The 115,343-nt window shown below is 42.2% G+C and carries 107 protein-coding genes and 3 pseudogenes (2 of these 110 running past the window's edge); 77 read left to right on the top strand and 33 right to left on the bottom strand.

Features of this window, described 5'->3' with window-relative positions:
- Positions 1-1,885, top strand: partial view of an IS4 family transposase gene (locus tag M5U24_RS13795; protein ID WP_298202733.1) — the 3' portion only. The gene continues 128 nt to the left of window position 1, outside the view; only the last 1,885 of its 2,013 coding nucleotides appear in the window; its start codon lies off the left edge, out of view; the stop codon is at positions 1,883-1,885.
- A 431-nt stretch (positions 1,886-2,316) separates the two neighbouring features.
- On the top strand, positions 2,317-3,741 hold the full coding sequence (locus M5U24_RS13790) for a hypothetical protein (RefSeq protein WP_099325218.1): 1,425 nt from the start codon (positions 2,317-2,319) through the stop codon (positions 3,739-3,741).
- 161 nt (positions 3,742-3,902) lie between these two features.
- Here the strand turns inward: M5U24_RS13790 and M5U24_RS13785 are convergent, their stop codons facing one another.
- The 7 genes from M5U24_RS13785 to M5U24_RS13755 all read right to left on the bottom strand — a co-directional run bounded on the left by M5U24_RS13785 (position 3,903) and on the right by M5U24_RS13755 (position 11,379).
- Positions 3,903-4,676 (bottom strand): hypothetical protein, encoded by a 774-nt coding sequence (locus tag M5U24_RS13785; protein WP_099325219.1) that lies wholly within the window; start codon positions 4,674-4,676, stop codon positions 3,903-3,905.
- Between the two features lie 78 nt (positions 4,677-4,754).
- Entirely contained in the window at positions 4,755-5,747 is a 993-nt protein-coding gene (gene hemB / locus M5U24_RS13780) for a porphobilinogen synthase (RefSeq protein ID WP_099327032.1), read from the bottom strand.
- 471 nt (positions 5,748-6,218) lie between these two features.
- Positions 6,219-6,953: a 6-phosphogluconolactonase gene (pgl, locus tag M5U24_RS13775; RefSeq protein WP_298202730.1), complete on the bottom strand. Its 735-nt coding sequence runs from the start codon at positions 6,951-6,953 to the stop codon at positions 6,219-6,221.
- Positions 6,954-6,983: 30 nt separating this feature from the next.
- Positions 6,984-8,510 (bottom strand): glucose-6-phosphate dehydrogenase, encoded by a 1,527-nt coding sequence (gene zwf / locus M5U24_RS13770; RefSeq protein ID WP_298202729.1) that lies wholly within the window; start codon positions 8,508-8,510, stop codon positions 6,984-6,986.
- 3 nt (positions 8,511-8,513) lie between these two features.
- Entirely contained in the window at positions 8,514-9,932 is a 1,419-nt protein-coding gene (gene gndA / locus M5U24_RS13765; protein ID WP_099325222.1) for an NADP-dependent phosphogluconate dehydrogenase, read from the bottom strand.
- Positions 9,933-10,141: 209 nt separating this feature from the next.
- Positions 10,142-10,636, bottom strand: coding sequence for a YajQ family cyclic di-GMP-binding protein (locus M5U24_RS13760; protein ID WP_099325223.1), 495 nt, complete (start codon positions 10,634-10,636; stop codon positions 10,142-10,144).
- Between the two features lie 128 nt (positions 10,637-10,764).
- Entirely contained in the window at positions 10,765-11,379 is a 615-nt protein-coding gene (locus M5U24_RS13755; protein ID WP_298202726.1) for a metallopeptidase family protein, read from the bottom strand.
- A 606-nt stretch (positions 11,380-11,985) separates the two neighbouring features.
- Here M5U24_RS13755 and M5U24_RS13750 point away from each other — a divergent pair.
- The 5 genes from M5U24_RS13750 (at position 11,986) to corA (ending at position 17,752) form a co-directional block, all read left to right on the top strand.
- Complete coding sequence (locus M5U24_RS13750; RefSeq protein WP_099325225.1) at positions 11,986-13,323, top strand: potassium transporter TrkG; 1,338 nt, start codon at positions 11,986-11,988, stop codon at positions 13,321-13,323.
- Between the two features lie 31 nt (positions 13,324-13,354).
- Positions 13,355-14,065 carry a TrkA family potassium uptake protein gene (locus M5U24_RS13745; RefSeq protein WP_099325226.1) on the top strand — a complete coding sequence of 237 codons (711 nt, stop codon included), beginning with the start codon at positions 13,355-13,357 and terminating at the stop codon, positions 14,063-14,065.
- Positions 14,066-14,500: 435 nt separating this feature from the next.
- Positions 14,501-15,049, top strand: a complete 549-nt coding sequence (locus M5U24_RS13740) for a DUF2062 domain-containing protein (RefSeq protein ID WP_298202723.1) — start codon at positions 14,501-14,503, stop codon at positions 15,047-15,049.
- 133 nt (positions 15,050-15,182) lie between these two features.
- A complete protein-coding gene (locus tag M5U24_RS13735) occupies positions 15,183-16,577 on the top strand; it encodes an MBL fold metallo-hydrolase (protein ID WP_298202720.1) in 1,395 nt (464 codons plus the stop codon).
- A gap of 110 nt (positions 16,578-16,687) precedes the next feature.
- Positions 16,688-17,752, top strand: coding sequence for a magnesium/cobalt transporter CorA (gene corA, locus M5U24_RS13730; RefSeq protein WP_298202718.1), 1,065 nt, complete (start codon positions 16,688-16,690; stop codon positions 17,750-17,752).
- Between the two features lie 105 nt (positions 17,753-17,857).
- Here the strand turns inward: corA and M5U24_RS13725 are convergent, their stop codons facing one another.
- Together M5U24_RS13725 and M5U24_RS13720 are read right to left on the bottom strand one after the other, a co-directional pair.
- Complete coding sequence (locus M5U24_RS13725; RefSeq protein WP_099325230.1) at positions 17,858-18,877, bottom strand: hypothetical protein; 1,020 nt, start codon at positions 18,875-18,877, stop codon at positions 17,858-17,860.
- A complete protein-coding gene (locus tag M5U24_RS13720) occupies positions 18,855-19,370 on the bottom strand; it encodes an ATP-binding protein (RefSeq protein ID WP_197705157.1) in 516 nt (171 codons plus the stop codon). The genes M5U24_RS13725 and M5U24_RS13720 overlap by 23 nt, the downstream gene beginning before the upstream one ends.
- A 647-nt stretch (positions 19,371-20,017) precedes the next feature.
- On the opposite strand from M5U24_RS13720, the gene mgtA reads away from it, so the two are divergent.
- Positions 20,018-22,741, top strand: coding sequence for a magnesium-translocating P-type ATPase (gene mgtA, locus M5U24_RS13715; protein WP_099325231.1), 2,724 nt, complete (start codon positions 20,018-20,020; stop codon positions 22,739-22,741).
- A 181-nt stretch (positions 22,742-22,922) separates the two neighbouring features.
- Here the strand turns inward: mgtA and M5U24_RS13710 are convergent, their stop codons facing one another.
- Positions 22,923-23,156 carry a hypothetical protein gene (locus M5U24_RS13710; protein ID WP_169703033.1) on the bottom strand — a complete coding sequence of 78 codons (234 nt, stop codon included), beginning with the start codon at positions 23,154-23,156 and terminating at the stop codon, positions 22,923-22,925.
- A 343-nt stretch (positions 23,157-23,499) separates the two neighbouring features.
- Here M5U24_RS13710 and M5U24_RS13705 point away from each other — a divergent pair, with 343 nt between their 5' ends.
- The 10 genes from M5U24_RS13705 (at position 23,500) to M5U24_RS13660 (ending at position 30,701) form a co-directional block, all read left to right on the top strand.
- Positions 23,500-24,675 carry a multicopper oxidase domain-containing protein gene (locus M5U24_RS13705; protein ID WP_157820517.1) on the top strand — a complete coding sequence of 392 codons (1,176 nt, stop codon included), beginning with the start codon at positions 23,500-23,502 and terminating at the stop codon, positions 24,673-24,675.
- A gap of 107 nt (positions 24,676-24,782) precedes the next feature.
- Positions 24,783-25,958, top strand: coding sequence for a pyridoxal phosphate-dependent aminotransferase (locus tag M5U24_RS13700; RefSeq protein WP_099325234.1), 1,176 nt, complete (start codon positions 24,783-24,785; stop codon positions 25,956-25,958).
- A gap of 51 nt (positions 25,959-26,009) precedes the next feature.
- Positions 26,010-26,270, top strand: a complete 261-nt coding sequence (locus tag M5U24_RS13695; protein WP_099324986.1) for a DUF2024 family protein — start codon at positions 26,010-26,012, stop codon at positions 26,268-26,270.
- Between the two features lie 35 nt (positions 26,271-26,305).
- Positions 26,306-27,160, top strand: a complete 855-nt coding sequence (locus tag M5U24_RS13690) for an aldo/keto reductase (RefSeq protein ID WP_164994325.1) — start codon at positions 26,306-26,308, stop codon at positions 27,158-27,160.
- A gap of 285 nt (positions 27,161-27,445) precedes the next feature.
- Positions 27,446-27,928 carry a hemerythrin domain-containing protein gene (locus M5U24_RS13685; protein WP_230405714.1) on the top strand — a complete coding sequence of 161 codons (483 nt, stop codon included), beginning with the start codon at positions 27,446-27,448 and terminating at the stop codon, positions 27,926-27,928.
- 8 nt (positions 27,929-27,936) lie between these two features.
- Positions 27,937-28,350, top strand: coding sequence for a DsrE/DsrF/DrsH-like family protein (locus M5U24_RS13680; protein ID WP_099325236.1), 414 nt, complete (start codon positions 27,937-27,939; stop codon positions 28,348-28,350).
- Positions 28,351-28,422: 72 nt separating this feature from the next.
- Positions 28,423-28,878 carry a protein tyrosine phosphatase family protein gene (locus M5U24_RS13675; RefSeq protein WP_099325237.1) on the top strand — a complete coding sequence of 152 codons (456 nt, stop codon included), beginning with the start codon at positions 28,423-28,425 and terminating at the stop codon, positions 28,876-28,878.
- Between the two features lie 129 nt (positions 28,879-29,007).
- Positions 29,008-29,166 (top strand): rubredoxin, encoded by a 159-nt coding sequence (rd, locus tag M5U24_RS13670; protein ID WP_099325238.1) that lies wholly within the window; start codon positions 29,008-29,010, stop codon positions 29,164-29,166.
- Between the two features lie 507 nt (positions 29,167-29,673).
- A complete protein-coding gene (locus M5U24_RS13665; protein WP_099325239.1) occupies positions 29,674-30,372 on the top strand; it encodes a phosphoribosyltransferase family protein in 699 nt (232 codons plus the stop codon).
- 74 nt (positions 30,373-30,446) lie between these two features.
- Positions 30,447-30,701, top strand: coding sequence for a DUF504 domain-containing protein (locus tag M5U24_RS13660; protein ID WP_099325240.1), 255 nt, complete (start codon positions 30,447-30,449; stop codon positions 30,699-30,701).
- A gap of 395 nt (positions 30,702-31,096) precedes the next feature.
- On the opposite strand, the gene M5U24_RS13655 is transcribed toward M5U24_RS13660, so the two are convergent.
- Positions 31,097-31,264, bottom strand: coding sequence for a nucleotidyltransferase domain-containing protein (locus M5U24_RS13655; protein ID WP_169703401.1), 168 nt, complete (start codon positions 31,262-31,264; stop codon positions 31,097-31,099).
- A 453-nt stretch (positions 31,265-31,717) separates the two neighbouring features.
- Between M5U24_RS13655 and M5U24_RS13650 the strand changes: the two genes are divergently transcribed.
- The 23 genes and pseudogenes from M5U24_RS13650 to M5U24_RS13540 all read left to right on the top strand — a co-directional run.
- Positions 31,718-32,356 carry a GTP cyclohydrolase I gene (locus tag M5U24_RS13650; RefSeq protein WP_164994415.1) on the top strand — a complete coding sequence of 213 codons (639 nt, stop codon included), beginning with the start codon at positions 31,718-31,720 and terminating at the stop codon, positions 32,354-32,356.
- A 24-nt stretch (positions 32,357-32,380) separates the two neighbouring features.
- Entirely contained in the window at positions 32,381-33,145 is a 765-nt protein-coding gene (locus M5U24_RS13645; RefSeq protein WP_099324993.1) for an SDR family oxidoreductase, read from the top strand.
- 128 nt (positions 33,146-33,273) lie between these two features.
- A complete protein-coding gene (gene folB, locus M5U24_RS13640; protein WP_099324994.1) occupies positions 33,274-33,648 on the top strand; it encodes a dihydroneopterin aldolase in 375 nt (124 codons plus the stop codon).
- A complete protein-coding gene (gene folK, locus M5U24_RS13635; protein ID WP_099324995.1) occupies positions 33,641-34,183 on the top strand; it encodes a 2-amino-4-hydroxy-6-hydroxymethyldihydropteridine diphosphokinase in 543 nt (180 codons plus the stop codon). Before folB ends, folK begins: the two co-directional genes overlap by 8 nt.
- Positions 34,184-34,354: 171 nt before the next feature.
- Entirely contained in the window at positions 34,355-34,885 is a 531-nt protein-coding gene (locus M5U24_RS13630) for a DUF488 domain-containing protein (protein ID WP_099324996.1), read from the top strand.
- Positions 34,882-35,394: a uracil-DNA glycosylase family protein gene (locus M5U24_RS13625; RefSeq protein WP_099324997.1), complete on the top strand. Its 513-nt coding sequence runs from the start codon at positions 34,882-34,884 to the stop codon at positions 35,392-35,394. Before M5U24_RS13630 ends, M5U24_RS13625 begins: the two co-directional genes overlap by 4 nt.
- Positions 35,395-35,943: 549 nt before the next feature.
- Entirely contained in the window at positions 35,944-36,465 is a 522-nt protein-coding gene (locus M5U24_RS13620; RefSeq protein ID WP_157820495.1) for an FAD-dependent oxidoreductase, read from the top strand.
- 449 nt (positions 36,466-36,914) lie between these two features.
- On the top strand, positions 36,915-37,229 hold the full coding sequence (locus M5U24_RS18530) for a chloride channel protein (RefSeq protein ID WP_338140600.1): 315 nt from the start codon (positions 36,915-36,917) through the stop codon (positions 37,227-37,229).
- Positions 37,230-37,350: 121 nt separating this feature from the next.
- A complete protein-coding gene (locus tag M5U24_RS13610) occupies positions 37,351-37,644 on the top strand; it encodes a CBS domain-containing protein (RefSeq protein WP_157820497.1) in 294 nt (97 codons plus the stop codon).
- Between the two features lie 107 nt (positions 37,645-37,751).
- Positions 37,752-37,910: a rubredoxin gene (gene rd / locus M5U24_RS13605; protein ID WP_099325003.1), complete on the top strand. Its 159-nt coding sequence runs from the start codon at positions 37,752-37,754 to the stop codon at positions 37,908-37,910.
- 108 nt (positions 37,911-38,018) lie between these two features.
- Entirely contained in the window at positions 38,019-38,366 is a 348-nt protein-coding gene (locus M5U24_RS13600; protein ID WP_099325004.1) for a cupin domain-containing protein, read from the top strand.
- A gap of 99 nt (positions 38,367-38,465) precedes the next feature.
- Positions 38,466-39,674 carry an NAD(P)/FAD-dependent oxidoreductase gene (locus M5U24_RS13595; protein ID WP_099325005.1) on the top strand — a complete coding sequence of 403 codons (1,209 nt, stop codon included), beginning with the start codon at positions 38,466-38,468 and terminating at the stop codon, positions 39,672-39,674.
- Between the two features lie 33 nt (positions 39,675-39,707).
- Entirely contained in the window at positions 39,708-39,830 is a 123-nt protein-coding gene (locus M5U24_RS13590) for a hypothetical protein (RefSeq protein WP_261341090.1), read from the top strand.
- 318 nt (positions 39,831-40,148) lie between these two features.
- Positions 40,149-41,030, top strand: coding sequence for a Druantia anti-phage system protein DruA (locus M5U24_RS13585; protein ID WP_099325006.1), 882 nt, complete (start codon positions 40,149-40,151; stop codon positions 41,028-41,030).
- Positions 41,017-42,387 (top strand): IS66-like element ISCku7 family transposase, encoded by a 1,371-nt coding sequence (locus tag M5U24_RS13580; protein WP_099324132.1) that lies wholly within the window; start codon positions 41,017-41,019, stop codon positions 42,385-42,387. The genes M5U24_RS13585 and M5U24_RS13580 overlap by 14 nt, the downstream gene beginning before the upstream one ends.
- Before the next feature lie 131 nt (positions 42,388-42,518).
- The gene (locus tag M5U24_RS13575) at positions 42,519-42,905 is read left to right on the top strand and encodes a VOC family protein (RefSeq protein ID WP_197705384.1); all 387 of its coding nucleotides are present in this window, start codon (positions 42,519-42,521) and stop codon (positions 42,903-42,905) included.
- Between the two features lie 382 nt (positions 42,906-43,287).
- A complete protein-coding gene (locus M5U24_RS13570; RefSeq protein ID WP_164994409.1) occupies positions 43,288-43,440 on the top strand; it encodes a hypothetical protein in 153 nt (50 codons plus the stop codon).
- A gap of 207 nt (positions 43,441-43,647) precedes the next feature.
- Positions 43,648-44,037 (top strand): DoxX family protein, encoded by a 390-nt coding sequence (locus tag M5U24_RS13565; RefSeq protein WP_197705385.1) that lies wholly within the window; start codon positions 43,648-43,650, stop codon positions 44,035-44,037.
- Positions 44,038-44,255: 218 nt separating this feature from the next.
- Positions 44,256-45,479 (top strand): MFS transporter, encoded by a 1,224-nt coding sequence (locus M5U24_RS13560; protein WP_099325008.1) that lies wholly within the window; start codon positions 44,256-44,258, stop codon positions 45,477-45,479.
- Complete coding sequence (locus M5U24_RS13555) at positions 45,479-46,075, top strand: arylamine N-acetyltransferase (RefSeq protein ID WP_099325009.1); 597 nt, start codon at positions 45,479-45,481, stop codon at positions 46,073-46,075. The genes M5U24_RS13560 and M5U24_RS13555 overlap by 1 nt, the downstream gene beginning before the upstream one ends.
- Before the next feature lie 32 nt (positions 46,076-46,107).
- On the top strand, positions 46,108-46,464 hold the full coding sequence (locus M5U24_RS13550; RefSeq protein ID WP_197705386.1) for a VOC family protein: 357 nt from the start codon (positions 46,108-46,110) through the stop codon (positions 46,462-46,464).
- A gap of 122 nt (positions 46,465-46,586) precedes the next feature.
- On the top strand, positions 46,587-46,958 hold the full coding sequence (locus tag M5U24_RS13545) for a pyridoxamine 5'-phosphate oxidase family protein (protein WP_099325010.1): 372 nt from the start codon (positions 46,587-46,589) through the stop codon (positions 46,956-46,958).
- Between the two features lie 179 nt (positions 46,959-47,137).
- Positions 47,138-47,275 (top strand): annotated as a pseudogene (locus M5U24_RS13540) (rubredoxin); the annotation flags it as partial.
- Between the two features lie 134 nt (positions 47,276-47,409).
- On the opposite strand, the gene M5U24_RS13535 reads toward M5U24_RS13540, so the two are convergent.
- The 6 genes from M5U24_RS13535 to M5U24_RS13510 form a co-directional block, all read right to left on the bottom strand.
- Positions 47,410-48,192, bottom strand: coding sequence for an ABC transporter permease (locus M5U24_RS13535; protein ID WP_099325011.1), 783 nt, complete (start codon positions 48,190-48,192; stop codon positions 47,410-47,412).
- On the bottom strand, positions 48,189-49,052 hold the full coding sequence (modA, locus tag M5U24_RS13530) for a molybdate ABC transporter substrate-binding protein (RefSeq protein WP_099325012.1): 864 nt from the start codon (positions 49,050-49,052) through the stop codon (positions 48,189-48,191). The genes M5U24_RS13535 and modA overlap by 4 nt, the downstream gene beginning before the upstream one ends.
- A 77-nt stretch (positions 49,053-49,129) precedes the next feature.
- Positions 49,130-50,590: a porin gene (locus M5U24_RS13525; RefSeq protein WP_230405721.1), complete on the bottom strand. Its 1,461-nt coding sequence runs from the start codon at positions 50,588-50,590 to the stop codon at positions 49,130-49,132.
- Positions 50,591-50,694: 104 nt separating this feature from the next.
- Positions 50,695-51,564, bottom strand: coding sequence for an ATP-binding cassette domain-containing protein (locus M5U24_RS13520; protein WP_099325013.1), 870 nt, complete (start codon positions 51,562-51,564; stop codon positions 50,695-50,697).
- Between the two features lie 20 nt (positions 51,565-51,584).
- Positions 51,585-52,001, bottom strand: coding sequence for a TOBE domain-containing protein (locus M5U24_RS13515; RefSeq protein ID WP_099325014.1), 417 nt, complete (start codon positions 51,999-52,001; stop codon positions 51,585-51,587).
- A gap of 2 nt (positions 52,002-52,003) precedes the next feature.
- Positions 52,004-52,336 (bottom strand): LysR family transcriptional regulator, encoded by a 333-nt coding sequence (locus M5U24_RS13510; RefSeq protein WP_099325015.1) that lies wholly within the window; start codon positions 52,334-52,336, stop codon positions 52,004-52,006.
- A 491-nt stretch (positions 52,337-52,827) separates the two neighbouring features.
- Here M5U24_RS13510 and M5U24_RS13505 point away from each other — a divergent pair, with 491 nt between their 5' ends.
- Positions 52,828-53,571 carry a biotin--[acetyl-CoA-carboxylase] ligase gene (locus M5U24_RS13505; protein ID WP_099325016.1) on the top strand — a complete coding sequence of 248 codons (744 nt, stop codon included), beginning with the start codon at positions 52,828-52,830 and terminating at the stop codon, positions 53,569-53,571.
- A gap of 8 nt (positions 53,572-53,579) precedes the next feature.
- Here the strand turns inward: M5U24_RS13505 and M5U24_RS13500 are convergent, their stop codons facing one another.
- Genes M5U24_RS13500 through M5U24_RS13490 form a run of 3 tightly spaced genes read right to left on the bottom strand, consistent with a single transcriptional unit; the run spans position 53,580 to position 56,865 of the window.
- Positions 53,580-55,397 carry a biotin/lipoyl-containing protein gene (locus M5U24_RS13500; RefSeq protein WP_164994408.1) on the bottom strand — a complete coding sequence of 606 codons (1,818 nt, stop codon included), beginning with the start codon at positions 55,395-55,397 and terminating at the stop codon, positions 53,580-53,582.
- A gap of 25 nt (positions 55,398-55,422) precedes the next feature.
- Entirely contained in the window at positions 55,423-56,550 is a 1,128-nt protein-coding gene (locus M5U24_RS13495; RefSeq protein WP_099325018.1) for a sodium ion-translocating decarboxylase subunit beta, read from the bottom strand.
- A 39-nt stretch (positions 56,551-56,589) separates the two neighbouring features.
- Complete coding sequence (locus M5U24_RS13490; protein ID WP_099325019.1) at positions 56,590-56,865, bottom strand: OadG family protein; 276 nt, start codon at positions 56,863-56,865, stop codon at positions 56,590-56,592.
- 734 nt (positions 56,866-57,599) lie between these two features.
- Between M5U24_RS13490 and M5U24_RS13485 the strand changes: the two genes are divergently transcribed.
- The 6 genes from M5U24_RS13485 to M5U24_RS13460 all read left to right on the top strand — a co-directional run bounded on the left by M5U24_RS13485 (position 57,600) and on the right by M5U24_RS13460 (position 64,405).
- Positions 57,600-60,047: an ATP-binding protein gene (locus M5U24_RS13485; protein WP_099325020.1), complete on the top strand. Its 2,448-nt coding sequence runs from the start codon at positions 57,600-57,602 to the stop codon at positions 60,045-60,047.
- 76 nt (positions 60,048-60,123) lie between these two features.
- Positions 60,124-60,558: a response regulator gene (locus M5U24_RS13480; protein ID WP_099325021.1), complete on the top strand. Its 435-nt coding sequence runs from the start codon at positions 60,124-60,126 to the stop codon at positions 60,556-60,558.
- Between the two features lie 356 nt (positions 60,559-60,914).
- Entirely contained in the window at positions 60,915-61,976 is a 1,062-nt protein-coding gene (locus tag M5U24_RS13475) for an HD domain-containing phosphohydrolase (protein ID WP_169703187.1), read from the top strand.
- 65 nt (positions 61,977-62,041) lie between these two features.
- Positions 62,042-62,818, top strand: a complete 777-nt coding sequence (locus M5U24_RS13470) for an ABC transporter permease (RefSeq protein ID WP_099325023.1) — start codon at positions 62,042-62,044, stop codon at positions 62,816-62,818.
- Positions 62,818-63,561: an ABC transporter ATP-binding protein gene (locus M5U24_RS13465; protein WP_099325024.1), complete on the top strand. Its 744-nt coding sequence runs from the start codon at positions 62,818-62,820 to the stop codon at positions 63,559-63,561. Before M5U24_RS13470 ends, M5U24_RS13465 begins: the two co-directional genes overlap by 1 nt.
- Positions 63,562-63,583: 22 nt before the next feature.
- Positions 63,584-64,405 (top strand): MlaD family protein, encoded by an 822-nt coding sequence (locus M5U24_RS13460; RefSeq protein WP_099325025.1) that lies wholly within the window; start codon positions 63,584-63,586, stop codon positions 64,403-64,405.
- 171 nt (positions 64,406-64,576) lie between these two features.
- On the opposite strand, the gene M5U24_RS13455 is transcribed toward M5U24_RS13460, so the two are convergent.
- From M5U24_RS13455 to M5U24_RS13435, 5 genes and pseudogenes are all read right to left on the bottom strand, one after another.
- Positions 64,577-64,711: a hypothetical protein gene (locus M5U24_RS13455; protein ID WP_157820498.1), complete on the bottom strand. Its 135-nt coding sequence runs from the start codon at positions 64,709-64,711 to the stop codon at positions 64,577-64,579.
- Positions 64,695-65,198 (bottom strand): annotated as a pseudogene (locus M5U24_RS13450) (hypothetical protein); the annotation flags it as partial. The gene M5U24_RS13455 and the pseudogene M5U24_RS13450, both read right to left, overlap by 17 nt.
- A gap of 94 nt (positions 65,199-65,292) precedes the next feature.
- Entirely contained in the window at positions 65,293-65,997 is a 705-nt protein-coding gene (locus tag M5U24_RS13445; protein ID WP_099325028.1) for a PRC-barrel domain-containing protein, read from the bottom strand.
- 464 nt (positions 65,998-66,461) lie between these two features.
- Positions 66,462-67,088, bottom strand: coding sequence for an HAD family phosphatase (locus tag M5U24_RS13440; RefSeq protein WP_164994405.1), 627 nt, complete (start codon positions 67,086-67,088; stop codon positions 66,462-66,464).
- Between the two features lie 22 nt (positions 67,089-67,110).
- Positions 67,111-67,440, bottom strand: a complete 330-nt coding sequence (locus M5U24_RS13435; protein ID WP_099325030.1) for an alpha amylase C-terminal domain-containing protein — start codon at positions 67,438-67,440, stop codon at positions 67,111-67,113.
- A 117-nt stretch (positions 67,441-67,557) separates the two neighbouring features.
- On the opposite strand from M5U24_RS13435, the gene M5U24_RS13430 reads away from it, so the two are divergent.
- A complete protein-coding gene (locus M5U24_RS13430; RefSeq protein ID WP_157820499.1) occupies positions 67,558-67,767 on the top strand; it encodes a hypothetical protein in 210 nt (69 codons plus the stop codon).
- Here M5U24_RS13430 and M5U24_RS13425 read toward each other — a convergent pair.
- Entirely contained in the window at positions 67,736-69,343 is a 1,608-nt protein-coding gene (locus M5U24_RS13425; protein ID WP_164994404.1) for an AMP-binding protein, read from the bottom strand. The two genes, M5U24_RS13430 and M5U24_RS13425, sit on opposite strands and share 32 nt — an antisense overlap.
- 432 nt (positions 69,344-69,775) lie before the next feature.
- Between M5U24_RS13425 and M5U24_RS13420 the strand changes: the two genes are divergently transcribed.
- From M5U24_RS13420 to M5U24_RS13405, 4 genes are all read left to right on the top strand, one after another.
- The gene (locus tag M5U24_RS13420) at positions 69,776-72,319 is read left to right on the top strand and encodes a helicase C-terminal domain-containing protein (RefSeq protein ID WP_298202697.1); all 2,544 of its coding nucleotides are present in this window, start codon (positions 69,776-69,778) and stop codon (positions 72,317-72,319) included.
- Between the two features lie 5 nt (positions 72,320-72,324).
- Entirely contained in the window at positions 72,325-73,218 is an 894-nt protein-coding gene (locus tag M5U24_RS13415) for a complex I NDUFA9 subunit family protein (RefSeq protein WP_099325033.1), read from the top strand.
- A gap of 822 nt (positions 73,219-74,040) precedes the next feature.
- Positions 74,041-75,000: a tetratricopeptide repeat protein gene (locus tag M5U24_RS13410; protein WP_099325034.1), complete on the top strand. Its 960-nt coding sequence runs from the start codon at positions 74,041-74,043 to the stop codon at positions 74,998-75,000.
- A gap of 289 nt (positions 75,001-75,289) precedes the next feature.
- Positions 75,290-76,435 (top strand): alanine--glyoxylate aminotransferase family protein, encoded by a 1,146-nt coding sequence (locus M5U24_RS13405; protein WP_099325035.1) that lies wholly within the window; start codon positions 75,290-75,292, stop codon positions 76,433-76,435.
- A 332-nt stretch (positions 76,436-76,767) separates the two neighbouring features.
- On the opposite strand, the gene M5U24_RS13400 is transcribed toward M5U24_RS13405, so the two are convergent.
- Positions 76,768-77,199, bottom strand: coding sequence for a hypothetical protein (locus tag M5U24_RS13400; protein ID WP_164994255.1), 432 nt, complete (start codon positions 77,197-77,199; stop codon positions 76,768-76,770).
- Between the two features lie 812 nt (positions 77,200-78,011).
- On the opposite strand from M5U24_RS13400, the gene ppcA reads away from it, so the two are divergent.
- From ppcA to M5U24_RS13360, 8 genes are all read left to right on the top strand, one after another.
- On the top strand, positions 78,012-79,484 hold the full coding sequence (gene ppcA / locus M5U24_RS13395) for a phosphoenolpyruvate carboxylase (RefSeq protein ID WP_099325039.1): 1,473 nt from the start codon (positions 78,012-78,014) through the stop codon (positions 79,482-79,484).
- A gap of 205 nt (positions 79,485-79,689) precedes the next feature.
- Positions 79,690-80,352: a DUF2959 family protein gene (locus M5U24_RS13390; RefSeq protein WP_157820501.1), complete on the top strand. Its 663-nt coding sequence runs from the start codon at positions 79,690-79,692 to the stop codon at positions 80,350-80,352.
- A 287-nt stretch (positions 80,353-80,639) separates the two neighbouring features.
- The gene (mtaB, locus tag M5U24_RS13385; protein ID WP_099325041.1) at positions 80,640-82,058 is read left to right on the top strand and encodes a tRNA (N(6)-L-threonylcarbamoyladenosine(37)-C(2))-methylthiotransferase MtaB; all 1,419 of its coding nucleotides are present in this window, start codon (positions 80,640-80,642) and stop codon (positions 82,056-82,058) included.
- 143 nt (positions 82,059-82,201) lie between these two features.
- Positions 82,202-82,762, top strand: a complete 561-nt coding sequence (locus M5U24_RS13380; protein WP_164994401.1) for a phospholipase D-like domain-containing protein — start codon at positions 82,202-82,204, stop codon at positions 82,760-82,762.
- Between the two features lie 254 nt (positions 82,763-83,016).
- A complete protein-coding gene (locus M5U24_RS13375; protein WP_172953481.1) occupies positions 83,017-85,308 on the top strand; it encodes a glutamine amidotransferase in 2,292 nt (763 codons plus the stop codon).
- Positions 85,309-85,507: 199 nt separating this feature from the next.
- Positions 85,508-88,048, top strand: a complete 2,541-nt coding sequence (locus M5U24_RS13370; RefSeq protein WP_099325044.1) for a hypothetical protein — start codon at positions 85,508-85,510, stop codon at positions 88,046-88,048.
- Between the two features lie 254 nt (positions 88,049-88,302).
- Positions 88,303-89,511, top strand: a complete 1,209-nt coding sequence (locus tag M5U24_RS13365) for an ABC transporter permease (protein WP_099325045.1) — start codon at positions 88,303-88,305, stop codon at positions 89,509-89,511.
- A gap of 207 nt (positions 89,512-89,718) precedes the next feature.
- The gene (locus M5U24_RS13360; RefSeq protein WP_298202689.1) at positions 89,719-91,737 is read left to right on the top strand and encodes an ABC transporter ATP-binding protein; all 2,019 of its coding nucleotides are present in this window, start codon (positions 89,719-89,721) and stop codon (positions 91,735-91,737) included.
- A 520-nt stretch (positions 91,738-92,257) separates the two neighbouring features.
- On the opposite strand, the gene M5U24_RS13355 is transcribed toward M5U24_RS13360, so the two are convergent.
- The 5 genes from M5U24_RS13355 to M5U24_RS13335 form a co-directional block, all read right to left on the bottom strand.
- The gene (locus M5U24_RS13355; protein ID WP_099325048.1) at positions 92,258-92,500 is read right to left on the bottom strand and encodes a DUF2283 domain-containing protein; all 243 of its coding nucleotides are present in this window, start codon (positions 92,498-92,500) and stop codon (positions 92,258-92,260) included.
- Between the two features lie 329 nt (positions 92,501-92,829).
- On the bottom strand, positions 92,830-93,567 hold the full coding sequence (locus tag M5U24_RS13350) for a hypothetical protein (RefSeq protein ID WP_298202686.1): 738 nt from the start codon (positions 93,565-93,567) through the stop codon (positions 92,830-92,832).
- 105 nt (positions 93,568-93,672) lie between these two features.
- Positions 93,673-94,266, bottom strand: a complete 594-nt coding sequence (locus M5U24_RS13345; protein ID WP_298202684.1) for a hypothetical protein — start codon at positions 94,264-94,266, stop codon at positions 93,673-93,675.
- An 88-nt stretch (positions 94,267-94,354) separates the two neighbouring features.
- Positions 94,355-94,651 (bottom strand): type II toxin-antitoxin system RelE/ParE family toxin, encoded by a 297-nt coding sequence (locus M5U24_RS13340; RefSeq protein ID WP_099325051.1) that lies wholly within the window; start codon positions 94,649-94,651, stop codon positions 94,355-94,357.
- Positions 94,648-94,857: an addiction module protein gene (locus tag M5U24_RS13335; RefSeq protein ID WP_099325052.1), complete on the bottom strand. Its 210-nt coding sequence runs from the start codon at positions 94,855-94,857 to the stop codon at positions 94,648-94,650. The genes M5U24_RS13340 and M5U24_RS13335 overlap by 4 nt, the downstream gene beginning before the upstream one ends.
- Positions 94,858-95,765: 908 nt before the next feature.
- Between M5U24_RS13335 and hisS the strand changes: the two genes are divergently transcribed.
- The 5 genes from hisS (at position 95,766) to M5U24_RS13310 (ending at position 101,179) form a co-directional block, all read left to right on the top strand.
- A complete protein-coding gene (gene hisS, locus M5U24_RS13330; RefSeq protein WP_298202680.1) occupies positions 95,766-97,076 on the top strand; it encodes a histidine--tRNA ligase in 1,311 nt (436 codons plus the stop codon).
- A gap of 214 nt (positions 97,077-97,290) precedes the next feature.
- A complete protein-coding gene (gene aspS, locus M5U24_RS13325) occupies positions 97,291-99,054 on the top strand; it encodes an aspartate--tRNA ligase (protein WP_298202678.1) in 1,764 nt (587 codons plus the stop codon).
- 121 nt (positions 99,055-99,175) lie between these two features.
- On the top strand, positions 99,176-99,580 hold the full coding sequence (locus M5U24_RS13320; RefSeq protein WP_099325055.1) for a tetratricopeptide repeat protein: 405 nt from the start codon (positions 99,176-99,178) through the stop codon (positions 99,578-99,580).
- A gap of 97 nt (positions 99,581-99,677) precedes the next feature.
- Positions 99,678-100,706: a tetratricopeptide repeat protein gene (locus M5U24_RS13315; protein ID WP_157820502.1), complete on the top strand. Its 1,029-nt coding sequence runs from the start codon at positions 99,678-99,680 to the stop codon at positions 100,704-100,706.
- A 20-nt stretch (positions 100,707-100,726) separates the two neighbouring features.
- A complete protein-coding gene (locus tag M5U24_RS13310) occupies positions 100,727-101,179 on the top strand; it encodes a hypothetical protein (RefSeq protein WP_197705387.1) in 453 nt (150 codons plus the stop codon).
- A 169-nt stretch (positions 101,180-101,348) separates the two neighbouring features.
- Here M5U24_RS13310 and M5U24_RS13305 read toward each other — a convergent pair whose 3' ends face one another.
- Positions 101,349-102,293 (bottom strand): TlpA disulfide reductase family protein, encoded by a 945-nt coding sequence (locus M5U24_RS13305; RefSeq protein ID WP_099325057.1) that lies wholly within the window; start codon positions 102,291-102,293, stop codon positions 101,349-101,351.
- A gap of 815 nt (positions 102,294-103,108) precedes the next feature.
- On the opposite strand from M5U24_RS13305, the gene M5U24_RS13300 reads away from it, so the two are divergent.
- From M5U24_RS13300 to M5U24_RS13250, 11 genes and pseudogenes are all read left to right on the top strand, one after another.
- On the top strand, positions 103,109-104,614 hold the full coding sequence (locus M5U24_RS13300) for a pitrilysin family protein (protein ID WP_099325059.1): 1,506 nt from the start codon (positions 103,109-103,111) through the stop codon (positions 104,612-104,614).
- Positions 104,611-106,098 (top strand): pitrilysin family protein, encoded by a 1,488-nt coding sequence (locus M5U24_RS13295; protein ID WP_099325060.1) that lies wholly within the window; start codon positions 104,611-104,613, stop codon positions 106,096-106,098. Before M5U24_RS13300 ends, M5U24_RS13295 begins: the two co-directional genes overlap by 4 nt.
- Before the next feature lie 39 nt (positions 106,099-106,137).
- On the top strand, positions 106,138-106,626 hold the full coding sequence (locus M5U24_RS13290) for an adenosine-specific kinase (RefSeq protein ID WP_164994393.1): 489 nt from the start codon (positions 106,138-106,140) through the stop codon (positions 106,624-106,626).
- A complete protein-coding gene (locus M5U24_RS13285; RefSeq protein WP_099325062.1) occupies positions 106,623-107,489 on the top strand; it encodes a DMT family transporter in 867 nt (288 codons plus the stop codon). The genes M5U24_RS13290 and M5U24_RS13285 overlap by 4 nt, the downstream gene beginning before the upstream one ends.
- A 206-nt stretch (positions 107,490-107,695) precedes the next feature.
- The gene (locus tag M5U24_RS13280; protein ID WP_099325063.1) at positions 107,696-109,150 is read left to right on the top strand and encodes an N-6 DNA methylase; all 1,455 of its coding nucleotides are present in this window, start codon (positions 107,696-107,698) and stop codon (positions 109,148-109,150) included.
- Positions 109,147-110,187: a RelA/SpoT domain-containing protein gene (locus tag M5U24_RS13275; protein ID WP_099325064.1), complete on the top strand. Its 1,041-nt coding sequence runs from the start codon at positions 109,147-109,149 to the stop codon at positions 110,185-110,187. The genes M5U24_RS13280 and M5U24_RS13275 overlap by 4 nt, the downstream gene beginning before the upstream one ends.
- The gene (locus tag M5U24_RS13270) at positions 110,177-111,337 is read left to right on the top strand and encodes a restriction endonuclease subunit S (protein ID WP_099325065.1); all 1,161 of its coding nucleotides are present in this window, start codon (positions 110,177-110,179) and stop codon (positions 111,335-111,337) included. The genes M5U24_RS13275 and M5U24_RS13270 overlap by 11 nt, the downstream gene beginning before the upstream one ends.
- A gap of 302 nt (positions 111,338-111,639) precedes the next feature.
- Entirely contained in the window at positions 111,640-112,521 is an 882-nt protein-coding gene (locus tag M5U24_RS13265) for a Fic family protein (RefSeq protein ID WP_099325067.1), read from the top strand.
- Positions 112,518-113,954 (top strand): RNA-binding domain-containing protein, encoded by a 1,437-nt coding sequence (locus M5U24_RS13260; protein WP_099325068.1) that lies wholly within the window; start codon positions 112,518-112,520, stop codon positions 113,952-113,954. Before M5U24_RS13265 ends, M5U24_RS13260 begins: the two co-directional genes overlap by 4 nt.
- The gene (locus M5U24_RS13255) at positions 113,951-114,214 is read left to right on the top strand and encodes a hypothetical protein (RefSeq protein ID WP_197705388.1); all 264 of its coding nucleotides are present in this window, start codon (positions 113,951-113,953) and stop codon (positions 114,212-114,214) included. Before M5U24_RS13260 ends, M5U24_RS13255 begins: the two co-directional genes overlap by 4 nt.
- 50 nt (positions 114,215-114,264) lie before the next feature.
- Positions 114,265-115,343, top strand: a pseudogene (locus M5U24_RS13250) (DEAD/DEAH box helicase family protein); its annotated part runs 181 nt beyond the window's last position; the annotation flags it as partial.

Below are 115,343 nucleotides of genomic sequence, written 5' to 3'. Positions count from 1 at the left end.
AGAGATTATACGGGTTACAACGAGAATCCATTCGAAACTTTGGCGTAGCATGTTAGAAGCGCATCATTATCTTGGAAGTGGGCCCCTATGCGGGGCGCAACTTCGGTATCTTGTACGCAGTGAATATTACGGATGGATAGGAGGGCTAAGTTATAGTGCCTGTGCCAGACGGGTGGAAAGTCGCGACGAGTGGATAGGATGGACGGAGGAAGCACGTAAGCGGAATCATACGTTTGTTATCAATAACAGTCGGTATTTAATAGCGCCTACGGTAAGAGTAAAATGTTTGGCATCGCATGTATTGGCAAAATGCCAAACACGTTTGGTAGATGATTGGGAAAGAGTGTATAAATATCGTCCTGTACTTTTAGAAACCTATGTGGAACGAGGACGGTTTTCCGGAAGCTGTTATCGGGCAGCTAACTGGAAGTATGTAGGAGGCACGGAAGGTCGAGGACGAAAAGGAACAGGTGCAACGGTCAAAGACGTTTATGTTATGCCGTTGCAAAAGAAATGGCAGGCGGTGTTGTGTTGTTGTGCCGATGGCAAAGTACATGTTCGCCAAAGAGTGGCACAAAAAGAGCCTCGGGATTGGATAGAAGCGGAACTTGGAGGAACAAAATTGGGCGATGCACGATTGACCTCAAGACTTTTAGAAATGACAGGTATGTTTTATGACAAACCTTTGGCAAACATTCCGCAGGCGTGCGGCTCAGTCAGTGCGACTAAGGCTGCATACCGATTCCTTGACAATGAGAATGTAGATTGGAAGGCGATATTGCAAGCTCATTATGAGGCCACGGAAGAGCGTGTGAAGGAGAATAGTTTGGTTTTGGTAGCGCAAGATACTACGACTCTGAATTATAGCACACATCCGAATACGCAGGGGTTAGGGCCGATAGGTACTAAGAGTAAAAAAGTTCGTGGACTGATGGTGCATGATACGATGGCGTTTACTGAAAGTGGCACACCCTTGGGACTTCTGAATGTGCAATGCTGGGCGCGGGACGGAATAGGCAGCAAACATAAACGACACAAGAAGCCTATCGAAGAGAAGGAAAGCTGGAAATGGGTGGAGAGTTACCATGCAGTATCGCAAGTACAGAAACGCTGTCGAAACAAATCTTTGCTGGTGGTTGTGGCAGATCGTGAGGCCGATATTCACGAGGTATTCGCTGAGCAGTATAATACGCCTGATGGCGCTCAGTTGCTGATCCGTGCAGAACGTTCGCGCAATAGAAAGGTTGTTGATGATAAAGAATCATGCGAGTTTTTGTGGACTAAACTGGAACAGCAACCGGCGATGCCTGTTACGCTACGCCCACCTATGCTAAAAAAGAATATGCCTGCGGTCAGGGTGTGGGCGGTGCTGGCGCAGGAAGTCAATCCGCCTATCGGAATTGATGGGTTAGAATGGATGCTGTTAACCACAGTTGCGGTTAAGCAAGAAAAAGATGCTTACGAACGTTTGGAATGGTATGCTCGCCGATGGGGTATTGAGTGTTATCATCGTATTATCAAGAGCGGTTGTCGTGTCGAGGCCCGGCAGTTGGAGAGTGCTCGTCGTCTATGCAACGCTTTGGCCATTGATATGATTATAGCTTGGCGTATCCATTACCTGACTACTTTAGGACAAGAAACACCTGATGTCCCTTGTACTGTCTACTTCAGCGATTCTGAATGGAAAGCATTGACAACTTTTGCGAACAAGGTCAAGGAGCCTCCTGATTTACCTCCAAGCCTCAATGATGCCGTGCGGCTTTTAGGTAAACTTGGCGGTCATCTGGGTCGCCGTGGTGATGGCCATCCCGGAAGTGAAGTACTTTGGCGAGGCATGTCACGTTTGGCTGATATTGAAGTTGCTTACGAACTTTACACCACTTAGCCTTCAGCTCAATTGGCCGTACAACTACGGTGCTCTTGAAATTTGTGGGTAAAGATTAGCTTTATTAAGGGGGACTTTTCTGGCAGGTTGCTTAACTTAATGACATTGGGTTACAAACCGGAACCCGCGAATGTAGTTTCCCGTGCCATTACGTTCCCAAACAGACACTTCACTATGTTCAGTACAAGGTTTGAGAACGAGTTGTGCTTCGGTAGTTTAATAGATTACGCTGAATAGTTACCAATAAGTTGAGGTAAACAACCCCCTTGCTTCCTTATTAATGGGAAATGCTGTACAGTTGGCAGTCGGCAAATTACAGACGGCAGTCTGTAGAAATTATTATAAAAACCACAGCTTATTGAGAAGTTACAAAACAATTTTTATGCCGTTTTCGTATAGGTAAACATTGAAGTTCGTTGAAAGGGATTAAAATGTATAAATCAGTAAAACTGCACAAATGCCAGGCAGCATATATTGCTGTACTATTTTCTTCCATACTGTTTTTTCAAAACCTTGCCGTAGCGGCATGGTCGACCAGTCCTCTTGAGAATACGGCAATTTGTACTGCCAAGGGACAACAAAGCGCAATCCAGGCGATAGGTGACGGCGTAGGCGGCGCTATTATAGTATGGGAAGATACCCGTAATGTTCACTTTGATATTTTTGCACAGCGAATTGATGCAAAGGGAAATGTGCTGTGGCAGAAAAATGGCGTGCCTGTGTGCCTGGCAGAAGAAAACCAGAGGCAGCCGAAAATTATCAGCGACGGAGCAGGCGGCGTTATTATTACATGGCACGATTTGCGCCGCGGGATTAGTGACAGTGATATTTATGCGCAAAGGATTGATGCAAGCGGAAGTCCCCTGTGGAAAGTGGATGGGATAACGGTATGTGATGAAATTAATGAGCAAGACAGCCCGTGCATCGTTACGGACGGAGCAGGCGGCGCTATTATCATATGGCAGGATACCAGGACAAATTATGATGATTTGTATGCACAGAGAATCAATCACAATGGAGAGGTATTGTGGAAAGAGAATGGCGTTCCTGTTTGTCTGGTATATGGGTCCCAAAGCGCGCCCGTTGCCGTAGAAGATGGCCACGGTGGCGCTGTTATCGTGTGGCAGGATTTCAGAAAAACATTCGCCGATCTCTATGCCCAGCGAATCGATAGCAGCGGCAGTATTTTGTGGGACAAAGCAGGCGTTACCGTATGCGGTGCGCGGGGACACGAGAGCTATCCCGTTATCACTGGCAACGGCGCGGAAGGCGCAATCATTGCCTGGATGGATATGCGAAATGACAATACCGATATTTTTGCACAACAATTGGATGGAAATGGCGACATCATATGGGAGACGGACGGCATTCCCATTTCAATCGCACAGGAAAAACAGGATTATCCGGTGATTGCAACGGATGGAGCAGGGGGCGCGATTATTGCATGGTGGGATTTACGCAGCGGAAAATATGATATTTACGCTCAACGCGTTGACCTTGAAGGAAATTCCTTGTGGAAGGACGACGGATTGCCTGTATGTATTGAAGCCGGCATTCAGAATTATGTAGCAATCGCCGGGGATGGCGCAGGCGGCGCTATTTTATCCTGGAACGATAATCGATCTTCATCATTTGATATCTATGCACAAAGAATTGATTCCGGCGGCAATTCCCTTTGGAACAATAACGGTACGCTGGTGAGCGCTGCAGAGGATACACAATGTTATTCAGCTATTGTGGGTGACGGAAATGGCGGCGCAATTATTGTGTGGCAAGACGAACGTAATACGGATAAGAGTTATTGGGATATCTATGTCCAGAAAATTAACGCGGCAGGATTATTGGGGACTCAATAACTTTTTGGCAAATTGTGGTAGTTGGTAGTTGTGGAATTGTCCCGGTAAAAAATTTGAAGATTTCCATTTTTTGAAAAAGTAGGGGGAGAAGCATTTGTCAGTTCGGGCACGAACTCATTTATGACAATTTATAGCAAATGCTTCACCCCTATACTGTGAAACTACCAGCCAACAGCCTTTTGCCCATTGTATCTGCCAAACATATCCTGCAATTTGTAAAAAATATCCTTTATGGCAGCCATATTATTCATGGCATACAGGTTCCATGAATATTGGAATTGTTCTATAGGCCGTAAAAAATCTTCGGCGTCTTCTTCCGCTACCTTGTTTACCGCCGCGTGCTCCAGCCTTAAAGTAGGAATGCGCTCCTCATTTTTACTAATAAGTTCAGCGGGGATGATACCATTCCATTCTCTGGAAAAACCTTCTACGATATAGGCCTCCCCATATTTATCAAACAATTGATACCATACATGCGCAAAGGCGGTCAGATTATTCTTATCTATTACCCATCCCCATACGATTTCCCCGTCAATCTCTAATTTTTCCAATTGTGAAAAGAAGAGAAATACAGAGTCCTCGCAATCGCCTTGTTTCCGTTGTGCGGTTTCTATGGGTGTTTGCCAATAATCTGTTTTTGGGGGGTCGGCGTGATATTCCAAAGCAAATGCTATTTCTTTGTACGCTTCGTATATTTGTTCTCCATTAACAAATGTATTCGCGCACCATTCCCGGTAAAGCAAACTTTCCGGCAGGATGCAATCTTTGTTTTCACCATTCAAGGGAAATGTATTTATCTGCCACGTATCATGTACAGGTTTATACCCTTTTCCCTCTAAAAACAAATCCGCATACGAAATATCAGCAAATACCCCTGCGCAAAAAGAAGTCGCTATCACTAGGGAAGCAATCATTGAACCGATGAAATACTTCATACTATTCACCTCCTCATATACAATTTTGGAGAATGCACACAGCCCTTTAATTTCTACTTTAACGAAAGTGTTTAAAAATTATTCCTTTAGCCATCGTGCGGCATCTTTTGCCCAGTAGGTAAGAATAATGTCCGCACCCGCCCGTTTGATTGCGGTGAGTATTTCAAGCGCAACACGTTTTTCGTCAATCCATCCTTTTTCTGCCGCAGCCTTAACAATGGAAAATTCTCCGCTGACATTATATGCTGCGATAGGATAATTAAAGTTTTCTTTCAGATTGCGGATAATATCCAAATAGGCCAGCGCTGGTTTTACCATAACGATGTCCGCTCCTTCCTCAATGTCCAAAGAAACCTCCCGCAACGCTTCCACCGCATTGTGCGAGTCCATCTGATACGATGAGCGGTCTCCCATTTCCGGAGTAGATTCTGCCGCCTCCCGGAAAGGGCCGTAAAATCCTGAAGCATATTTTGCGGAGTATGCCATAATCGGTATCTGGCGGAACCCTTCCCGGTCAAGCGCTTCTCTTATCGTGCCGATGCGGCCATCCATCATATCGCTAGGCGCTATGATATCCGCCCCCGCATTTGCGTGTGAAACCGCCTCTTTTGCCAGGAGTTCCAGTGTCTTATCATTGTCGATCTCAAAGTGTCCTGTATGTTCATCCGCCTTGAGGAATCCACAGTGTCCATGGCTAGTGTACTCGCACATGCAAACATCCGTAAGTACCAGTATATCTCTTGCCTCTTTTTTTATTGCCGTAATTGCTTTCTGTATGATGCCGGCATCAGAATATGCGTCAGAGCCCAGTTCGTCTTTCACTTCAGGGATGCCAAAGAGGATTATGCCGGGAATCCCTATTGCTTCCAATTCCTTTACCTCTTCCGTAAGAATATCGACAGACATCTGGTAGTTACCGGGCATAGAGGGTATCGGTTGTTTAATGCCCTTGCCCGGCCTTACAAAAAGCGGCATAATTAAATCATCCACAGAGAGATGCGTTTCCCGCACCAGCCTTCTTATATTTTCATTCTGACGTAATCTTCGCAATCTTTGTTTCGGGAAGCTCATTTTTTCGTTCCTTATAAATTTTTTGTAAAAGTATAAAAATATTATAGTAAATACCATCATAAAAAAAAATTAAAAAGTTACTCATTCACCGCATGTTAGTTTACAGGAATTTTAGATTTTAGATTAATTCAAAATCCATAATTTAAAATTTTATCACGCCAAATTACCGCTAAATTTCTAAAATCAGTCTGACCTGGATATTTGCGCGGCGCCCGGAACTGTCGCCAAACGTGATAGGAATTCTTTGATGAGGCAAGAGCACGCGAGCCAGAATTAAAACATGAGCCATGTCTTCCGTTGCAAAGAACGCAAGAAAGGGGTTCTGAACGTACGGTAGTGTTGACCCTGTCAGGATTGTTTTGCCATGACCCCATGAACGGTTACAAAAAACGGGGTGCGCGGGAGAACGGCGAATTTCTTACAAAAGCAACCCCTGTGACCCGGGATTTACTGAAATTCTGAATAGAAATGCTATCTGCCAAGTTCAGAAGCCGCATTTTCATCTAAGAACCAGTGTAATTCGCCATGCACGGGTTTTACCATTTGTGCCGGCAAGGGCGCTGGCGCCGATTCTTCCAGAATAATCTTTTTTACTGCAGCGGCCTTGTTTTTCCCTGTTATCAGAAAAATAATGCAATGGGCGTTATTAATTACTGGCAAGGTAAGGGTAATTCGTTCCGGAGGCGGTTTGGGGGCGTCAAATACAGGGGCTACCCAGCGTTTTTTTTCTTTCAGAAGGGGATGGTTTGGAAAGAGCGAAGCGGTATGCCCGTCCTCTCCCATGCCAAGCAATAAAAGGTCAAAACGGGGCAACTCTTCGCCTTTTATATGAAAAACTTCCTGCAGTTTTAATTGATACAGGGCTGCCATTTCTGCAGGTCCCACAGAGGTATTGGGCGTATAAATCCGGGAAGACGGAATATCAACATGGTTGAAAAGATGTTTACATGCTAAATAATAGTTGCTTTCCGGATTAATCGGCGGTACACAGCGTTCATCCGTCCAGAAAACATGCCAGGCCTTCCAGTCGATTTCAGAACAGACCGATTCTGAGGTCAATGCGGGAAACAGCAATTCAGGCATAGAGCCTCCGGACAAAGCCACAAGAAAGCGATTTCGTTCAGAGACCGCTTTTTTTGCACATTGGACGATATACCCGGCCATTATTTTTATAAGATCTGTGGCAGGTAAGATATGGTAATTCATGTTCAGTTGTGAAATAGTTATCGTTTAGGGTTAAATACAGGGGTTCCACTTGCGGTCATCAGCCTTTATAAATTCATCTGCCTTGCTGGGACCACAAGTCCCCAATTCATAAAACGCCAAAGGAGGGGCATATTCGCTTTCCCATCCCTGGATGATTGGGTCTATTATTTTCCATGCCAATTCAATCTCATCACTCCTTGTAAAAAGGGAGGCATCCCCCTGTAAAGCATCGAGAATAAGCCTTTCATATGCATCGGGCAGGATGTTTTCACCAAAATCCTGTTCGTACAGGAAGTCCATGCTTACCGTGCGGGTTTTCATCCCGGCGCCAGGCAACTTCGTTTCAAAGCCCAAACGCATTCCTTCATTTGGCTGCAGGCATAACACTAATTTATTTGGAGGCAATTGTTCTTCGGGCGGTAAAGGAAACATTAAATGGGGCACATGCCGGAATTGAATTGAAATTTCAGTGACCTTGCTGTTAAGCGCCTTACCGGAACGCAGATAAAAAGGCACGTTTCGCCAACGCCAATTATCAATAAACAGTTTTAAAACAGCAAAGGTTGCCGTTTCCGTCCCCCGCGCGACGCCCTTTTCATCCCGATATGTCCGGTATTGTGCGCGAACGGTATATTTAGCTACCTCTTCCGGCTTAATGGGGCGAACCGCTTTAAGTACTTTTACCTTTTCGTCACGCAGAGAGGTGGCGTTAAACCCAGCCGGCGGCTCCATTGCGGTGAGTGTAAGCAACTGCAGCAGATGATTCTGAAACATGTCGCGCAATATGCCTGCAGTATCGTAATATCCCGCCCTGTTCCCCAGCCCCACCTCTTCCGATACGGTAATTTGGACGTGGTCTATATAGTTTCGGCTCCAGAGCGGTTCGAAGATTGCGTTGCCAAAACGAAATACCAATAAATTTTGCACGGTTTCCTTGCCAAGGTAATGGTCAATGCGATACACCTGGCTTTCATCAAAGACCTGATGTACATGGTTGTTCAAATCAATGGCGGAAGCAAGATCTCTCCCGAATGGTTTTTCAATAATGATACGGCGCCAATATTCATCCGATTGTTGCGCCATTCCAGCCTCGCCCAGCTTGCTCACTATTACAGGGTAAAGGATTGGTGGCGTAGAAAGATAAAAAAGGCAATTGGCGCCTATGTCCTGTTTTTTACCTAAATCAACCAAAAGCCTGTTTAAGGTTTTGTAATCTTCCAGATTGTCGTAATCCGCCCGGTGGTAAATTAATTTTTTCTCAAATTTAGACCACTTGCAAATTCGGTCTTTACTGTGGCGGGAGTAAATTTCAATGCTTTCCGCTAGTTTTTTGCGAAAACCTTCGCTATCCATTTCAGTGCGGGCGACACCAACAACCGCAAGCTTCTCAGGCAACAGCCCGTCACAATCCAGCCGAAAGAGGGAAGGGATTAATTTCCGCTCGGTTAAATCGCCTGAAGCGCCAAAAATTACAATTGTTGCTGGGTTGGGGATTTTTCTTAAAACATCTTTGTTCAATTTACAGGCGTCAACAGACGCAATAGGTTTTTTTCCCATTTGTTATTTTTCCTTCCAGTTTGCATGAAACACGCCGGATGTATCAATACGCTCAAATGTGTGGGCGCCAAAATAGTCGCGTTGCGCCTGTATAAGATTTGCGGGTAAAAACCCGGAACGATACGCATCGAAGTAGGCAAGTGAAGCGCTCAGTGCCGCTGCCGGTATGCCCAGTTCAAATGCGGTTTTTACGGCGAAACGCCATGAAGCCTGCCTGCTTTGTACGGCATGTTTAAATCCGGCGTCCAATAATAAATTCGGCAAATCGGAGCGGCTCCGGTATGCGCGTGTTATATCATCAAGCAGCTTTGCGCGAATAATGCATCCGGCGCGCCAAATACTGGCAATTTCTCCTAAATCCATATTGTACCCATATTCCTCCGAAGCCCTTTTCAGAAGATTCATACCTTGGGCATAGGAGCAAATTTTGGATGCATAAAGGGCATCCCTAACCGCAGCGATGATTTTTCCCCTCTCATCGGCATAGTTATTTTTTGGGCCGGAAAGGATTTTAGACGCCTCCTGGCGTTCTTTTTTCATGGAAGAAAGAATACGCGCATCCACTGCCGCAGTAATTGTGGGAACGGGCGCCCCTATATCAATCGCATTCTGGCTTGTCCATTTTCCAGTGCCCTTCTGTCCGGCTTTATCCAGGATCATTTCCAACAGAGGGCGCCCGGTTTTGTCGTCTGATTTAGTAAAAATAAACGCCGTAATTTCAATAAGGAACGAAGAAAGCTCTCCATTATTCCATTCAGTGAAAATTTCATGAAATTCTTCCGGGGCAGGATTTATGGTTGATTTCAGCAAGGCATAGCTCTCCGCTATAAGCTGCATATCGGCGTATTCTATGCCATTGTGCACCATTTTAACGTAATGACCAGCACCGCCATGCCCAATATACGCAACGCAGGGCAGCCCATCTTCCGGAGCCTTTGCCGCAATTGCGGACATCAATGGCTCAATCAGGGCGTATGCCTCTTTTGTACCACCTGGCATAAGGCTGGGCCCGAAACGCGCCCCTTCTTCTCCGCCGGAAACACCCATTCCAATATAGCGAAGTTTATTTGACTCCAGCTCCTTTGTCCTTCTTTCCGTATCGGAGAAATACGAATTTCCCCCATCGATAATGATATCCCCTTCATCCAGCCATGGTTTTAATTCGGCAATAACGGCATCAACCGCTCCGCCTGCTTTCACCATAATTTGGATTATGCGTGGACGCTCAAGACTTGCAACGAATTCTTTTGGTGAATACGTCGCGGTAATCTTCTTGTTTTTTGCCTCGCCCGACATAAATTCATGAGTCCTCTCCGCAGTACGGTTGTAAACTGAAACGCTAAAACCGTGATCCGCAACGTTAAGAACCAGATTTTGCCCCATTACTGCGAGGCCAATAAGACCAAAGCTGTTTTTCTGCATGATAACCTCCACTTATGCCACTTTGTGGCATTACTCAGAAGAAAACTCCAAATTTCAAAAAAGTGTAACTATTCAGCGCAATCTATTAAACTACCGAAATCGGTATTCCGGCGCGGGTTCAGGTTGCGAACCTGGACCCGCCATGAGTCGTGTAATGTTTAAGCTGAGAAACCAAAAACGCAACCATTTGTAACAATTATCGGATTTCATTATTTATAGTTTATAAACTGCATTGCAAAGTCATTGTCCAGGTCTTTAAGTTCCTTCATAACCATCTGGAGATCGTCAATCTTTTGCCCTGAAACACGTACCTGATCTTCTTGTATTTTTGCCTGAACCTTGAGTTTTAAATTTTTTATAACTTTAACGATCTCCTTTGCATTGTCAGTGGGTATTCCCGTTTGCAATGTAATCGTCTGCCGTTTCGTTCCCCCAACGGCATCTTCCGTTTTGCCAAAGGTGAGTGCCTTTAGCGGGATATTTCTTTTCGCCATTTTTTCCTTTAAAATTTCCGTCAGTGCTGACAATTTATAATCATCCTCGGCAAACAGTATAATGGTGTCATCTTTATTTAATGTAATCGAGGACTTGCTTCCTTTGAAATCATATCTTACGGCTATTTGTTTTTGCGCCTGGTCGATAGCGTTTTTTATCTCATGCATTTCGACCTTGCATACTATGTCAAATGAATGCGTTTCAGCCATAATTATCTCTCCTTACATTACATGATATAATAATCATAAATTTTAACATTTGTAACACTTTGGTTTTTTTTGAAAAAACCGTCTTTTCGTGAACCCCATGCTTCAGCATGGGGTTCACGAAAAGACAATTAATACCCCAATTGTCTTATTTCCTCTTCCGAAAATCCGACGTAATGGGCGACTTCGTGACGGACTACTTTTTTAATCCTTTGTTTAATCTCTTCTTCCGAACGGCAGACAGATTCTATATTTTTCTGGAAAAGAGTAATCTTTTCCGGTAATGTGCCCGAATGCCAGACACTTTTTTTGTTCAGGGGAATACCCTGAAAAACTCCGAGAAGCATCCTGTTTGGCTTTAACTGCAGTTTTTCAAGTATATAGGTACTGGGTCTGTCTTCCACAACGATAGAAACATTTTCCAGGCGGGTTTTTATGTTTTGCGGCAATTCCTTTATTGCATCCAGCGCCAGTTGTTCGAAATGTGTTAAGCCCTTGTCGTGCGGCTTTTCATTTACTACCTTGCCAAAAAAATATTCTTCCGCACCGACTATTTTATATTTGATAATAAACACCTTGCCAACAAAAAAGAGCAGTCCGCCCACCATAGATAATACAACCCATATATTCCAGCCATGCATCATCATAACACTGCCCAATGCCCCCAAAAGCGAAGCAATGGCAAAGAACCCAAGCAATGCAGAGAACCCTCTGGTATCCGTCTCGCATACTTCATCAAATACCAACGGAGATATCTGCTTACTGCAGCGAGAGCATTGTAGTGTGCTGCCTTTACAAAATTCTTCCATATGGTGCGTTTTACCACAATGAAAACATTTAAGTGGGATATCGTCTTTTACCATAAGATATAATATAAAACAAACAGAGCGTTTAACCACGAAACACGAAGGGCACGAAGAAAAATTTACAAAAAGAAGAGATTTTCCCAAGGGAATACTATATTGCCCTCCAAAATCTTACACAGAGTACCCCACAAAAACCACTTAAATTATGGTTAAAAGCATTTATTTCCCCAAAACCTAATTTGCTGGATAGACATTTCAATGTTTTTACTTAAACAATGCACAAACCCACCTCTTAATCCTCTCCCGAGAAGGAGCTTATCAAATTCCCGTCTTGGGAGGGGTAGGGGCGGGTAAAAATGAATGCCGTTGAGTTTTCGTCTTTTAAAAACCCAACCTAATTTGATTGACTATAAAAGAAAAAGCATCCACAATAGTATATCGTTTTCTCCTGCCAGGCATATAGCGGCACGCAGAATATTAATATGAACGTGTATTTTGATATGATTTGAGCAAATCAATTTAACAATCAATTTGTTTTTACAAAAAATGAGTTATTTTAAATCAAATCCCTATCGTATTATCCTCTTTGGCTTTATTTTTATTATCATAATCGGCACCTTCCTTTTAGCCCATCCTGTCTCTTCGACTTCAGGCGAACCGCAATCAGTGACAGACGCTTTTTTTGCCGCTACCTCAGCAATTTCCACCACCGGTTTGAGCGTTGTAGATATAGGGAAGTTTTATACAATATTTGGCCAGGTGATAATCCTTATGCTTTTCCAAATTGGCGGGTTGGGGTATATGATCTTTATTGTTTTGATAATGTATGGGCTTGGCATTCGATTATCTTTAAGCGGCAGAGTAGTTTTAGAAGAATCCTTTAGTTCGCATCCTTATGAAGATATTTTACGGTTTAGTAAAATTATTTGCCTCATTGCCTTTGTATTTGAATTTTCCGGCGCTGTATTTCTGACCCTCTTTTGGATGAAGGAATTTCCCTTAAAAGAGGCGGTGTATTTGGGCATATTTCATGCTATTTCAGCATTTTGCACTGCCGGTTTTAGTTTATTTCCGGATAATTTTTGTACATATGGTAACAGCATTTATTTTAACTTTGTCATCAACGGCTTATGTATTGCCGGCAGTATTGGGTTTCCGGTGATCTATGATATTTATCAAACATTTTTTGTGAAATCGCCGGAAGATGAAATGCTGCGGAAGATTTCAGTTCATACGAGGCTGGTAATGGTTATGATGCCGCTTCTCATATTTTCCGGGTGGATTTTGATTTTTCTTTTTGAATGGCATTCCCCGTTTCCTACTTTTAAAGACAGGGTGTTGACGACATTGTTTCAGACAATTTCCACTTCTACCACAACTGGGTTCAATACGGTAAATATCGGCACGATGAAAATCTCGTCATTGACTATGATGCTTCTGCTGATGTACATAGGCGCACCTGCCGGAGGCACCGGGGGAGGCGTTAAATCTACCACCTTTGGCGTCCTGATTGCGTCTATTTTTTCGGTTGTTTCGATGGAAGAAGAACCCATATTGTTTAATAAACGTATATCGGCAAAAATCAGGGCAAAGGCATTTGCTATCTGTACCCTGGCACTGCTCGTGATTATTACGGATATATTAATTCTCTCTGCCACTGAAAAGGCAGCATATATTGATATTGTGTATGAAACCTTTTCTGCCTTTGGCACTGTAGGGCTTTCCACAGGAATTACTCCTTCACTAAGCGTCGCCGGCAAGTTCATTATTTGCGCCACAATGCTGATTGGGAGGATAGGCCCGCTCGTCATAGGCTATTCCGTTTGGAGCAAGAAAAAAACAGTTTCCATTAAATACCCGCAAGGAATTTTTATGGTGGGTTAGTAAATAATAATTTTAAAGGAGTAATAAAGGCATGAGACAATTTGCGGTAATTGGATTGGGAAGGTTTGGCTTCAAGGTGGCAGAAGTATTGGCGAAAAAAGGAGCATCGGTAATTGCGATTGACCGGCGGCAGGATTTAATAGAAAAAATAAGCGATTTTGTTACCAAGGCAATTCAGATAGATAGCGCCAATGAAGAGGCGCTTATAGCCAGCGGCATTAAGGAGGTAGATGTGGCTATAATCAGTATTGGCGAAAATATTGAATCGAGCATCCTCACCACGGCACTGGTCAAAAATATTGGCATAAATGAGATCATTTCCCGTGCGTGTACCTCGCTTCACGCACAGATATTAAAAATGGTAGGTGCCACACGCGTAATATTCCCCGAAGAAGATATGGGTGTTCGCGTGGCAAACAGTGTTTTGTCTCCGGGCATATTGGAATACATGGAACTGGGCGCAGATTATACCCTTGCAGAAATTGAAGCGAAAAAAGAGTGGATTGGCAGCACGATAAACGTATGGGATGTAAAGAATAACTTTGGGGTTAACGTTGTGATTATAAAGAGGAAGATTGTTGAAACTGTGGAAAAGGCAGAAGAGGCAAAAGAGACAGAAGAGGCAAAAGAAAAAGAAATAAAAGTACTGCCCACCGCCAATTATAAAATTGAAGAAGGCGATGTTTTTATTATTTTAGGCGATAAGAAAGATATCGAGAGATTTGAGAAAAAATGGAAATAATGACAGGTTTTTCTTCTCAGTCCATACAATTTTACTATCCTTTTACAGTATTCCACGATAAAAAAATCTTTTTTTATAAGCTTTTCGTATCCTCTCGAAATTTCATGGTAAAAGATTGGCAAAGAACCACGGATTCCCATAAAAGTAACAAAAGATTATGTTGAGAAATGAACGATAACATGCTATTTTCTTACCATAAACATACTCAAGGGGTTCACAAAGTGTGATTTCAAAAATGCTATAACTATTTATGTCAACAAAAGTTAAATCTAGTTTTAGAAATCCCTGTTTGTGAACTCTTACAGTATAATCTCTTTCTATTCATCACCACACCCTAACATGGACAAGCGGAAACCAAACAAGCATGATAACGATAAAACAAAATTTTTTATAGGAACAATTGGATTTTAATCTGGATACCAACAAACAATAACCGTGAACTTTTTAATAAATAATAAATATATTCCAAAACGCCTGCAGGAGAAAATATATACCTATCTTCGCGGGCTGGTTAAATTACACAGTTCGTCAAGAGCGATCTCCCTTGGCGTTGCCATCGGGATATTTGTTGCCGTGACGCCAACTATCGGACTACAAATTTTTATCGCCGCTTTTCTCTCGTCGATCTGCAATGCCAACCGGCCTGCGGCTATTATCTTTGTATGGACAACAAATCCAATAACCTTTCCTTTTGTCTATGGGTTTACCTACTGGGTGGGCAACCTTTTCTGGAGCGGCCCTCCGCTCTTTAAAGTCAAAGAAATTTTAATGAAAACTGACCATGCATTGGATAAAGGGGAAGTATGGCATTTCTATGACCGGTTAAAAACAATCCTGGCTCTCTGGAGAAATATTTTCATCCCCCTCACAATCGGTGGAATAATTGTGGGCGCTGTTGCAGGGGGTATTGCCTACTTAATTACATTGCGGGTGATTCTGTATTGTAAAAAGCATTTCAGGCACACCCACCACGAAGATACATGAATTTCTGCCGGTTCAATATGAAGGACGGCATATCGTTTCAGCGAGCGGAATCCGCCCTGGAACATTTTCTCAAAAAGTTAAACTGTTGCCTTGTTTTTAAATTTTCAAGCCAAATGAGAAAGGGAATAAAAGAATGAATATAACCTTTATCGGTGCGGCAAGAATGGTTACCGGCTCTTGTTTTTACATCCAAACGAAAGAGGCAAATCTGCTCATTGACTGCGGTTTTTTCCAGGGGTCAAAAGAAAATGAAGAACAGAACGCCAACTCTTTTTCCTTCGACCCCTCCGGGATACACTATCTTTTGTTGACGCATGCCCACCTTGATCATTCGGGACTCATTCCAAAACTGGTGAAAGATGGTTTTAAAGGGAAAATACTTGCCACAAACGCAACGGTTGAATTGTGCCGTATCATGCTTATGGACTCAGCTTATATACAGGAACGTGACGCAGAATGGGACAATAAGAAACGGGGCTGGGCTGGGAAGCCTTTATTAACACCCTTATACACTGCCGATGAAGCCGCCGACAGCCTTGATTATTTTCAGGGAATAGAGTATGGCACAATAGAGGAAATCGGGAACGGGATAAAGGTGAGATTTCAGGATGCAGGGCATATTTTGGGGTCTGCGATTGTTGAGTTGTGGGTAAACGAAGATGCCTCCGGAGAAAAAAAGCTCGTTTTTTCAGGCGATCTCGGGCAAAAAAATATACCTGTTGTAAATGACCCAACTCCCATAGAGGAAGGGGACTATGTATTTATAGAATCCACTTACGCCAATCGGAGACACAAGGGCATAAACGAGACAACCGAAGAATTAAGACAAGCGGTAACAGAGTCATTGGAAAGGGGGGGGAATATAATTATCCCCGCCTTTGCCGTTGGACGAACACAAAACATCCTCTATCTTTTAAAAAAACTATCGATAGGGGGGAAATTAGACCATCTCCGGGTCTTTGTTGACAGCCCAATGGCAATACGCGCCACCAGGATTACACTAAATCATCCGGAATGCCTTGATGATGAAACCCTTGAGCTTATCAGGGAAGGGAAATTTTCCGGAAGCAATCTTTCGTTAGAATTTACAGAAGCCGTGGAAGCATCCATGGAATTAAACAAGATAAAACGCGGTGCGATTATCATTTCTGCCAGTGGGATGTGTAATGCAGGCAGAATTCGCCACCATTTAAAACACAATTTGTGGCGCCCGGAATGCAGCGTTATCTTTGTGGGATTCCAGGCATATGGTACGCTGGGAAGAAAGATTGTAGAAGGCGCCTCTATGGTAAAACTCTTTGGTGAAGAAATTGCCGTAAAAGCAAAAATTTATACGATCGGAGGTCTTTCTGCGCACGCGGACCAGGAAGGGCTTATGGACTGGCTTAATAAATTCAAAAGAAAACCCAGGCGTATTTTCGTTATACACGGCGAGGAAGAAACGGCGCTCGGCTTTGTTGACGCCATTAAGAAACAGCTAAACACCGACACCTGCGCACCGCTTCGCATGGAAGTTGTTACCATCTAAGACTATGCCGTCACAGTTACAAACACTTTCATGATTCTTTCAGGCAAAGACAGGTTTTAAACCTGTCTCCGCCGGACTACCACGTTTTCTTTGGAAAGGAGGATGGTTTCATGCACAGATTATTTAAAAACAGATCGAAAAAAACCGGTTTGCCTCCAGGGTCTCTTATTCATATTGGCGAGAAGAAATTAGCGAAGGTAAAAATAACTGCCATGGAATACAGCGGGACAAGCTGCCTTGAAAGGGAAATACCGGACATTAATGAATGCTTTCCGCTGAAAAACGACCAAATGACAACGTGGATCAATATCTGCGGTATTCATAGTATTGAAAACATTGAGAATATTGGAAAACTTGCAAATATACACCCATTATTGTTGGAAGACATAATGAACACAGACCATCGCCCAAAAATGGAAGATTTTGAAGACTATATCTTCATCGTTCTGAAAACGCTTACTTTTAACGAAGACGATAAACGGATTGATGCAGAGCAAATAAGTTTAATCCTTGGCCAAAATTATGTTATTTCCTTTCAGGAAAAGGAAGGCAGTATTTTTACTCCCGTCATAGGCCGGATTAAAAATGGCAAGGGACGCATAAAGAAAATGGGCGCAGATTATCTGGCTTATGCGCTCCTTGATGCTATTGTAGACGGTTATTTCGTTGTGTTGGAAAAGATGGGGGAATACATCGAGGACATAGAAGAAGAATTAATTACAACGCCTTCCATGGAAACCCTTCGAAAGATTCATAACGTTAAGCGCGAGATATTGTTTCTGCGGAAATCCATCTGGCCGCTGCGGGAGGTAATTAATACCATGGACAAGGGCGAACTACCCCTTATACGAAGCTCTACCTACGTTTATCTGCGAGATGTGTACGATCACACCATACATATTATCGATACCATTGAAACGTTTCGCGACATGGCGACAGGAATGCTTGATATTTATCTTTCAAGCGTGAGTAACAAGCTGAACGAAGTTGTGAAGGTATTAACCATTATCGCAACAATATTCATGCCGCTCACTTTTATTGCAGGTGTTTACGGAATGAATTTTAAATATCTTCCCGAAGCAGAATGGCGCTGGGGATATTTTGCCGTTTTAATGGCAATGGGTATCATCGGGACGACTATGGTTGTGTATTTCCGGAAAAAACGATGGATATAAATTATGGCTGCTGTTTGTTTCCAAACAAACCATGTGCCGGGCCGGCCGAAGCATCTGTTTGGGAACGAGCCGTGTATCGTTTACGCGGAATAGTTACTATATTTTCTACTTATCCGTTCTGAGTTCTTTCAAATAGCTTTCCATCTGGTAAAGATATTTTTCCGAGGCAGCCAGTGATTTTGTTCTTTCTTCATCTGTTGCTGCGCTTTTTGCCTGCAGGCTGTTTACTTTTGCCCGTATATTGGCACGATAACTTTTATAATAAATAAAAAGATCACGTTCTTTTTCCGATTTCATAGCGGGGAAAAAATCATTATAATATTCAAGAAATAAGTCTGACAAATCCTTTCGGCCAAATGCATCCAAATCCATACATAGGAAAGCCACTTCATTTAATACATCAATTTGACGAAAATCGTCATTGAACTCAATACAATCGAACGGCACCGGATCAGGTAATAAGAAAATATTCCTCGAATGTAAATCCCCATGGCAATCCTTGCAGAAGCCCTCTCTAAGCCGGTAGGCTATCAACGCCTTATTCTTATCCATAAACTTATCAGAAAATTTGATAGCATTGGCGATGATAACGCCGAATGTGCTGCCCAGTTGTTCCGTTATAAATTTCTTTTCTGCTGCCAGGTCATTGAATTTTTTTCCGATATCCGATAAATCCTTTTCATAAATAATCGTTGTGTTTTTATGAAATGAAGCTATTTTCTCTGCCAGCTTTTTGATATCTGATTCGGTTACCAAATGCTGCGTCAGCAATTTATCCATTTGTTTTTCTGTGTCCAGTCTATTCATTTTTACTGCGTAATCTATTATGGTTCCCTCCTTCCCACCGATAATAATTTTATCCTGCGATTTGCGTACAGGCAACACTTCGAGATAAACATTGAGGGTTAGCCTTTTATTTAATTCTATCTCCCTGTGGCAATAATAATTGCGACGCTCAAGGGTGGAAAAATCAAGAAAGGAATATTGTACCGGCTTTTTAATTTTATATACGAATTGATCGCATAAAATCACCCATGATATATGGGTTTCAATTAATTCCCTTTGGCTGGTTTCTTCCGGGAATTCGCCCCCGGACAACAGGTCATTGATTTGCTTTGTTGTCATTTTTAATTTTCAAATATTCAGAAGTCTTTCGCAACATTTCATCTATATTGTCATCAGTTGACTTCAATATCAAATGAGGCTCGTTTAATGGTTCATTTTGCCGGCGAATGTGTTTATAAACCTCAAAATCCGCTTCACTGTATGGCCTGGGCTTTTTTAATCTTTCTCTTATTATATTTTCATCCGCCTGAACCTCTATAAAGAAAATATTGCCCTTTCCCTTCATTTCCTCAACAAACATTTTCCTTGTATCTTTTCTATGAAAAGTGGCATCCAGTACTAAATTATTTTTTTGTTGTATCGCTTGCTCCATCTGTTGAAGCATTTTATCATATACCGCCCTTTTCTCCTGTTCAGAATAAACGCTTTCTTTAAAAAGTTCTTTCCTCACTTTATCACTGCTCACATATCCGGCGTTGATCATTTTTGCAAGCCTGGAAGCAAAATAACTTTTACCTGAACCCGGTAAACCGAAAACAATTATAATCATCATTGTTTGACCTGATTTTTGTTATTTAAAATTAAATGATAGGTTTCGAAAATTTGATCCGGCTTTGTTACTATCGTTTTCCTGCTGACAGTGTCAGATAGATATTCAATTGAGTAAATATTTCAGTTTTCTCAGGTTAAGAATAAGAATACTTCCATCGTCTTTTATATCAATAAGCTTTTCATTTCTAAAATCGCTGAGGGTTTTTATAAGAGATTCATTTGCTGTACCCGTTCGGTTTTGGCAGTGAGGAAAATGAACGGTGTATTTTTTATTCCATCATTTTTATGAACGGCATGCAGTACCCCGTAGCCCTCCGGCACAGGCATCATAATATCGCAAATGTCAGATCAGGCGAATGCTCGAGTGCTTTTCCAATACCGGTTTTCATTCCCTGAATTCAATTATAATTAAATGAAAAAAATAACCTTTAATCATAGGCTACCTGACCACTGATTTCAATCAGCGACATCCTTTATTACCTGATCAGCGTTTACCTTTGCAGTGGTTTTCCATGGGATATTGGATTATAACAAGGGTGGATTATTTATCCGGCCCCCTTTTTTAATTTAATTACTATAATACAACAACTGATTTTCAGAAAGCGCTATCAAGCAAGATATCGAAAAATTTAAATCAGGAATTGAAAAATGAAGTATGAAAAGTCAGAAATAAAAAAGTTGAAAAAAGTAATCAAACGACCCTTTAAGTCAATACGCAGTGCTGAAATGAGTGAACGAGCAATAATCAAATTGCGCGATGCTTCCCGAAAAGATACATATTCAGTATATGCTATGATGGAAAGTTCCGCCACAGGAATTTCAAATGAAGAGGCTGATGATCGCATTTTAAAATTTGGTTTGAACGAGGTTGGCTACGATAAAGCGCCATCATGGCTTAAACAATTAATAAAAGCATTTATAAATCCATTCATTTTTATCCTTCTATCAATCATCATAATTTCTTTTGTGATTGATGTGGGGCTGGCAGCGCCTGGTGAGCAGGATTATAAAACGGTAGCAGTTGTTTCTGTTATGGTTATTTTTAGCGTGCTACTTAGTTTTTTCCAGGAGTTTAAAAGTAACCGTGCGGCCGAACAGTTAAAGCGCATGATAAAAACAACGGCAACAGTACTTCGTCAATCAATCGGTAAAGGCGAAATACTAATGACACATTTAGTACCTGGTGATGTCGTTTATTTATCCGCCGGAGATATGATCCCGGCAGATTGCCGCATCGTGCAAAGCACCGATTTATTTGTAAGTGAATCTATGCTCACAGGCGAATCACTTCCAGTAGAAAAAATGTATTTGCCAATTGGTGATGTGGATAATAGCCAACCTATTGAGCTTGGTAACCTATGCTTTATGGGTACAAACGTAGTGAGCGGATCAGCAAAAGCAGTAGTAATTACTACAGGTGCCAACACCTATTTTGGCAGTATCAGCAAGGGTATTGTTGGCGACAGACCGGAAACTAATTTCGATAAAGGGATTAATAAAGTGAGTCGCCTGCTCATTCGCTTTATGCTCATCATGGTACCCATTATTTTTCTGATAAATGGTTTAGTGAAAGGGGATTGGAGGGATGCCTTACTCTTTGCCATTGCAGTAGCAGTAGGATTAACACCTGAAATGTTACCTGTGATCGTTACTTCAAACTTAGCCAAAGGTGCAGTAAGCATGAGCAAACACAAGGTGATAGTAAAGCGATTAAATGCTATTCAAAACATTGGTGCAATGGATATGCTTTGTACCGATAAAACGGGTACATTGACTTTGGATAAAATTGTGCTGGAAAATCATTTAAATGTTTTTGGTGAGGAAGATGATGAAGTTTTGAAATGGGCTTATCTGAACAGTTACCATCAAACAGGCTTAAAAAACTTATTGGACAAAGCGGTGCTGGAACATGTAGAGGTAAAAGACTACTTAAGAGTAGAAGAGCATTTCACCAAGGTTGATGAAATTCCCTTTGACTTTCAACGCAGAAGAATGAGCGTTATATTAAAACAAAAAAACGGCAAACATTTACTCATTTGTAAAGGCGCCGTGGAAGAAATGCTGGATCTATGTACGCATAGTTTTGACCCTGGAGAAAATCGCCAATTGCATATTGGGCGGGATAAAGTGGTTTTGATGGATGATTTTATGCGAGGAAGAGTTTTAGAAACTTCCACAAGATCAAATGAAAAAGGGCTTCGCGTCTTGTTGCTTGCTATCCGTGAATTTGAGGGAGACCGGCCTTTGACCTATTCCGTTGCAGATGAAAGTAATCTTACACTAACAGGATTTATAGGTTTTCTTGATCCGGCTAAACCATCCGCAAAACCAAGTATTGAGGCACTACATAAATTGAATATCGAAGTAAAAGTATTGACAGGTGATAACGAAATTGTTACCAAAAAGATTTGTAAAGATGTTGGCATCCCAATTCAAAATATCATGTTGGGTAATGAGTTGGAGTTGATCTCTGATGAAGAACTAACTGATCGGATAGACGAGATTTCCATATTTGCCAAATTGAGTCCTTTGCAAAAAGTAAGAGTAGTACAAGCGTTAAGGGCAAAAGGTCATACCGTTGGGTTCCTGGGAGATGGTATCAATGATGCGGCTGGTTTAAAAGAAGCAGATGTAGGTATTACGGTGGATACTGCCGTTGATATTGCAAAAGAAAGTTCAGATATTATTTTATTGGAAAAAGATTTAATGGTTCTGAGGGATGGAGTAATTTATGGTCGCAGAACTTTTGGGAATATTATTAAATACATCAAAATGGCCACCAGCGGTAATTTCGGGAATGTATTCAGTATTTTAGGAGCCAGTGCATTTTTACCCTTCTTACCCATGTTGCCCATTCAATTATTGGTACAAAACCTTTTATATGATGTTTCACAAACTTCCATTCCATGGGATAACGTGGATAAAGATTTTCTGGAAATGCCGAAGAAATGGGATCCATCCGGGATTCAAAGATTTATGGTTCACATCGGCCCTATCAGTTCCATTTTCGATTACATCCTTTTTGCAGTAATGTTTTTTGTGTTTAAGGCGAACAGCCCTGAGCATCAAAGTTTATTTCAAACAGGCTGGTTTGTGGAAGGTCTGCTTTCTCAAACATTAATTGTACACATGATCCGGACCAAAAAAATTCCATTTATTCAAAGTTGGGCTTCTGCTCCGGTGATTGCATTAACCTATTTAATTATGATGACCGGAATTGCGATTCCATTCACACCTTTAGCAGAAGTTTTTTTTCTGCAGCCGCTTCCTTTTTCTTATTTCCCTTGGTTGATCGGTATTTTGGCCGGATATTGCTTCCTTACCCAATACATCAAAAATTGGTATATCAGAAGATTTAATCAGTGGCTTTAAAGTTTTAGGGGGAATTATGGATGAAAATACCGGATGCATTAATTTAATAAATAGAAAAATTGTTCGGGTGTGAGCTTTAAAGACTAATATTCTTCTTGAATTCCATACCAAAAATTTCAGAGGGTTCTCTTTCGGATGAGCAAAAAAAACGGTTGCTTGAAATAGCTGATAAATATCCCGTTCACAAAACAATGCTCAGCAAAACACAAATCATCACCACACCCATGAAATAGTTTACATAAAAGTCAGTTGAAAATAAGGAAAACAAAGTTCCGGCATCTTCTTCTTCTTCAACTTCTATAACAATATCAATGTCCCTGGTCATTCTAGGATTTGTATAAAAATTAGCTGCTATCGAACCGGTAATCATGTAAGGTATACGGGCAGGCTCTAATCTTTTTACAACTATTTTCAAAAACCCTGATCTCGTTAATCAAGAAAAATCCTTTTAATAATTAAATACTTAATTTGTAAACCAACATCTGCAATAATAATTGTGTACAGATTGGGTTGTGTCTTTGATATCTGTTCTTCATCTGATTTAACGGAATCTACATTTGATGCTGATAGTCTAATCTTTTGTAACACTTTGGTATAATGCCAAAGATTCTGTTATAATAATATTGTGATAATAAAATATTTGCATTGGGCAAAGTTTTCCTCAAGGATTGTGCTTAGGTTTATAAATAGAAAGTCTTTCGTTGTTGAAAAACGGAATAATAATCCGTATAAAAAATTTCTTATTCACGAGGTTCTCTATGAAAAAAATACATTTAGTATGGTCTTTTTTCTGTGTTATGTATGTTAGCCTTGCCATAGCAGCACATGCTGAAGAAAAAATAATACAGGGGAAAGAAGAAATCGAAAAGAGCATTTGTGAATTAAATATAAAAGGGCAGATAGAAAAAGAATTTCATCTTTATGTTACAGACGGCTATCAGGAAATGGCAGATGGTGAAATGATATATTTCTGGGGATTCACGCATGCAAAAGATTTTGCCGATGTGGAAGAAATTAAAACGAAGGCGGAAAGAAATGCAAAATTATTACCACTCAAAGTGCCGGGTGATGAGATACGTTTAACATCAGGCAGGAATTATGTTGTTGTTTTGCATAATGCCGGATGGTATGAAACAGAAGAACACTCAGGCATTAATCATGTAGCTCACACTATACATTTTCACGGACTGGATTTAATTCCCGCCCTTGATGGTGTGCCGAATTTACCGTATCCTTCTGTTTTTCCAGGAGAAATATACCGGTACTTATTAACCATTCCGGAAGATATCGAAGGTACGTATATGGGGCATTGTCATGTGGATTCCACAAACCATATTATGAGTGGAATGTATTTTCCCATCATAATAGAAAAAAAACCGAATGAAATTTATGGATATACATTTGACAGGGAATATACCCTTTTTATGAGTGAGTTAGATAGCGAATATATGGAGACGCTCAGGGAAGTAGGTGATATCAGAAGGGGTCTGGATTGGAATTCGAACTATTTTATGCTCAACGGAAGGATTTTTATGGATAACCTGACGCATCCGCTGTCGACCATAAATGACCCCAAAACAAGAATCGTTGCATATGATGGGGAAACTGTCTTGGTCAGATTATTGGCCTTAGGGTATGAACATATTTTTGCCTGGCATCCGCACGGTTTTCACGGTTTGGTAATCGGTACTGACGGCAGGAAATTTCCTTTTGCCTACGAAAAAGATACCTTACTTATTGGCTCTGGTGAAAGATATGATATTCTCTACAAAATCCCTGATTTTTCTTCAAAAAGAAAATGTCTGTCGTGTAATTATGGACCAGGGATCAGCATTGCTCACGACCACAATATGAAGGGTATGGTAAGCGGGGGGATTTATCCTCATGGGCCAATGACCATTTTTGATATTCGACCAAAAAAGATGACGCCATAAAATAAATAAGAGATTTTTCCCATGCGCTTTCTTATTATGTGTGCTGCGGTTAAAAAAAAAGAATAATTTCTTAGAACTTAAAAAACAGCTCATACGAAAGGAATTGTATGTCAATATCTATTAAGGTAAAAGAAGGAATCGCCGCTTCGTCCTGGATTGTGAATATCTTTGAGGATCGTTCTCAGGTTGTTTCTAAAGAGAAAGAAGTGTATGACTTTAGACTGGGAAACCCGAAGATAGAACCTCCTTTGGAGTTTGTTGAGGAATTGAAGAGGGTTGCAAATAATCCCTTTCCGGAGATGCATGGCTATTCAGCTTTGGCAGGACATGTTCAGGCGCGGGAGGCAATCGCTAAAACGCTGTCAAAAGAAAGAGGACTTCCTTTCACTGCGCAGCATGTAATTATGACCGCTGGTGGCGCCGGTGCATTAAATATTATTTTGAAAGCGATTTTGAATCCTGGCGATGAAGTCATTGTTTTGTCACCTCTCTATTTGGAATATCCCTATTACATAGATAACCACGGTGGGGTTTGTTGCGTGGCAGAAACAAACGCGGATTTTACCTTAAACATTGATGCTATAGCAGCAAAGACAACGCCCCGTACGAAGGCAATTATCATAAACTCGCCGAATAACCCATCCGGGATGATTTACTTTGATGAAAGTTTGAAATCTACCGCAAGGCTTCTGAACGAGAAAAACCGACAGTTTGGAAATGACATTTTTTTGATTTATGATGCGGCGTATCAGGACATCGTTTACGATGGCAATAAGCTTCCTGACATTTTTAACATCTATTCAAACACCATTTTTGCGGCCTCGTATTCCAAACCGCTTTCGATTCCGGGGGAAAGGATAGGGTATGCAGCCGTCCACCCTGCAATGAAAAATTCCAGGGAACTTATGGAGGCCTTGACATTTGCTAATCGCGTTCTTGGGTATCTGAGCGCCCCTGTCCTTATGCAACATGTCGTTACAAATCTTCAGGGTGTTTGTGTTGACAGGGCGGAATATCAGGGAAGAAGGGATATGTTTTGTAATGCGCTGCAGGATTTTGGTTATTCATTTACACGACCAATGGGTGCTTATTATATCTTTACAAAAACTCCCGGAGATGACCTTGTATTTACGCAAGAACTGGCTAAAGAAGGAATACTGGTGCTTCCGGGGAAGAGCTTTGGAAGAAGTGGATATATCAGAATCGCCTTCTGTGTTAAGAAAGAAACCATTAAAAAATCGCTCCCGGGGTTTAAAAAGGTTAAAGACTTTTACCGTCATTAAGACTGAAAAATTAAGGTATATTTTAATTCTAAAAGAAGAAAGGGGAAATCTATGAAAGTATCTGTCTATGACACACACGTAGTGAAGAAAAACGGGCTGACAATGCATTTTGATATTATCGTCCCTGATGATCAGACACATGAAAAGGTTCTTCAATTTGGCCTTGAATATCTAAAAAGAGTGGGACAGGAGGGACAACCACTCACAACAAAAGAATGTCGTTTCTGCCACATGGAAGAGGCGTCAGAGGATATTGAAAAGGCTATTAAAGAAAGCGGTTATTACATTTATGAAATGGAAGGATGTCATTGAGAAACACTCCAACCCGATTTTGATGCGAGGCTAACATGGAATTCAAAAATTTGTCGAATAATATTAAAATACCAGTGATAGGTCTTGGAACATGGACTATTGGCGGAGGAGATGAAGCAGATACCACGTATGATAAAGAGAATATTTCTGCAATAAAAACTGCAATCAAACTTGGAATAACACACATTGATAACGCTGAAGCATATGCCCAAGGCCATTCAGAAGAACTGGTTGGAAGAGCAATCGTTGGTTTAGATAGAAAAAGCCTGTTTATCACCTCGAAAGTTTCACCGGAGCATTTAAGCTATGACAATCTTCTTGCTTCTGCAAAAGGAAGCCTGCAAAGATTAAATACGGATTATATTGATTTATATTTGATTCATGCGCCTAATCCGGATATCCCAATACAGGAAACCATGAAGGCAATGGATTTTTTAGTTGAACAGAAACTGGTTAGGTGTATTGGGGTAAGTAATTTTTCGGTTGACCAAATAAAAGAAGCGCAGAAATATACCAAAAACAAAATAGTTGCTAATCAAATTGAATACAACCTACTCGTAAGAGACAAAGGCAGAGTTACAGAGAATATGGAATCTGAAATAATTCCCTATTGCCAGGAAAATAATATTTTCATTATCGCATGGAGACCACTTGCAAAGGGTAAGCTTGCAAAACCGGGTTTCAAAATCTTAGATGAATTAGCTGATAAGTATCATAAGACGCAGGCCCAAATTGCAATAAATTGGCTAATTTCTAAAAAGGGGATTGTTGTCATTTCGAAATCAACAAAAGTTGAACATCTTGAAAAAAACCTGGGTGCAATTGGCTGGAAATTAAGACAAGAAGATACTGATAGATTAAATAACGAATTTATTAATTCAAGGACGTAAATAAATTTACAAGGTTGATTATTTTTAGAAATAAAGGCTTAAATTTGCCATATTTGGAATAAAACGTGTTTACGAAAAACCGGACGAGGGTGTGCAGAGACAGAGTATTGATTGACCGTCTATGGCCACGGGGACTCAAGAAAGAAGATGCCGCCAAAGATTATTGAATGAAAGAGATTGTTTCCTTTGCAGGAAGGCTGTGTGTTGAAAGGGGAAAAGTTACATTTACAGGCAACCAATTATATAATGCACATAAAATAAATTTAAAAAAGGGGGATGATAAGGATGACAAAGTTAGATCCAATTGTAGAATTTAGAGAAGACCACCGAAAGGTAAGGGACGGATTACTTGAATTAATGGAAGCCTTGCAATCAAAGGATGTTGTTACGGCAAGGAAAATACTTGGCAAAATAAACGTGGCTGTCGGCCCACATTTTCGATATGAGGAAGAAACTCTTTATCCCGCACTGCGGGTATTATTAGGCGAGCACGTAGACCAGTTAATAAAGGAGCATGATGGCGTAATAGCTACTGCCCGTTCTTGTGCTGAGCTATTAAAGAAGGATAGCCTGACAGATGAAGAGGCAAAAAAGGCGACCACGGCAGCAAGGGAGCTTTTAGTCCACGTCTCAAACTGTGACGGTTTGTCCATACTTTCCGAAAGATTGAGTAAAAAGGAAGTTGATAATTTAAGCGAGAAACTTGCTGCCGCAAGAAAGGCAGGCGTACCTTTACTGGATTGGGCAGAAACCATAAGAGGCAAATGAAATAAACCATGGAGACAGATAAGAAAGGTTTGGCGATCATATTTCATAGCGGTTCTTACGACCGCATTTATCACGGTTTTTCCATAGTCCTTGTAGCCCTGGCATTGGGCAGAGAGGTAAGGTGTTTTTTTACCTATTGGGCATTAGAATATCTGATAAAAGGAAAGTCTGTGTTCCAGCTTAATGAAGAGGGACAGACTCACAGGAAACTATTAGAAGCGCATATGAGAAAGGGCCATATTCAGGAAATATCTGAACTTTTAACTCAATCTAAGGCAATGGGTGCAAAGTTTTATGTGTGTACCAATTCTATGGGCTTGTTAAATATATCGCGGGATGAAATTGTAAATGAGGTTGATAAGAGTATGGGGTTAACCACATTTCTCGCGGAGACTGGTCAGGATCAAATCCTATTTATTTAATTTATGAAAGAAATAAAGATCATGGGTATCAACCATTGATATTGCACATATTTTTGAAAGGAGGTGTTTACTATGAAGGATCGAATTAAAATCAACGATAGTGTCACATCGGCGAGTCAACCATCAGAAGAAGAAATTAAAAAACTACCGCAACAAGGATTTAAATCGGTTGTCAATCTTCGGGCTTCCGGGGAAGAAGATCAGCCACTTTCTCCAAAAGAGGAGGGGGATCTGGTTAAAAAAACAGGGATGAAATACCTGCATATTCCGGTATCAACTAAAGAAGAAATCAAGCCGGAGTTGGTTGATCGATTTCGAAAAGAAATAGAGCTTCTCCCGGCACCTGTTTTCGTACACTGCCATACGGGGAAGCGCGCCGGGGCGTTTACTATGATGTATCAGGCATTAAAAGAGGGAGTCACGGGTGAGGAAGCGATTCAGAAGGCAGAGTCTATGGGTTTTGCATGTGATGTGCCGCAGTTAAAAGCGTTCTTCATAGACTATATTAATCAGCACGGGAAAGTGTAGTTATAGTGAAACGTTAAGAGAAAGTAGTCATTGCGATGGTTAGCCCAAAGCAATCTTTAAAAACCTCTTTAATTAGTTTTTTTAATGAAAAGTTTTGAAAATCAAAGAATATAAGGAGAAGTTTTAAAAATGGAAAGATACAAATGTTTGGTTTGTGGATATATCTATGACCCCAGTTCTGGCGATCCTGACCATGGAATTGATCCTGGCACCAGCTTTCAAAATTTACCTGATGATTGGACATGCCCTCCATGTGGCGCTCCAAAGGAACAGTTTGAACAAATTTAAAAGTTTTGGATAAATGACATATCAATGGAGACAGATGGGGGTAAAAAATTTCTGGATTGACCTGCTCAACTTCAACGGAGATTCACCTCAAGTCAAAAAACAAAAATGCCGCCGGAGTATCGTGTACGCTAGCACATTACCGCAAACACATGCCTCCGCGTACTATCTTCCTTTTCTGACAATGCACCCAGTGCACAGAGATCGTCTTTCTGTGCGGGTGCAAGTCTTATCGCTTCAACCCCCAAGGGAGGAACATAGGGACACTTCCCATGTTTTTTTCACCAGATCAAGCAATAAATATGGGAAGTGTCCCCTTAATCCCTTAATTCCCGAAGAAGCTCTTCTTTAGATATCTTTGATTTCATAATAGCTACTTTCCGACTTATGACTTATAATCACTGATCAAGGTGTGACCCTCATTCCCCGTTTTTGGGAAATGTTTATTACTATTTTATGGAATCAATTTAAACTATTTTCAGTAAATTATTGTATTGGTAACACAGAAACATGCATACACTTATTGAAGATAAATCATTTCGAAACAAATTATATGTCTTTAAAGACAGGAGAGAAGCAGGAAAACTCCTTTCGCAACAGCTCGTGGGACACAAAAACACCGATGCCATAGTGCTTGGCATACCTTCCGGAGGCGTCCCGGTAGCTGCAGAAATAGCAAATGCCCTTGTGCTTCCCCTTGACTTACTCATTGTGCGAAAGGTACAGATACCCTATAACACAGAATCCGGATTTGGCGCTGTCAGCCCTGATAACATGGTATTATTGAATGAAAAACTCTTCAGCAAACTCAACTTATCTGCAGAAGAGGTTAAACGACAGATTCAAAGAACTAGAGAAACAATCAAAAAGAGAAACGATCTCTTTAGAAAAGGCGTGCCATTTCCTTCCGTAAAAAACAAGGTCGCAATTATTGTAGACGATGGATTGGCGTCCGGTTATACCATGCTTTCCGCCATTGCATTTATAAAAAGACATGAACCTCAAAAGGTTGTAGTTGCCGTTCCAACAGGATCAAAAGAAACGGTTGATGACGTTCTGTCTCAGGTTGATGAACTTGTTTGCCTTAACGTGAGAAGCGGTTTTGTTTTCGCCGTGGCAGACGCCTATGAGAACTGGCATGATTTGGATGATGATGAAGTACTATCTTTCTTAAAAAATTTCAACGAATCAGGGACAAGCAATGACTGATTATTGAAAGATTTTTTTTAGAACCTTTAAGATATTACGATTTATCATTATTGAAAGGAAGGTAAACATAAATAATGATTCCCATTCATGAACTGCTGAACAAAATACTTTGGAACAGCGAATTTGGGAAAGGTACTTTTGAAATCGGTTACTTTGACCGCGTTGCACAGAAAATCATGAGGGTCCCCTTTAAAAATATCCTTTTAGAAAAAGGAAACCACGCTACCTTCCAGTTGATGGACGCTAATGGAGAATTATTAACAATTCCTTTTCACCGTGTGAGGGAGGTCTATAAGGACGGAGAACTGATCTGGAACAGGCCACATTGAATCGTTTATCTTTTACGCCTGCCCGGTGAAGTGGCCTCTTTTCCTTGTTTATATGTGTTTGCCAAATTATTATCTATTGCAGACCATATTTATTCCAGACCAGCATTGTCAATAGATAAGGCTTGACCCCATCGATTAAGCTCCGTAGGAGCGGCCTGTTTGTAACAAAATAGGATATTATAACAGATCGTAGAGACAGGTTTGAAACCTGTCTCTGCAATTAGGAGCGACCTGTCTCTTGTAAATCCATATTAAACAGGTCTGCCTGAATATGGACAGGCCGCTCCTACGGAGCTATTTACTCTATTGAATTTTATTGTGCTACAAACAGACCGCCCCTAACGGGGCTACATGGTATTTTTTCTATACCGGGAATTTTTCAAAAAACTAAAGTGTTACGAAACCCGTGGTTTCAGTCTGATTGAGTATACATCACTTTGCTCTGTAGCTTCACCACGCGCATAAGAGCCAAATACAATTACCCGTTCAGCATCGGCGACAATGGCCATATTTTTTGTGGCTCGTCTTATTTCATCTTTATTAACAATGAGGTGTACCCCCATTGTCAAGATGGCTTCAAGTAAAGCCTGACGCTGAAGAATTCATGAAGCGGCTACAAACCGAAGGTTCTAAGGTTAAGGTTAAGGTTAAAGTTGAATTTCTGGTATCGTCTTACGATATACCAGAGGCTGTGCGTGGTTCCTATAACAATAGGAAATATCTGAACTTTTAACTCAATCTAAGGCAATGGGTGCAAAGTTTTATGTGTGTACCAATTCTATGGGCTTGTTAAACATATCGCGGGATGAACTTGTAAATGAGGTTGATAAGAGTATGGGGTTAACCACATTTCTTGCAGAGACGGGTCAGGATCAAATCCTGTTTATTTAATTTATGAAAGAATGATAAAAGAAAAATAACTTGCAATTTTTCTTTATTTTTCTAAATTGATCATTTGATGAAAAAAAGTAATTTCCTATCATCTATCATCTAAAAAAGAAGAGTGGGCTTTGCGTATGAACGAGAATGTAATCGCTAACGAAAATAATTTTTTGAAGGTCAAAAAACGCCAGATCAGTGACGAACAAATCCGTAAATTTGAGGGATATGCCGCCGAGATATTTACCACGCTGGGGCTGAATTTGAATACCGCAGCCACAAAGGAAACGCCCCACCGTTTTATCAATGCTCTTATCGAGTCGACTGAGGGTTATGACGGCGATCCTAAATTAGTTAAGGTGTTTGAAACCGAGTGCCGCGGCGGGCCCGATTGTCGCCTGAGTCAGATAATCGAAGGCCCGATTCGCTTTTTCGCGCTCTGCGAACATCACTGCCTGCCGTTTTACGGCGTGGTCTATGTCGGCTATATCTCACATGAACATATTATCGGTCTTTCCAAACTCACGCGTCTGGTGCATCTTTTTTCGCGTCGTTTTGAGGTACAGGAACGAATCGGTCAGCAGATCGCCGACACCCTCAACCAACTTCTTCTTCCTCACGGCGTCGCTGTATACATTGAGGCGCATCACTTATGCGTCGAGATGCGCGGCGTTAAAGAAATCTCTTCCATTAGCCGCACGACGTTTTGGCGTGGAAATTATGATGGCGATCCGGCGCTGCGGGCGGAATTTCTGGCGGCATGCGGAAAGAAATAATGATAGTATAACGCGAGGACTTTGATGTCGACATTGCAAAACACAAAACGAGCATATTTGATCACCGGTGCAGCCAATCGGATCGGCCGGACATTAGCACTAAATCTAGCTCATCAAGCCTCCGTCGTAGTCATTCATTATCGCTCGTCTCAATCCGCCGCTGAAGAATTGGCCAAAGAAATCCGCGACAACGGAACCACGACCTTTACAATTGCCGCAAACCTTGAATCCCCTGCTGAGGCGCAAAATCTGCTCAAGCGAGTATGGGATATAGCAGGTCCGATAGATGTGCTAATTAACAATGCCTCTATTTTTGAAACCGGCCGCCTTACTGAAATTTCAATGGACGACATCCAGCGTAACATGATGACCAATGCCTTCGCTCCGTTTCTGCTTTCCCGTTCGTTTGCCCGGTTGAACAAGGATCGTGCGTCGGCCGTGCTGCCGGTAATCATTAATTTTCTTGATTCACGTATTACCGGGTACGACCGTCAGCACGTCGCGTATCATCTGGCGAAGCGCGCACTCTTTGCGCTGACAAAAATGATGGCGCTAGAATTTGCCCCTAATGTCCGCGCCAACGCTATTGCGCCGGGTCTGATACTGCCGCCGGCCGGTAAAGATCGGGCTTATCTTGAGCAGCTTAAATCCGCCAATCCACTCAATAGCATCGGTAGTGCCGACCAGATCACGACTGCCGTCCGCTTTCTGATCGATAACGAATTTGTCACCGGCCAGGTCATTTATGTCGATGGCGGCAGACACCTTATTGGCAATACGTACGGATAAAGAGTTATGGTATCTCTCAAAAAAAACAGTGTAAAAACCCGTTTTTAATTTATCTAAAGCCAGCCTTTATGCGGGCTTTACTTTCTAACAAATAGCATTTACCATGAAATTTTGAGATGATACGATTTATGGATAGAGAAAAGCTCGACAAAATTAGTATTACCGATCTGCTGCTTCGATGCGTTATCGGCCTAAACGACTGGGAACGCACGCAAAAACAGGATGTGCTAATCAACATTACTCTTTATGCCGATTTGAGTCGTCCCTGTAAAAGCGACCGCATCAAAGATTCCATTGACTACAAAGAAATTAAAAAACAGGTAATCACAATAGTGGAAAGCTCAAGTTTCTATCTCGTTGAGCGGCTGGCAGACAGCATCGCGCAGATTTGTCTTACACACCCGGTCGTCAAGGCCGTAACTATACGAGTTGATAAACCCGGTGCACTGCGATACGCAAAAAGCGTCAGTGTTGAAATTTTCAGGATGCGCAACGATGACTGAAATATTGCATACTAGGCCTGTGGTCGATGCCTTTATTGCCGTTGGCTCAAATATTGATCCGCAGGACAACATTTGCCGAGCCTTAACTATGCTCTGCACACAAATGCCGATTGCCGCCATATCGAATTTTTACAAGACCGTCGCAGTCAGTGCCTCTGAGCAACCTGATTTTCTAAACGGCGTTGTCAGAATTAAAACCGATCATCAACCGCGCGAAATAAAATTTGATATCCTGCGAAAAATTGAAGTACGCCTTGGCCGCGTGCGCTCTGTAGATAAATTCGCACCACGAACTATCGACCTCGACCTCATTCTGTACGGAACATCAGTAATTAATGATCCCGATCTTCGCCTGCCAGATCCGTCAATTTACACTTATTCGTTTGTGACCGTTCCACTTATAGAACTTGCACCTGACCTTGTCCTGCCGGATACCGGCAAACAACTTTCAACCGAACCTGTAACAAAACTTAAAATCGCCCTGCACCTTGAAAGCGAATTCACCGACATGCTTCGCCGCCTCATTTTGCGTTGACAGGCTACTCATTGAATAAAAATGCTAAAACTTAATAACATTGGGGTAGTAAGGAAGAGTGATATCGTCTATTGTGTAAGCTATCTTGTCGGGACCAGGGGCTAAAGATTACATATTATGGAAGAATTGCTAAAGTAACTTTATGGAAAATAAATATATAAAAAATGCGCTATGAAGAAACCTGTAATCTTTACCATTGGCCATTCTACTCGGCAAATAGATGAATTTATAAAACTGTTGCAGATATACAGCGTTAAAGTAGTGGTGGATGTGAGGACAATACCGAAATCTCGCCATAACCCACAATTTAATGAAGAGGATCTCAAGCAATCATTGCGGAAGGTGCATATCCGTTACAAGCATCTAAAGAAGCTTGGTGGATTGCGCCACACAACAAAAGATTCGTTAAATCTCGGTTGGCGCAACGCCTCATTTAGAGGATTCGCCGATTACATGGCAACGCCTGAATTTTCAGAAGGTTTGGAAAGCCTTATAAAGATCGCTAGTTTGAGAGAAACAACTATCATGTGTGCCGAAGCCGTGCCGTGGCGATGTCACCGCTCGCTCATTGCCGACGCACTCACGAAAAGAGGGTGGACAGTGAAAGACATCATGAGTCGCACCTCCGCCACAAAGCACCGCCTGACCCCTTTTTTGAAAGTAAAGAAAGGGCAACTCATATATCCCGGACCTAAAACATGATTCGCTATAGATACAAGAAGCCGGTAATACTTTTCGTGGGTATTAATCCCCATCCCGGATCGTTCAATCGTCGCGTGCCGTTTTCCAACAATAAGCTCTTTTGGTACCTCCTCTCGGAAGCCGGTCTCATTAAGGAGAAAAGAGAAGAATTACGTGACGACAAGACACTGGAGCGTGTCTACAAAGAAAAATTTAATACGGTATATGAGCTTGGATTCGTGAACATTATTGATAGACCGACACGAGATATAACAGGGATTAAGAAGCACGAGGAGTTGCCCGGACGTAAAAAGATTTCTCGTATTATAAAAGCCGAGATGCCGAAGGTGGTCTGCTTCATCGGCAAAGTCACGTATGAAAAGTACGCCGGATCAAAGGATTTCTCTTTTGGCTGGCAAGAAAATATAGGCGCGTCAAAAGTCTTTGTCATGCATTTCCCTTTACGCGGCGAAGCCCTTATTAGAGTCCGGGAATTGCAAGAGATTAAGCGAACTATCCAAAGTCTATGATACTGGGTTCATTGGTAGTGGTTTAGTTATATGGGTATATGTGCCGTAAATCAAGCATTCAATCAAAGAGCACTGTTCCACTGGCATCAGTCGTCGGACGTATGCGCTCTGGTTTTTGGTCGCCTTACTTCTTTTGATTCACGCAGTTATGATTATGATCCGCGACATCGTCTTTATTTTATTGCAAGCGGTCAACGCACCCCTTACTTTGGTGATTCTTCTTTTTACAGGGAAATATAAAAAAGGAATATGTCCAATTCACAAAATTGGAAAGAATCCGTTTTGATATATGGAATTTTTTAAGTTGTAGCCGCAAATTACGTTTACAAGAAACCGCTGAATTGATATAATTAACCACATATGAAACTAAACCTTATTCGTAGAAAAACGGAAGCTCCGGATGTCGAATCGTTTGTCTTCAGTCCCACAGAACCTCTCACCTGGAAAGCCGGACAGTTTCTCCACTATGTACTCCATCACGAGCCGACAGATAATCGTGGCTCAGATCGGTGGTTTACGGTAGCCTCGGCTCCGTTTGAGAAAGAGATAATGATTACGACAAGGCTAACTAGCGAAAAAGGGAGCAGCTTCAAGGCTGCACTTAACGCTTTACAGGTAGGCGAGTCGATAGAAATATCCGACATAGACGGCGATTTCATCGTGGACGATCCGACGCAGGAGTATGTCTTCATCGCAGGCGGTATCGGCATCACACCATTCCACTCCATACTTAAAGAAGCGGATCACGTAGATCTAAAACTACACGCAACGTTATTGTATGCCAACCGCGATCACAACATCCCATATAAAGAGGGGTTGGAGAAATTCGCAAAAAATAATCCAAACCTTGTCATGCATTATGTCATCGCTCCCGAGCGTATAGACGAAAACACATTTAAAAAACTGGTGCCGGATATACAAACACCAGTCTTTTATGTTTCGGGTCCCACGCCGATGGTGGAGAGCCTGGGTGGCATCTTAAAAAGAATGGGTATTGCGGCAGATCGTATAAAGCAGGATTATTTCCCAGGCTATACTGACGAACTGTATTCTGCTCGAAATACATTCTAATTTTGTCCAACAAACACCGTAAATAAATTTGCTATAATCGAATTATGACCAATGAAAAATTAATACAATCGGGTGTTGCGGGTGGAATTGCCGCTGCCTTCAACGCGCCTATTACCGGTATATTTTTAGCGTTGGAGATTATTTAGGAGAACCTGAACGTAAACGCCTTTGGCATCGTTGCATTGGCGGCAGCCGTGGCCGCGTCTGTGTTTACTCTGGTCGTATCAGGGGCTCCTCCTGCGTTTCACATCCCTGCATATACAATTAACTCAGCATGTGAATAGTCGCTCTATTTTGTGTTAGGAGTGCTCTCCGGGCTTAGTGCTGCATTCTATATTCGCTTGCATCATTTCACGCGGGATATCTTTGATACATGGAATGCCCCGCGCTGGTTTAAACCAGTTGCTGCCGGTCTCGCCGTTAGCCTCGTTGGAATTTATCTACCGCAGGTGCTTAGCACAGGTTATGCAACAACTGGAAATATCTTAGACGGCAAACCGCTTTCGGTTACTCTCCTGCTTTCGCTGGCATTATCCAGACTGGTGCTAACGCCGATTTGTATCTGTGGTGGTTTCCACGGCGGTGTGTTTGCGCCTGCCCTTTTTTCCGGTGCTTCACTTGGGGCTGCTTATGGACTCGTTGCTAAACAGGTTTTTCATTCTCTCAACATTTCACCACCTGCCATTGTGATGGTCGGGTGGCGGCCGTCCTTGCAGGCACAATACGTGCACCGATTGCCTCGTTCATGTTACTATTTGAAATGACTCATGGTTATCGGATCATTCTGCCGTTGATAGCTGCGGTAAACGTCAGCACGATTCAGTATATACCTTGGGATTGACGTTCAAGGGTATACGTCTGCAACGATGGCGTGACGTTGACGTTTTGGAAACAATTACGGTTGACAATGTCATGGAGACGGAGATCGACACTTTGCGGGAATCTGATTCGTTGACAGTGGCAATCGATTTACTTATGCGTAAACGATATCACGGCTTACCAGTGCTCAATGACGATGGTGAATTGACTGGCATTATCACCGTGCAAGATATTGATCACATACAGAGTGACGGTAGTGATATGATGCACACCATAGGTTTGCTGCGCAATACCGGTATTGCACGCACCTACGATCTGGCAGTAACCCGCCGTGCTGCAATTCGGCATAGTGCTTATTAAGTGCGACTAAGGGAGTTTGATTATGCAGAAATTTTTAAATCGAATCAATGATATACCATCGTCGTTTTGATTACTTTACGAAGAATGCATAAGGAGAATGTAAAACAATGGAAAGATACAAATGTATAATTTGTGGATATATCTACGACCCTAAATTTGGTGATCCTGACCATGGAATTAATCCTGGCACAAGCTTTCAGAATTTACCTGATGATTGGGTCTGTCCTCTGTGTGGCGCTCCAAAGGAACAGTTTGAACAAATTTGAAATTTTTGATTGAATGAGTAAAAAGGGTATTTCCTTTGTTTTTCTCAAAGCAAGGTTTTGGCGTATTTATCAGTTACTATAATAACGGATTCACAAGGAAACAGACGTATGGATCAGGATAAGAAACATGCTCATATCACAACACTTGGATCTAAACCTGCACGATTAATTGATTTGATAAATTACCAGGATTGCTCAGTGGTGAGCCGGGAGATCATGACTAAAAAGACAGGAACTATAACGGTGTTCGCCTTTGATGAAGGGCAGGGGTTGAGTGAACATACCGCGCCATTCGATGCCTTAGTTTATCTTCTTGAGGGTGAAGTGGAAATTGTTATATCTGGCAATCCCCTTCGCCTGAAAGAGGGCGAAATTGTTATCATGCCAGCCAACCAACCACATGCGCTGAAAGCAATAAAAAAATTTAAGATGCTGCTGACTATGATAAGGTCTTAATTTCATTGCCCAGTGATACTGTATAATGGGCAAGGGTGGATTAAGGCCGATAGGCCGAATCCACCGGAATAATTTTAGATTTATTCGAAGGTATCAGTCATGGAATCCAAAAAAAATATCGTTGTCGTGGGAGCAGGCTACGGAGGAATTACGTCTGTATTGCGATTAGCAAGGTTGTTCCGTAAGCACCCCGAATATCAAATACACCTTATAGATAGAAATCCCTATCATACGCTCAAGACACAATTACACGAGGCCGCCGTGCGAAAAAGGGAGGTATCTATTCCTATTAATCGCATTATACAAGGGAGAAACATTATCTTTCATCTTGGAGAAGTAACCAGGATTGATGCGAAAGAACATATCGTTTACATGGAAGGCGGGGCTTTACCCTTTCATTACTTGGTAATTGCACTTGGAAGTCAGGTAAATTTCCATAACATCCCTGGATTACAGGAAAATTCTTTCTCGCTTCAGACATTGAGAGACGCCCAACAAATCTATGCACATATTGATAAACTATGTGCACGTGCGGCATCAGAACCGAACGAGGAACTACGAAGAGATATGCTTCGGTTTGTCATTGGCGGTGGTGGTTTATCGGGGATAGAATTTGCCGCTGAACTTGCCGACTATACTGTTCATTGCACCCATAACTGTCACGTGAATTCTAATGAGGTTGAAATTATCATCGTAGAATCTGGTGACCACATAGTGCCAAGAATGGAGGCATCCTTTGCGACACGTATTCATAAAAAACTCCTTGAGAAAGGTGTAAAAATCATAACAAGAACAAAAATCATTAGTCGGACATCAGACACTACAACTCTTTCATCGGGTGAAGTGGTGAAAACGAAAACGGTGATTTGGACGGGAGGCACTCGTATTCATGAACTCATTGGAGAAAGTGGAATGAAAATCGGACAATCAGGACGTATTGTTGTTGATGAGTTTCTTCAGGTAGAAGGTTATCCTTTCATTTATGCCATTGGTGATAATGCCCTTGCAATAAATCCCTACTCAAAACAACCTGTTCCCGCTGCTGCCCAGTTTGCATTACAGCAAGGACGATTGGTAGCATACAATGTCTACGCGGATATTTTTAGGGGCATGAGAAAACCATATCACCCAAAAGTTCTGGGTGAAGTCGTCAGCCTGGGAAGACATCTTGCCGTTGGATGGTTCGCACTCCCCTTACTGAAGAAAATTACCTTTGTTGGTTTTTTGGGAAGTCTTCTTAAAACAGCAATTCAGGAAAAACACATCTTTCTCTTAAGAAAAGAGAGTAGAAACTGGATAACATATTAACAAATTTGCTTTCATAATAATGAAAGTATTAAGGTGACAGTTGTTGAACTTCTCTATCAAATCCTTCCTCCCTTGGATAAAGATATGGCATTGCTCGTCCAGAAACACGTTCGGATGATGGAAAATCTTTTGAGGGAAATGGCGGTGGTGCCGTGACAAAAGTTATCATAGGCAAACAACTGCTACCGGCAGATATATACTGTAAGAGTTCACAAATAGGGATTTCTAAAATTAGATTTAACCTCTGTAAACATAATCTGTAAACATAAATAGTTATAGCATTTTTGTAATCACATTTTGTGAACTCCTTGAGTATAATTATTCTTCCCATTATGAATTGCCTTAGGTTCTACGGCAATCAAAATAATTGTAACACTTTAGTTCTTTGAAAAATTAATAGCGAAAAAAGGTAAAAAAAGCTGGCGTCTGTTTTTCCTTTGTGGTATAAAAGGCTTCAATAAAGGGAAACAGTTTATGAAGCCTATCATATTCCAATACCGTTCACGAAAACTGCATGCGGACGATATCGCCTTTATAAAGGCGCTCATCGAGCAGCATTTTCTCAGAGGTCGGACTTATATTTCCTGCGAACTATGCAAGCATTGGAACTGGGTGCAGCCCAATGGCAAACATAAAGAATACGCAGCACGAGACCTCCTTTTGAGATTAGAAGAACAGGGATTGATAACGCTTCCTCCACGTATACGGGCCAAAAACAATCTGAAACCCAAGGTCTTTGTCCAGACACCCCTTTTCGTCAGGAGACCACTAGAAGGTAAAATCACAGAGTATGAAAACCTGACAATCCATGTGGTAAAAGACCCTCAGGAAAGATATCTCTGGGAGTATCTCTTCCAACACTATCACTACCTCGGCAATCCCCGGCTTGTTGGCGAACACCTCAGACACATCGTACGTATAGGCAATCAGGTTGTTGCCTGCCTGGGGTGGGCAAGCGCCGCATGGAAAGTCAAAGACCGTGATCGTTTCATTGAATGGGATGAGACGACTAAACGTACACACTTACATTTGATTGCAAATAACGTACGATTTCTCATTCTACCATGGGTTAAGATCAAACACCTTGCATCCAAGGTATTGTCACTTGCCCTCAGACGTCTGTCAGATGACTGGAATACCGTTTACGGCCATCCCGTTTATTTAGCCGAAACCTTTGTTGATACCGCGCGGTTTAAGGGTACCTGCTATCAGGCGGCCAATTGGATTCGTGCTGGCAAAACCAAAGGGAGCGCAAAACGGGGCAATCGCTATCTGTATCATGGCCAACCTAAGGATCTCTACCTCTACCCTCTTCAAAAAAACTTTCGGAGGTTTCTTGACTGTGACCAGGGATGAAGCCATAGCTATTTTGGAGATGGACAGAGAGGATGCGATTCAAGCCATCCTGATACTGGCGGAGAAAGCAGAAAAATATGACCGGCTTTGCGATAAACCGGGTCCGACTACCCCTTCCGGTTCGATACCGCCCTATCTAAAGCCCACAAAGAAAAAGAGAAAACGGCCTTGTGGCAGGAAAAAGGGACATAAGGGAGTTTGCCGGAAACGACCTGAAACAGTAACTGCCTATCAAACGCATTCCATGGAGAGTTGCCCTGATTGCCACCAGCCATTACAAAAACCGGTAAGAACTTATAAGCGATACATCGAAGATATTCCACGCCTTGACCCTGTTGTGACGGAACATACAGTTCATGGTTACTGGTGTGCTTGTTGCAAAAAGATAGTTCAACCCAAGGTCACAGATGCGTTGCATGGCGCCCGACTAGGATTGCGCCTTGTTGTCTTTACCGCATGGCTTCACTACTTAATCGGTATCAGTGTAAACAACATCGTAAAGATGCTTTCCGTATTTTTCAACCTTCAAATAAGCGCCGGCGGTCTAACCCAGGCATGGAAATCCCTTGCAACACTCCTGGAGCCACAGTATAACGAGATTGGCCAAAAAGTCTCCGCAAGCGCTGTCTTACATGCAGATGAAACCGGATGGAGGTTGAATGGAAAAACCCATTGGCTATGGTGTTTTACAACACAAAAACTCTGCTACTATCTCATAACACCAAGTCGGGGGTCTCCTGTCATAAAAAAACTCTTGGGCATTCTATTTGGTGGTATCCTGATCTGTGACTTTCTGGGCGCTTACAACAAGATAAGCGCACTGGCAAAGCAGCGGTGTTTCTATCATCTGTTCACGGAACTCGTGAAAGTAGATGCCCACAACCATTCTGCCGCATGGAAAGCTTTCCGGAAAAAACTCTCCCGGTTGCTCAAGGATGCCATCCGGTTATCAGAGAAAAAGAACCAGATAAGCCTGGTATGCTTTCTTCGGCTAAAAAAAAGATTGTATCGCAGGCTTGAACAGTTTTTGGCAACGCCTTGTCAGGATAAAGACGTACAAAGATTGACCAAACGCCTGAAGCGCCATAAACAGGAACTCTTTACGTTCCTGGAACATGAAGGTGTGAGTCCCTATAATAATCATGCCGAGCAACAGATGCGAAAGCCAGTATTGACCCGAAAGGTATCACAACAGAATCGTTCTGTTCAGGGCGCCAATACCCAGGCTATCCTTATGACGTTGCTTCGCTCTGCAGAATTGCAAGGAGACAACCCCGTGGAAAACCTTCTGGCATACGCCAAAAAAGCTCTTTTAACAAAAACCACTTCCGGCTTAACTTATAATATCGCTTGTTAATTTTTCAAAGAACTAAAGTGTTACAAATAATTAAGTGAAAGGCCATTGAAAGTCAGGCGATGGTCACGAACAGTTGAGATCCTGACATAAACTTGTGTGACGGGGTCTCCTGTCGCAAAAAAGGAGTTAGAATGATGTTCAAGAGAGTCGACCATGTGGAAATTGTACCAGGGAATGCGGAAAAGACCATAGACTTCTATGTAGACATTCTTGGCTTTAGAATCAGGAGTCGTAAGGAAATGAAAATGCCGCCCATGAAAGAGATTGTTTATATTGAACTTGGCGATACGGTGCTTGAAATCATCTCCGTGGACGATCCCAAGCCGAAATCCAATAACCCCTGGGAGGTAGGATACAGAGGCATTGCCCTCGAGGTGGACGATATGGCAATGACGGTGGATTATCTGAAGGGCAAAGGGATAGCCATAGCCCAAGAGCCAGTAGACCTGGGCAATTCGTTCCGTGGAGAGATAAGAGACCCGGATGGGCTTATTATAGAACTCCGGCAGTGGAAGTAGCAGAACGACGCCCATTAACGACCGGACGGTTTCAGCGGACAGGATGTCGTTGATGAGCCGGAGCGTTAGGCACAAGTAAAGTAACTATTCAGCGTAATTTATTAAACTACCGGAGATCAGAACGCAATTGCACTGGAAATTTTGTTTCCAGTGAGGGTCTGATTTGATAAATTACAAACTGTCTTAACCCTGTGATTTTATCCCCTATCTATCAGCAAACAGGCGAGAAACCGGAGTTTCTCGAACAAATGCGCATTCCCAAACAGATACTTCACTATGTTCTGTACAAGGTTTGGGAACGAGCCGTGTATCGTTTACGCTGAATAGTTACCAAGGAAATGCGATTGTGATAAGAGACTAAAAACATGAGGAGGTTTTACAGATGATCTCAGACAAGATGATGCAGCTTCTTAAATGTGAGGGTATAGTCGCAATAGTGACCATGGGCGGCGACGGTCCGCATGTGGTAAATACCTGGAATAGCTACATAGACGTCACCCTAGACGGGTATCTTTTGCTCCCTGTTGGAGGGTAAGAGCTATGGAGGACTTTATACTAAAAACTATTACCAATCCAGCGATTATTTTCTTGATACCAGCCTACTCAATTTCTTTTCACAACTGCCGTCCCCCAACTGGAACTTTCACTCAAGAGCAAGAAACTAAGGTAAAAATCTAGCTGGTCAAATTCTATAATATCACAGGCTTAAACAAATAACATTAACGCATCAGGAGGGATAAAAATGCAAAAGTATGGCTCTTTATTATCACGTTTATTAATATCGGCGATTTTCATATTTGCTGGATTGGGAAAAATCTTTGATCCGACATCAACTATGGGTTACATGAAATCAACTGGAATGCCCGCAGTGAGATTTTTTCTGGTAATGGCAATTATTTTTGAACTGGCAGGAGGGATTTCAGTGCTGATCGGATACAAAGCAAGATTAGGCGCACTTGGATTGATTGTATTTTTAATTCCTGTAACGTTGATTTTTCATAACAATTTCAGTGATCAGACGCAGTTAATCATGTTTATGAAAAACATGGCCATTTTGGGCGCACTCATTGCCATTGCGATAAACGGGCCAGGTGGCATGAGTTTAGACGGACGAAAACCGGCTTTATCATAGTTGCTTTTACTTAGACAGTAAAGCACTTTAAGAATATAAGCCCGTTTACACATTGCTGTCTTCGGTACCGGGTTCCTGGTCAAAGGCACGGGACCTTCGTGAAAACCGGCGAGCGATTTGCCATCGTAAAGAAGCGTCTTTCTTGGGCAAAAGCGGCAATGGAGATAACGATACTCTCCGTTACGCAGACATTGTAAACATAAGGAGCAATAAATTAGATGCAGCTCGAAACGCCTTCCGCAACCATAGAGCACTCCGCTCGAACGGTGTTCCCAATTCTGATTGCCATCGGTTTTTCGCATTTGTTGAACGATACGATTCAATCGTTGATTCCGGCCATTTACCCCATCGTCAAGGAATCGTTTCATTTGACTTTCGCGCAAGTCGGATTGATTACACTCACTTTTCAAATGACCGCTTCGTTATTGCAGCCAGTGGTCGGGTTTTACACAGATCGAAATCCGAAACCCTTCTCACTGGCCATAGGAATGTCGTTCACGTTGTTTGGGTTGATCTGCCTTGCGTTCGCCTCTGGTTTTCCCTGGTTGCTTTTTTCAGTCGGACTGGTTGGTTTGGGTTCGTCGATCTTCCATCCCGAATCTTCGCGCATCGCTTACATGGCATCGGGTGGCCGGCACGGATTTGCCCAATCGCTTTTTCAAGTCGGAGGAAATGCGGGAAGTGCGATCGGCCCGTTATGCGCCGCGTTGATTATTGCGGGACATGGACAGCGCAATATACTTTGGTTTTCACTTGCGGCAATTGTGGGAATCGCAGTCCTATACAAAGTCGGACAATGGTATCAAACTCATCATCACAGGATCGTCGGCGCAACAAAACACCCGCTTCGAAATGCTTCGTTGAGTTCAACAAAAATCGCGATGTCTCTGTTTATCCTAATTGCTCTGATTTTTTCAAAATATTTTTATTTGACCAGCCTCACGAGTTATTACACGTTTTATCTGATCCACACATTTCACGTCTCAGTGGCCAGCGCACAGGTTCATCTGTTCTTGTTTCTGTTTGCAGTCGCGGCGGGAACATTTATCGGCGGGCCGTTGGGTGATCGGTTCGGGCGTAAATACGTGATCTGGATTTCTATTCTTGGCGTGTCTCCGTTCACGATTGCTCTGCCTTACGCGAATCTGATGTGGACTTCAATTCTTACTGTGCCGATAGGCGTCATTTTGGCGTCGGCGTTTTCTGCCATCCTGGTTTATGCGCAGAATTTGCTGCCGGGAAAGATCGGAATGGTTGCGGGACTGTTTTTCGGTCTGGCCTTCGGCATGGCGGGCATCGGTTCAGCCATTTTGGGGAAGTTGGCCGATCTAACCAGTATTTCTTACGTCTTTCACGTTTGTTCCTATTTACCGCTGATCGGTCTGTTGACCGGCTTTTTGCCTAATATTGAGATAAGCGGTGATATTTCACAGGAGGAATAATGATGACTATTTTAGCGAAGATTGATGCACGCAGGGCGTTTGAGTTATTGGCGGATCCGGAAACACTGCTCGTTTGCGCTTACGAAGGAGACGAAGAATTCCAGCAGCACCACCTGGAGGGTGCGATCTCGCTGCACGACTTTTTGTCGCGAAAGGAGTCGTTGCGGAAGGGCCAGCCGATCATCTTTTACTGTGCCTGCCCACATGACGAAACAGCAAATGGCCAGGCGAGTAAGTATCAGAACGAAGGCTTCACGAATGTGAATGTCCTAGAAGGTGGAGTACACGTCTGGAAAGAGGCGGGCTGTACGGTTGCGATGTCTATGCCCCCAACCGAAATCGATCTCGACGCTTATTTCGCTCGCATCCGTTACGCCGGGCCGCGAAAACCGACGCTCGCCTTGCTTCATGCCATCGTTGCCCATCACGTCGCCGCAATCCCGTTCGAGAACCTCGACGTGCTGCTGAGCTGGCCCATCCTGCTGGAACCCGCTTCGCTCCAAAAAAAATTGATTCACGACCGCCGCGGTGGATACTGCTTCGAACAAAACGTGCTTTTTCTGCTTCTTGACACCCCCCAAGACAGAAGGAGATAGTACGATGTTCAAGAGAGTCGATCATGTAGAAATTGTACCAAAGGAATGCGGAAAAGACCATTGACTTCTATGTAGACGTTCTTGGCTTTAGCATCAGGAGTCGTAAGGAAATGAAAATACCGCCCATGAAAGAGATTGTTTATATTGAACTTGGCGATACGGTCATTGAGATTCTCCCCGTAGATGATCTCAGGCCAAAATCCGGAAATCCCTGGGAGATAGGATATAGGGGCATTGCCATTGAGGTGGACGATATGGCAACGGCGATGGATTATCTGAAGGGCAAAGGGATAGCCATCGCCCAGGAGCCAATAGACCTGGGCAATTCGTTCCGTGGAGAAATAAGAGACCAGGATGGACTTATTATAGAACTCCGGCTGTGGAAGTAGCAAAACGACGCACATTAACGACCGGCCGGTTCCAGCGGACAGGATGCCGTTGATGAGCCGGAGCGTCAGGCACAAGGAAATGCGATTGTGATAAGATACTTAAAAATGAGGAGGTTTTACAGATGATCCCAGACAAAATGATGCAGATTCTTAAATGTGAGGGTGTAGTCGCAATAGTGACCATGGGCGGCGATGGTCCGCATGTGGTAAATACCTGGAATAGCTACATAGATGTCACCCGAGATGAACATCTGTTGATCCCGGTTGGCGGCATGATACGGACAGAGGCCAATGTGGAGAAAAATAACAATATTCTTTTAACCCTTGGAAGCCGAGAGGTACAGGGATTCCGCGGTCCAGGTGCTGGGTTCCTGATCAAAGGCACGGCGACCTTCATAAAATCTGGCGGACAATTTGACATCGTAAAAAAGCGATTCTCCTGGGTAAGGGCAGCTATGGAGATAACAATCCTCTCTGCCACGCAGACATTGTAAAAACAGAGTTTGGCGTGTGAGATTAAAAAGGCGCTATCTTTATTGCAAAAGATGCGAACGATTCTTCGTAAGGCATGACAACTACTCAGCGATAAAATGCATCTGGAATAGGCCAATATGAGGGGCATGGCCGCCTGGATTGGATTGGAGGAATAACTATGGAGTAGTACAGATGCTTTGCTTGTGGATATGTCTATGACCCAAAATCTGGCGATCCTGACTATGAAATTACTCCTGCCACCCGTTTTCATAATCTACCTGATGATTGGGTCTGTCCGGAATGTGGGGCGCCAAAAGAACAATTTGAAAAAATTTAAAATCATCGAAAAAAGGTAACACTTTAGTTCTATGAAAAAAAACGCTCGTTCCCAAACAGATACTTCACTATGTTCAGTACAAGGTTTGGGAACTAGCCGTGTATCGTTTACGCTGAATAGTTACAGAAAATATACTATTTCCAATCATAGGGCATCTTTCTTAACAACAGCCTTGTGCCGTACAACACCCCGATACCTGTTCCAATAAGGATAAAAATGAGAATTACGGTTCTTTCGATATCTGCATTGGAAAGACTCATAAATATTGCTATAGGAATCGTTTCTGTTTTCATTGCCATTGAGCCTGCAATGGTGATAGTTGCACCAAATTCTCCAAGCGCCTTTGCCCATGTTAAAATAGCGCCGGCAATAATGCCACGTTTGCTCAGGGGAAGCGTGACCGTTAAAAATGATTTTAGCGGCGATGCGCCAAGCGAACTGGCAACATCCTCGTACTTGCCGGGTATTTCGTCCATCGCAGCCTTTATTAGCCGCGTTGCAATTCCGGCAGTAGTGATAAATTGGGCAAGGATAATCCCCGGGAAGGCAAACACGAACTGCACTCCGTGTTGCTGCAGCCAGCTTCCGGCAGGGTTGCTGAAAAAAATGAGAAGCATGGCGCCCAGCGCAGCAGGAGAAACAATCATTGGAAGTTCGAGCATCGTATCTATAATGCCTTTTCCGGGAAAATGACACCGCGACAATGCATAGGCGGAGGGGATGGCAATGAACAAAGAAATTAATGTCGCGATGGTAGCCGCTGACACGCTGAGGCGAATGGAATAAAAAGTTCTCTCATTAAAAAGCGTCTCTGCAAAAAGGGATCCCCTGAAAAAGTAGGCAAGTGATACAATAAGCCCGGCATAGAGGAAAAACGAGCAGAAAGCAAACATTATACAAAGTCTTTTAAATCTCATTTCCCGGTCGTCCATTCTGCCGGAACGGCATATTCGCCGCCAACAGGCTTTTGACCTATCCATGCAAAGGCTTCCTGTTCCGATGAAAAATATTGATACTCTTTGAATATTGATCGTACTTCTTCAGAAAGGATGAAATCAACAAACTGCTCAGCAAGCACTTTGTTTTTAGTAAAGGTGGAGACCGCGATAGGTATATAACCCACACGCACAACTTCATCGCTCTTTAGGGGAATTGTTTCAACTGTCTCCGGGTTCCAGTGCTGAAAAACACTCCACCCTATTACCGCATCCACCTGTTTTAAAGAGACAACCGTCAGTGTTTTTGCGCAACTCTCCGTATAATTTACAATGTTTTTTTTAAAATCTTTTTTCTGCTTTTTTGTGAAATTCTTTTCAATTATTTCCACTGCATACGCTCCGACACACACACCCTCCGGATTTGCTATGGCTACTTTAATACCGGGATGCGCCAAATCTTCCAGGCCTTTAATATGCTTCGGGTTGCCTTTTTGCACATTTATTGCAGGGACAAGATACACAACAATCCTTTCAGTTTCAGGATATACATAGCCTTCCCTTTTTGCCTTTTCCATATAGTCTGATGAACCCGGGAAATAAATATCTCCTTTCTTTGCCAATATCATCTGCGAGAGAATATATCCCGAACCACCAAATACTACCTCTACCCTAACACCCGTCTTTTTTTCAAACAGCTTCACCGCCTCCTCGGTCGGCGGCTTGCTTGCAGCGCCTACGAAAAGCAGAAGCCGTTCACCGTTTTCAGACAGAACTTCTGTTGCTACGAAAAATATTGCCACAGAAAAAACGGCACCGGCAAGAAATAGTCTGGATACCATAAGTTAACTCCTTGTTATATTATTAAATGAGGTTAATAAATTTTGTTCTATTACACTAAAACGTAATCGCCCTTATACTAAAATGCAATTTCGTACTGTAATCTGTACTTGTTTTCTCTTTTATCCTGTTCGTCGCCTTGCTCAGTGATAAAAGTGCCAAAATCGGCCTGTATTTTTGACCGATGACCACGGAAATAATAATTTATTCCCGCTGTATACTCCCTTTGAATATCGTTTGATACATCATCATCCGGGTCAACCATGGAATAGCGTGCCGCTATCTCAAGTTTTTTTGGTATAACAAAATAACCGGCCTGTGTAAAAAATCCGTCTGACCCCACGGAATCCCCGCCGCCATCAGACTCAGGATTTTCTGTCATCATATAGTATTCGCTATCCCATGCAATGCCCTTATACCTTAAGCCGAAATCAATCACACCTACTATTATATCCGTATCATCGCGTTTTACATCCCTCTTCTTTCCATTAAAGGCTACGGATGATCCAAAAGTAGCTTTAAGGGTTTTGGAATATCCAATGTCCGTTCCGTCGTAGTAATTAAATTTTCCAAACGGATTATATCTCAGGCTCAACACGGACATGATTTCGTTATCGAGATTTTCGTCTTTTCCTGTAATCCTTTTTGAGGGATTATCACCGGCCCCCTGAAATACTGCGGCATGGTATTCAATGTGTCCGTCAAACGGTCTTCCGTAAATATCCAGGCCATAGTCACGGTACTGGCCAAAGGCATCACTGGCAATGGCTCTATCCTGAAACAACAGTCTTTGCGAGGAGACAACCATTTCTCTGTTAAACGGTACTTTAAAATATCCAATTTTTGCGTTCAATTCTTTATAAGGCGTCCAGTACAAGTAGAAATCCCTTAATTGAACATCGAAGCTATCCGCATCTATAGCCCAGTAATAATTAATCGTTTTGCTATAGATGTTTCCCCCCATATAGATTCTTGCCCGGCGGACATCAATATTTTGAGTATCTACACCCCCGAAATCTCCGTCCTTGTCATTATACTGATACCTCATCTGCAATCTGCCGCCTATGTTTAGCGAATAATCGCCGCTGTGCGACCGAATACTTAGTGCATAGCTACTATCATCAGGCGTGTAGAATATATCACATATATCTGCTTCTGTCCTGCTCCTCTCCAATAATGGAATGTCTGGCAGGCCAATCCCCAATTTCTCGCGCACCTCATCCGAGGACAGATAGTTCTCAACCTCATGCTTTACTTCATCTTTTATTTCTTCTGTTGCAATTACCACGGGTTTTTCACTTATAGACTCTACACGACTTTTCAATTCTTTGATTTGCTCCTGCTGGCTCAATGCTATGATTTCCATCTGTTTCAACATTTTTTGCTGTATTGAAAACGCCTCCTCCATTTGTTTCAATTGCCCTTTTAATTCCTCCAGTTCGTCACCATATGCCATGCAAGGCCGCATCGTATTGACTACTAAAACACTACATACTATTAATAAACGCCAAAGTACACGTTTAAATTTTCTGCCAAACACAAAAACCCTCCTTTCTAAAAAAAACTGCAAAAATAAATCACATCGGCGCTTCCGAAATACGATATATCATATTTGACATAACGATAATGAAAATTTACACTTTTTTATAGCGGCTTGAACAAGACAACATCTGAAGACTTTGCCCCAATAATAACGTCATCTCCAATTTTTAAGTTTAATCTTTGCACCTCTTCGGTATCGATGAGTGTTTTAAAATATTGCTCCGCGTGCAAAACAGTAACTATTGTCATGATAGTATCGTGTTCGGTACCGACGACTTTACCTGCCAGCTGTATCCGCGTACTGAGCCTTTTCCCCAAAAAAACTTCTTCCGGAGTCCCCTGCTTTATTACACTGCCGGAATGTATCACAACAACGTTGTCTGCCATTTTATAGGTTTCCGGAATATCATGTGTTACATACAGGGTTGTTACCTTAAGCTGGCGCAGGATACGCTTCAGATCATCCTGCAATTGCCTGCGCGTCTGCCAATCCACGGCGGAAAGCGGTTCGTCCATTAACAAAATATCGGGTTCTCTTGCCAGCGCCCTTATAAGCGCTACTCTTTGTTTTTGTCCGCCTGACAATTGAGACGGATAATAATGCTCGTAACCGGAAAGCCCGACAAGTGCAAGCAGGTCTTTTACTTTATCCCCCTCATGCCTTTTTTTTGCCCCATATAATACATTCTTTTCAACCGTCAGGTGCGGAAACAATGCATAATCCTGAAAGACAAAGCCAACCGACCGGTATTGTGGGGGAAGGTTTATATTGTTTTGCTTGTCAAACCAGACGTCGTTTCCGTTTTGAATGCTGCCATTATCCGCCGTTGACAGTCCGGAGACAAAACGCAATATGCTCGACTTTCCTGCGCCTGACGGACCAAATAAAACGGTGACCTCCCCCGTGGATATTTTAAATGCAGCATCGAGTTGAAAGGAATGCCATTTTTTCTGAAGGTTGACAACTAACAATTGCGTGCTTCTCCGTTCATTTAGATGCCCTTTTTGTTTTTAAATAAAATCAATTCGGTTGATTTGATAATTGCTGTTATTTCTTCTCCTGTTTGCATATTCATTTCTTCTAATGAAGCATTGGTGACAATTGCGCAGAGCGTGTCTCCCTGGGATTCAAAAATAACCTTTGACAGCACATCGCCCCGGAGAATGGTTACAACAACTCCTGTTATAAAATTTCTGGCGCTCAACATGCCTCGAAATGCCTTTGCCAGTATCAGGTCTGTGCTTTTCATAAGCACACTGATAGCATCCCCCTCGAAAATATTCATATCGTCGCAAGAGGCTGTAGTGATAACGGCGCTCAGAGGGATGTCTTTCCACATGATTTGAATATGGGTATGAATCCTGCCCTTATTGATTTTCATTATTTTGCCATTAAGTTTGCAGGCCATAGTTATTTTCCGAAAATGCGCTTAAATTCCTTTTCCGCTAAAGTGTTAAGCCTGTTTTTATAGGTATTAAAATTTATCATCAGCCTTTTCGCGTCCTCTGTCAGTACCGCGCCACCGCCGCCCTTTCCCCCCGTAGTAACTTTTAACAATTTAATCCCCAACACCTTTTCAGTAGCCCTTATTTTCCCCCATGCCGCACGATATGACATCCCCATCTCCTTTGCCGCGGCGTTAAGAGAACCAAGCCTGTCTACCGCCTCAAGCAGCAATCTCCTGCCTTCGGCAAATGCAACGCCATCCCCGCATTCCAGCCATATTTTTATTTTTGCCTTCATACATTACCCCTTCGGCGGCTTTCACGTACATATCCTTTGCGCGATTAGGTTGCAAATCTGAACCCGGCGAGTACATCATTTCGTTAAAATGTGTACGTAAAAAAATGTCCTTGCGAGGAGTGGAGCGACAAAGCAATCTCTTGTTCCCAAAAAACTTAAGATTGCTTCGCTGTCGTTTGCAATGACGGTATCAATGTAGATATTTTAATGAAACGTTATACTAGTCGCACTACTTGAGTTAATCCCGCAAGATGTAAATTCCTGTATATAAAATCTGATTACGCATTATGCCATAATAGACATAGCGATATCAATGATAATTTGTTTTTAGTGGGCATTGAGAATTGAATATTTTTCTTACTGCACAACATGCGTTGCACGGTTTTTAAAATAGATATTGCAGATACTCTGGCAAATACTATAATAATTTGATTATGCACGGATTTTCACCTGTAATTGCCATTGTTGACAATTTTTTCCCTTGCTAAACCATGATAAAATTTCTGGAACCTGAATGGCACGACAAATTATCATCTACCAACACCGTCCTTCTGCGCTGGCTTAAAAATGAAAAAGATATTCCCACAGGATTTGTATTGGCTGCCCTTGAGCAAACAGCCGGTCATGGTCGAAGCAATCATCATTGGCTTTCACAACCTGGAGAAGATCTCACCTTTTCCTTTCTTTTGTCTACCCGGCATGACCTTTCGGGGCTTGCTTCACTCTCCATGGCAATTTCACTGGGAATCGCTTCCGCCCTGGATACCTTTGGTTTCACGACACAAACGAAGTGGCCAAACGACCTTCTTGTGAGGGGTCGTAAAATCGGTGGAATTCTTTCCGAGGAGAGTGGCGTGAAACGCCCGAACGGGCATGCTGCCATCGTTGTTGGCGTGGGAGTCAATGTGAATATGCAGGAGCCGCAGGTTTCTTCTATGAAAAAACCCGCAACTTCTCTTCGCATAGAGACCGGCAAAAAACATCTCATCAGGGATGTTCTCAATATTATTCTTGAAATGCTGCCTCAGTGGATCGACCGTTGGGAAGCCGGCGGATTTCCAGCCATACGTAACGAATGGCTCGCGCGCTGCTGTTTCGTAGGAGAGCGTATAACCCTGGGAGAGGGAATGGAACAAAGGTCGGGTATCTTGACGGGATTCGGGGAGAAAGGGCAAATCATCCTTCGCGGTGATGATGGTTTATTGTGTGATGTTTGGGCGGGAGAAGTAGAATAACCCGCCTTTTAGTTTATAAACGCAAGCACCTGTCCGGTGACAATCTGGTCGCATTCTTTTACCTTTATATCTATTACTGTTCCCTCTGCAGGGCTTGAAACGTGTATTTCCATTTTCATTGCCTCAACAACTAAAATTGACTGCCCGGAATGAAGATAATCTCCGATCCTTGAGGTGAGCCGAATCACCTTCCCGGGCATTTGCGCTTTTACCGCAAGGCCTTCTTCCTTAATTTTCTTTACGCCTACAGCCGTTACTGCCTCCGGTGTTTTGTGAATTTCTACCTGATAGATTTTACCATTTACCTTTGCCTTGTTTCCTTCAATCGTAACCGAATACTCTTTTCCGTTCACCGTCAGCAGGTATTCCTGCGATCTGACTTGCCGGTTCTGTTCGTCATTGGCAACGATTTGTCCTCCCTTTTTCTCCACCAGGCGAATCCCCATCTCTGCTTTTCCCTTAAGGAATTTCAACCCCTTATCCGTGCATGTGGCAACGATGAAAATATTCTCATCCGTCTCTGCAATGCCCTCCTGTTTAAGTATTTCCCGGACATGTCTAACACTCTTTTTTGGATCCTCATCGTTTATTTCAAGCGGAGAACGCACGGTTGGTTCCAGCTTAAGTTGTTCTGCCGCTATTTTCACAATTTCCGGATCTGGCGGCACGGGGGTTTTCCCGAAATAACCCAGTACCATTTTGCCGTAGCCCGGAGCGATTTTCTGCCAGGGACCGAAAAGAACATTGTTAAATGCCTGTTGGAAGTAAAACTGGGAAACGGGTGTCACTGAGGTTCCATATCCGCCCAATTTGACCACTTCGCTCATGGATTTGATCACCTCCGGATATTTATCCATAATGCCGTTATCGCGAAGCATTTGTGTATTTGCCGTAAGAGCGCCGCCGGGCATGGGACTCCATAAAATAAGCGGCTCTACAGATGTTGCCTCAGGGGGAAGAAAATAATCTTTCATACATTCCTTAAAAACCTCTTCCGCCTCGCGAACTTTGTCAATATTGACATCAAGATCATATCCGGTCCCACGCAGGGCATGCCACATGACCAAAATATCAGTCTGGCATGTACCACCGGAACAGGGCGACAGGGAAAGGTCGATAGCATCAGCGCCACCATCCAGGGCCGCCTTGTTGGCGCTCACGCCAATACCCGCGGTTTCGTGCGTATGAAAATGAATAAACATATCTTCCGGAAGTATTTTTCGCGCCCGTTTTATGGTCTCATACACCTTTGACGGCACGGCTGTGCCGGAAGCATCCTTAAAACACAAGGAGTGAAATGGTATTCCCTCGTCCAATATCTGACGCAGTATTCTAATATAAAAATCCGGGTCGTGCGCACCGGTGCATCCGGGCGGCAATTCCATCATTGTTATGCATATCTGGTGTTTCAGCCCCGCCTCAGCAATGCATTTACCGCTGAAAATAAGATTTCTCACATCATTGAGCGCATCGAAATTCCTGATTGTTGTAATACCGTGCTTTTTGAAAAGTTGGGCGTGCATCCGTATAATTTCACCAGATTGAGACTCCAGCCCCACGACATTGACGCCCCGGGACAGAGTCTGGAGATCTGCGCCATGGCCGGCGGTTTCGCGGAACGTATCCATCATGGCAAACGCATCTTCATTGCAATAGAAATACAGAGATTGAAAACGTGCGCCTCCTCCTGCTTCAAAATAGGAAATACCGGCGTCTCTTGCCGCCTCCAAAGCCGGAAGAAAATCCCTGGTAAGAACACGGGCGCCATACACGGATTGAAACCCGTCCCTGAATGCCGTACACATAAATTGAACTTTTTTCGTCATTTTGTATCTTTGCAACAGAAAAATATTATTTCACAAATATCGACCACAAGATACCGGCGGCAATCGCCGACCCAAGCACACCTGCAACATTTGGCGCCATTGCGTGCATAAGGAGGAAATTATGCGGGTCCTCCTTCTGCCCTACCATCTGCACCACGCGTGCTGAGTCAGGCACAGCGGATACGCCCGCTGCCCCAATGAGAGGGTTTATCTTATCCTTTAGAAAAAGATTCATGCATTTTGCAAAAACCACGCCGCCTGCCGTTGCTATACCAAAAGAAATGGCGCCCAATGCAAAAACGAGAAGGGATTGCGATGTTAAAAAGGTTTGTGCCTGCGCGCTTGCGCCCACTGAAAATCCGAGAATAATCGTCACAGTATCGATCATGGCGTTGCGTGCAGTGTTCGCCAATCGCTCTGTTACACAACTTTCCTTCAAAAGGTTGCCAAGGCAAAGCATGCCAATAAGCACTATTGAACCTGGCGCAATCAAAGCGGAAATCAGAAACACGGCAACGGGGAAAATAATTTTTTCCCTCTGTGATACATGCCGCGGTTCTTTCATACGAATGAGCCTCTCTTTTTTCGTGGTGAGCAATCTCATTATCGGAGGCTGAATAACCGGAACCAGTGCCATATAGGAATAGGCGGCAATCGCAATGGATCCCAACAAATGCGGCGCCAGCTTTGACGATAAAAATATTGCCGTAGGGCCATCCGCTCCGCCAATAATGCCAATAGCGCCCGACTCTGAGGGGCTAAACCCTAAATAGAGCGCGCCTATGAGGGTAAGAAAAATGCCTATCTGTGCCGCCGCCCCAAGCAACACAAGCTTTGGATTCGACAACATGGCGGAAAAATCAGTCATAGCACCGATCCCAAGGAAAATAAGCGGCGGATATATTCCTTTGCTTACCCCAAGGTAAAGAAAACTCAGAACACTCCCTTCCTGATATACGTTGAGCGCCATGCTGTCTATGGAGGGAATATTTCCCACTATCGCCCCAAATCCTATCGGCAAAAGCAGTAATGGCTCATAATCTTTAATAATTGCCAGACTTACAAAAAAAATCCCGACAATGATCATGAGGGCATTGCCCCACGTCATCATTGCAAATCCTGTTGTCTTAAGAAATTCGAAGAGAATCTCCATTAAGCCCTCCCAAAAAAAGACCGGAGATAACACATTTTACTAAAATGATTCTTTGCCAACCATACTGCCGCCCGCTTCACTATGCAGGGCAAAGCCGATTGCCGCAAGCGCCTCGTCTTCAGGCGCTGAGTAAAATGCCGGTATATGATGCGAAGTTTCTTCCGCAGGAAGTATGCTGGCAAATATTCTTAAAAAAATGGGAAGGAGATAAATAAAAAAACTGGTTATCGCGAGTGCGGCAAACACAATCAGCATACCGCTGATTGTGATCATAATTCCTTGTCCGTTGACTATATTTTGAACCCCTGAATTCATAGTTGTTTTCCCCGTTCTTATTTTTAAGATATGTTATGGGTTGACTTTAAAATTTTAATATCCTATATTTTTTTTTAGTAAGATGCAATTATTTTTTAAGGTTTCCCTGTCAGTATCCGTCAAATCTTCTGTTACAAAGTTCCTTTTAACACTATGGTTGCTTTTATTCCTGGTTCTACTCACAAAAATCATATCGCTTATGATATTAATTGGTTACGCTTTCGATACGGGTATCTTTGGCGATACCTTTTTGGGGTTTAACAGATGATTTATCTATTTTCTGTTTAAAGTGGGATGTTTCGGTTTTAGTTTATGGTAAAGCATTATGTTGTTTTTACGTTTGGCGAATCGGAAAAATGGTAGAAATGTGTTATTCAGCAAGGTATAATTTTTTTGCTTATCGCCTGCATAACAAATTCATTTATATACTGTTACCTTTCATGATAAAATATTGCGTTTACGGGATATCCATAATTATTGTACTCTTTTCTTTAACGGGTCGTAGTTAACGTAATTGCATTGGAAGCTCTTGCTTCCCTTTCGCAAGAATTATTCGGGTCAAAATAGGCCTTTGAATATCCTGGATAACCCGGTTTCATTCTTTTTTCCATTCGAAGCCAGAGCTTGGGAACGAGGACGATAGTGTTACACGTTTAAAAATGTTTCCTTAGCAGGTATTCATGGGTAAAAGCCTTTTTATGTAAGTTTTTTACACACACTGGACAAGGGTTTTTATGAAAAATGTACTTGGTGTTTTAGGGAAAAAGCTGCTTCTGTATTTTGTAAGCATATCCCTTATTCCCGCAACACTGTTGTGTTGCATTCACTATCTGCATAACAAAAAACTACTGGAGACAGAGTTATTTAATGAAATGTCGCTGGTGGGCGCATCTCTGTCGGAACACATCAATGCCTTTTTAGTTTACGGCGAGAATTCGGCAAAACACTATGCCTCCGATGGTTTTATCAGAGAACATCTCGAAAGCATTAACGATGATACGGAAAATACTGTGGCTATCCAGGCGCTGAACAAATATCTGCAATACAAGACCAGCCTCGAACCAAGATTTCGTGAGACCTTTACGACAAATACAAAGGGCATAGCAGTGGCGTCCAGCAATGCGCAGCGTGTTGGTATGGATATGTCGCAAGACCTTTCTGCCTTAAAAACAAAAGGCGGGACGTTCGTAAAGGATGTTTATCCGTGCGACATTACAGGGGAATACTGTTTAACCTTTTGCTCTTCCGTTATAAATAAGGATACAAACGAATTTTTAGGCATGATCGGGATACGCATACTTGCCGCTGAACTGGAAAGTATCACTGTGGGCGCAAAACAAGAGGCATCTGCCTTATTACTTCCTGCGCATACGCCGACGATGTATAGTGAGGGAAAAACAAACATAGTGACGGAAGAACCTTGTTTTAACGCGCAAGATGCTGATACTTCATATAAAAGAAATCATACGATAAGACCTCCTTTTGAATTAACCACACTGACACGCCGAGGCGAAACAAGCGAGGCATATCTTGTCAATAAACAAAGGCTAATGCTAACCTCCTCCCGGTTCATAGATAATGTCCTGTTGAGACAGGCGGTGGACACCTTGCCCGTCAATGTTTTAATAAGCGAAGGCAGGGAGATGGCAGGCATCTATAATGATTACATGGGAACGCCTGTCATCGGCGTTTCAAAATATATAAAACCCATGGGCTGGATATTGCTTGTGGAAGCGGATATCGCAGAGGCGTTTAAGCCTGTATACAGGGCAAGAAACTACTCTATCGTTATTATAGTGACCAGCGTGTTTGTTATTTCCGTCGTAGCATTTTTCATATCCGGCAGGATTGTCAATCCCTTAAAATCATTGATGACAGCAATGGGCAAGGTATCAAAAGGCGATATAGGGCATCACATACGCGTTACGTCAAAGGATGAGCTCGGAGAACTCGCGAAGGGATTTAATCGTATGACGACAGATTTGATAAAGGCGCGGGATGAATTGCGAGATCTTTTTGATGCGGCTAACGATCCCATGGTCACATTGAAAGAGGGCAATATGGTCAACAATATGAATAGCAGGGTCTCTGAGTTATTTGGCTACACGCAAAAAGATTTGCTCTCTAAGAAAATCGTCAGTATCATCAGAAAGGAAGATGTTCCCATAGTTGAAGAGTCACTTGATAACGCATGGCGGTTAAAACCAGGAGAAAAATATCCTATGTTTGAGGTGGGCGTTATGAAAAAGGACGGGAATGTGCTGGTTTGCGAACTGGATTTAAACCGGACACAGTTTGGAATACAACCCCATTTCAGGAACATAACAAAGAGAAAATTGCTGGAGCAAAGAATACTGGAAGAAAAACAAAAACTTGAAGCATCAAACACCCGCCTTCAATCCCTGCTGGCAGAACTGGAACGGACACAGATGCAGTTGCTGCAATCCGAAAAAATGGCTTCCCTTGGTCAATTGGCGGCAGGCATTGCCCATGAAATAAACAATCCGGTCGGCTATATCTCCAGCAATCTGGAATGGATGCATAATAAATTTGCCGTCATCAAGGCGATGCTGGAGGAGTTGAAGATAGAATCAAAGCCACAAAGCCGCCCATGGGATAATAGGAAAAACATTGCCTCTCACATGGAGAAAAGCATAAACGAATCCATGGAGGGTACAAGGAGGATTCAGAGCATTGTTAACTCACTCCGTATTTTCTCTCACAGGTCAGAAGATAAACCGGAACCGGCTGATATTAATGCGGAGATAGAAAGCGCCCTGAATATCATCCGGAACGAGATTAAGTACAAAGCCACATTGATTAAGTCTTACGGAAATATCCCCCCGATACCTTGCAACCGGCGCCAATTAGGGCAGGTCTTTATGAATATCATCCTGAATGCGGCACAGGCTTTGAAGGAAATGGGGGAGATAAGAATAGCAACGTATAGAAAAGACTATTTTATCTTTATTGTGATTAGCGATAACGGCCCTGGCATACCGGAGCAAGATCTTCCAAAAATATTTGAACCCTTTTTTACCACCAAAGAACCAGGCATGGGAACGGGACTGGGGCTTTCCATTGCTTACAACATAATAGCGAGCCACAATGGCACAATAGAGGTTGACAGCAAAGTAAATACAGGAACAACATTTACGATAAAGCTGCCTGTTACCATATAATACAGTCGGCAGTCTGCAATCTACAGTCGGCAAATTGCAGACTGCGGATTGTAAAATTTTTTTCTGAGGGACGCAAATGAAGCAAAAGACAATACTTATTGTTGATGATGAAAAAAACATCCTTGCGACATTAAAAAGAATCCTGGAAGAAGAGAAGGAAGGTTACAGGGTATTTTTCGCAGATAGCGGAATAAAGGGACTGGAAATTCTTAAGTGTGAAAATATACATCTGATAATCACCAATTACAGGATGCCAGGCATGGACGGCTTACAGGTTCTGAAAAGGGCTACGATGCTTTCGCCGGATGCGGTTAAGTTTATGTTAACCGGATATGCTGACCTGGATGTTGTTATGAAAGCAAAAAACGAGGGTGGTGTATACCGGTTCTTCACAAAACCATGGAGCAATAACGAAATATTAGGTGCCGTAAAACAGGCTTTTTGTAATTTTGACACATGCAATAACCTGGAATTTGGTACGGACAATAACCTGGCATTTGGTACGGAATAAAAGTAACTATTCAGCGTAAACGATACACGGCTCGTTCCCAAACTCCAGTTTGGGAATGCATTTGTTCGAGAAACTCCGGTTTCTCGCCTGTTTGCTGATAGATAGGGAATAAAATCACAGGGTTAAGACAGTTTGTAATTTGTCAAGTCTGACACGCACTGGAAACAAAGTTTCCAGTGCAATTGTGTTCCCAAACTGTGGTTTGGTAACGAGTTGCGCTCTGATCTCCGGTAGTTTAATAAATTACGCTGAATAGTTACGAATAAAAAATGAAAGAGTCCTGCTCTTTATTTACAAGTCTGAATGAAAACGCCATTCCCGTGTAAGGAGGAATGGCCAATGAGGGGTGCCCTAAGATGAAACAAAACACAATACTTATTGTAGACGACGAAGAAAATATACTTAATTCTTTAGGCAGGTTGCTGGATGATCTGGGCTGCACGGTTTTTTTTGCATATGACGGCAAGAAGGGTTTGGAGATAATAAAGGATAAAGATATTCACCTGGTGATATCCGATTACAGGATGCCCGGCATGGATGGCATAAAATTTCTTGATGAGGTCAAAAAGATTTCGCCGGGAACTATCCGGCTCATGCTGACAGGATACGCCGATATTGATCTGGCAATAAAGGCAATAAACGAAGGCGAGGTTTACCGGTTTATTACAAAACCATGGAACAATATCGAACTTTTGGTCACAGTAAATCAGGGCCTGGAATATTTCAACATGCAAAGAGAACTGTGCCGGTTGAACAAACTCATACAGTCTCAAAATGAAGCGCTTAAAGAATGGAACTCAAAACTCGAACAAAAGGTGTCGGAACAAACAAAATATATACAGGATTTCTTTCTGGAGTCCATTAAGTCCCTTGTAGTTGCGCTGGAAGTAAAGGATAAATATACAGAAGGACATTCAAGGCGCGTCTCTGAATATGCCACATACATTTGCCGGAAGATGTCACTGCCGGAAGCATTTATAGAGGACGTAAAACTGGGGAGTTTATTGCATGATATCGGGAAAATAGGCATCAAAGAATCTATCTTAGGCAAAAACACCGGTTTGACGAAAGAAGAATACGAGCATATTAAAACCCACCCATCCATCGGAGAGCGTATCTTAACACCCATTATCAAAAACAGTACTGTCATTAATATTATCAGATATCACCATGAGCATTTAGACGGCAATGGCTACCCTGATGGACTGAAAGGTGCCGTAATCCCTCTGGAAGCCAGGATAGTCGCTGTTGCGGATGCACATGATGCATTACTGTCAGAACGTCCTTATCGTAAAGCCAGAGACCCATTAAGCGCCAAGAAAGAATTGGTAAAATGTGCCGATATACAGTTTGATTCAAAGGTAGTTGAAATTCTCACATCAAACGAACACAATGTGACGGACAGCCCGTTCAGGTGAATCATTTTTTTAAAAACCCTTATAAAAGACCGATCTATTACCCTACGCTTCTCATACTTTTATAAATGAACATTCTCATATCCATAGACCATACAGTTAAAAAGTTTCTCCTTTCAATGGGACAGGTAACGTTGCTGGCCTTCAAAGGGTTTTGGGGCATTTTTTTGCCGCCTTTTAATCCGAAGCTGCTACTGAAGGAAATTGACAATTTCGGCGCCGGTTCATTTCTGCTTGTGAATATCATTGCCTTGTTTACCGGCATGGTCATGTCGCTCCAGACAATTTACGGATTGCGCATGTATGGGGCAGAGATGTATGTGGGAAGCGTTGTTTCCCTTTCCATTGTGAGGGAACTAGGTCCGGTTCTCACCTCTATTATGGTGGGAGCACGTATCGGCTCAGGCATTGCGGCAGAAATCGGCTCGATGCAGGTAACAGAGCAAATTGACGCCATGCGGGCTTTAGGAGCAAGCCCCATCAAAAAACTGGTATCTCCAAAAATATTCGCCGGATTGATTACGCTGCCCCTCCTTACGGTCACAGCGGATTTCATTGGTATTTTTGGCGGACTCATAATTGCAACCTTTGAATTGGATATAGACCATATTTTCTATATTAATTCTATTTTAACCACCATTACCATTTCTGATTTCATTAGCGGCATTGGCAAAACAGTCTTTTTTGGACTGCTTATTGCCGTTATCGGCTGTTATTTCGGGCTTAAAACATCAGGGGGTACCACCGGCGTGGGGCGTTCCACCACTATTTCTGTGGTAACAATCTCGATTTCCATCCTAATTGCAGATTTCTTCCTCACAAAATTGTTTCTTATGATCTTCTGATGAAAAAACCCATAATTGAAATTAAACATGTCTATAAATCATTTAACAATCATCCGGTTCTGAATGATATAAATCTTTCCGTACAGGAAGGGGAAATCATATCGCTCCTTGGCGCAAGCGGAACGGGGAAAAGTGTTCTTTTGAAAGGACTTATCGGCTTAATAAAGCCGGATAAGGGCGATATCTTTGTTATGGGTAAAAATGTTGCACAAATGAATGAAGATGCATTAATTAAATTACGGGTTCATGTGGGAATGCTGTTTCAGGGTGCAGCATTGTTTGACTCATTAACCGTATTTGAAAATATTGCCTATCCGCTACGGGAACACCTTAGTCTTTCAGAAGTAGAAATAAGGTCACGCGTTTCAGAAAAATTACAACTGGTAGGCCTTAAAGGCATTGAGGCAAAAATGCCGGATGAATTGAGCGGAGGCATGAAAAAGAGGGTAGGCCTGGCAAGGGCTATCGCCACTGACCCGGATATTATTTTATATGATGAGCCCACTACAGGTTTAGACCCCATTAATGCGCAGCGCATTAATGATCTCATTATGGAATTACAGAAAAAACTTGGCATTACCACTATCGTTGTAACCCATGATCTCCATTGTGTGAAAACGATATCAGACCGCATCGCAATGCTTCATGAGGGAAAAATCATTTTTGTTGGAACATGGCAGGAAATAACATCCTGCCCATTAAATGAAGTAAAGGACTTTATCAGCGGCAATATCTGTTTGTAAAAGTGTTACAAAAGGAGAAAGTATGCGTAAAGAACACGTTGCAGAATTACGGGCGGGAATTTTTACTATTATTACGTTGATATGTCTTAGCATAGCGCTGTTTATTCTTGGTTCACAAAAAGGATATTTCAGACCCCATGTTACACTGAAGGCACGGTTCCTCCATGTCTATGGACTGCAAAAGGGCGTTCCGGTGCGTTTTATGGGGGTAACGGTAGGCCAGGTTAGAAACATCATACTCCCGGAGGAGTCGCCATGCAATGAGATTGAAGTAGTGATGCAAGTAGATAAAGCCGTCCAGAAAAATATCCTGACAGATTCCGTTGCCACCATAAAATGGCTCAGTTATGTTACAGGTGATTCATACGTGGAAATCTCTTCGAAAGACTGTACCGGACATATTATAAAGGATGGAGATACCATTAAGGGCGCTGAACCAATGGACTATACCTCCGCCATTGAAAATGGAACCATTGCTATAAAATCTATCGCTCGGTTCTTTAACAAACTGGATGAAGGAAAATTCGCGGAAACCTTAATCAGCGTATCGCTGTCGTTGAATGAAAGCATTACCCAATTCAGGGAGAGTACAGGGCTTTTAAATGCATTAATTTATGACGTACGTGGAAGGCTCCTCATGGATAATTTAATTACCGCCTCTGACTCGTTTAATGAAATTATTGCAAAAGTAGCGGAGGGCGAGGGCACACTTGGGGCATTAATTGCAGACCCGGAATTGTACGACAATATGAAAAGTCTTTTGGGAGGTGCAGAAAGAAGCCGTATCCTGCGAAATGTCATCCGGAAGAGTATTGAAAAGGGGAAAACAAATACCACTCAATAACAATTTTTGATGTACGATTTTTAAATCGTACATCTAATGCCGTAAATGTTCATGCTGGAAATAAAAATACAGAATACGAAACAAATCCGAATAATAAAACATAAAATTCAAAACAAATCTAAAACACACTTATCTGCGTGCGATCAAGCACAGGCAGGCAACAACGACACCCTACTTGCGTTTCCGATGATACCATTCGGTATGTTCATGCTGCTTCAGATATGCTCCCTTGGCGCCCAACTGCGGCAGCCGATTAATCATATCCAGCACAAGGTGAAATCTTTCGAGATCATTTAAAACAATCATGTCCATGCATGTTTTTATTGTTGGTACGGTGGTACGTCAACCGATGCACCAGCCAGGGTAGCCGTTTCTCAAGGAACTTTAAATGATCGGGGTACTCTGAATCCACCAGCAGTGGGATCTGGTGGGATCGAAAGGTGCCCTCAATTTGAAGTCCATCGACGACTTTAGGGCCAGTCCAGCCTTTGGGTGAATTGAGGACGATCATTGGCCATCGTGGACGAGTAGTGTCGTTCTTCTTCCGTGCATTATCTTGGATTTGCCGAATACTTTCGATGACCTGTTCCAAAGTACTGGCCATGAGTTGGTGCATCTCTTCCGGCTCATCACCTTCCACAAAGTAAGGTGTCCATCCGCAGCCTCTCAAAAATTGCTCTAATTCCTCTGGCTCTATGCGGGCAAGTACGGTTGGGTTAGCTATTTTATAGCCGTTAAGATGCAGGATCGGTAGTACTACTCCATCGTTGATCGGATTGAGAAATTTGTTGGAGTGCCATGCTGTTGACGGTCATCTCAATATCTTTCTTCGTCTATAGTTAAAGTTTACTTACGCGTTTGCTTCAACGGGAACGCTCGTTGACAGCCTATTCATCAACCCAATATCCCTGGCGATTGTAATATTGATGCAGTACTGTCTCATACTCTCGAGTCAGTAGAGACTCCTCTGTATATTCCGGTGACTGCTTGATGGTCTCACGAGAAAGATTGACAAATACTTTCGACTTATCCCAACTAATGCGCTCGATCCATTGCGGTGAAATCAGCACCTTTTTCCCAGACCACCATTTCTGTGTATCGATGATTAGATAACGAATAACCCACATCTCGTCATCGATAATAAAATCATTGACATAGCCAATCTCGTCGTCTGAAGCCTGGATGCGATAGCTGCTCACCTCGCGAGTGCTGCGCAAATGGGGATCCCACTCTTCCGTATCTTGATAAGAGTCCAGCATGTGTGGGCCGCCAAAATGCGGCGGAAATCCATAATATGCGCGGTAGGTTTCCTCGAATTGTCGCGAGACGGGCTTGTCACTGTTCAAGGATGGGCTGCCCTCGATCTGCTTTTTGGTTAAATCAATGGTGATGTATTGCTCTTTTTCATTCACGGCGCCAAACGCATACGGAGAAATTAACACCTCTCTGCCCGTAAGCCAGTTTCCCGTGTCGGCCACCAGATAGCGAATGACCCAGTACTGATCATCAAAGTAAAATTCTTCGACTTTCCCTATTTCCCCGTCAAGGCCGCGCAATGTATAACCTTTTAGTGTTTTACCTTTGTATAGCATAGTCGTATTCCTTTCGTACTTTAAGTTTCGTTTTATTCGCTGTTGCCACCCGGCTGACAGCGTATTTGAGAAATCGGTTTCACTGCGATCTGCACTGGCGACAACACTCCTATTGCACCGGTGGCGGCGGCTCCGCTATGGTGGGCGGGCACACCGAAAACGGATCGAGACGAGAGATTTATTTCGCCGCATAGTCCGAATTCCTTTTTTCATTGGAGCCAATCTATCAGGAAACCTGATGCTGGCCTGGCATCATAGGATTCAGGAATGAGACTACCTTTCTGGTTTCCTGCTGAGTCGCTGAAGGTTAAATTCGTACCTGGTAAACCGATACGGTCAATGTTTCCATGAAAACTTCGTTCCAGCGATTCACCTGTCTGATACAATGCAAACTTGATGCTCGATGAGCCACCATTGATCGTCAGCACGCCAGCGTGAATCCGATTTGCGGATAAACAGGTTTGTCATTCTGCAACCTCCAATCCAAACGAAGCCAGCTTCGCGCATGTAGAACTGTAATCCGTATGAAGAACACTTCGAATCCCCAAACTTTCTGCAACCTCGACGAACATGGGGGTGTTTTCGATATAGACTACCTGCCGGGCTGGCGTCTGGGCAATATCCAGCGCAAGCCGAAAGATGTCAGTGTCTGGCTTACGGACATGGACGAAGCAGGAGGAAATAAAAAAATCCACGAACCCATCAAGCTTGAACGTTCGAATTCGGTACACATTCAGTTCCCGTGCTTCGTTGCTGACAACGACAATCTTCAATCCACATCGTGCCTTAAGCCGGCGGACCAAGTCAATCATTTTGGGATACGGCTTCGACTGGGCGAACATGAATTTCCGAAACTGCGCCGGAGTAAACGGCCGCTCCTTGTAAAACACCACCCGATCTAGATATTCTTCCAGCGTGAGCTTTCCCTCCTCGTAGGTTTCGACAGTTAGATGATGTCGGTCATTCATCTCGGCCAACTCCAGCTTGAAATTTATCGCCGCCCGTTTACGAGCATGATGGTCCCATCCGTTAGTGAGCAAAACGCCGCCAATATCCAGGAACAATATTGTAATTGAACTGCCCTTTTTCATTTAGTCTCTCTCAGGTTGATTCTTATTCAGCCTGCGAAAAAATTACCACCGTGTATGGCCCTATACTGATTTTGCCGGAGCAAGGCAGCCCCTCGATTATTTCCTCCTGAGCCTCGACATCAGGGGTTGGATAATTTGTAAAATTAGGGCCGTAGTTATATGCGTCACTGTTAAATCGAGTCTTCCACAATCCGGCACGCGGAAAACCTATGACATAACACTCGCGGTTTTGATTCGCCATATTCACTACCACAACAACAACGTTATCTGTTGGATATTGTTTGTCCCAGTGATGGAAAGCGATGGTCTTTATCCTGGAACCAGCGATCTTCCCGCAACTCCAGCGCTTCAAAAATCATCGGGATACCTGCCAAAGTAAGAACACGTGCACTTCCTAACGTAGAGCGTTTCTTGGAAAACCAGCTATCCACCTTACCTGGCCATATCGCCCTTATAGTTGGACAATATTTTGCCGGACATTTCTTGCCGTAACAGTAATTATATAATAGTGACTACAAAAACGGCAATAAATATAAAAGAGAAAGGAAAAGGAACCAGGTTAGGAGAGTTAGGAAGAATAGAAATAATTAGTGGTGGAGCGCTGGCGGCGGGAGAAGGTAGAGTAGTTGCTGGCACGGCAGCTATCATCACTGTGGGAGCCGTGACTGGTTATCATTAGAATTTGTTTCGGGTTTCGTGTTTTGTACTTCGGATTTCACCGTTAAAGGTACTACTTGCTGCAATGCCAATTGCTTTAACGTTTTGTAATCAACCTTTCCTGTGGAAAGCAAGGGAATGGCATCTATGTGGAGATAGTGATCTGGCTGTGAAAGCTTTATAATGCCATGTTTATCAAGTGCAGCGTTCAACGAAAGTTTATCAGGGTTTGGGTGGACAACGAATGCCACGATCTGTTCGCCCTTTTGTGCATGCGGGATGTTTACTACGGCGCAGTTTCTTTTTTCTCCCTCTGTTATTTCATCCAAAATGCAGGATAATTTATCCTCAATGGAGGAAAGGGACACCATTTCTCCGCCAATCTTGGCGAATCTTTTCAGACGATCGGTAATGTATAAAAAGCCGTTGTCAAATTTCCCGATGTCGCCTGTTATGTAATATCCTTCGTGAAAGGCACATTCCGTCAGTTCCGGGGAGTTATAATACCCTTCCATGAAATTAGGACCCTGCACAAGAATTAAGCCTTCCTCTCCCTGGGGTACTTCACAATACGTTTCAACATCTACAATTTTACAATTAATATTTGGCAAGAGTTTTCCCACGCTTCCATGCCGGAAATCATACGCCTTATTCGCGCTGATGCAGGCGCAGCTCTCCGTAGTGCCATACGCTTCATATATAGGGATACCAAACTTTTCCTGAAATTTTTCCCTTACTGCACTGTTTAATTTTTCCGCTCCGGCATACGCCAGACGTATAGTGGAGGTCTGTTCTTTGTGCCATTTTTTCACAAAACCACGATACAGAGTGCTCGTACCCAGCACGATAGTAACCTTTTTATCATGTACGATCCTCCCCAGCTTTTCATATTCCGTAGGGTTTGGATGGAATACCACGCCAAGTCCCTTTAATAATGGCAACCATAAACATACGACAAAGCCAAATACATGAAAAAAAGGCATAGCACCTAAAAAGACATCTTCGGGAATAGGATCAAATATGGTAGAAATGTTTTGTATGGTTGTATAGACATTTTGGTTTGTCAGTGGCACGCCTTTCGGATGGGATTCTGACCCGGAGGTAAAAAGTATAACCGCATTTTTCTTCGGTAGATCGCAAGCTGAAAATTCCTGAATAAGAGAATCTTTCGATCTGAATTTACATGCAAGGTACGTCAGTATTTTTTTTTTCTTTGAAATGTTGTTTTTTATGTCCTCGATAAAAATCATTCTTTTGTCGAAAGGTATGCCCGCTTTTTCAATAAAAACCTTCGAGGTCAGTATAGAGCGTACGTCGCATATTTTCAAAACGTAATCCTGCTCTTCTTTGCTCGCAACGAAATTCAATCCTACAGGGACCTTTCCGGCAAAGGCTGTCGCTATATTTGCCAATGCGCCTCCGATTGAAGGGGGGAATACAACGGCAATATTTTCACCTTCCATGTCGCGAATATATTTTGACAAAAGAATGCCGCCTGTAAGGGTCTGCCCGAAGGTAAGTGATATCCCAAACGAATCAAAGAAAACAGTTTTATTAAAATTATTTTTTGCTGTGGTTATAAAACTTTTTAAAATCATTAATATTCCTTTTAGATTTACGATTTTGGATTTACGAAGCACGATTTAAAATAGTACTTCGTACTCCATTCTCGTTTCCAGGTCGGAACCTGGGAACGAGAGGAAAGTTTTGTTCATATTTTAATGTTTCTATAATTGGAGTCAATTATTTAATCAGTTTATACTCAATAGTCTTACAATTGTAACGAAGCAATCGCTTCTTCCTGCAAATCTGGGATTCCTAAGCTTATATAGCCAGAACCAAACAGGCACAAAGCACGAAATACTAAACAAATTCTAATCACCGAAGGCCTAACTAGATAGATTACGCTGAATAGTTATAAATATTTTGCCAAAAAGCGCAAAGAAATTACCGATGAGGTACTAAACATTAAATATATTGTATCTGTTTTTCGTTGTTTATTCTAAATACTTGATTTATATTTTCAACATATGAATACCACAAAATGGTTTGCAAAAGACTTTATTATACAGAACACACTGTCCGCAATAAAAGACGCTATTTCCAATGCAGGGGGTAATGAGGTCTTTTTAATCGGGAAGCCTGATGAGAATTATATGATAGCCGATATAGAAGTGTATGCTATGGGAAATAAAAATGCTGTGCCTGCCATTCTTCGTGAGGTAAAGCATGGAGAGGTTATTATCCACAATCACCCTAACGGAAACCTTACCCCTTCTGAAGAGGATATTGAAGTTGCTTCCGAAATGGGTTCCCTCGGCGCAGGATTTTACATTATCAATAATGAGGTAGAATACTTATACCCTGTGGTGAAAATTGCGAAAGAACATCCTTATGAAAAACTGGATTGTGTGATGTTGTCGAATTTATTACGCCCGGGCGGAATATTGTCTGTTACTATCCCTGGCTACGAATACAGGGAATCGCAGGTAGATATGCTTACATCGGTATCAGATGCCTTCAATAATGACACAGTTGCAACAATTGAAGCAGGCACCGGAACGGGAAAATCACTGGCATACCTCCTTCCTGCAATATTCTGGAGCGTGAAAAATAAGGAAAGAGTGGTTATATCCACAAATACAATAAACCTGCAGGAACAGTTGATGTACAAGGATATCCCTACACTAAAGATAGAAAATATTCCCAACTTTAAAAGCGTCCTTGTTAAGGGAAGAAATAATTATATTTGTTTAAGGAAAGCACAGAACTTGCAGTTTGAAGGCGATATGCTTATTGAGGAAAGGGAAAAAAAACAATTAATACATATACTGTCATGGGCGGAAAAAACAAGGGATGGAAGCAAAGCAGACCTGAACCTTCTTGTTAATGATAATGTCTGGGAAATGGTTCAGTCTGAAGCAGACCAATGTACACGGTTAAAGTGTAATTTTTATAATAAATGTTTTTTTTATTCTGCAAGGCGGAATGCGTCAAGCGCAGATATCCTTGTGATAAATCACCATCTTTTGATGGCTGATTTGGTCTTAAGGAAAGAAACCAGAGGTTATGATTCAACTGCGATACTGCCACCATTTAAGAGGATTATAATAGATGAAGCGCATAATCTGGAGTCGGTCGCAACATCTAATATAGGCTTGTCTTTCTCCAGAATGCGGATTTTAAAACCTTTGGGTAAGCTTGTTAATCAAAAGGATAACAAAAAGGGGCTTTTGCCATTTCTTAAAAATAAAATTAAAGATGTTGATTTTCAATGTAACAAGGATATTACGGTAGATATTACAGAAGGAATTTATCCTCAATTACTCGACATGCGGATAGAAATTTACACGTGTGTTACCAATACTTTTTCTGATATTTTTGAGTCTGTAAACAGCTATATTAATAATAAATTTTTAGAAAACGGAACAGAACTCAAACTAAGAATAACTGACGAACTGCTCTCTACACCGTTGTGGTCAGATAGTATTGAAAAAAAAATACGGCATCTTTGCACGGAAATACATAACTTCGTAATTTTATTAAATAAGTTAATTGCTGCCATTGAAAGACTTGATAAAGAGTCCCGGGATATATTGTCGTCTCTGTTCATAGACATAACATCATGTAAAACTCGTCTTAATACTGCAAAAAATGATCTCTTTTCTTTTATACGTTCTGAAGAAAATCTATGCAGATGGATTGAATTAAGAAGATACAACGATAATTTCTTTATAAAATTCTGCAATGCACCAATAGATATTTCAAATGCCTTAAAGGCATACCTGTTTGATAATTACCGGACAATTATATTAACCTCTGCAACATTAACCATAGATAACACATTCACTTTTTACCAAAAAAATACGGGACTTCATTTACTTCCGGAAAAAAGGATTACGGAACTGATTCTTAGCTCTCCCTTTGATTATAAATCTCAATCTATGATATGTATACCAACAGACATCTCTGACCCTGATGACTCATATTATAAAAAAGATTTAGTAGAAAATTTAAGCAAACTGATCGCCATCACTGATGGACGTTCACTTGTATTATTTACATCATACCGGCTCCTTAATGATATATTTGATATGCTGAAACCGTATTTTACCGGGCAAGGCTATACCTGTTTAAAGCAGGGAGAAGACAACAGACACAACTTACTGGAAACATTTAAAAATGACAAAACATCAATATTATTCGCCACCGATAGTTTTTGGGAAGGCATTGATGTAAAAGGGGATGCGCTGGAGTGTGTTATTATTACCCGTCTGCCTTTTAAAGTACCAAATGAACCAATTATTGAAGCAAGGACAGAGGCTATTGAGATGAAAGGGGGCAACTCATTTTATGATTATTCCCTGCCAGTTGCTGTGTTAAAATTAAAACAAGGATTTGGAAGACTGATAAGAAGCAAGGAAGACAGAGGCGTGGTATTTATATTTGATAGACGTATCGCTACAAAAAGTTATGGTAAAGTATTTATTAAATCACTCCCGAAGGCAAAATGCATAAAGAAAAACACGGAACACGTGTTTAAAGAGTTGGAGAATTTTTTTAAGAGGAGGTAAATATTATGAAAATCTTTTTGACGGGCAGCACTGGTTTTGTCGGAAAACAGTTATTAAACAAACTCATTGAAAATAAATATAAAGTAAAATGCCTGGTAAGAAAAGGCTCTGAACATAAATTGGGACAATATATCAACCAGATAGAAGTTGTAAACGGAGATATTACAGATCCGCCTTGTCTTAAAAACGCTATAGCTGATTGTGAAGCAGTAATTAATATTGTTGGTATTATCAGGGAAATACCGGGAAAAGGGGTTACTTTTGAAAAACTTCACTATGAAGGTACGCACAACCTCATAAGAGAAGCGAAAAAACAAGGTGTTGACAGATTTATACAAATGAGCGCTTTAGGGGCAAAGCAGGAAGGAAAGACGCTGTATCAACAAACAAAATTCCTGGCGGAAGAGTGTATAAGGAAAAGCGGGCTTAATTATACTATTTTCCGTCCATCTATCATATTTGGTAAGGAAGATAAGTTCGTTAACACATTTGCAGGTATGCTAAAAATTCAGCAGTTTATCCCCGTAATCGGAGATGGTAAATATAAACTGCAACCGGTAGCCGTTGAAAATGTCGTTGCCGCGTTTGTTGACTCGATAGAAAGAAGAGACACGTTTGGAAAATCGTATGAAGTAGGAGGACCAGAAAAAATTGAATTTAATGACATTATTAATATTATCGGAAAGGTACTTTGTTTACCTCCCTATAAAATTCATATTCCAGTCTGGATTATGAACACTTTGGCTGAAATGTTTGATTGGATACCTGCCTTTCCCGTAACAAAAGATCAAATAACAATGTTGCTGGAAGGAAATACCTGCGATGAAAAACCCTTTTTAGACCATTTTAAAATAAACCCTATATATTTTAAGGAAGGTATTTCAAGATACCTTTTCTGAACTGGCATAGCCAAGCCATAACCAAACAAGAAATGCGAAAGGGGAACTACATATTGCACAGATTTAAAAAAAGGCACTAATTAAAATGAGATTTAAAAAAAATAAAGTGTTATCAAAAACTCTAATTTATGGTGTAAATTTATTGTTTATTAATATGTAGATAATTTACACCCAAACGATATCTTTTTATTTTTAAGTTTAATATATAATTTTTATATGTAGGTAAAACACAGGTATTTTACAATAAAAAAAAGGATATAAGTCTTTATTTTATAAATGTTTATTGAAAAATAACACATATTTTAACAATCAACATAATAAGATTACGGTTTATTTTAAATAGATAATTATATAATAAATACCATAAGAATAATTGTTTTTAAAAAGATGGGGACAGAACCTTAGACGGGTAAAAAGAGGTTTAAAATATAGATTTTAACGTTAAAATTCCAAAGAGTGATAATTAACCCTGTCATGGTTGTTTCAACATCGCATGGAGGTTTGAGATGGAGTGTTTTTATATTGGTTTAAATATTTCAATTTTGCCTATTTAAAGCAAATGATCTCTTATAAGTAGCAGGTATTGCATCACTACAAGCGCGATACCCTGCATCTCCAGAGTCTTTTTTCTATCCCGTGAATTTTTCAAAAAGCTAAAATGTTACCAATCATTGGATTTCACCGACACCGTTCATTTTAACCCACCTGAATGAAGAATCACATAAAAAGATAACGTTGAATAAATAGCTAATTACAAATATAATAAATTCCGTCTTAAATTTATCTGGAGTTTTACTCTTTTAAAAGAGAAGGGGTGTTTGTGTGAATTTTCTTCGTTTTTTCAAATCAACCGCAACGTATTATTTGCCGGCAATACTTTTAGCCGGTGCTTTTCAATATTCTTTAGTTTATGCATCCTCCGTAAAAGACCAAATGCCTTACCGGAGTAACATGGCCCACGAACAATATTTACAAGGTGTAGAATATGCAAAATACGGACTACATAATGAAGCAATTGAATTATTCAGGAAATCACTCGCGACAGACCCGGATAATATTGATACCTGTATTAGTCTTGGCGAAGTGTATGCAGATAAAAGAATGGATAGTGAGGCAATAGAGCTATTTCAAAAAGTCCTGAAAATAAACCCCAATCAACCACAAGCATATTTTAAAATTGGTACCGTATATTTTGATATGGAAGAATATGAACCTGCCATTGAATATCTTAAGAAAACGATTGAAATGAATCCTGATTATAAGGTTGCATATTCTTTGTTGGGTATTTCATACGCGAAAAGCGGCAAATATGACGAAGCAGTTAAGGTGCTTAAAAAACGCATTGAACTGGACCCCAATCTGGCGATAACCTATTCTAATCTGGGACTGGTCTATACAATGAAAGGATCAAATAAGGAAGCATTGGTGGAATATAATAAGGCTTTGGGAATTAATCCTTATCATGAAGAAACATTATTTAATATTGCCTTTCTGTATGAAAACATGGGGCAGATTGATGAAGCGCTCGCATATTATAACAAAACCGTTGAATGCAACTCCGGTAATGCAAAGGCACAATACAATTTAGGGTTAAATTATCTAAAGAAAAAACAATATGACGAGGCAATTAATGCCTTTGAAATTTCACTTATGGCAAATCCGGACAATATCGAAGCATATAATAATTTAGGCAATGTTTATGCGGCAAAAGGGATGGAAGAAAAAGCAAAAAATTATTTTTCTTTGTACAATAAACAATTAAAGCTGCAACAAAAGAAATAATTAAAGAAGGTATCGTTCCTAATAGATGTAGTGACGAAGCATTGACCGTTCGGGTATGAATTTATTTGTAACATTGCAACAAGTATTATTTTCATATAACATCCTTTTTTGTGCTTAGGGTGGAGCGGATAAACCCTGTTTTCCAGTGAGATTGCCCGGGCTTATCAATAGCATAGACAATCAGGCTTTGCCCTTGCGTCCATTGCAATAAATGTACAAATTCTTATTATTCATCTTTCGAAGACCTTATTTATCGGACAACAAGATATCCTGAGAAAGGAATTTTTTTATGAAGAAAAACTATCTGTTTACCCCAGGACCTACAATGGTACCGCCTGAGGTTTCGCTCGCTGAAGCGCAACCAATGATACACCACAGAACACCACAATTTTCCCAAATATTTTACGAATTGAGCGAGGATTTAAAGTATCTGTTTCAAACAAAAACAGGAGAGGTTTATACGTTAATGTCCTCCGGCACCGGCGCAATGGAGGCGTGCGTTGCCAACGTCCTGTCGAAAGGTGATAAAGCACTGGTAATTACCTCTGGCAAATTCGGAGAACGTTGGGTGGAGCTATGCAAGTGTTTCGGCATTGAAACAGAGGTCGTTAGTGTGGAGTATGGAAAAGGGGTAGAACCTTCCAGGGTGGAAGAAATTCTTAAGAAAAACAGTGAAATAAAGGTAGTTTTTGCAACACAAAGCGAAACATCGACAGGTGCGCTGCACGATATAAAGGCCATTTCACAGATTGTGAAAAAATACAGTGCACTGATAGTAGTGGACGCTATTACCGGCATCGGTGTTCATAAATTTCTTATGGACGAATGGAATGTTGATGTAGCGGTAACCGGTTCGCAGAAGGGGTGCATGTTGCCGCCTGGGCTGGCATTTGTTTGCGTAAACAGCGGGGCATGGGAGGCTGTTGAAAAAGGGGATTTACCCAGATATTACTGGGATTTTAGGAAGATGCGCAAAAATCTTAAAAACAAAACAACGCCATTTACCCCTGCAGTATCACTCGTTATGGCAATGAAGACTGCAATGGAGATGATTAAAAAAGAAGGCATTGAGAATGTGTGGGCAAGGCATGAACGTCTCGCAAATGCCACCAGGGAAGGTGTGAAGGCATTAGGATTGGAACTCTTTGCCGGGAATAGTTCAAGCAATGTTTTGACTGCCATAAAGGCGCCGGAAGGCGTCGATGTTGATAAAATTATTAAAAAATTAAGGGATGAAACAGGCGTTACTTTTACCGGAGGGCAGGACTCCTTAAAGGGAAAGATGATACGCATAGGCCACATGGGCTATGTTAACGATTTTGATATTATTCTGGCGATTTCTGCACTTGAGAAAGGCCTCCATGAAGCCGGCTATCCGGTTGAGTTAGGGAAAGGAATAACCAGAGTACAGTCATTATTGGTAAAGGGGAGATAAATAATAATAACTATATAATGTGTACCGCCGGCTACATACACATAAAAAGGAATAATAAATGCCAAAGGAGTTGTAGAGACAGGTTTAAAACCTGTCTCTACGGTTGTATATGAATGCAGTTATAACAATTTGCAGCAAATGCTTCGCCCCTACTTTACTTTAAATCGGGAACGCGCCCATTTCAGTTATATAATCGAAATTCATCTTCATTACCGCACCTGTTTCCAGCAGTAATGAACCGGATACATATCATTTATCAACGCAAGCGCCTCAACAATTGCGCCGGCTATACCCCAAAGCCCGAGCAGATATGCCACTACTTCCGCACGTGTTCAGTCCAATATTTTCTGCTCCGCTTCAGGAATCGGAATATTCCTGTCTTTCGCCAAAATCAACGCCTCTTTGTATTGCAACGGGAGATGGGCAATCCGCGCCAGTGTTCCCAGATCATAAAGCAGCTCTGCCACAGAGGTCTGGTCTATGATGTTTATGTAAGGAAGGACTATTTGGCAAGGATAACGAATAAAATCCCGTTTAATCTTTTCAAATCCAGAGACTTCTCCTCGATTGAAAGGCTCGGTATCACTCTTCCACGCTGACTTGTCCGGCAAGCCCTTATGATGCCCGTCAATTGCAATTGATGCCTCAATGATTCTACAAAGTAGTGCATAACCCGGCACCCCATGAAACATGAGGCACACTGCCGCGTTTCCCGCCGTTTGTGAGATAGTCCTGAAATGCCTGTTGATACTTGCCAAGGTCATGCAACAACGCTGCTATCTTGAAAATTTGTTTGTAGTTTTTGTGACATGCAAAGTATTCCGCAAACATTGCCGTTTGATGCAGATGTTTTGATAAGCTGTGTTTCTCTTTATTACTATTTTCTGAAGGTGCAAAATACTCAGGCATTATATTCCTTCAATACACAAACCTACCCAATAAGCCAAATCCCCGGCGCCAAATTCATGTAGTGCGACGAAGTTCGTCGCACTAAAAAGGACAATTTCAAGTTTCAAAAAACCAGATTTCCGCTAAAGAGCATTGTGGAGTCCGAAACAAATTCTAATGACAAAATATTATGATATGCTAAACAAACGCATCTTTCATCTTTTGTACCAGCCTGGTTCCGGCTTTTCCATGTTGGGAATTTAAGAGAAGGCATTGCCATTGCAGAGGGAAAATGATATGATTCCTTGGTCAAAAATCACAGAACGGCTGCCCTTAATAACCCCGAAACATTATTTTAGAGTAAAGACGCACGGCTGTACATCTTTGCATTCGTATTAAAACACACCCCTTATATCCCCTCTTTTTAGAGGGAACCTGGGGTATTTTATACATTACGGGTTCACAAATTGGCAACACTTTAGTTTTTTGAAAAATTCCAACAACAGCGATGTTTGCCGCATAGTATAGGGGCGAAGCATTTGTTGTAAATTATCATAAATGCATTCATACACAAACAAGCAAATGCTTCGCCCCTACGGTTTCAAAAAACTAAAGTGTTACCATTTTTTTGATTCGTTCGGGTTAGAAAGTTACCGGATACCTAAATTTGTCCTGAAAGGCCACAAAAATGAGAAAAATACCGAGAACAATGAGTACGCAGCATCCCGACAATGTAATAATGCCGTTTTTTACGGAGGGAGCCCCTTTTCATGGCGAAGATGAAATAAAAGAGGCATATTATGTGTTTTCTCATTTGCGATGTGATGAACAGATGTGGGATTGCGAAGGGAAGGAAGTGGATGAATTTGTCATCAAGAAGTTGCTCACGCGGTATGAAAATTTTTTCAAAAACAAGAGGATTGGCAAGGATCTGTTTATTACCTTGCGCGCGCCGAATCCGGCGTATGAGATGAGTGAGGCAAAAATACTTCTTGAAACCCTGGAAAGCGCCCCGCGTTCCTACGATACCGCCAGGATATTTTACGGAGATGGCGCGGTGCCGCCTATTTTTGAAGTTATTATTCCCATGACGACCAACGCTGATATCATAAACCGCGTATATCATTATTATCATGATTTTGTGGTGGGCAAACAGTATAAGAAATGTTTCAGCGGAGATATTACCATCAGGGAATGGATTGGCGAGTTTATGCCGGAGACTATAGAGGTTATTCCCCTGGTTGAAGATGTCCAATATATGCTTTCTGCCGATGCCATAGTACAGGATTATTTGAAAGATAAAAACTTTCCCTATCAGCGAGTTTTCCTCGGACGTTCTGATCCCGCGCTGAACTACGGTTTTCTGCCTGCCGTACTGGTGGTAAAAATCGCCTTGCAAAGATTAAACCTGTTGCAGGAAAAGCTTAAAATTCCGATATATCCCATTCTTGGCGTAGGCTCCAACCTTTTTCGGGGAAACATGACGCCGTTTAACGTGAAAGAATGCCTCAATGAATACCCGAGCGTTCAGACGTTTACCATACAATCTGCCTTTAAGTATGACTACGATGAGGAAGTAGTCAGAAAGGCTGTTGAAACAATCAATAATCAGGAAAGAAAGCCGCCGGTGGTAATTGACGAAGAAACCGCATTGGATATTACGAAAAGATTATCGTCCGCTTACCGGGAGCAAATCAAGGAGCTTGCACCTTTGATCGGTGATATAGCGCGGTTTGTTCCCAGGAGAAGGATGCGCAAGCTGCATATCGGGCTCTTTGGGTATTCAAGAAACGTGGAGGGGATTACCCTGCCAAGGGTAATATCTTTTTGCGCCGCCTTGTATTCGATTGGATTACCGCCTGAATTGTTAGGGCTGCACGCCCTCACCGGGAAAGACCTCTCATTTCTTAAAACAGCGTATCCCGGTTTCTTTGAAGATATTTCGATAGCTGCGTCCTACTACAATGAAGACGTTAAAAAACTAATATCTCCAAAAATTGCAAAGGATATTGAAAAAGCATTGGGCGTGACAAACTATGTAGAAAATCTCCTGCATAGCGAATATACCACCCAAATCATCAATGCCCTGCTTTCAAAAAAAGAGGAAACCGTTTCTGAAAACATTATTTCCGCTGGAAAGGTGAGGGGATTCCTTGGATAATATTAGTCGATGTTACGAATGCCTTTTGGCAAAAGAAATATTTACCGGGGAATATGCTACACAACATCGCACAGGTTTAATACGGACAACCGATCTATTCCACAGGCTAAATCCGCACGGCCTGTATATTAATTTACCTATTCACCGCCTGTAAAGCAATTTGAGTAAAATGCCAAATACGGCGCTTGACGGAAGGAGAGAAAATATGAACCGTTTGAACGTAGGCTGTATATATTCCTTAACTTTTCTGTTTTTTGTTTTACTGAATTTTTCCGGCTGTCAGACTACATATTATAAAACAATGGAAAGGGTTGGTTACCACAAAAGGGATATATTTACAAATCGGGTAAAAGATACAAGAAATATTCTTGAAGAGACAGAGGAACAATTCAAATCTGCACTGGTTGGATCCAGGTCGTTTGCTGATGCTGAAGGCAGCACGTATGAGCAAAAATATAATACGTTGAATAAAGAATATGAGAGATGCCGTGATAAATCATTGTTGCTAAGTTCACATATTAAATCGATAGAAAAAGTAGCAGAAGCTTTTTTCAATGAGTGGGAAATGGAGTTAGAGCATTATGTAAGTAATTCGCTCAGGCAAGATAGCCAGGAAAAATTAGCGCAGAAAAGAGGCCAATATGAGCATCTTATAAATTCCATGAAATATATTGAGAGAAAAATGGACCCGGTACTCATCAATTTCCGTGACCAGGTGCTGTATTTGAAACATAATCTTAATACACAGTCGATTGTTTCTTTGCAGGATGAGCTTGCCCTGTTTGAAGATGAAGTCCTATCCCTGATTAAAGAGATAGAAATTTCCATTGGAATTGCCGACTCATTCATCAATTCAATAGTGAAATAACGTGACGCTTTAGTTTTTGAAAAAGCAGGGGGCGAAGCATTTGCCCGTTTGGGTATGAACGAATTAAGACAATTTGTAGCAAATGCTTCGCCCCCCACTATGATTATTGGAATTTTTCAAAAAACCAAAGTGTTACAAAAAAATGTATTTTGACAGTTAAAGATAATGAATATATGTAACTATTCAGCGTAATTTATTAAACTACCGGAGATCAGAGCGCAACTCGTTCCCAAACCTTGTACTGAACATAGTGAAGTATCTGTTTGGGAACGAGCCGTGTATCGTTTATGCTGAATAGTTACATTAATGCAAGAAAGAGAGAGACTTTTCGCGCTGCATTTATAGCGGGAAACCAATGTTACATGATTGCAAACCATTCAAAGACGTGCGCTTTTATAACCTTCGGCTGCAAGGTAAATCAGTATGAAACACAGGCGCTTCGGGAATCCCTTATCGCAAAGGGATTTATGGAAATATCCCCTGAAATGGCGGCAGATGTTTATGTAATCAATACATGTACGGTAACTTCTGCAAGCGATGAGAAATCCCGTAATTATATAAAACGCCTGAAGAAGAAAAGCCCGAAGTCCTCCATTGTCGTCACCGGCTGTTATGCGGAATCAGACGCCGCGGCAATAAAGAAAATCGACGGCGTTAGCCATGTCATTACAAAGGCAGATGAATCATCCCTGGCAGAAATCATCGTCGGAAACGATGATCCTTGTATCCCGCAAATCACTTCATTACCGCCATACCTTTTACAAAACAATACGTTCCAAAAAGATTCGATTTACCGCCTGAATATCAGCCGTTTTCATGGGCATACCAGGGCATTTTTGAAAATAGAAGACGGTTGTGACATGTACTGCTCATATTGCATCATTCCTTATGTTCGCGGCGCAATCAAGAGCAGGAAATGGCAGGATATTCATGACGAGGCAAAACGCCTTATCCATAATGGCTACAAAGAAATCGTACTCACGGGAATTCACCTTGGCGCCTATGGCAAAGAAATGTCTGACGGCATTTCACTTGTAAAAATTCTTGAAAGGTTGAGCGAATTTTCCGGTTTGGGAAGGATCCGATTAAGTTCTATTGAAGTAAACGAAATAACTCCGGAACTCATGCACCTCATTGCAGAGAGAAAAACCATATGCCCCCACCTTCACATTCCATTACAAAGCGGCGATGACCTGATTCTCAAAAGAATGAACCGGAAATACACTGCTGCTTACTATCAGGAAATTCTGGACACTATTCGCTCAAACATCAAATTACCCGCCATTACTACGGATGTCATGGTCGGTTTCCCGGGGGAAACGGAGAGGCACTTTCAAAATACTGTTGATTTTTGCACGAAGGCAGGCTACAGCCGCATGCATATATTCCCGTTTAGCATAAGAAAAGGGACGCCTGCCGCAAGTATGCAAAACCACTGTGCTTCACCGAGTATCACACAAAGGAAAGACCTGCTGAAGGCGCATGCCGACACGCTGTCATATGCGTACAAAAAACAATTTCTTAATCATATTGGCGAAGTACTTGTTGAATGGGAAAGAGATGCGAAGACGAATAAATTATGTGGATATACGGAGAGATATATAAAGGTGCTCTTCGATGGCCCTGATACACTGAAAAATTCCATTGTGCCGGTACAGATAGAAAGGATTGAGCGGTCGGATGTTTTTGGCAAACTTAATAATTAACTACTCAATAAGCAGTCGGCGGTCTACAGTCGGCAATCAGCAATAAGCAGCCGGCAATCCTTTGTCCCCCGCTGGCGGGGGTGCAGTGGGTGGAAATTGTAGACTGTAGATTGCCGACTGTGGATTGTAAAAAGGACTCCTGTATGAAATATTTATTCATTGTAATTATATTTTTCACCTGTACTTTTTGTCCCTCCATTTTATTTGCGTTGCCGGCAGATGATGTTGTTCCTCTGGTGGACCAGGAGTACTATTTTCACGTACACAGGGCGATGAAAGACGCCAAAAACTCCATTTTTTGCGTTATGTACTCTGCAAACATCAACCCGAAATACCCGAAAAGCAAGGAATATCAACTGCTGGATGGGCTTGTCGACGCTCATAAACGAGGCGTAGCCGTAACGGTAATATTTGAAAAAAACATTGCCTTCTGGGAAAAAGGAGCCAAGGGCAAAACGGTGGAAAAAAAGAGTCCGAAGGCATACGAGTTTCTCAAAGAAAAGGGTGTTCCTGTTTTTTACGACAGTGTTAAAAATATCACTCATAGCAAAATACTGGTTATCGATAATTACGTCACCATTCTTGGTAGTACAAACTGGACGTACAGCGCCTTGAATAAAAACCACGAGGCCTCCGTCCTGATCAAGTCCAGGAGCGTAGCGGAGTCTTTTCTTGCGAAACTCAATAAGATCCCAAGGGATTAACCGAGACTGCTTATTGATCATAAATGGCGCTTGTTTAGAATTTCAAATCATTTTGTCATTAGAATTTGTTTCCTACTTCGTATTTCGAATTTCACGAGTATCTTATTTCACCATTAAATATTTTGACAAAAATGCAAAGATATTACTGATAAGCACAAAGCCCTCCCCACTATGTTTCATTATTATCGACGGCAAATCTCTTTTTCATCGAAAACATTTTACAATAAAAGCGAATTGATAGTATAATGACACGCATGGAAAATGTTACCCAATGGAACCTAATTTTTACCGGGCTTGAAGGTTTTGGCCTCCGTGCGATGGTGTTTATAATTGCAATAGCGATTCTCTTTTTTTCATGGTCGAGCATCAAAAATATCCGGCCTGTTTCCCGGCGCATACTCTTATTTTCTTTACGGCTGGCAGGAACCCTGCTGATAGTCCTTCTCCTTTTTCAACCACACCTGGAGCAAAAAGAGGTATTGAAGCTGAAAAATAAGGTGGTTTGCCTTCTCGATGCTTCGAAAAGCATGTCTCTTAAATGCGGAGATATTGCGGTTACCCGGGCACAGTTGCTTGATAATTTTTTTACGGAGAATGATGCTTTTTTCAAGGAACTGCAAAGTTCTTTTGACGTAAATTTCTTCACTTTTTCCGATATCCCAACGGAAACCTCCTATAAAGATATCAGGACGGGTATTACTCCAGATGGAGAAGATACGGATTTTGCGCAAACTCTGAAATATTTACAACAACGTTACAAAGACGATAATGTGAAGGCTTTTTTCCTTTTTTCAGACGGGAAAGACACGGTGGAACGCCCGGCGAATGTAAATGCCTCGGAGGTTATAGCAGGCATTGCAAGAGAATTTTCTTCCCCCTTTTTTACCTTTGCACCCGCAGAGAATATGGAGGCAAGAGATGTTGCTTTAAGCAGCATTTCCTACAACACATTTACTTTTGCGCGAAACCCATGGAAGGTAGACGCCACGATAAAGGTGATGGGATACAACAACCTGAAACTACCCGTTACGCTTAAAGAAGGGAGCGACATTATTTCTACAAAGGTTATCACTGCCAATGAAGAAGGTGAATACAACGTCACCCTCTCATTTACTCCATACAAAACAGGAACCTTTCTTTATACCGTATCGATTCCCGTTCAGCCGAAGGAAGCAATTACTGAAAATAATCAGGTAAGCTTTCTTGTTAAGATAGTGCGGGACAAGATCAGGGTAATGCATGTTTGCGGAAGGCCCTCATGGGACGAACGTTTTTTGAGACAAGCGCTGAAGAACGACCCGAACATTGACCTTGTTTCTTTTTTCATCCTGCGGACGCCGAATGATATTTCCAACGCAAGCAATGATGAACTCAGCCTTATTCCCTTCCCCGTGGACGAACTCTTCACAGAGGTACTTAACAGTTTTGACCTGGTGATATTTCAAAACTTTGACTACCGCCCTTACGATTCCCCGATATACCGGTTTTCTTACTATTTAAGCAACATTGAAACATTCGTAAAGGACCATGGCGGCGGCTTTCTCATGATGGGGGGGGACTTGTCTTTTACACAGGGAGGGTATGACGGCACCTCTATAGAAGAAATTCTGCCGGTTTACCTTACGTCCGGCAAAGACCTTACGGAAACAGCCGGATTACGCGCAGCTCTTACAGAAAACGGACAACGACACCCAGTGACAACCCTTGATATAAATAACGACAGAAACCTCTCCATATGGGAAAATCTCCCGGAACTTGATGGCTGTAATATTACGACACAACCAAAGGCTGACGCTGTAGTATTGGCCACATATCCATCACAGGGAGAGCCTCCACTCATTGCTGTTCGCGATGTCGGGGAGGGAAGATGCATGGCTATTACCGCCGATTCCCTTTGGCGATGGAATTTTCTATCAGTGGGGAGAGGGGGCAGCAACAGATATTATATGAAATTCTGGCAAAATACCATCAAATGGCTTATTAAAGACCCCCTGTTTAACCCAATTCATATAACAATAAACAAGGACACGTTCCTTCCGCAGGAAGAAGTACAGGTAAATATAAAGGTTTTGGAAAAAAGCTACCAGCCATGGGAAGGGGTGCATTTGGAGATAGACGTCACAAACGAATTTACCGGTAAAAGCATTTTCATTAACAAAGGAATAACCGGGCGCGACGGACAATATACCTTTAATTTTAAATACGAAGAGGAAGGGTTTTATATTATCAAAACAATTGCAAAAAATGAGAGCGGGGAGATCGGGCAGGAACATACCGTGTTTAATATTATGAAAGCGGATAAAGAATTTAAGGACACTTCGATCGAAAGGGAATTGCTTATGAAATTGGCGGAGGTTTCCGGGGGCAAATATTTCAATTTGCCCCAAAAGGATATCAGGGGAAAAATTTCCATAGAAAATCCGCCCATTACGAAACTTGTCGGAAAAAAGCAAATCTCCCTCTGGGACAAGGGGTACGTTTTTGTGATTATTATATCAATCGTGTCCTTTGATTGGTGGATAAGAAAACGCAGCGGCCTAAGCTGAACTCCATGCATTTGCAGTAAATCCAGGACCAATAAGGGGTATGATGTGTAGTGGCAAGGGGCGTGCCTTGCCATTGCAGGATGGAAAATAGCATGATCCCTGTTTTTACGATCCTCGTTCCTACGCTCTGCATTCCGGTAATTTAATAAATTCCGCTGAATAAATACGAGTATTCATAAAAATAAGAAAGGGAAAAAATATGAAAAAATGTATGTCTATGTTCGGAGGTTCTTTTTTATTTACCTTAATTATATGTACCCCTTTTGCCTTTGCTGCCGGCGTGGAAAAAGTAAATCTGGGCATATATGGCGCTCAGGTACAGGATATTACATCATATGATAATTCAGGCACAACGGAAATTCTTATTGGTATTGATAGCATCAAAGGGGTATACAAATGGAATACGAGTACTTCTTTTTCATGGGAAGCGGTCACTTATCCCGATATCACCGGCAAGTGTTCAGAGATTGAAGCAAACCTTGTATCCGGCTATGAAAATGATATTTATGCGATCATCAGCGACAGTACCGGCGCCTCACAAATATATGCAAGCGACAGCGGTGGCAGTTACGGAAGCTGGGTTAATATTGCAACCGTTATTCCTGCTCCAGGGGTATTAACTGCCCATAGTTCAGGCTTATACGCCGGCACTTATCAGGGGGATGTTTACAGAAATACCGGTGGAACCGGCAATCCGTTTACCTTGCTGTATTCTTTTGGCTCCGGTTCAGAAATCACCTCTCTTTCTGTCTATGATGCGGATACTATGTTTGTTATGGTAAGAACCGGAGGCAGCATTGTAACGCCATATAAATTGGACGGTTCGCCTTTAATTGCAACTGCACTTACACTGCCATCAAGTCCTGCATCCGGTTCAGGTTCCGTTGCGGTTGAAATAATCGGCGTAGACCCTACAGACGTTAACACTATTTTCATCGCAGGCGGCTCAGCAAACCCTCAGGTTTATAAGACAACAACCGGGGACTCCCCCTGGACTTCTTCATGGGATTTTGAAAGTTCCGGCGCTGATAATTTTCCGGGAGGATTCCCTCAATATATTAGATTTAATAACAACCGTGTCTTTATCAGCGCTTCTGTATTGGACGGTGCATCAGGTTCATGGTCTCATGCGCCGATCCTTTCCTCAACGGTTGGTTCATATACCGTTGATACCCATGTTAATGACGGGGCATTAGATATTAATCCCAATGATACAACCAACATTTACATGGCAACTGACTGGGCTATTGGAGAGCTTAATTATAATTCAGGCACATGGACCGCCGTCTCGGAAGTTGGAAATAACAATGGCATAGAAGGGGTTGTCTTAAATGATATAGATTTCTATGAATACTCTTCCACCCATAAAGAACTATGGATTGCCTCAAAAAGCGGCGTTGGCAGGGCAGTCAATTTCGACCCCACAGATTCCTTATCAACAGCAAGTTCTTCAGACTGGATTTTTCCTATGTTTCCTGAGACTGACGGGCCTCCGGTAACGGAAGTAACCATAAATCCAAATGACCCCTCAATAGTATTCGTAGGTAATAATGCGGGAAGGGTTTATGTGACAACAACAGGCACATCCACTTCACCGGCATGGGCAAAGGTATTCCAGGCAGAAGATCATACCGGCGAGTTTGGTTCTACACGCCCGGAGCATTCAAATATTACCGCAATTGGTTTTGTGCCTTCCGTCTGCAACAGGATATACATTGCAGGCACAAACTGGGAAACCGGAGCAAACGGGGGAATATTTTATAGTGACGATGACGGCATTACCTGGACGGCCGATACCATAAACAGCACTGGCGCAACTATTGATTTTCCGGTAAATACACTTTGGGTAACTGACAGTGAAGTCTGGGCTGGAGTTGGCGGGGAAAACAGTGCGGAAACAGGACTTCGCTGGAGGCTTTCCGTATGCTTAACCAATAGTTTCTGGGAGCCATCTACCGGAACAAATATTGATAATGAAGTTGTAACGTCCATAGACGGAACTACGATCTCCGGGGATGTAACAGTTTATATTGCAACAAAAGGGGGCGTTTACAAGGGAGAAAAACCTTCGGGCAGTTCTGCATGGACATGGCAAACGGTAACCCCTTCTTCCGCAACATCCACTGATTTCACCTCTGTTACGGTCAACCCTTCCGATGCTAACAATGCATATGCTGCAGTGGGTAATTGTATTTATGAAACCACAGACGGCGGCGTTACATGGACTATTTTTGGCTCGTCCTGCAGCGATTCACATGAAGATGTTAACGTATTGATATTTGACGATATTCTGGCAGGTACGGCAATCGGATTGTTTTCTTACAGCAGTAACGATACAACTCCAACTCCAACACAAACGCCAACCCTTACCCCAGATATACCTGCCAGCCCTACTCCAAGAACAACACCCACACTTACGCCTACAACAACTCCAAAAGAAGAGTGCCAGGCTGATTCCATGCAGGTTTCATCTGATAAAACTTCATTATTTGTTGGAGAAGTCAAGGACGTATATGTAAAAATCACAGGAAATGACAACTGCCTTGTCGAAGGCGCCAGTATTAAAGCAAAGGTGACAAAGGGCAAGCGGTTATTAAACCTGTCATCCAGGAAAGAAACTACTGATGCAAACGGAGAAGCTGTTTTTGCGATAACCGCCAACAAAAGTGGCAAAGCAAAAGTTATGTTTAAGTCGAACAATCTGAAGAAAAAAATATCCGTAACAATAGAGGAAGATTAACCACTCAAGTCAAAAGTGAAAGTGAGGCTTTCACTCTGGCTTTATCTCTCACTCCGAAGGGCTGCTACGTGGTTAAGAGCGTGTTTACTGCGAGGTTGCTTCGGAAAAAGACCCTCGCAATGACATGCTGGATCCCTCGCAATGACAAGGTGGTTAAACTCTCTTTGGTCACGGCTTTGCCGCACTATATATTTAATGGCGAAATCCCCTATGTATGAATCCGAAGAGCAATTTAATGAAAGGTTTTTTGCAGCATGCCGCCTGTATTAAAAATAGCGTTACGCGCCATATTAAGGAATAAATTACGCTCCTCACTTACAATACTTGGTATCGTTATCGGAGTGGGGGCGGTAATTGTCATGGTAGGTATCGGACAGGGTGCGAAGGACTTGATTGAGAAACAAATAGAAAGCCTGGGCACAAACGTACTCATTATTATCCCTGTCAGCACTTCTCACACCGCCGCCAGGGGAACGGAAGGAACCATTACCCTCACTGCGGAAGACGTAGCGGCAATAGCGAAGGAATGCCGGGAGGTAAGCCATGTATCGGCGAATTTACGAACGGCTTCCCAGGTGGTATATGGAAACCAAAACTGGTCAACAAGCATTGTAGGCATTCACCCGGATTATCAGATTATACGGAACTGGGAGCTGGAGGCAGGCAGGTTTATCAGATCGCAGGACGTCAAGATAATGGCAAAGGTATGCGTATTGGGGCAAACGGTTGTCGTGAATTTATTCGGGTCTCTCGACCCGGTGGGCAGGTGGATACGCATTAACAATATCCCGTTCAAAGTAATTGGTGTATTAAAGGCGAAAGGGCAGTCTCCGATGGGTACAGACCAGGACGATACCGTGCTTATGCCGTATACCACCGTTCAGAGAAAGATTATGGGCGTTACACATGTTAGCGCTATCCTTGCTTCTTCGTATACCGCGACGGGACGTTTCAGGGCTATCGGGCAGATTACCGATCTGTTGCGAGAGCGCCACCGGCTGCGGGCTGGGGATGAAGATGACTTCCGGATTATCAGCCAGGTCGAATATGCATCCACAATGACGGAAACCAGCCGCACAATGACCATACTGCTGGGGAGTATCGCGTCTGTTTCTTTAGTTGTGGGAGGTATCGGGATAATGAATATCATGCTTGTCTCCACCACCGAAAGAACGAGGGAAATAGGCATCAGGATGGCGGTTGGGGCGAAGGAAAGGGATATCCTTCTTCAATTTCTGATAGAGGCGACAGTATTGAGTTCCATCGGCGGGATTATCGGCGTAATCTCCGGCATTGTCTTTTCAAATGCTATTTCACTTTACGGTGGATGGCCTTCGATGCTCACCCCATTGCCAGTGGCAATAGCATTTCTCTTCTCCAATATAGTAGGTATATTTTTTGGATACTATCCCGCAAGAAAGGCGTCAAGGCTGAATCCTATTGAAGCGCTCAGGTACGAATAAGAAATGTTACAAAATGTTCAACATTCAACTCTCAAATTGTCGCTCATGTGCATTTAACATTGAACATTGAACTAAGCCTGTATCCAAACCCCACACGAACAAACAACGTTTGTCCGTGCCACCCATGTTGCACAAAAATATGTATGACAATTTCCAAAAAACTAAAGTGCTACGCAAAAAGATATTTTTTGCTTATAATAGCCGTCTATGAAAAAAGAGTTCCATTCAAAAGGCACATACGTAAGATTGTTATGCTACCTGAAGCCATATTGGCGGAGGGTGATTGTCATTCTGCTGCTTTCAATAATCAGCGCTTTTGTTGCCGTGTTGCCTATTCAAATATTGGGGATAGCGGTTGATGAAATAAGAATGGCGGACCGCCATGCTAATAGGAATGTAGAGACAACGCATGCGTTGTCTCTACCCGCACAAAAGGCAAACATGTCTGGCGATGAACCGGTTCTTAAAAAGAAATATTCCATTCCCGTTGCAAAACCGTTGCTGAAAATGTCAGGATATATTCATAACCATTGGTTCCTGGAGTATAATTACATTATGGTTACGCTCGTATTCCTTGCCTCGGGTTTTCTCGTGTTGCACGCAATAAGCAGTTGTATATCACTGGCGCATGGGTATATTACCTCGGAGCTTGGACAGCGGCTTGTGTATGACATGCGGAATCAGCTTTATGGCCATATCCAGCGATTCCCACTAAGTTATTTCGAAAATAACAAAACCGGCGACATTATGAGCAGAATTATGAACGATGTGAATTCACTGGAACAGGCGATTGTGGGTCCGGTGATTACGTTCATTACCGATATGTTCAAATTCTTCTGGATTATTTATTTTTGCATGAAACTGGATTGGCAGCTTACCAGCATCGTTTTGTTTGTATGTCCTTTTATTTCACTCTGTACCTATAGTTTCGGGAAAAGAATCAGAAGGATTTTCCGCTCGTTACGCGAAAAGACGGGCGATCTTAATGCACTTATTCAGGACAATATATCCGGTATTCGTGTCATAGCGGGTTTCGCGAAAGAGACGGAAGAACTGGAACGTTTTAAACACAAAAACTACGAGAACTACTTTCTTCACGTCCGCATTCTTAGGCTTGTGAATACCCTGCGGCCGGCGGTTGATTTAATAACGGAGACCGGCGCAGTGGCTGTTATCTGTCTGGGAGGATACAAGGTGCTGCAGGGGCAGCTTTCTGCGGGAACGTTTGTTATTTTCTTTCCCTACCTGCAAATGATGTATGGTCCTATTACCGGGCTGACGCGGTTTTATAATCAGGTGCAGCGCGCTATTGCATCAACCGAACGTGTTTTTGAAGCGCTTGATACGCCCGTAGAATTGCAAGACGCTCCGGATGCCCTGCCATTGCCGGTGGTACAGGGATTTGTGGAATTCAAACATGTACACTTTATGTACGGGAAGGACAAAGAGGTGTTAACGGATATTAATATAACTGCATGCCCTGGCCAAATGATTGCCTTTGTAGGGCCTAGCGGGAGCGGAAAGACCACGCTGACCAAACTGCTGCCACGGTTTTATGACCCGGTAAAGGGGGACATATTTATTGATGGGCATAATATCAAAAACGTCACCCTGCATTCTCTGCGAAAACAAATGGCGATGGTGCTTCAGGAAACCTTTCTTTTTAACGACACGGTAAGAACAAACATCGCTTACGCAAGATCGGACGCATCGGATAAAGACGTTGAATATGCTGCGAAAGCTGCAAATGCGCACGACTTTATCATGCAGCTCCCGAATGGTTACGAGTCCATTATAGGAGAGCGTGGGGTAAAACTTTCAGGTGGACAGAAACAACGCATCGCAATCGCGCGGGCCATCCTTGCAAATCCCAGAATACTGATCCTGGACGAAGCTACTTCCTCCGTAGATACGGAAACGGAACAGCTCATCCAGAATGCCATCTACCGGTTGATAAAAAACAGAACAACCTTTATTATTGCCCACAGATTATCAACGATTCTCCATGCAGACAGGATTGTTGTTTTGGAAAATGGAAGGATCGTCGAGGCAGGTCTTCATCAGGAACTTCTTGCGAATAATGGACTGTACAAAAAGCTCTTTGAGATGCAATTCGATACTCAGGAAAAAATAAAACCGAAACCGGAAACCGAAACCGGAGAAGGCATGAAAATCCCCGAACCGGTCATAGATATAGAAGAACTCCGGCAAACCATGGAATGGTAGAAAAAGAGTAACACTTTAGTTTTTTAAAAAATGTATTACCTATAAGCTCCGTAGGAGCAGCCTGTTTGTAGCAAAATAGAATATTATAACAGATCGTAGAGACAGGTTTGAAACCTGTCTCTGCAATTAGGAGCGACCTGTCTCTTGCAAATCCATATTAAACAGGTCTGCCTGAATACGTACAGGCCGCTCCTACGGAGCTATTTACTCTATTGAATTTTATTGTGCTACAAACAGACCGCCCCTAACGGGGCGACATGGTATTTTTTCTATACCGTGAATTTTTCAAAAAGCTGAAATGTTACGAAAAAGGGGATAAATCTTGCATACTTACCAAATTTTTTAAAACAAACTGATTTTACTTTTACAACAGTAGTCATGTTCGAATTAAAATAACAGCATATCGAAGCTATCAATCGTTGCTTTGCTGTATATTCCAGAATTGAGCAAGTGGTTCTCTGTGGCTCCCGTGCTATAGGAAATTACAAGGATGGCTCTGATATTGATTTGACAATTTTGACTAGGTAGAACTATTTGTTATAGTCTTTTTTTGATAATCAGGTTTAAGAATTAAGGAAATGGGTTTTTGTGTCTTTAATGCGCTTACTTTTAATATTGAAAAACCAATAACTTCTCCATCCTTATCTACTTTTTCCATAACAGCATCATTCTCAGTTTCTTTAAAAAAACCTTCTTTCCTATCAAACAACACTTCAAGGTAATCCCCTTCCTGGTCGTACCATACTTTTATTTCTCTTCCCATAATATTCCCCCCTTTTTTATTGTATCTGTAAAGTATGCAGTAATAATAAATGAGTCATCAATTCATGATTTTATGACAACACCGAGATATTTTTCGGTAACAGGGGTTCTGGAGTATTTTTTGTAAAACAACTCTACTTCATTATCCGTTTTCGATCTTACGATCATGAAAGGATTTTTAAGTGTGTCCTTTATTTTATCATATTGATTTAGCATTTCAGGATGATCTTGTTCAATATGGTCTTTTCTGTCACCAGTAAATCTTATAGTTCGATTCTGGTAATCTTTAATGATTTCTATTTTATTTTTATTATTTTAGGCCCATAACGTTCAAATTGAGGGGCTGCGCACTTTTGCGCAGTCCCTCTCGAATACAGGGTTATACACAGGTTTAATAGCCAGCATTTCATTGCCACCTCGCTGAAACTCGTAAGGAACACGCTTGACCTCAACGCCGAAGCCGTGATTCTCAAGGTGTTTGCTCACAAAATCAAGGTGGGATGATGGCGTGCTATCGAGCGCAAGCAGTGGAAACACACGCACTTCGCGAGCAACACGCAACATTTCTTGAAGAGCCTGAAGATGAAACTCCGCCGATAAGTGGGCGCTGTACAAAAATAGAAAATGAGACGATAAGGCGATGTCGAATTGTCCGCTTTTGAAAGGTAACGACGGTAACTCCCCTGCAATGTATCGGCCTTCCTGTTTTCCTGTTTCGAAGTCAGCAAGGAAAATTTCCATTGCTGACATGCGAACATTCCCGGGTTGTTCCACTGACGGAATAGCTCCCCCCCAAACGTAGTCGTTTTTGTTCTTGCGCATTTGTGTCATCACGGCTTCATAAGTATCAGAGACGCGGCTTCTAATCTGCGCAGTGTCAAAAACATAGATCGGATCGACTGAGACGACGTTACTACCGCACTTGCTCAGTGCGGAATTGAATGCGGCAGGGCCATCACCGCAGCCGAGAACACGAAGCACCAGATCGCCCTCTGTGAGGCCGAACATGCGGATGTATTCGTCATACGAACGCCCCCACGGTACGACTTTGTCGAGCGTAAATCCCATAGATGGCCTGCCTGTCTAACGGTTAAAATCACTGGCCGGCCCCGGTGTGTTAAAGAAAAAAACGCGCTGCTAGTTCCGGCCAAGTGCATTTTTTTGTTAGCTGAATCACGTTAATATACTCAGCAATTGATAGGATTCTTCAAGTAAAACCCGTCTACATGCGACATCCTTAACGTCTTTAAGTACAGTGAAGATTTCAACATATCGGTTTCTGATCTTTATGAATTCTGAAGAGTTATAGAGTTGTGAGATCCATTTGATTTCTGTAACGGACAAATTGTCAAGGATTTGCGAGGGGGTATATTCAAAATAATCGCTTTCGCAGTCGTTTGAAGAGTGCCATATGTTGTATTCAGGTATCTCTATACCAATGATTTTTGGTATAAAGTATAAATTTGAAAGCATTAATTCAGCTAATTTGATTTTTGCTTCACCAGTTTTACCCATTTGATACAGCATGATTGCCCAACATAATATTTGAATCGGTTCTCCGCTATCATCTGGGAATTCATTCTCGTACCATTCAATGTATGTCGATGATTTTTTCGGATCACCGAGTAAAAAATAAAGACAGAAAAGCAAATATCTTTTACCAGCACCGTCATTGATTGAACCATAAGTTTTCTTTTCTTTATTCAAGGAGCTTTTATAACTTGAAATGTGCTGTTTAATCTTTTTTTCTGTATCTGGAATATTCATATATGTTTTACTTTCTTCCTTTTATAGGTTTTCAGCCAACGTCGCAAATCAGCCGCGCCGCTTTTTGGCGTCGGCCGAATTTGCCTTGTTATGTTCTTTTTTTCCAGTGCCGTGGATGACGACTGCCATGCATAACGGCAAGTACCACAACCGAGTCTTCATCGACTCGATAAAATATCCCAAAAGGAAATCGGCGCACTACAGCACGGCGACTTTGCCTATGCACTACGGGGTAAATATTCGGATTTTCTGAGATTGTATCTAATGCAACAAGAACGTCATCAAGAAACTCTTGGCCAAGACCTTTACGTTGCCTATCATACCACGTCGCAGCATCTTCAATATCTGCTTCAGCTTCTGGTCGAAGATAAACCTTAAGACTCACAATCGTTTCCTAATGTCAGATATTGCTTCACCGGCTAAGCGGCCTTTAAGTCGTTCCGATTCGTAAGCATTCAAGCGTCGGTCAAGTTCCTCTTTTTGTTCATCGGTTAATGGCAATGCCGCTTGATCAGTAGCAATGCTATCCCAGATATCCTCAACCAGTCTTATCCTCTCTTCAATCGGGAGATTACGTAAATAAGCTGTCATCGTTACTTCCTCCGTTTATATTTTAACAGTATTTGACTCACAATATTTTGAAACAGGACCATTGATTATCACAATCAATTGCCCTGATGGCTTGAGAAAAACACTATTATCAGGTAAAATTGTCGCGTAGTTTTTAAAAAATTACTTTATAATTTTATTTCTTATACATTGTAGGATAGGAGAAAAAGATGTCAAACAAAAAAGGGGGAGGTTGCCAGATGAAGCGAAAGATATAATGAGGCTTAAGCATTATTATATCCATCCATAAAGAACGATCATACGGTGATTGGATCAAACGATATATTCAATACCACTGAATGACCGGTAGAGTGACCGAAACAGCTTTCGCTTGCATTTTTACAATCGCAAAGTAAAATGAAACATCCATGGCCTAAAAGTCACAGAGTGAAGTGAAAATAAATAATCCACAGATTACTTGGCGCGGCCTTTGGCCGCAACCAAATTCGAAATACGAATGTCGAAATATGAAACAAGTTCAAATGACAAAAAACCCAATACTCCAAACTTTACGTAAGCCTCATCTAATCAATGTCTTACGGTTGTGTAGTTTGAAAAACTAGCATAAAAAACAAGAAGTTGATGGATAGTAGTACGGATTTCTACAGATCAGGAGAAGATTAAAGAAGTTTTTTATCTGTTGTGAGATCTTTGAATGCGGTAGTTTTTCATAAAACATGACGATAGTGATACACGGGAATCCGGCGAATAAAATGCCCGTGAGTTTTCAGTATGAAGCGCTGTATATGGAAAGGGACTTGCGTTAAATCATCTTTGGTGATATATGAAGAAGGCAAAGTTTTACCCGTATTGAAATACAGTATAAGAAAGCTTTGATAAAAGCAAAGAATTGATTGTTTACGAAAATTTATAAACGTTGAGAATGAAACATGAACGTAGAAACCGATAAGAAATCAGGATATGTATTTAAAGCCCCCAGAGGCACTGAAGATGTTTTGCCAGGCAATTGGGATTTGTGGAAGAAACTGGAGGAGGCGGGCCGTCAGGAGTTCGAATTATGCGGATACTATGAAATCCGCACCCCGGTTTTTGAAGACACGCGCCTTTTTGTAAGAAGCATAGGCGAGGCGACTGATATTGTGGAAAAAGAGATGTATACCTTTTCAGACAGTGAAGATTCGAGCATAACATTGCGTCCTGAAAATACCGCGCCTGTTATGCGGGCATATCTGGAATATGAACTGCACAAAACAAAAAAATTTCAAAAGTACTATTACATCGGTCCGCAATTCAGGAAAGAACGCCCTCAGGCAGGCAGACTTCGCCAGTTCCACCAGATGGGGATAGAAGCGGTTGGCGCAAACGACCCATTACTCGACGTAGAAACGATTGGTGTTGCAGTGAGGATTTTTGATCGTATCGGGTTGAAAGGTTACAATGTGAAGATCAATTCAATAGGTTGCAATGAATGCAGGCCGGTATTCAGAAATATCATAAAGGACATCCTCTGCGAGCGCGAGATGGCATTATGCGAACTTTGCCAATCACGGCTTCACAGGAATGTGTTTCGTATACTTGATTGCAAGAATGAAAAATGCAAGGAAGTAACACATCAACTGCCACCCGTGAATGACTATCTCTGTGAAGAATGCCGTATTCATGCAAATAGCGTCAGAGAAGCCTTGGTGGGAATAGGCATCCCTTATATTGCGGATGCGCATCTTGTGAGAGGGTTGGATTACTATACGAAAACGGTTTTCGAAATTACCCATTCTTCATTAGGTGCCCGCGATGCAATCTGCGCCGGCGGGAGGTACGACAATCTGATCGCCGATATGGGAGGGCCTTCCATCGGTGCTGTCGGGTTTGCGATAGGAATGGAGGCAACTATTCTTGCGATGCAAAATGTATTAAACAAAAAAAAACAGCCTGTTCATCTCGAAATTAACGAGCCTGCGCCAACGGTTTACATCGTTTCTATCGACAAGGAGATCAAAAAGCATTGCTTTTACCTGCTCAACCTTTTGAGAAAGTCCGGTATTTCCGCGGATCTGGATTATGAAGGGAGGAGTCCGAAGGCACAAATGCGTGTTGCAAATAAACTGGGGGTAAAATACGTTCTGGTGCTGGGGCCTGATGAATTGGAAAGGGGTAATGTTAAGGTAAAAATAATGGAAACGGGCGAAGAGGTTATCGTAAGGCAGGATGAGATACTCAATTGGTTCCTTCAAAAACGATAAACCGGCAAGCGCAATTTAGTCTCACGTCCGTAGTTAAAGAATAGCAAGACACGCGATACAGCAAAAAGGAATTTTTAGATAAAGATCAACGGTATTGCAACCCTCTCTTCACAACAAAAATCCCGCCCTGAATCTTCCTTGCAATAAAGACACATTATTTTTTTTCGGACCATTTTAAATGAGAAATTTGTAATCCACAGGAGGCAGTAAACACATGTCTAAATTAAAGCGAACGTGTACGTGTGGACAGTTGCGCTTAAAAGAGGTCGATTCAACGGTAGTTTTGATGGGATGGGTAGATAGCGTTCGGGACCACGGAGGAGTAATTTTTATCGATCTCAGGGACAGAGAGGGAATTACCCAGGTGGTTTTTAATCCTGACACGGCAAATAAATCATGTGAACTTGCACATCAATTAAGATCTGAATACGTTATCGCAATAAAGGGAAAGGTTGCTGCCAGGCCCGCCGGTACCGTCAATCCGGATTTAGCTACCGGCGAGATAGAGGTGCTTGCCGATGAGCTTGAAATTTTTAATAAATCCGAAACGCCGCCATTTGAAATCATTGACAATTCCAACGTTTCATTAGAATTAAGGCTGAAATATCGTTATCTGGACCTGAGACGTTCAGAAATGCAAACGCATTTAATTTTCCGTCATAAGGTGTGCCAGACTATACGTGAATATTTTAACACACGGGGTTTTATTGATATTGAGACGCCTGTACTGACAAAGAGTACCCCCGAGGGCGCCAGGGACTATCTGGTTCCCAGCAGGGTGAATCATGGCAAGGTATATGCTTTACCGCAATCTCCGCAACTATTTAAGCAGGTGCTTATGGTTTCAGGGTTTGACCGCTATTTTCAAATCGTCCGGTGTTTCCGGGACGAAGATCTCCGCGCACAACGGCAACCGGAGTTTACCCAAATCGATATGGAAATGTCTTTTGTGGATGAGGCGGATATTATACAGGTTATCGAAGGGCTGATTGCTGCGATTTTTGAAAAGGTTGTGGGGAAACCGGTCAACCTGCCGTTCCCCAGATTATTGTATCAGGAGTCCATGGCGTCCTATGGATGCGACGCCCCTGATTTACGATTCGGTATGAGGATACAGGATGTTTCTCACATTGTAAAAGAATCAAACTTTAAGGTTTTTTTAGAGACAATTAACTCCGGCGGGCAGGTGCGGGCGATAAACGCGGCAGGGTGCGGGCATTATTCGAGAAAAGATATAGATGGATTAACGGAATTTGTAAGCCAGTTTGGCGCCAGGGGGCTGGCCTGGTTCAAAGTGGAAGAAACAGGTCTGGTTTCCTCAATAACTAAATTTTTTCCTCCGGAAATATTGCAGAAAATTCAGCAGCACATGAATGCTAAAGCCGGTGATTTGCTCCTGTTTGTTGCGGATAAGGAAAAGGTCGTATCCCAATCCCTGGCGCATCTCCGGACGCATCTTGGTCATAAAAACAATCTTATCAATGCAGAGGAATTTAATTTTGTATGGATTGTTGATTTCCCGCTGTTCGAATATAATGAAGATGCGAAACGTTACGTGGCCCTCCATCACCCGTTTACCTCGCCCCGGTCTGAAGATATTCCTTTCCTGGAGGAAAAACCCTTGGAAGTCAGGGCAAGGGCATACGATCTCGTGCTGAATGGCGTGGAGCTTGGAGGAGGCAGTATTCGTATTCATTCCCCTGAAATACAGAAAAGGGTGTTTCGCCTGCTGGGGATAAACGATAACGATGCGTATCAGAAATTTGGATTTCTGCTGGATGCGTTAAAATTCGGAGCACCGCCCCATGGCGGAATTGCATTGGGAATTGACCGCATGATTGCATTGTTGTTGCACCTTGACGATATCCGGGAAGTAATCGCATTTCCAAAAACACAGAAAGCTACCTGCCCCATGACGGAAGCCCCTTCTGAAGCAGACCCGCAACAATTAAAAGAACTGGGCATAAGCCTTGCCTGAATATTTTGCCGGGTATTAAAATGAACCTTTATAGAAAGGAGGATATTTTCACTAAAGGGAGAATGTCCTGGTTTTTCAGAAAAGACCTCAGGAAAAAGGAAGGATACGCCGAAGAATATTTATGAAACAAAAAATGCTTATTATGATTCTATGCGCGTCATTTGTCGTGCTGCTAACTTCAGTTGGCTTTTATATATATTTGAAGCGCCAACACCATTCATTATCGTACCTGCAAATGGCTGGAGAATATGTGCAGCAGGGGAAATACGACGACGCCATTCATTTATTGAAAGAGACATTGCGTAATAATCCTCACATTGCGGAGGCGCATGCCGCGTTGGGCATGATATACAACAAAAAAGACCTGCCCGATGAATCTTTGCAGGAATTGAAAATTGCGCTAACGATGAAACCTGACCTTATAAGTATTTATCAGGAAATGTATAAGGTTTACAAGAAAAAGGGCATGGAGGAAGAAGCACAAAAGGCTTTAGGTTCTTATGAAAAATTGAAAGGAAACGAATAAAATTTAATTTGTATAGTTTTTGCAAAAGTGTTAACATTTTTTTATGAAGAACTATTTAAGACTATTTCCTATATTCATATTTGTTGGCATTTTTACTATGTCTTCTGTATTTGCCGACGCAAATAGCGAAGCAAACAAATTTTACCTGGATGCGTACAATCTGTACAAGCTGGGGAAACTGGATGAATCTCTGGTATTGCTGGAAAAGGTAATAACTTTGAATCCCAATCACCCAGAGGCTCATTTTGGGATGGGAAGCATATACTTCCGCCAGGAAAAATTCCAAAAAGCCGTTGAAGCATTTACGAAGGTGACGGAAATCAAACCTAATTATGTGGAGGCATATCAACGGCTCTGGCTGGCATATAAAAAACTGGGCATGAGTGAAAAAGCCGAACAGGAACTCCTAAAATACCGCAAACTGATAGAAGACCGTATGCAGTCAATGTCGGGTGGTTCGCCTCAGGTGGTAAAACCAACGGCTCCCGCACAAAAGGAACCTGCGAAAGAAAAGGAACCTGCGAAAGAACAGGAAGAGAAACCAGCAGAACCGGCAGAAACAAAACAAGTGGCAAGGCCAGTGCCGGAAAAAATAACCCCATCGGGAACAACTAAATCGCCGGAATCGCATGTGACGGAATCCAAGCCGGCTGAAAAAGAACCCGTGGCCGAAGTTGCGAAAACGGAGGTGAAAAAGCAACCGGAACCCGTTGCCGTAGTACCTGTGAAACCGCAAAAAAAAGAGGCACAATCGCCTTCTGTTGTTGTTCCGCCGGAATCTCCGCCGGTTGTACCGGAAACAAGGCCTTTAAGACCGGAAAGTCCGTCGGTTGAACTGAAATATAAACCGCATCTCGATACGGAGTCTGCCGCCAAATATAAAAAATCTTACAAAGGCGACGATCCTACCCTGAAGGGTTTCATTAGAAAATTAAAATCCACGGCTTCATTTTTGATTAAAAATCCTTTCCGTAGAAGCGACGGAGCAACGGAAAAATCTTATTTTGCAAAACTGGTAAAGGGTGCAGTATATTATGTAGTGGTAATTCAAATTTGGTTATGCGTTGCTGCGGCGCTATGCATTTATTTTTCTAAACCGAGAAGTAACGACAAGGGAAATGTCTGAGTATAATAAGGATATAAACTATGAAACTATGCCCTTTTTGTGCAGAAGAAATTAAGGACGAAGCTATTAAGTGCCGTTTTTGCGGCGAATTTTTGACTTCTTCTCACGAAGAGGTCGGTGAAAGAGAGCCCAAAACCGGATATACTCCCTCATCTAAAAACCTCTATAAAAAAACAAGGCCTCAGAAGGGCAAAAAAACTCTTCCGCAACACATTGCTGGTAAGGAAGAAGAACGGCTAATGTCTCAACAACAATCGGAGGGGCAAACACCGCTTCAGACGGTTTATGCGCCGCCGGCAGTTGAAGTGAAGAAATCGATAAAAGAAGCATCTGCCATTGTCTTCCCTGGAAAATCCGGCGAGGTAAAAAAGAAGAAAAAAGACTGGGTATTAATAATTGCGATTATTGTATTTGGTATTTTACTTCTGGTAATACAATTCAGCAAACAACTTGGCATAGAGGGATTTCCGTAATCTTCAGAACATCGTAGTTTTTTGAAAAATTCCAATAATAGCGATGTTTGCCTCATAGTGTAGGGGCGAAGCATTTGCTGCAACTAAAAAGGGGTGCATCCCGCTCTTTTATAAAAGCGGTATGCACCCCGGTATGCTTCCTTCCGCAGAGTAAAAGCTCTTATCGCCACTACCTGAATGAAGGTATATCCTCAGATTCGGTTTCGGAAAGGATTGCTGCAACAGTCATTGTTATTCCACGAATTTCATTTCCAATATAGCGTACCTTGCTTTTCCTGTCTAATACATATATCAAGGGTAAATTCTGCACATTATAAAGTTGGGCCAGTTCACCTTTAAATTGTTCTCCGTCAAATATCTGCGGCCAATCAAACCGTTCTTGTTGCATAAAACTTATAAGGTTTTCAAGATCATTATCCAGACTTATTCCTATGAATTTCACCCCCTGACTTCCCAAATTGGTGTACATTCTCATGATCTTCGGAAATTCCTGGATGCATGGTTCTGCCCATGTCGCCCAGAAAAACAAGAGAACAACCTCGCCCTTGTAGTCCGCCAGGTTAACAGTCTTTCCATTTACATCCTTTACGCTGAACATTGGGGCTTCCACACCCATTTGTGTAGTGTTGCTCAAGTCTCCTCTAAAACTGGCGGCAGCCTGGGGTTCTATTTCTTTTAATGCCGCAATAGTTTTTTTTGCATTTACAACGTCACCCTTACCCAGAAGGGCCTGTATTTTAAAATAAAGCGTTCGCGCCTTAAAATTTTTGTCGACCCCTTCCTGACTCAATACAGTATCAAAGCATTTTACCGCCTCATCAAATTTTCTCGTCATGTTGTACACATTACCGATAAAAAAGGTTGCTTCCAGACCCTCCCAGGTTCCCTCGTATTTTTTTTCCAGTTTTTTTAAATCCTTAAGGAAATCTTTGTAGAAATTTTCAGCATCTTTTAATTTCATTTCCGTTAACCCGCTCAGGTTTTTTCTTAGCAATTCAAGTTGTTTTGCAGCTTCCTGATTATGTGCAAGCTCCTTTGCAAAAGATACCTGGCTTACAAAAGAAAAAAACAGTGCCGAAATTATTGTTACAACAAAAAGACAATTTTTCTTCATGGTATAAACTCCTAAAGTCCCTATGGATAATGTGATGTTAAAAAAATAACGCCTGTAATATAGCGGCAATTCAAGAATTGCAGTTGCTATAGTACTACACGGTGAAAGCTTATTTTTTGCGGGTTTTTTTCGCGGCCTTCATGTTCTTCGCGGTTGAACTATTTTGGGTTTGCAGCTTTGCCTTCTATGTCAGCAAGGATACAAAACATGGCAACAGTCTGAGGGCAAAGCATTTGCTATAAATTGTCATGAATGCGTTCATACCCAAACGTGCAAATGCTTCGCCCTTACTTTTTAAAAAAACTAAAATGTTACAATAAATCTATTTTTCAGAAAGCCGCCTAAAGCCTGATTTATATTGAAAAGAAATAAGGGAAGGAGGGGGGAAATATTTTACACGTTCGTATTAACATGCTATGAATTTGAAAAGTTCCCGCAATCCTTACGTTAAAAAAGAATACAAGACAGCGGGCTATGCTAACACAGAATACATCCTTTATTCAAGACTCATTTTCGGTAAAATTATTAACACTATATGACAAACGCGGCTATCGTTGGAATTTTTTAAAAAACGAACTTGTTACGTTTTTTACAATGCTTATAGAAAAGGTGTGTTTTAAAATTTACGTTGCAAAAAAGCCGTCTTTCCTTTTAGAATGAAACTGGTGGTTTTCTTATTAATTTGATATTTACAGACAGTGTTCATGTTTTCGATAAAAAGATTTTTGTCACGGATGCCATGTTTTTTATAATCCGATATTTTTAAAACCATTATCTATATTTTTATCAGATGAATAACCGGGAGTACGTATAAAATGATACAAACGAAACGTCTCATATCTTTTGCAATCGTGAATTTTTTAGTCATCTTTCTTATTTCACTGAAGGCGCATGCCGAACCGCTCAAATTAGACGTAAAGGAACACGTTCTCGGGAACGGCCTGAAGCTGCTCATGCTGGAGAAACACGAGGTGCCTATTGTCTGCCTTCGGATTAATTTCCGGGTAGGTTCTGTGGATGAAAGGCCTGGTATTACCGGCGTTTCTCATCTCTTCGAGCACATGATGTTTAAGGGAACAAAAATATTTGGAACGAAAGATTATGCTGTCGAAAAACCGTTGCTTGAAAAAGAAGACGCGCTGGTAGCAGAAATTGCATGGGAAACCGGAAAAGAACTCCATGACAAGAAAAAAATTGCCGCATTAGAAAAAGAATTGCAAACGACAAGGGGAAGACTGCGGGATTTGGCGGTAAAGGATGAAATATTTTCCCTCTACCTGCGACATGGTGCGGTCGGATTAAATGCCGCAACATCTTCTGACGGCACGTTCTATATCTGCAACATTCCCGCAAATAAACTGGAGTTGTGGGCTTTTATCGAATCAGACCGAATGAAAAACCGCGTATTAAGGGAATTCTATTCCGAACGTGACGTTGTAATGGAAGAGCGGCGGACAAGAACGGAAACAAGCCCGTTTGGCGCATTAATAGAACAACTTAATGCGGTAACATTTATTGCGCATCCCTATCGTTTGCCCACAATAGGATGGAGTTCAGATATTCAAAATCTAACAAAGGCGGAAACCGCCGGGTATTTTGAACAATATTATACCCCGAATAATGCCGTGATTGTGATGGTAGGGAATTTTAAGCAGGATGATGCAATAAAACTGATTGAAAAATATTTTGGCGATATTCCCCGCCAGCCTGACCCGCCAAAAGTTAAGACCGCTGAGCCTGAGCAAAAGGGAGAGCGGCGGATAGAGGTGGAGTTTGATTCGAACCCTTATATGGCTATTTCATATCACATTTCGGGAATAGACCACCCCGACATCTATGCATTGGATGTATTGAGTTCCCTTCTTTCTGACGGAAGAACATCGCGTTTGTATAAATCTATGATCGAGGGAAAACGCATTGCAGTAATGGCGAATGCAGGCATTGGCGTCGGAAGATTTCCGGAAACCTTTACCTTTTATGCCGCCCCCAGAGCCCCCCATACCGTTGAAGAGGTAGAGGCGGCGTTTTATGAGGAAGTAGAATTGCTCAAAACCAAGCCTCCATCTGAATGGGAGTTGCAAAAGATTAAAAATCAATTGGAGGCAAGCTTCATACGAAGGCTGGAAAGTGCCTCCGGCCTTGCCAGTGAGATAGGGTATTATGAGATTATTTCCGACTGGAGGTATATTAACACCGTTCTGGAAAAAGTAAGCGAAGTCACTGCTGAGGATGTCACAAGGGTTGCAAAGAAATATCTGATAAAGAAAAACCGTACCGTTGCTATGTTGGTTAAGAAAGAAAATGGGGAGAGTGCAAAGTGAGCATAAAAAGATATCAGCATCTTATTATATGTGTAGTCTGTTTCGTATGTGTTTTTTCTATAAACAATTTCCGGACACTACGTGCGGAGCACCAAAAAGAGGTACCTCCCTCCTCCGGCAAGCCTAAATCCGAAGGAGCAAGGATATTATCAAAATTTAAATTTGCACCTCTCGGCTTTAATCCTCCAAAGGCAGAGAGGCTGGTGTTGGATAACGGCGTAATCCTTTACTTGCTGGAAAATCATGATTTACCGATTATAAATGTAACGGCGCGAATCAGAACAGGGGCTATTTATGAACCAGCGGAAAAGGCCGGGCTGGCAAGTTTGACGGGAGATGTTATGCGGAGCGGTGGCACGGTATCCATGCCGCCTGACAAAATGAATGAGGAACTGGAATTCATAGCAGCCTCAGTGGAGACTTTTATAGGCAGAGAGTCAGGCGGTGCAAGCCTCTCCGTGCTTAAAAAAGACATGGACAAAGGGCTTAGGATTTTTGCCGACGTGCTGAGAAATCCCGCATTTCCCGAAGACAAAATAAGGATGGAAAAGGATGAAACCATTGAATCCATCCGAAGGGAAAACGACCGGCCACAGCAAATCGCAGGGAGAGAATTTCGCAAGATACTCTATGAAAGCAGTCATCCGTACAGCAGAAGAGTGGACGGCACTCTGGAATCCATAGAAAAAATTACGAGAAACGACATGATTGCATTTCATAAAAAATTTTTCCGTCCGAACAATATAATAATTGGCATTTCCGGCGATTTTGACCGAAAAGCGATGATTAGTAAATTGAATGAGGTTTTTAAGGGATGGGAAAAGGGGAAAAACATTATCCCTGATATACCAAAGGTCAAATACGAACTAAACAAATCGGTAAACTACGTATATAAAGACATCAATCAGGCAAACGTCATCATGGGGCACCTGGGGATACACAGGAGGAGCCCTGACTATTTCCCCATTGAGATTATGAATTTTATTCTTGGCGGCGGAGGGTTTAATGCCCGAATAACAAGCAGGATACGTTCCGATGAAGGGCTTGCTTATTCAGCATTTAGCAGTTTTCAAACATCTCAGGACCTTGGCATGTTTTATGTAATGTGCCAGACCAAACTGGAATCCACCAATCGCGCTATTTCAATTGCGCTGGAGGAAATCGAAAGAATGCGCACCACACCGGTAGACAATGAAGAATTAACGCATGCCAAAGAGACTTTCTTAAATCAGTTTGTTTTCCGTTTTACTACAAGCGCGAGCATTGTTGCGCAAATGGTAGATATTGAATACGAAGGCCTGCCGCTGGACTATCTGGAAACGTATGAGAATAATATCCAGGCAGTGTCTGTTGAAGACATAAAAAGGGTGGCACAAAAATATTTACACCCGGACAAAATCTGCATCCTTGTTGTTGGAAATAAGGATAAATTTGACAAACCGCTTGACACTTTCGGCAAGGTCAACGAGGTCTTGTTGGAGTAAGCTCCGGAAATACCCGCAAAAAACGAGGCTGAATAAACCATGGTTGAAACAATGGCGATAACAATGGAGCTGCCGGAAAGGGCAAATATAATAATCGGCCAGGCCCATTTCATAAAAACGGCAGAGGATATTTACGAAACCCTTATAAATGCAGCGCCGGGAATAAAATTTGGCATTGCGTTTTGCGAAGCTTCCGGCCCCAGGCTTATAAGAATCGAGGGGAACGATGAATATCTGCAGGAGACGTCCGCAAGAAATGCGAAAAACATTGCCGCAGGCCATACATTTGTAATCCTAATGAAAGAGGCATATCCCATAAATGTATTAAATGCCCTGAAATTATGTCCAGAGGTGTGTACTGTTTTTTGTGCTACCGCCAATCCCCTTCAGGTTATTGTGGCCAAAACAGTGCAGGGGAACGGCATAATCGGCGTAGTTGACGGATATAGTCCGGCAGGGACCGAAACTGAAAAAGATATTAGGGACAGAAGACAACTATTGCGTAAAATAGGATATAAGCTCCCTTGAACTGGCTTTTCATTTCTCTCTTTTGTGCATTTTGCGTGGCAACCGCTGATGCACTGAGCAAAAAGGTTCTAAAAGAAAAAAACGAGTATATTGTTTTATGGGTGCGCATTGGATTTGCCTCTCCGTTTTTGCTGTGTTTCCTGCCTTTCATAGAAATACCAACACTGGACCACATCTTTTTTCTTATTCTCATCTTCCTTGTCCCGTTGGAGACAACCGCACTCATATTGTATATGAAGGCGATAAAAATTTCACCGTTGTCAATGACATTGCCTTTCCTTGCATTAAGTCCGGGGTTTTTAATAGTAACCTCAAATATCATCCTTGGCGAAAGGCTGCATAAGCACGGCATTATCGGTGTACTGCTTGTCACATTGGGTGCGTATTTGCTTAATGTAAAAATGAGCCGGCAGGGAATATTGCAGCCGTTTAAGGCAATTTTGAGGGAACGCGGCTCTGTTTACATGATCATTGTCGCCTTTATCTACAGCATTACCTCCAATTTGGGGAAATTGGCGATCCAGCATTCCAGCCCGTTGTTTTTTTCAGCAACCTATTTTCCATTCCTGTCGTTAGTTCTTTTTCCTCTTCTTCTGTGGAAAAATAATGGCAAAATAAGACAGCCGTTGAGTTCTCATCTCGCTATCTTTATTTTAATAGGATTGTTGATCGTGTTTTCAACGGTCAGCCACTTCTACGCGGTGACATTAACAGAAGTCCCCTATTTCATCTCGGTGAAAAGGACGAGTCTGCTTTTCGGCATTCTCTATGGGGCAATTTTGTTTAAAGAAAAAAATATTGCCGAACGACTTGTCGGGGGGATGGTAATGTTTGCAGGAGTTATTGTTATTCTCTTGTTTTAGGGCAGCCCTGAGCTGTTCCGGAATTCGGGGGACACCATACGTAGTTATTGACTCAATGTTGAAAAACAGCTAAGATTCCCCGTGGTCAGGATTGCTCGTGTGGCAGTCCCAGTCTCATGCTATGACGTCAGAATTCTGCTATACCATAATTATGCAGTTTAATGCCGGACGGCAAGTGAAAATATTTTTACCCGGGAGAAACCGCCTTGTTTGAACAAACCTTCAAGAATATAGACGACATCCTCCACAAAGACGCCGGTTGCAGCAGCGAACTGGACTATGTGGAGCAGACCTCGTGGATTCTTTTCCTGAAATATCTGGATGATTTTGAGAAGGATAAGAAAACCGCGGCAGAGCTTGCCGGTAAATACTATGAAGGTATTATTGACAAACAATACAAATGGGAAGTCTGGGCAGTGCCCAAAGGCAAAGACGGCAAGATCGATCATCATAAGGCGCTTACCGGCGATGACCTGAAAGACTTTGTTGACCACAAGCTGTTCCCTTACCTGAAAAAATTCAAAACGTCAGCCGAAAGCGCCGACACCATCGAATACAAGGTCGGCGAGATTTTCAGCGAGCTGAAAAACAAGATTCAGAGCGGCTATAACCTGCGCGAAGTCATTAATCGTATCGATGAACTCCGCTTTCGCTCCCACGCTGAGAAGCATGAGATGTCGCACCTGTACGAAAACAAAATCAAGAATATGGGCAACGCCGGCAGAAACGGCGGCGAATACTACACGCCCCGTCCGCTCATAAAAACCATCGTGAAGGTGGTTGCACCCACCATCGGCAACAAGGTGTATGACGGCGCGGTCGCTTCGGCGGGCTTCCTGGCGGAGGCTTTTGAATATCTGAAAACCAGCAAGAACCTAACCACCAAAGATGCGGAGACACTTCAGAAAAGAACCTTCTACGGAAAGGAAAAGAAGTCGCTCGCCTACATCATCGGCACGATGAACATGATTCTGCACGGCATCGAAGCGCCCAACATCGTGCATACCAACACGCTGACGGAAAACATGGCCGATATCCAGGAAAAAGACCGTTACGACGTCATCCTTGCCAATCCCCCGTTTGGCGGTAAGGAACGCACCGAGGTGCAGCAGAACTTCCCTATCAAAACCGGCGAAACGGCTTTTCTGTTCCTTCAGCATTTCATCAAAATCCTGAAAGCGGGCGGAAAAGCGGGTGTGGTGATTAAGAATACCTTTCTTTCCAACACTGATAATGCGTCCGTATCTTTGCGCAAACTGTTATTGGAAAGTTGTAATCTGCATACGGTGCTGGATCTGCCCGGCGGCACCTTTACCGGTGCGGGCGTCAAAACAGTGGTGCTGTTTTTTGAAAAAGGCGTACCAACTCAAAACGTCTGGTTTTATCAGCTCAATCTGGACAGAAAACTCGGCAAGACCAACCCGTTGAACGAAAACGATCTGGCGGAGTTTGTAGAATTACAAAAGACCAAGGCCAATTCGGAAAACTCATGGTCGGTGAATGTGGCCGATGTAGATAAAACCACATTCGGCCTGTCGGTGAAGAATCCGCATAAAAAAGATGAACCCGCGCTACGTGAACCGGGAATAATTTTGGACGAGATGAAGGCGCTGGATGAAGAGAGTGAAATGATTTTCAAAAATATTTTAAGGATTTTATGAGAGCTATTCTAAAATATTCAAAAAGGCAGATTGATAAAGCTGGTGGTGTTTTGTCAGGCGTGCCTGATCAAAAGATGAACAAGGATCAAGCTATAGAAATTCTAGAAAACTTTCGATCATTACATATCCACCCTCTTATTGTATTTAGAGTGTCTTTGCAAAGAAAGTCTGAAATTATTTCTGGTGATGTACTAATTTCACAACGATTAAAAAGAGCACCATCAATTGTCAATAAATTAAAAATCCAGAAAAAGATGTCTTTATCGCAGATGCAGGATGTGGGTGGTTTGCGTATCGTACTGAATAATCTTGACGAAGTATATAAGCTTAAAGATCTAATACGTGCTGGCGAGACACAAATCGCCTTCAAATCTATTCTTTTAAAAGAAATAGATTATATTAATAACCCTAAAGAAAGTGGATACAGAAGCATTCATTTGATTTATAAATATAATAAAAATGCTCCTAATGCGAGTCAGTGTCGAATTGAAATACAGATTAGAACAAAAATACATCACGCATGGGCGACGGCAGTTGAAGTTATAGGCACGTACCTCAGGCAACCATTAAAACAAAGTTTTGGGGATAAAGAACTATTAGATTTATTTAAAGAAATAAGTAAAGTATTTATTTTATTGGAAAACAAAAAAATGGATATTTCTTTATTCAAAAATACAGTAAATAGAATAGATGAATTAAAATTGCGCGACAAATTACAAGGATTTTCAATGGTAACAAGGATTTCAGATCAGAACGATGAAAATAAAAAAGGTAAATATTTTCTTATATCCTTGAATTTTAAGAATAAGACATTGACTGTAAAAAGATTCACTGCCTCAAAGTTAGATCAAGCAAATAGTGAATATTCTGAATTAGAAAAAAAATACTTGAATGATAATAATACGGAAGTTGTTCTTGTATCAGTAGATGATATTAATAATCTAAGAAAATTGTATCCTAATTATTTCTTGGACACACAAGAATTTGTAAAGTTCCTAGACATAGTGAACAAGGAAATTGAAAAATATGAAAACTAACTGGCAAATAAAAAAACTCGGCGAGGTTTGTGAAATCAAACCACCAAAAAAAGAAGCAAGAGACCGATTGAATGATGATGACATTGTCTCGTTTGTGCCTATGGAAGATTTGGGAATATTGACAAAGAATTTTATTGCAACAAAGGAAAGACCGCTGAAAGAAGTATCTGGAAGCTATACGTATTTTTCCGATAATGATGTGCTTCTCGCAAAAATTACGCCTTGTTTCGAAAATGGCAAAATTGGAATTGCTCGCAATTTAAAGAATGGTATTGGTTTCGGCTCAAGTGAATATATTATTTTTCGATCACGTGGCGAAGTAATACCTGATTACTTGTACTACTATTTAGCTCGTGACCAGTTCAGGCAAGACGGCAAAAAAGTGATGACTGGCGCAGTTGGCCATAAACGAGTGCCGAAAGACTTTGTTGAAAACCAAAAAATACCTTATCCCAATTCCCTCCCCGAACAACAGCGTATCGTTGCCATTCTGGAGGAGGCTTTTGCCGCCATCGCCACAGCAAAAGAAAAAACCGAAAAGAATCTGCAAAACGCCCGCGAGCTTTTTGCGTCGTATCTGCAGAGTGTCTTTGCCAATCCGGGGGACGGGTGGGAAGAGAAGACATTGGGGGAATGCTTTAAATTAAAAAGTGGCGATAATATAACAAGCAAAATGATGATTGAGAATGGAAAGTATCCTGTTTATGGTGGTAATGGAATCGCGGGGATGTATAATAAATTTAATCTATCAGGGAGCAATGTAATTGTAGGTAGAGTCGGAGCTTTATGCGGAAATGTAAGGCATATAGAAGAGGCTATTTGGCTCACTGATAATGGATTCAAAATAACAGATTGTAAATATGATTTTGATAATGCGTTTCTTGCATATTTATTGAACTTAAAGAATCTACGAAATTATGCAAGGCAAGCAGCACAACCAGTCATTTCAAATTCATCATTAGAAGAGGTGTTACTACAATTTCCAAAATCATTAAAAGACCAAAAATCCATCGTCACCAAACTCGATGCGCTTTCCGCCGAAACCAAAAAGCTCGAGGCCATTTACCGGCAAAAGCTCGCAGACCTGGACGAATTGAAAAAATCGGTATTGCAAAAGGCGTTCACAGGACAATTGACAATGGAAAATTGAGAATGGGTGATTGAAAACGAGCAATGTGGTCAAAGAGAAGTCGTTTTACGTTCGTGGTGCGGGTAGTGGACCGGCTACCGAACGTTGTCAGCGCCTGAATACCAGCGAAGCGGAGTCGGCCATCAACGACAACAAGGAACTCTTGAAACTGTTAACCCGTATCATCAACTCAACTAAACAAGGAATGGACACATGACCGCTGTCAATTACCAATTGTCCACTGAATACCGTGAAATTGGCTGTTTTTTCTTAGATTTTCACGATTATGTTGACAAAAGAGTGAAAGATTTTATACTGTAGCTATGGCAAAAATCTTACATGTTTTTAATTCAATCAATCGCTTGAGAGAGCGGTATTATGTTGCGGCGGTCGGTAAACAATCGCTTTTGGATTTATTGAGCGAAGCGGAGGTTGCCGAGCAGGTGTATAACTCTAACGCCATCGAGAACAGCACCCTCACCCTTGAAGAAACTGAAAAAATCCTTTTGCAGATACATTTAGACAGATACATCACGGAAAGAGAAATCTTTGAAGCAAAAAATCTCGCACGGGTAGTTTCTTACATCAATATCAAGGCCAAAGAACAAGAGCTTACCCTTGAGGTTATGCTATCGCTTCACAAGATGCTTATAGCGAATATCAGGGATGATATCGCCGGCAGATTTCGCAAGGACGGTGAGTGGGTCAGGGTTGCAAACCACATAGCGCCAGACCCAAAAGAAGTGGCAGGAAGATTGGAAAAAATGCTTGCCGGATATAACGCCGCCAGCCATGAAAATATTATAAAACGTATTGCGCGGCTGCATCTTACCTTTGAACACACCCACCCGTTTGTTGATGGCAATGGCCGTATCGGAAGGGTAATAAATAACTATTTGCTTATACGGGAAGGCTTTGTGCCGATGAATATTAAATTCATTGACAGGAAGATGTATTACGAGGCGTTTAAGGAGTTTGACGAAAAAGGCACTGCCAAAATCATGGAGGAAATAGTCGGCAAAGCGCTTACGAATAGTTATCACAAGAGACTTGCGTATCTGGAAGGAGCGCACATTATGACGCTTGCTGAATATGCAAAAAAGCATAAAGTATCGCACTCTAATTTGATAAATAAAGCACATCGCCAAACTATAGAAGCCTTTTTTGAAAAAGGCGTTTGGAAGATTGGAGATTACAAACCATGAACGAAGCGGAACACCCCTATTCAAAGATAAAAGCCATTATCAAGCAGGGCAAAGGGTTGACCGTTGAGTTCAAGGAGTGTAATACCGCCCTCAACAAAGATATTTACGAGACGGTGTGCGCCTTCCTGAACCGCTTCGGCGGCGAGCTTCTGCTTGGCGTTAGAGATGACGGCGTGATAACCGGTATAGTCCCTGAGTGCCTCCACCAGATCAAAAATGATTTTACGACAGCCGTCAATAATCCACAGAAAATCAGCCCGTCGTTTTATCTCTCAATGGATGAGGCCGTAATCGACGGGAAAACCATTCTCTCCATTTACATCCCCGAAAGCTCCCAGGTTCACCGCTGTAACGGGAAAATATACGACCGGAATGAAGACGGTGATTTCAATATCACGGACAACCACAACCTTGTATCCGCACTTTACCTGCGAAAGCAGATCGGCTACTCAGAAAACACTATTTACCCATATACTGAACTTGCCGATCTGCGGCCTGATGTTATAGCAAGAGTTCGAAAAATGGCTTTGCTCCAGTCGGAAAACCACCCATGGGGCGCTATGAGTGACCTTGACCTTTTGAGAAGCGTTCAGTTGTATAGGAAGGATTTTCAAACCGGGAAAGACGGTTTTACGCTTGCCGCAATACTGCTCTTTGGAAAAGACGAGACCATTCTATCGGTAGTGCCGCATTTCAGAATCGATGCCATTCTGAGACGGGACAACATCGACCGTTATGACGACCGTGACGATATCCGCACGAATCTCATCGAAAGTTATGACCGCCTGCTACGATTTGGAGAGAAACATCTGAACGATCCGTTTTATCTGGAAAATGGCCAGAGGATAAGCCTGCGCGGCCATATTTTACGGGAAGTAATCAGCAATATCCTTATCCACCGCGAGTATGCCAATGCGTTTCCAGCGAAGTTCGTCATTGATAGAGAAAAACTTTTCACGGAGAACAGCAATAAACCTCACGGGTATGGCATGATTGATCCGTCACATTTTACGCCCTATCCAAAAAATCCTTCTATTGCGCGATTATTCAGGGAAATTGGACGGGCGGATGAGCTTGGGTCTGGTGTTAGGAATCTGTTTAAGTATTGCAAGGCCTATTGCGGCCACGATCCGCAACTCATAGAACAGGATATTTTCAAATTCATCCTGCCGCTTACCGGGGAAGCTACCCCTCAAGCTACCCCCCAAGCTACAGGGGAAGACGAACGGACAAAAAAAATAATGAATTACTGTCTTAACCCAAGAACAAGAGAGGAAATACAGGAGTTTACCGGTTACAAAGACAGAAAACATTTTCGTTTAGAAATCTTACAGCCGCTTCTTGATAAGGGCTTGCTGCACCCGACTATACCCGATAAACTGACAAGCCCGAAACAGAAGTATTACTCTGCAAAGAAACGAGAGAACCTATGAACGAAGCGGAAACCAGAGCGGAACTGATTGACCCGAAGCTCAAAGAAAGCGGCCGGGGCGTGGTGGACGGGTCAAAAATATTGCGTGAATACAATATCACTGCCGGCAAAATCCAGACCGGCGGCGGGCGTGCCAAGCCGTTGATTGCCGATTATGTGCTGGTGTATCAGGGGCGCAAACTGGCCGTTGTCGAAGCCAAGAGCGATGAGTTTGTCGTGGGCAAAGGGTGGCGCAGGCCAAGAACTACGCCGAAAAGTTAAAATTGGATACTACCTTTGCCAGCAACGGTAAAGAGATTTATCAAATCTGCATGAAAACCGGCGGAGAAGGTTTGGTTGCTGGTTTTCCCGCACCGGATGAACTCTGGAATAAAACCTTCGCCACGCAAAATCGGTGGCGGGACAAGTTTAATCAGGTGCCGTTTGAGGATGTGGGCGGCACGAAGAGTGTGCGCTACTACCAGGAAATCGCGGTCAACAATACCATGGCCGCTATTGCCGAAGATAAACAGCGTATTTTGCTCACCATGGCGACAGGTACCGGAAAAACCTTTATTGTCTTTCAGATTGCGTGGAAGCTGTTTCAGACTCGCTGGAACTTAAAGCGCGACGGTTCGCGCAGGCCGCGGATTTTGTTTTTGGCTGATAGAAATATTTTGGCGGATCAGGCGTTTAACGCATTTTCCGTTTTCCCTGAAGATGCGTTGGTGCGGATTAACCCTAAAGAAATCAGCAAAAAAGGCGGTGTGCCCACCAACGGCAGCATTTTCTTTACCATCTTCCAGACCTTCATGAGCGGGGGTTCGACAGGCTCAGGGCAGGCTCCTTCGGCAGGCTCACCACATCGACCTGTCGAAGGGTGTTTTGGCGAATATCCTCCAAACTATTTTGATTTCATTATCATCGACGAGTGCCATCGCGGCGGGGCGAACAACGAAGGCAACTGGCGCGGCATCATGGAATACTTTTCTCCTGCGGTTCAGCTTGGTTTAGCCGCAACGCCCAAACGCGAAGATAATGCGGATACCTACAAATATTTCGGAGAGCCGGTGTATATCTATTCGCTCAAAGAGGGCATCAACGACGGCTTTCTGACGCTGTTCAAGGTAAAGCGGATCAAGACCACGCTGGACGATTATATTTATACCTCGGATGATCAGATTATTGAAGGTGAAATAGAAGAAGGCAAAATTTACACAGAACCAGACTTTAATAAGATTATCGAGATTAAAGAGCACGAAGCCAGGTGGGTGCAAATATTTCTCTCGGAAATCAATCAGAACGAAAAGGCTATTGTTTTCTGCGCTACCCAGGACCATGCGCTGGCAGTGCGCGATTTGGTCAATCAATTCAAAAAGAGCAAGGAACCAAATTACTGCGCCCGTGTTAC

This window comes from Candidatus Kuenenia sp. (assembly GCF_027493735.1).
Classification (GTDB): Bacteria; Planctomycetota; Brocadiia; order Brocadiales; family Brocadiaceae; genus Kuenenia; species Kuenenia stuttgartiensis_A.
Note: the sequence above shows the minus strand (reverse complement) of the source record. Positions and strands in the feature narration are given on the sequence as shown.

What these genes read in the sequence shown, in the direction of transcription:
- M5U24_RS13790 (WP_099325218.1), top strand. Translation starts at nt 2,317, where the DNA reads ATGTATAAATCAGTAAAACTGCACAAATGCCAGGCAGCATATATTGCT.
- M5U24_RS13785 (WP_099325219.1), bottom strand. Translation starts at nt 4,676, where the DNA reads ATGAAGTATTTCATCGGTTCAATGATTGCTTCCCTAGTGATAGCGACT.
- hemB (WP_099327032.1), bottom strand. Translation starts at nt 5,747, where the DNA reads ATGAGCTTCCCGAAACAAAGATTGCGAAGATTACGTCAGAATGAAAAT.
- pgl (WP_298202730.1), bottom strand. Translation starts at nt 6,953, where the DNA reads ATGAATTACCATATCTTACCTGCCACAGATCTTATAAAAATAATGGCC.
- zwf (WP_298202729.1), bottom strand. Translation starts at nt 8,510, where the DNA reads ATGGGAAAAAAACCTATTGCGTCTGTTGACGCCTGTAAATTGAACAAA.
- gndA (WP_099325222.1), bottom strand. Translation starts at nt 9,932, where the DNA reads ATGCAGAAAAACAGCTTTGGTCTTATTGGCCTCGCAGTAATGGGGCAA.
- M5U24_RS13760 (WP_099325223.1), bottom strand. Translation starts at nt 10,636, where the DNA reads ATGGCTGAAACGCATTCATTTGACATAGTATGCAAGGTCGAAATGCAT.
- M5U24_RS13750 (WP_099325225.1), top strand. Translation starts at nt 11,986, where the DNA reads ATGAGTTATTTTAAATCAAATCCCTATCGTATTATCCTCTTTGGCTTT.
- M5U24_RS13745 (WP_099325226.1), top strand. Translation starts at nt 13,355, where the DNA reads ATGAGACAATTTGCGGTAATTGGATTGGGAAGGTTTGGCTTCAAGGTG.
- M5U24_RS13735 (WP_298202720.1), top strand. Translation starts at nt 15,183, where the DNA reads ATGAATATAACCTTTATCGGTGCGGCAAGAATGGTTACCGGCTCTTGT.
- corA (WP_298202718.1), top strand. Translation starts at nt 16,688, where the DNA reads ATGCACAGATTATTTAAAAACAGATCGAAAAAAACCGGTTTGCCTCCA.
- M5U24_RS13725 (WP_099325230.1), bottom strand. Translation starts at nt 18,877, where the DNA reads ATGACAACAAAGCAAATCAATGACCTGTTGTCCGGGGGCGAATTCCCG.
- M5U24_RS13720 (WP_197705157.1), bottom strand. Translation starts at nt 19,370, where the DNA reads ATGATGATTATAATTGTTTTCGGTTTACCGGGTTCAGGTAAAAGTTAT.
- mgtA (WP_099325231.1), top strand. Translation starts at nt 20,018, where the DNA reads ATGAAGTATGAAAAGTCAGAAATAAAAAAGTTGAAAAAAGTAATCAAA.
- M5U24_RS13705 (WP_157820517.1), top strand. Translation starts at nt 23,500, where the DNA reads ATGAAAAAAATACATTTAGTATGGTCTTTTTTCTGTGTTATGTATGTT.
- M5U24_RS13700 (WP_099325234.1), top strand. Translation starts at nt 24,783, where the DNA reads ATGTCAATATCTATTAAGGTAAAAGAAGGAATCGCCGCTTCGTCCTGG.
- M5U24_RS13695 (WP_099324986.1), top strand. Translation starts at nt 26,010, where the DNA reads ATGAAAGTATCTGTCTATGACACACACGTAGTGAAGAAAAACGGGCTG.
- M5U24_RS13690 (WP_164994325.1), top strand. Translation starts at nt 26,306, where the DNA reads ATGGAATTCAAAAATTTGTCGAATAATATTAAAATACCAGTGATAGGT.
- M5U24_RS13685 (WP_230405714.1), top strand. Translation starts at nt 27,446, where the DNA reads ATGACAAAGTTAGATCCAATTGTAGAATTTAGAGAAGACCACCGAAAG.
- M5U24_RS13680 (WP_099325236.1), top strand. Translation starts at nt 27,937, where the DNA reads ATGGAGACAGATAAGAAAGGTTTGGCGATCATATTTCATAGCGGTTCT.
- M5U24_RS13675 (WP_099325237.1), top strand. Translation starts at nt 28,423, where the DNA reads ATGAAGGATCGAATTAAAATCAACGATAGTGTCACATCGGCGAGTCAA.
- rd (WP_099325238.1), top strand. Translation starts at nt 29,008, where the DNA reads ATGGAAAGATACAAATGTTTGGTTTGTGGATATATCTATGACCCCAGT.
- M5U24_RS13665 (WP_099325239.1), top strand. Translation starts at nt 29,674, where the DNA reads ATGCATACACTTATTGAAGATAAATCATTTCGAAACAAATTATATGTC.
- M5U24_RS13660 (WP_099325240.1), top strand. Translation starts at nt 30,447, where the DNA reads ATGATTCCCATTCATGAACTGCTGAACAAAATACTTTGGAACAGCGAA.
- M5U24_RS13655 (WP_169703401.1), bottom strand. Translation starts at nt 31,264, where the DNA reads ATGGGGGTACACCTCATTGTTAATAAAGATGAAATAAGACGAGCCACA.
- M5U24_RS13650 (WP_164994415.1), top strand. Translation starts at nt 31,718, where the DNA reads ATGAACGAGAATGTAATCGCTAACGAAAATAATTTTTTGAAGGTCAAA.
- M5U24_RS13645 (WP_099324993.1), top strand. Translation starts at nt 32,381, where the DNA reads ATGTCGACATTGCAAAACACAAAACGAGCATATTTGATCACCGGTGCA.
- folB (WP_099324994.1), top strand. Translation starts at nt 33,274, where the DNA reads ATGGATAGAGAAAAGCTCGACAAAATTAGTATTACCGATCTGCTGCTT.
- folK (WP_099324995.1), top strand. Translation starts at nt 33,641, where the DNA reads ATGACTGAAATATTGCATACTAGGCCTGTGGTCGATGCCTTTATTGCC.
- M5U24_RS13630 (WP_099324996.1), top strand. Translation starts at nt 34,355, where the DNA reads ATGAAGAAACCTGTAATCTTTACCATTGGCCATTCTACTCGGCAAATA.
- M5U24_RS13625 (WP_099324997.1), top strand. Translation starts at nt 34,882, where the DNA reads ATGATTCGCTATAGATACAAGAAGCCGGTAATACTTTTCGTGGGTATT.
- M5U24_RS13620 (WP_157820495.1), top strand. Translation starts at nt 35,944, where the DNA reads ATGATTACGACAAGGCTAACTAGCGAAAAAGGGAGCAGCTTCAAGGCT.
- rd (WP_099325003.1), top strand. Translation starts at nt 37,752, where the DNA reads ATGGAAAGATACAAATGTATAATTTGTGGATATATCTACGACCCTAAA.
- M5U24_RS13600 (WP_099325004.1), top strand. Translation starts at nt 38,019, where the DNA reads ATGGATCAGGATAAGAAACATGCTCATATCACAACACTTGGATCTAAA.
- M5U24_RS13595 (WP_099325005.1), top strand. Translation starts at nt 38,466, where the DNA reads ATGGAATCCAAAAAAAATATCGTTGTCGTGGGAGCAGGCTACGGAGGA.
- M5U24_RS13585 (WP_099325006.1), top strand. Translation starts at nt 40,149, where the DNA reads ATGAAGCCTATCATATTCCAATACCGTTCACGAAAACTGCATGCGGAC.
- M5U24_RS13575 (WP_197705384.1), top strand. Translation starts at nt 42,519, where the DNA reads ATGATGTTCAAGAGAGTCGACCATGTGGAAATTGTACCAGGGAATGCG.
- M5U24_RS13570 (WP_164994409.1), top strand. Translation starts at nt 43,288, where the DNA reads ATGATCTCAGACAAGATGATGCAGCTTCTTAAATGTGAGGGTATAGTC.
- M5U24_RS13565 (WP_197705385.1), top strand. Translation starts at nt 43,648, where the DNA reads ATGCAAAAGTATGGCTCTTTATTATCACGTTTATTAATATCGGCGATT.
- M5U24_RS13560 (WP_099325008.1), top strand. Translation starts at nt 44,256, where the DNA reads ATGCAGCTCGAAACGCCTTCCGCAACCATAGAGCACTCCGCTCGAACG.
- M5U24_RS13555 (WP_099325009.1), top strand. Translation starts at nt 45,479, where the DNA reads ATGATGACTATTTTAGCGAAGATTGATGCACGCAGGGCGTTTGAGTTA.
- M5U24_RS13545 (WP_099325010.1), top strand. Translation starts at nt 46,587, where the DNA reads ATGATCCCAGACAAAATGATGCAGATTCTTAAATGTGAGGGTGTAGTC.
- M5U24_RS13535 (WP_099325011.1), bottom strand. Translation starts at nt 48,192, where the DNA reads ATGAGATTTAAAAGACTTTGTATAATGTTTGCTTTCTGCTCGTTTTTC.
- modA (WP_099325012.1), bottom strand. Translation starts at nt 49,052, where the DNA reads ATGGTATCCAGACTATTTCTTGCCGGTGCCGTTTTTTCTGTGGCAATA.
- M5U24_RS13515 (WP_099325014.1), bottom strand. Translation starts at nt 52,001, where the DNA reads ATGGCCTGCAAACTTAATGGCAAAATAATGAAAATCAATAAGGGCAGG.
- M5U24_RS13510 (WP_099325015.1), bottom strand. Translation starts at nt 52,336, where the DNA reads ATGAAGGCAAAAATAAAAATATGGCTGGAATGCGGGGATGGCGTTGCA.
- M5U24_RS13505 (WP_099325016.1), top strand. Translation starts at nt 52,828, where the DNA reads ATGATAAAATTTCTGGAACCTGAATGGCACGACAAATTATCATCTACC.
- M5U24_RS13500 (WP_164994408.1), bottom strand. Translation starts at nt 55,397, where the DNA reads ATGACGAAAAAAGTTCAATTTATGTGTACGGCATTCAGGGACGGGTTT.
- M5U24_RS13495 (WP_099325018.1), bottom strand. Translation starts at nt 56,550, where the DNA reads ATGGAGATTCTCTTCGAATTTCTTAAGACAACAGGATTTGCAATGATG.
- M5U24_RS13490 (WP_099325019.1), bottom strand. Translation starts at nt 56,865, where the DNA reads ATGAATTCAGGGGTTCAAAATATAGTCAACGGACAAGGAATTATGATC.
- M5U24_RS13485 (WP_099325020.1), top strand. Translation starts at nt 57,600, where the DNA reads ATGAAAAATGTACTTGGTGTTTTAGGGAAAAAGCTGCTTCTGTATTTT.
- M5U24_RS13480 (WP_099325021.1), top strand. Translation starts at nt 60,124, where the DNA reads ATGAAGCAAAAGACAATACTTATTGTTGATGATGAAAAAAACATCCTT.
- M5U24_RS13475 (WP_169703187.1), top strand. Translation starts at nt 60,915, where the DNA reads ATGAAACAAAACACAATACTTATTGTAGACGACGAAGAAAATATACTT.
- M5U24_RS13470 (WP_099325023.1), top strand. Translation starts at nt 62,042, where the DNA reads ATGAACATTCTCATATCCATAGACCATACAGTTAAAAAGTTTCTCCTT.
- M5U24_RS13465 (WP_099325024.1), top strand. Translation starts at nt 62,818, where the DNA reads ATGAAAAAACCCATAATTGAAATTAAACATGTCTATAAATCATTTAAC.
- M5U24_RS13460 (WP_099325025.1), top strand. Translation starts at nt 63,584, where the DNA reads ATGCGTAAAGAACACGTTGCAGAATTACGGGCGGGAATTTTTACTATT.
- M5U24_RS13455 (WP_157820498.1), bottom strand. Translation starts at nt 64,711, where the DNA reads ATGATTGTTTTAAATGATCTCGAAAGATTTCACCTTGTGCTGGATATG.
- M5U24_RS13445 (WP_099325028.1), bottom strand. Translation starts at nt 65,997, where the DNA reads ATGCTATACAAAGGTAAAACACTAAAAGGTTATACATTGCGCGGCCTT.
- M5U24_RS13440 (WP_164994405.1), bottom strand. Translation starts at nt 67,088, where the DNA reads ATGAAAAAGGGCAGTTCAATTACAATATTGTTCCTGGATATTGGCGGC.
- M5U24_RS13425 (WP_164994404.1), bottom strand. Translation starts at nt 69,343, where the DNA reads ATGATTTTAAAAAGTTTTATAACCACAGCAAAAAATAATTTTAATAAA.
- M5U24_RS13420 (WP_298202697.1), top strand. Translation starts at nt 69,776, where the DNA reads ATGAATACCACAAAATGGTTTGCAAAAGACTTTATTATACAGAACACA.
- M5U24_RS13415 (WP_099325033.1), top strand. Translation starts at nt 72,325, where the DNA reads ATGAAAATCTTTTTGACGGGCAGCACTGGTTTTGTCGGAAAACAGTTA.
- M5U24_RS13405 (WP_099325035.1), top strand. Translation starts at nt 75,290, where the DNA reads ATGAAGAAAAACTATCTGTTTACCCCAGGACCTACAATGGTACCGCCT.
- M5U24_RS13400 (WP_164994255.1), bottom strand. Translation starts at nt 77,199, where the DNA reads ATGACCTTGGCAAGTATCAACAGGCATTTCAGGACTATCTCACAAACG.
- ppcA (WP_099325039.1), top strand. Translation starts at nt 78,012, where the DNA reads ATGAGAAAAATACCGAGAACAATGAGTACGCAGCATCCCGACAATGTA.
- M5U24_RS13390 (WP_157820501.1), top strand. Translation starts at nt 79,690, where the DNA reads ATGAACCGTTTGAACGTAGGCTGTATATATTCCTTAACTTTTCTGTTT.
- mtaB (WP_099325041.1), top strand. Translation starts at nt 80,640, where the DNA reads ATGCTGAATAGTTACATTAATGCAAGAAAGAGAGAGACTTTTCGCGCT.
- M5U24_RS13380 (WP_164994401.1), top strand. Translation starts at nt 82,202, where the DNA reads ATGAAATATTTATTCATTGTAATTATATTTTTCACCTGTACTTTTTGT.
- M5U24_RS13375 (WP_172953481.1), top strand. Translation starts at nt 83,017, where the DNA reads ATGGAAAATGTTACCCAATGGAACCTAATTTTTACCGGGCTTGAAGGT.
- M5U24_RS13370 (WP_099325044.1), top strand. Translation starts at nt 85,508, where the DNA reads ATGAAAAAATGTATGTCTATGTTCGGAGGTTCTTTTTTATTTACCTTA.
- M5U24_RS13365 (WP_099325045.1), top strand. Translation starts at nt 88,303, where the DNA reads ATGCCGCCTGTATTAAAAATAGCGTTACGCGCCATATTAAGGAATAAA.
- M5U24_RS13360 (WP_298202689.1), top strand. Translation starts at nt 89,719, where the DNA reads ATGAAAAAAGAGTTCCATTCAAAAGGCACATACGTAAGATTGTTATGC.
- M5U24_RS13355 (WP_099325048.1), bottom strand. Translation starts at nt 92,500, where the DNA reads ATGGGAAGAGAAATAAAAGTATGGTACGACCAGGAAGGGGATTACCTT.
- M5U24_RS13350 (WP_298202686.1), bottom strand. Translation starts at nt 93,567, where the DNA reads ATGGGATTTACGCTCGACAAAGTCGTACCGTGGGGGCGTTCGTATGAC.
- M5U24_RS13345 (WP_298202684.1), bottom strand. Translation starts at nt 94,266, where the DNA reads ATGAATATTCCAGATACAGAAAAAAAGATTAAACAGCACATTTCAAGT.
- M5U24_RS13335 (WP_099325052.1), bottom strand. Translation starts at nt 94,857, where the DNA reads ATGACAGCTTATTTACGTAATCTCCCGATTGAAGAGAGGATAAGACTG.
- hisS (WP_298202680.1), top strand. Translation starts at nt 95,766, where the DNA reads ATGAACGTAGAAACCGATAAGAAATCAGGATATGTATTTAAAGCCCCC.
- aspS (WP_298202678.1), top strand. Translation starts at nt 97,291, where the DNA reads ATGTCTAAATTAAAGCGAACGTGTACGTGTGGACAGTTGCGCTTAAAA.
- M5U24_RS13320 (WP_099325055.1), top strand. Translation starts at nt 99,176, where the DNA reads ATGAAACAAAAAATGCTTATTATGATTCTATGCGCGTCATTTGTCGTG.
- M5U24_RS13315 (WP_157820502.1), top strand. Translation starts at nt 99,678, where the DNA reads ATGTCTTCTGTATTTGCCGACGCAAATAGCGAAGCAAACAAATTTTAC.
- M5U24_RS13310 (WP_197705387.1), top strand. Translation starts at nt 100,727, where the DNA reads ATGAAACTATGCCCTTTTTGTGCAGAAGAAATTAAGGACGAAGCTATT.
- M5U24_RS13305 (WP_099325057.1), bottom strand. Translation starts at nt 102,293, where the DNA reads ATGAAGAAAAATTGTCTTTTTGTTGTAACAATAATTTCGGCACTGTTT.
- M5U24_RS13300 (WP_099325059.1), top strand. Translation starts at nt 103,109, where the DNA reads ATGATACAAACGAAACGTCTCATATCTTTTGCAATCGTGAATTTTTTA.
- M5U24_RS13290 (WP_164994393.1), top strand. Translation starts at nt 106,138, where the DNA reads ATGGTTGAAACAATGGCGATAACAATGGAGCTGCCGGAAAGGGCAAAT.
- M5U24_RS13275 (WP_099325064.1), top strand. Translation starts at nt 109,147, where the DNA reads ATGAGAGCTATTCTAAAATATTCAAAAAGGCAGATTGATAAAGCTGGT.
- M5U24_RS13270 (WP_099325065.1), top strand. Translation starts at nt 110,177, where the DNA reads ATGAAAACTAACTGGCAAATAAAAAAACTCGGCGAGGTTTGTGAAATC.
- M5U24_RS13265 (WP_099325067.1), top strand. Translation starts at nt 111,640, where the DNA reads ATGGCAAAAATCTTACATGTTTTTAATTCAATCAATCGCTTGAGAGAG.
- M5U24_RS13260 (WP_099325068.1), top strand. Translation starts at nt 112,518, where the DNA reads ATGAACGAAGCGGAACACCCCTATTCAAAGATAAAAGCCATTATCAAG.
- M5U24_RS13255 (WP_197705388.1), top strand. Translation starts at nt 113,951, where the DNA reads ATGAACGAAGCGGAAACCAGAGCGGAACTGATTGACCCGAAGCTCAAA.